The organism is Mycobacterium sp. IDUB_36 (genome assembly GCF_055419225.1).
Window position 1 is genome coordinate 1,629,143 of sequence record NZ_JBVAXH010000001.1, and the last position, 111,354, is coordinate 1,740,496.

The 111,354-nt window shown below is 66.7% G+C and carries 113 protein-coding genes and 3 pseudogenes (2 of these 116 only partly in view); 46 read left to right on the plus strand and 70 right to left on the minus strand.

Going from position 1 to position 111,354, the window contains the following annotated elements; genetic code table 11:
- The 4 genes from ACZYW1_RS07980 to ACZYW1_RS07995 form a co-directional block, all read right to left on the minus strand.
- Window positions 1-325, minus strand: partial view of a bifunctional uroporphyrinogen-III C-methyltransferase/uroporphyrinogen-III synthase gene (locus ACZYW1_RS07980; RefSeq protein ID WP_463784718.1) — the start only. It extends 1,349 nt beyond the left edge of the window; the window shows 325 of its 1,674 coding nt (coding positions 1-325); it begins with the start codon at window positions 323-325; the stop codon falls past the left edge of the window.
- A 38-nt stretch (window positions 326-363) separates the two neighbouring features.
- Complete coding sequence (gene hemC / locus ACZYW1_RS07985) at window positions 364-1,290, minus strand: hydroxymethylbilane synthase (protein ID WP_463787743.1); 927 nt, start codon at window positions 1,288-1,290, stop codon at window positions 364-366.
- Window positions 1,291-1,303: 13 nt separating this feature from the next.
- The gene (locus ACZYW1_RS07990) at window positions 1,304-2,647 is read right to left on the minus strand and encodes a glutamyl-tRNA reductase (RefSeq protein ID WP_463784721.1); all 1,344 of its coding nucleotides are present in this window, start codon (window positions 2,645-2,647) and stop codon (window positions 1,304-1,306) included.
- 98 nt (window positions 2,648-2,745) lie between these two features.
- Entirely contained in the window at window positions 2,746-3,006 is a 261-nt protein-coding gene (locus ACZYW1_RS07995) for a glutaredoxin family protein (RefSeq protein WP_463784722.1), read from the minus strand.
- Window positions 3,007-3,382: 376 nt separating this feature from the next.
- On the opposite strand from ACZYW1_RS07995, the gene ACZYW1_RS08000 reads away from it, so the two are divergent.
- From ACZYW1_RS08000 to ACZYW1_RS08050, 11 genes are all read left to right on the plus strand, one after another.
- Complete coding sequence (locus tag ACZYW1_RS08000) at window positions 3,383-3,682, plus strand: hypothetical protein (RefSeq protein ID WP_463784725.1); 300 nt, start codon at window positions 3,383-3,385, stop codon at window positions 3,680-3,682.
- Between the two features lie 1,559 nt (window positions 3,683-5,241).
- Window positions 5,242-5,682 (plus strand): hypothetical protein, encoded by a 441-nt coding sequence (locus ACZYW1_RS08005; protein ID WP_463784727.1) that lies wholly within the window; start codon window positions 5,242-5,244, stop codon window positions 5,680-5,682.
- A complete protein-coding gene (locus ACZYW1_RS08010; protein WP_463784730.1) occupies window positions 5,679-7,871 on the plus strand; it encodes a DUF5631 domain-containing protein in 2,193 nt (730 codons plus the stop codon). The genes ACZYW1_RS08005 and ACZYW1_RS08010 overlap by 4 nt, the downstream gene beginning before the upstream one ends.
- Before the next feature lie 11 nt (window positions 7,872-7,882).
- On the plus strand, window positions 7,883-8,791 hold the full coding sequence (locus ACZYW1_RS08015) for a hypothetical protein (protein WP_463784731.1): 909 nt from the start codon (window positions 7,883-7,885) through the stop codon (window positions 8,789-8,791).
- Window positions 8,792-8,851: 60 nt separating this feature from the next.
- On the plus strand, window positions 8,852-9,163 hold the full coding sequence (locus ACZYW1_RS08020) for a WXG100 family type VII secretion target (RefSeq protein ID WP_463784732.1): 312 nt from the start codon (window positions 8,852-8,854) through the stop codon (window positions 9,161-9,163).
- Window positions 9,156-9,446 carry a WXG100 family type VII secretion target gene (locus ACZYW1_RS08025; RefSeq protein WP_463784734.1) on the plus strand — a complete coding sequence of 97 codons (291 nt, stop codon included), beginning with the start codon at window positions 9,156-9,158 and terminating at the stop codon, window positions 9,444-9,446. The genes ACZYW1_RS08020 and ACZYW1_RS08025 overlap by 8 nt, the downstream gene beginning before the upstream one ends.
- Window positions 9,447-9,450: 4 nt before the next feature.
- Window positions 9,451-11,604 carry an ADP-ribosyltransferase gene (locus tag ACZYW1_RS08030; RefSeq protein WP_463784736.1) on the plus strand — a complete coding sequence of 718 codons (2,154 nt, stop codon included), beginning with the start codon at window positions 9,451-9,453 and terminating at the stop codon, window positions 11,602-11,604.
- A 12-nt stretch (window positions 11,605-11,616) separates the two neighbouring features.
- Complete coding sequence (locus ACZYW1_RS08035) at window positions 11,617-11,832, plus strand: hypothetical protein (protein WP_463784738.1); 216 nt, start codon at window positions 11,617-11,619, stop codon at window positions 11,830-11,832.
- 126 nt (window positions 11,833-11,958) lie between these two features.
- Entirely contained in the window at window positions 11,959-12,831 is an 873-nt protein-coding gene (locus ACZYW1_RS08040; protein ID WP_463787744.1) for an HAD family hydrolase, read from the plus strand.
- 42 nt (window positions 12,832-12,873) lie between these two features.
- A complete protein-coding gene (locus ACZYW1_RS08045; RefSeq protein ID WP_463784740.1) occupies window positions 12,874-13,386 on the plus strand; it encodes an FAS1-like dehydratase domain-containing protein in 513 nt (170 codons plus the stop codon).
- A 35-nt stretch (window positions 13,387-13,421) separates the two neighbouring features.
- Window positions 13,422-14,294, plus strand: coding sequence for a cyclopropane mycolic acid synthase family methyltransferase (locus ACZYW1_RS08050; protein ID WP_463784741.1), 873 nt, complete (start codon window positions 13,422-13,424; stop codon window positions 14,292-14,294).
- Here ACZYW1_RS08050 and ACZYW1_RS08055 read toward each other — a convergent pair whose 3' ends face one another.
- From ACZYW1_RS08055 to ACZYW1_RS08095, 9 genes are all read right to left on the minus strand, one after another.
- Window positions 14,295-15,362 (minus strand): lysophospholipid acyltransferase family protein, encoded by a 1,068-nt coding sequence (locus ACZYW1_RS08055; RefSeq protein WP_463784743.1) that lies wholly within the window; start codon window positions 15,360-15,362, stop codon window positions 14,295-14,297. It abuts the gene before it with no gap.
- A 20-nt stretch (window positions 15,363-15,382) separates the two neighbouring features.
- A complete protein-coding gene (locus ACZYW1_RS08060; protein WP_463784745.1) occupies window positions 15,383-16,483 on the minus strand; it encodes an SDR family oxidoreductase in 1,101 nt (366 codons plus the stop codon).
- 67 nt (window positions 16,484-16,550) lie between these two features.
- Window positions 16,551-16,652: a 30S ribosomal protein bS22 gene (locus tag ACZYW1_RS08065; protein WP_003402602.1), complete on the minus strand. Its 102-nt coding sequence runs from the start codon at window positions 16,650-16,652 to the stop codon at window positions 16,551-16,553.
- A gap of 248 nt (window positions 16,653-16,900) precedes the next feature.
- Complete coding sequence (locus ACZYW1_RS08070) at window positions 16,901-17,152, minus strand: cell division/environmental response transcriptional regulator (RefSeq protein WP_463784746.1); 252 nt, start codon at window positions 17,150-17,152, stop codon at window positions 16,901-16,903.
- 138 nt (window positions 17,153-17,290) lie between these two features.
- Complete coding sequence (gene proC, locus ACZYW1_RS08075) at window positions 17,291-18,166, minus strand: pyrroline-5-carboxylate reductase (RefSeq protein ID WP_463784749.1); 876 nt, start codon at window positions 18,164-18,166, stop codon at window positions 17,291-17,293.
- A 51-nt stretch (window positions 18,167-18,217) separates the two neighbouring features.
- The gene (locus ACZYW1_RS08080; RefSeq protein WP_463784752.1) at window positions 18,218-19,033 is read right to left on the minus strand and encodes a thioesterase family protein; all 816 of its coding nucleotides are present in this window, start codon (window positions 19,031-19,033) and stop codon (window positions 18,218-18,220) included.
- Between the two features lie 20 nt (window positions 19,034-19,053).
- Window positions 19,054-19,893 carry a sugar phosphate isomerase/epimerase family protein gene (locus ACZYW1_RS08085; protein ID WP_463784754.1) on the minus strand — a complete coding sequence of 280 codons (840 nt, stop codon included), beginning with the start codon at window positions 19,891-19,893 and terminating at the stop codon, window positions 19,054-19,056.
- 17 nt (window positions 19,894-19,910) lie between these two features.
- Window positions 19,911-20,921 (minus strand): hypothetical protein, encoded by a 1,011-nt coding sequence (locus ACZYW1_RS08090; protein ID WP_463784756.1) that lies wholly within the window; start codon window positions 20,919-20,921, stop codon window positions 19,911-19,913.
- On the minus strand, window positions 20,918-21,919 hold the full coding sequence (locus ACZYW1_RS08095) for a Ppx/GppA family phosphatase (protein WP_463784758.1): 1,002 nt from the start codon (window positions 21,917-21,919) through the stop codon (window positions 20,918-20,920). The genes ACZYW1_RS08090 and ACZYW1_RS08095 overlap by 4 nt, the downstream gene beginning before the upstream one ends.
- 114 nt (window positions 21,920-22,033) lie before the next feature.
- Between ACZYW1_RS08095 and ACZYW1_RS08100 the strand changes: the two genes are divergently transcribed.
- Window positions 22,034-22,819 (plus strand): DUF3109 family protein, encoded by a 786-nt coding sequence (locus tag ACZYW1_RS08100; RefSeq protein WP_463784760.1) that lies wholly within the window; start codon window positions 22,034-22,036, stop codon window positions 22,817-22,819.
- A gap of 4 nt (window positions 22,820-22,823) precedes the next feature.
- Here the strand turns inward: ACZYW1_RS08100 and regX are convergent, their stop codons facing one another.
- From regX to ACZYW1_RS08115, 3 genes are all read right to left on the minus strand, one after another.
- Window positions 22,824-23,507, minus strand: a complete 684-nt coding sequence (gene regX, locus ACZYW1_RS08105; protein ID WP_293004589.1) for a two-component sensory transduction protein RegX — start codon at window positions 23,505-23,507, stop codon at window positions 22,824-22,826.
- Window positions 23,504-24,742 carry a sensor histidine kinase gene (locus tag ACZYW1_RS08110; RefSeq protein WP_463784762.1) on the minus strand — a complete coding sequence of 413 codons (1,239 nt, stop codon included), beginning with the start codon at window positions 24,740-24,742 and terminating at the stop codon, window positions 23,504-23,506. Before ACZYW1_RS08110 ends, regX begins: the two co-directional genes overlap by 4 nt.
- Window positions 24,743-24,872: 130 nt before the next feature.
- Entirely contained in the window at window positions 24,873-25,625 is a 753-nt protein-coding gene (locus tag ACZYW1_RS08115) for a phosphoglyceromutase (RefSeq protein WP_463784764.1), read from the minus strand.
- A gap of 139 nt (window positions 25,626-25,764) precedes the next feature.
- Here ACZYW1_RS08115 and ACZYW1_RS08120 point away from each other — a divergent pair, with 139 nt between their 5' ends.
- Both ACZYW1_RS08120 and ACZYW1_RS08125 read left to right on the plus strand, forming a co-directional pair.
- Complete coding sequence (locus tag ACZYW1_RS08120) at window positions 25,765-27,006, plus strand: FAD-dependent oxidoreductase (RefSeq protein ID WP_463784766.1); 1,242 nt, start codon at window positions 25,765-25,767, stop codon at window positions 27,004-27,006.
- The gene (locus ACZYW1_RS08125; protein ID WP_463784768.1) at window positions 27,007-27,807 is read left to right on the plus strand and encodes a TetR/AcrR family transcriptional regulator; all 801 of its coding nucleotides are present in this window, start codon (window positions 27,007-27,009) and stop codon (window positions 27,805-27,807) included.
- A 49-nt stretch (window positions 27,808-27,856) separates the two neighbouring features.
- Here ACZYW1_RS08125 and ACZYW1_RS08130 read toward each other — a convergent pair whose 3' ends face one another.
- The 3 genes from ACZYW1_RS08130 to ACZYW1_RS08140 are packed head-to-tail and all read right to left on the minus strand — an operon-like array spanning window position 27,857 to window position 31,055.
- Window positions 27,857-28,408 carry a type III secretion system chaperone family protein gene (locus tag ACZYW1_RS08130; RefSeq protein WP_463784771.1) on the minus strand — a complete coding sequence of 184 codons (552 nt, stop codon included), beginning with the start codon at window positions 28,406-28,408 and terminating at the stop codon, window positions 27,857-27,859.
- Window positions 28,405-29,721, minus strand: coding sequence for a D-inositol-3-phosphate glycosyltransferase (gene mshA, locus ACZYW1_RS08135; protein ID WP_463784773.1), 1,317 nt, complete (start codon window positions 29,719-29,721; stop codon window positions 28,405-28,407). The genes ACZYW1_RS08130 and mshA overlap by 4 nt, the downstream gene beginning before the upstream one ends.
- Window positions 29,722-29,756: 35 nt before the next feature.
- Window positions 29,757-31,055, minus strand: a complete 1,299-nt coding sequence (locus ACZYW1_RS08140) for an ROK family protein (protein ID WP_463784776.1) — start codon at window positions 31,053-31,055, stop codon at window positions 29,757-29,759.
- A gap of 191 nt (window positions 31,056-31,246) precedes the next feature.
- Between ACZYW1_RS08140 and ACZYW1_RS08145 the strand changes: the two genes are divergently transcribed.
- On the plus strand, window positions 31,247-32,035 hold the full coding sequence (locus ACZYW1_RS08145) for an SDR family oxidoreductase (protein WP_463784778.1): 789 nt from the start codon (window positions 31,247-31,249) through the stop codon (window positions 32,033-32,035).
- Here the strand turns inward: ACZYW1_RS08145 and ACZYW1_RS08150 are convergent.
- Both ACZYW1_RS08150 and ACZYW1_RS08155 read right to left on the minus strand, forming a co-directional pair.
- Window positions 32,010-33,272: a L,D-transpeptidase gene (locus ACZYW1_RS08150; RefSeq protein WP_463787745.1), complete on the minus strand. Its 1,263-nt coding sequence runs from the start codon at window positions 33,270-33,272 to the stop codon at window positions 32,010-32,012. The two genes, ACZYW1_RS08145 and ACZYW1_RS08150, sit on opposite strands and share 26 nt — an antisense overlap.
- Window positions 33,273-33,373: 101 nt before the next feature.
- Complete coding sequence (locus ACZYW1_RS08155; protein ID WP_463787746.1) at window positions 33,374-34,492, minus strand: UDP-N-acetylmuramate dehydrogenase; 1,119 nt, start codon at window positions 34,490-34,492, stop codon at window positions 33,374-33,376.
- Here ACZYW1_RS08155 and ACZYW1_RS08160 point away from each other — a divergent pair.
- The gene (locus tag ACZYW1_RS08160) at window positions 34,491-35,015 is read left to right on the plus strand and encodes a DUF2505 domain-containing protein (RefSeq protein WP_463784780.1); all 525 of its coding nucleotides are present in this window, start codon (window positions 34,491-34,493) and stop codon (window positions 35,013-35,015) included. The genes ACZYW1_RS08155 and ACZYW1_RS08160 overlap by 2 nt on opposite strands.
- Here the strand turns inward: ACZYW1_RS08160 and ACZYW1_RS08165 are convergent.
- Window positions 35,012-35,446 carry an SRPBCC family protein gene (locus ACZYW1_RS08165; RefSeq protein WP_463784782.1) on the minus strand — a complete coding sequence of 145 codons (435 nt, stop codon included), beginning with the start codon at window positions 35,444-35,446 and terminating at the stop codon, window positions 35,012-35,014. The genes ACZYW1_RS08160 and ACZYW1_RS08165 overlap by 4 nt on opposite strands.
- Before the next feature lie 76 nt (window positions 35,447-35,522).
- Here ACZYW1_RS08165 and ACZYW1_RS08170 point away from each other — a divergent pair, with 76 nt between their 5' ends.
- Genes ACZYW1_RS08170 through ACZYW1_RS08180 form a run of 3 tightly spaced genes read left to right on the plus strand, consistent with a single transcriptional unit; the run spans window position 35,523 to window position 38,447 of the window.
- Window positions 35,523-36,347 carry a carbon-nitrogen hydrolase family protein gene (locus ACZYW1_RS08170; protein WP_463784783.1) on the plus strand — a complete coding sequence of 275 codons (825 nt, stop codon included), beginning with the start codon at window positions 35,523-35,525 and terminating at the stop codon, window positions 36,345-36,347.
- Window positions 36,344-37,303, plus strand: a complete 960-nt coding sequence (locus ACZYW1_RS08175; RefSeq protein WP_463784784.1) for an LmeA family phospholipid-binding protein — start codon at window positions 36,344-36,346, stop codon at window positions 37,301-37,303. The genes ACZYW1_RS08170 and ACZYW1_RS08175 overlap by 4 nt, the downstream gene beginning before the upstream one ends.
- Window positions 37,296-38,447, plus strand: a complete 1,152-nt coding sequence (locus ACZYW1_RS08180; protein ID WP_463784786.1) for an LmeA family phospholipid-binding protein — start codon at window positions 37,296-37,298, stop codon at window positions 38,445-38,447. Before ACZYW1_RS08175 ends, ACZYW1_RS08180 begins: the two co-directional genes overlap by 8 nt.
- Before the next feature lie 9 nt (window positions 38,448-38,456).
- Here the strand turns inward: ACZYW1_RS08180 and deoC are convergent, their stop codons facing one another.
- The 6 genes from deoC to ACZYW1_RS08210 all read right to left on the minus strand — a co-directional run bounded on the left by deoC (window position 38,457) and on the right by ACZYW1_RS08210 (window position 42,388).
- The gene (deoC, locus tag ACZYW1_RS08185) at window positions 38,457-39,122 is read right to left on the minus strand and encodes a deoxyribose-phosphate aldolase (protein ID WP_463784788.1); all 666 of its coding nucleotides are present in this window, start codon (window positions 39,120-39,122) and stop codon (window positions 38,457-38,459) included.
- Complete coding sequence (locus tag ACZYW1_RS08190; protein WP_463784789.1) at window positions 39,122-39,547, minus strand: DUF2599 domain-containing protein; 426 nt, start codon at window positions 39,545-39,547, stop codon at window positions 39,122-39,124. The genes deoC and ACZYW1_RS08190 overlap by 1 nt, the downstream gene beginning before the upstream one ends.
- Before the next feature lie 4 nt (window positions 39,548-39,551).
- Window positions 39,552-39,815 (minus strand): DUF2516 family protein, encoded by a 264-nt coding sequence (locus ACZYW1_RS08195; RefSeq protein ID WP_293010339.1) that lies wholly within the window; start codon window positions 39,813-39,815, stop codon window positions 39,552-39,554.
- A 95-nt stretch (window positions 39,816-39,910) separates the two neighbouring features.
- Window positions 39,911-40,531, minus strand: a complete 621-nt coding sequence (locus tag ACZYW1_RS08200) for a heparin-binding hemagglutinin (protein ID WP_463784791.1) — start codon at window positions 40,529-40,531, stop codon at window positions 39,911-39,913.
- Window positions 40,532-40,589: 58 nt separating this feature from the next.
- Entirely contained in the window at window positions 40,590-40,982 is a 393-nt protein-coding gene (locus tag ACZYW1_RS08205) for a helix-turn-helix domain-containing protein (protein WP_293004559.1), read from the minus strand.
- Between the two features lie 95 nt (window positions 40,983-41,077).
- Complete coding sequence (locus ACZYW1_RS08210; protein WP_463787747.1) at window positions 41,078-42,388, minus strand: DUF445 domain-containing protein; 1,311 nt, start codon at window positions 42,386-42,388, stop codon at window positions 41,078-41,080.
- 248 nt (window positions 42,389-42,636) lie between these two features.
- On the opposite strand from ACZYW1_RS08210, the gene ACZYW1_RS08215 reads away from it, so the two are divergent.
- Both ACZYW1_RS08215 and ACZYW1_RS08220 read left to right on the plus strand, forming a co-directional pair.
- The gene (locus ACZYW1_RS08215) at window positions 42,637-43,338 is read left to right on the plus strand and encodes a TetR/AcrR family transcriptional regulator (RefSeq protein WP_463784794.1); all 702 of its coding nucleotides are present in this window, start codon (window positions 42,637-42,639) and stop codon (window positions 43,336-43,338) included.
- Between the two features lie 71 nt (window positions 43,339-43,409).
- Window positions 43,410-44,429 (plus strand): prenyltransferase, encoded by a 1,020-nt coding sequence (locus tag ACZYW1_RS08220; protein ID WP_463784795.1) that lies wholly within the window; start codon window positions 43,410-43,412, stop codon window positions 44,427-44,429.
- Here ACZYW1_RS08220 and ACZYW1_RS08225 read toward each other — a convergent pair.
- From ACZYW1_RS08225 to ACZYW1_RS08250, 6 genes are all read right to left on the minus strand, one after another.
- Window positions 44,426-45,313, minus strand: coding sequence for a cyclopropane mycolic acid synthase family methyltransferase (locus ACZYW1_RS08225; protein ID WP_463784797.1), 888 nt, complete (start codon window positions 45,311-45,313; stop codon window positions 44,426-44,428). The two genes, ACZYW1_RS08220 and ACZYW1_RS08225, sit on opposite strands and share 4 nt — an antisense overlap.
- Window positions 45,314-45,395: 82 nt before the next feature.
- Window positions 45,396-46,328 carry a cyclopropane mycolic acid synthase family methyltransferase gene (locus ACZYW1_RS08230; RefSeq protein WP_463784798.1) on the minus strand — a complete coding sequence of 311 codons (933 nt, stop codon included), beginning with the start codon at window positions 46,326-46,328 and terminating at the stop codon, window positions 45,396-45,398.
- 125 nt (window positions 46,329-46,453) lie between these two features.
- A complete protein-coding gene (locus tag ACZYW1_RS08235; RefSeq protein WP_463784799.1) occupies window positions 46,454-47,704 on the minus strand; it encodes a KasA/KasB family beta-ketoacyl-ACP synthase in 1,251 nt (416 codons plus the stop codon).
- A gap of 117 nt (window positions 47,705-47,821) precedes the next feature.
- On the minus strand, window positions 47,822-48,682 hold the full coding sequence (locus tag ACZYW1_RS08240; protein WP_463784801.1) for a 3-hydroxybutyryl-CoA dehydrogenase: 861 nt from the start codon (window positions 48,680-48,682) through the stop codon (window positions 47,822-47,824).
- 174 nt (window positions 48,683-48,856) lie between these two features.
- Complete coding sequence (gene aceA, locus ACZYW1_RS08245; protein WP_463784802.1) at window positions 48,857-50,143, minus strand: isocitrate lyase; 1,287 nt, start codon at window positions 50,141-50,143, stop codon at window positions 48,857-48,859.
- Window positions 50,144-50,405: 262 nt separating this feature from the next.
- Window positions 50,406-51,200: an acyl-ACP thioesterase domain-containing protein gene (locus tag ACZYW1_RS08250; RefSeq protein ID WP_463784804.1), complete on the minus strand. Its 795-nt coding sequence runs from the start codon at window positions 51,198-51,200 to the stop codon at window positions 50,406-50,408.
- 192 nt (window positions 51,201-51,392) lie between these two features.
- Between ACZYW1_RS08250 and ramB the strand changes: the two genes are divergently transcribed.
- Complete coding sequence (ramB, locus tag ACZYW1_RS08255) at window positions 51,393-52,814, plus strand: acetate metabolism transcriptional regulator RamB (protein ID WP_463784806.1); 1,422 nt, start codon at window positions 51,393-51,395, stop codon at window positions 52,812-52,814.
- A complete protein-coding gene (locus ACZYW1_RS08260) occupies window positions 52,811-53,374 on the plus strand; it encodes a carboxymuconolactone decarboxylase family protein (RefSeq protein WP_463784808.1) in 564 nt (187 codons plus the stop codon). Before ramB ends, ACZYW1_RS08260 begins: the two co-directional genes overlap by 4 nt.
- On the opposite strand, the gene ACZYW1_RS08265 is transcribed toward ACZYW1_RS08260, so the two are convergent.
- The 6 genes from ACZYW1_RS08265 to exaC all read right to left on the minus strand — a co-directional run bounded on the left by ACZYW1_RS08265 (window position 53,365) and on the right by exaC (window position 58,146).
- The gene (locus ACZYW1_RS08265) at window positions 53,365-53,655 is read right to left on the minus strand and encodes a hypothetical protein (protein WP_463784810.1); all 291 of its coding nucleotides are present in this window, start codon (window positions 53,653-53,655) and stop codon (window positions 53,365-53,367) included. The two genes, ACZYW1_RS08260 and ACZYW1_RS08265, sit on opposite strands and share 10 nt — an antisense overlap.
- Window positions 53,656-53,718: 63 nt before the next feature.
- A complete protein-coding gene (gene lpdA / locus ACZYW1_RS08270; RefSeq protein ID WP_463784812.1) occupies window positions 53,719-55,113 on the minus strand; it encodes a dihydrolipoyl dehydrogenase in 1,395 nt (464 codons plus the stop codon).
- A 72-nt stretch (window positions 55,114-55,185) separates the two neighbouring features.
- Window positions 55,186-55,776 (minus strand): hypothetical protein, encoded by a 591-nt coding sequence (locus ACZYW1_RS08275; protein WP_463784814.1) that lies wholly within the window; start codon window positions 55,774-55,776, stop codon window positions 55,186-55,188.
- Window positions 55,769-56,047, minus strand: coding sequence for a putative holin (locus tag ACZYW1_RS08280; RefSeq protein ID WP_463784815.1), 279 nt, complete (start codon window positions 56,045-56,047; stop codon window positions 55,769-55,771). The genes ACZYW1_RS08275 and ACZYW1_RS08280 overlap by 8 nt, the downstream gene beginning before the upstream one ends.
- A gap of 28 nt (window positions 56,048-56,075) precedes the next feature.
- Complete coding sequence (locus tag ACZYW1_RS08285; protein WP_463784816.1) at window positions 56,076-56,567, minus strand: DUF779 domain-containing protein; 492 nt, start codon at window positions 56,565-56,567, stop codon at window positions 56,076-56,078.
- A gap of 55 nt (window positions 56,568-56,622) precedes the next feature.
- Complete coding sequence (gene exaC, locus ACZYW1_RS08290; protein ID WP_463784818.1) at window positions 56,623-58,146, minus strand: acetaldehyde dehydrogenase ExaC; 1,524 nt, start codon at window positions 58,144-58,146, stop codon at window positions 56,623-56,625.
- 77 nt (window positions 58,147-58,223) lie between these two features.
- Between exaC and ACZYW1_RS08295 the strand changes: the two genes are divergently transcribed.
- Both ACZYW1_RS08295 and ACZYW1_RS08300 read left to right on the plus strand, forming a co-directional pair.
- Window positions 58,224-60,251 carry a prolyl oligopeptidase family serine peptidase gene (locus tag ACZYW1_RS08295; protein ID WP_463784821.1) on the plus strand — a complete coding sequence of 676 codons (2,028 nt, stop codon included), beginning with the start codon at window positions 58,224-58,226 and terminating at the stop codon, window positions 60,249-60,251.
- 31 nt (window positions 60,252-60,282) lie between these two features.
- Entirely contained in the window at window positions 60,283-60,927 is a 645-nt protein-coding gene (locus ACZYW1_RS08300; RefSeq protein WP_463784822.1) for an LpqN/LpqT family lipoprotein, read from the plus strand.
- Here ACZYW1_RS08300 and ACZYW1_RS08305 read toward each other — a convergent pair.
- Window positions 60,890-61,378 carry a hypothetical protein gene (locus ACZYW1_RS08305; RefSeq protein WP_463784827.1) on the minus strand — a complete coding sequence of 163 codons (489 nt, stop codon included), beginning with the start codon at window positions 61,376-61,378 and terminating at the stop codon, window positions 60,890-60,892. The two genes, ACZYW1_RS08300 and ACZYW1_RS08305, sit on opposite strands and share 38 nt — an antisense overlap.
- Window positions 61,379-61,400: 22 nt before the next feature.
- Window positions 61,401-62,720 carry a molybdopterin-dependent oxidoreductase gene (locus tag ACZYW1_RS08310; RefSeq protein ID WP_463784829.1) on the minus strand — a complete coding sequence of 440 codons (1,320 nt, stop codon included), beginning with the start codon at window positions 62,718-62,720 and terminating at the stop codon, window positions 61,401-61,403.
- 93 nt (window positions 62,721-62,813) lie between these two features.
- On the opposite strand from ACZYW1_RS08310, the gene ACZYW1_RS08315 reads away from it, so the two are divergent.
- Window positions 62,814-63,716 carry a crotonase/enoyl-CoA hydratase family protein gene (locus tag ACZYW1_RS08315; protein ID WP_463784831.1) on the plus strand — a complete coding sequence of 301 codons (903 nt, stop codon included), beginning with the start codon at window positions 62,814-62,816 and terminating at the stop codon, window positions 63,714-63,716.
- A gap of 4 nt (window positions 63,717-63,720) precedes the next feature.
- Here the strand turns inward: ACZYW1_RS08315 and ACZYW1_RS08320 are convergent, their stop codons facing one another.
- The 4 genes from ACZYW1_RS08320 to ACZYW1_RS08335 form a co-directional block, all read right to left on the minus strand.
- Window positions 63,721-64,929 carry an MFS transporter gene (locus ACZYW1_RS08320; RefSeq protein WP_463784833.1) on the minus strand — a complete coding sequence of 403 codons (1,209 nt, stop codon included), beginning with the start codon at window positions 64,927-64,929 and terminating at the stop codon, window positions 63,721-63,723.
- A 73-nt stretch (window positions 64,930-65,002) separates the two neighbouring features.
- Window positions 65,003-65,584: a fasciclin domain-containing protein gene (locus tag ACZYW1_RS08325; protein WP_463784837.1), complete on the minus strand. Its 582-nt coding sequence runs from the start codon at window positions 65,582-65,584 to the stop codon at window positions 65,003-65,005.
- A gap of 48 nt (window positions 65,585-65,632) precedes the next feature.
- The gene (locus ACZYW1_RS08330) at window positions 65,633-67,339 is read right to left on the minus strand and encodes a cytochrome c biogenesis protein DipZ (protein WP_463787748.1); all 1,707 of its coding nucleotides are present in this window, start codon (window positions 67,337-67,339) and stop codon (window positions 65,633-65,635) included.
- 107 nt (window positions 67,340-67,446) lie between these two features.
- A complete protein-coding gene (locus ACZYW1_RS08335) occupies window positions 67,447-68,115 on the minus strand; it encodes a fasciclin domain-containing protein (protein WP_463787749.1) in 669 nt (222 codons plus the stop codon).
- Window positions 68,116-68,297: 182 nt separating this feature from the next.
- On the opposite strand from ACZYW1_RS08335, the gene ACZYW1_RS08340 reads away from it, so the two are divergent.
- The 4 genes from ACZYW1_RS08340 (at window position 68,298) to ACZYW1_RS08355 (ending at window position 72,465) form a co-directional block, all read left to right on the plus strand.
- The gene (locus tag ACZYW1_RS08340) at window positions 68,298-69,569 is read left to right on the plus strand and encodes a class I SAM-dependent methyltransferase (RefSeq protein WP_463787750.1); all 1,272 of its coding nucleotides are present in this window, start codon (window positions 68,298-68,300) and stop codon (window positions 69,567-69,569) included.
- A 172-nt stretch (window positions 69,570-69,741) separates the two neighbouring features.
- Window positions 69,742-70,302, plus strand: coding sequence for a sigma-70 family RNA polymerase sigma factor (locus tag ACZYW1_RS08345; protein ID WP_463784839.1), 561 nt, complete (start codon window positions 69,742-69,744; stop codon window positions 70,300-70,302).
- Entirely contained in the window at window positions 70,299-70,988 is a 690-nt protein-coding gene (locus ACZYW1_RS08350; protein WP_463784842.1) for an anti-sigma factor, read from the plus strand. The genes ACZYW1_RS08345 and ACZYW1_RS08350 overlap by 4 nt, the downstream gene beginning before the upstream one ends.
- 58 nt (window positions 70,989-71,046) lie before the next feature.
- Window positions 71,047-72,465 (plus strand): NAD(P)-binding protein, encoded by a 1,419-nt coding sequence (locus ACZYW1_RS08355; RefSeq protein ID WP_463787751.1) that lies wholly within the window; start codon window positions 71,047-71,049, stop codon window positions 72,463-72,465.
- Here ACZYW1_RS08355 and ACZYW1_RS08360 read toward each other — a convergent pair.
- The 4 genes from ACZYW1_RS08360 to ACZYW1_RS08375 all read right to left on the minus strand — a co-directional run bounded on the left by ACZYW1_RS08360 (window position 72,430) and on the right by ACZYW1_RS08375 (window position 75,774).
- On the minus strand, window positions 72,430-73,272 hold the full coding sequence (locus tag ACZYW1_RS08360; RefSeq protein ID WP_463784843.1) for a hypothetical protein: 843 nt from the start codon (window positions 73,270-73,272) through the stop codon (window positions 72,430-72,432). The genes ACZYW1_RS08355 and ACZYW1_RS08360 overlap by 36 nt on opposite strands.
- On the minus strand, window positions 73,272-74,810 hold the full coding sequence (locus tag ACZYW1_RS08365; RefSeq protein WP_463784844.1) for an aldehyde dehydrogenase family protein: 1,539 nt from the start codon (window positions 74,808-74,810) through the stop codon (window positions 73,272-73,274). The genes ACZYW1_RS08360 and ACZYW1_RS08365 overlap by 1 nt, the downstream gene beginning before the upstream one ends.
- A gap of 68 nt (window positions 74,811-74,878) precedes the next feature.
- Window positions 74,879-75,388, minus strand: a complete 510-nt coding sequence (locus ACZYW1_RS08370; protein WP_463784846.1) for a mycothiol transferase — start codon at window positions 75,386-75,388, stop codon at window positions 74,879-74,881.
- 11 nt (window positions 75,389-75,399) lie between these two features.
- A complete protein-coding gene (locus ACZYW1_RS08375; RefSeq protein ID WP_463784849.1) occupies window positions 75,400-75,774 on the minus strand; it encodes a VOC family protein in 375 nt (124 codons plus the stop codon).
- 96 nt (window positions 75,775-75,870) lie between these two features.
- Here ACZYW1_RS08375 and ACZYW1_RS08380 point away from each other — a divergent pair, with 96 nt between their 5' ends.
- A complete protein-coding gene (locus ACZYW1_RS08380; RefSeq protein WP_463784852.1) occupies window positions 75,871-77,592 on the plus strand; it encodes an N-acyl-D-amino-acid deacylase family protein in 1,722 nt (573 codons plus the stop codon).
- Between the two features lie 148 nt (window positions 77,593-77,740).
- Here the strand turns inward: ACZYW1_RS08380 and ACZYW1_RS08385 are convergent, their stop codons facing one another.
- From ACZYW1_RS08385 to ACZYW1_RS08405, 5 genes and pseudogenes are all read right to left on the minus strand, one after another.
- Window positions 77,741-78,118 (minus strand): heme-binding protein, encoded by a 378-nt coding sequence (locus ACZYW1_RS08385; protein ID WP_463784854.1) that lies wholly within the window; start codon window positions 78,116-78,118, stop codon window positions 77,741-77,743.
- 82 nt (window positions 78,119-78,200) lie between these two features.
- Window positions 78,201-78,500 (minus strand): annotated as a pseudogene (locus ACZYW1_RS08390) (SDR family NAD(P)-dependent oxidoreductase); the annotation flags it as partial.
- 34 nt (window positions 78,501-78,534) lie between these two features.
- A pseudogene (locus tag ACZYW1_RS08395) lies at window positions 78,535-78,621 on the minus strand (SDR family NAD(P)-dependent oxidoreductase); the annotation flags it as partial.
- 76 nt (window positions 78,622-78,697) lie between these two features.
- On the minus strand, window positions 78,698-80,323 hold the full coding sequence (gene groL / locus ACZYW1_RS08400; protein WP_463784856.1) for a chaperonin GroEL: 1,626 nt from the start codon (window positions 80,321-80,323) through the stop codon (window positions 78,698-78,700).
- Window positions 80,324-80,585: 262 nt separating this feature from the next.
- On the minus strand, window positions 80,586-81,152 hold the full coding sequence (locus ACZYW1_RS08405; RefSeq protein WP_463784858.1) for a TetR/AcrR family transcriptional regulator: 567 nt from the start codon (window positions 81,150-81,152) through the stop codon (window positions 80,586-80,588).
- 94 nt (window positions 81,153-81,246) lie between these two features.
- Between ACZYW1_RS08405 and ACZYW1_RS08410 the strand changes: the two genes are divergently transcribed.
- Complete coding sequence (locus ACZYW1_RS08410) at window positions 81,247-82,146, plus strand: SDR family NAD(P)-dependent oxidoreductase (RefSeq protein ID WP_463784860.1); 900 nt, start codon at window positions 81,247-81,249, stop codon at window positions 82,144-82,146.
- On the opposite strand, the gene ACZYW1_RS08415 is transcribed toward ACZYW1_RS08410, so the two are convergent.
- The gene (locus ACZYW1_RS08415) at window positions 82,143-82,841 is read right to left on the minus strand and encodes a M24 family metallopeptidase (protein ID WP_463787752.1); all 699 of its coding nucleotides are present in this window, start codon (window positions 82,839-82,841) and stop codon (window positions 82,143-82,145) included. The two genes, ACZYW1_RS08410 and ACZYW1_RS08415, sit on opposite strands and share 4 nt — an antisense overlap.
- A 140-nt stretch (window positions 82,842-82,981) precedes the next feature.
- Between ACZYW1_RS08415 and ACZYW1_RS08420 the strand changes: the two genes are divergently transcribed.
- Window positions 82,982-84,673, plus strand: a complete 1,692-nt coding sequence (locus ACZYW1_RS08420; protein ID WP_463784862.1) for a DEAD/DEAH box helicase — start codon at window positions 82,982-82,984, stop codon at window positions 84,671-84,673.
- 12 nt (window positions 84,674-84,685) lie between these two features.
- On the opposite strand, the gene ACZYW1_RS08425 is transcribed toward ACZYW1_RS08420, so the two are convergent.
- Entirely contained in the window at window positions 84,686-86,122 is a 1,437-nt protein-coding gene (locus ACZYW1_RS08425; protein ID WP_463787753.1) for a PH domain-containing protein, read from the minus strand.
- Between the two features lie 32 nt (window positions 86,123-86,154).
- Entirely contained in the window at window positions 86,155-86,637 is a 483-nt protein-coding gene (locus ACZYW1_RS08430) for a PH domain-containing protein (RefSeq protein ID WP_463784863.1), read from the minus strand.
- A gap of 81 nt (window positions 86,638-86,718) precedes the next feature.
- Here ACZYW1_RS08430 and ACZYW1_RS08435 point away from each other — a divergent pair, with 81 nt between their 5' ends.
- The 4 genes from ACZYW1_RS08435 to ACZYW1_RS08450 all read left to right on the plus strand — a co-directional run bounded on the left by ACZYW1_RS08435 (window position 86,719) and on the right by ACZYW1_RS08450 (window position 91,463).
- On the plus strand, window positions 86,719-87,642 hold the full coding sequence (locus ACZYW1_RS08435; protein WP_463784865.1) for an SDR family NAD(P)-dependent oxidoreductase: 924 nt from the start codon (window positions 86,719-86,721) through the stop codon (window positions 87,640-87,642).
- Window positions 87,643-87,671: 29 nt separating this feature from the next.
- Window positions 87,672-88,385, plus strand: coding sequence for a phosphatidylserine decarboxylase (locus tag ACZYW1_RS08440; protein ID WP_463784867.1), 714 nt, complete (start codon window positions 87,672-87,674; stop codon window positions 88,383-88,385).
- 61 nt (window positions 88,386-88,446) lie between these two features.
- Entirely contained in the window at window positions 88,447-89,307 is an 861-nt protein-coding gene (locus ACZYW1_RS08445; RefSeq protein WP_463787754.1) for a CDP-alcohol phosphatidyltransferase family protein, read from the plus strand.
- Window positions 89,304-91,463, plus strand: coding sequence for an AAA family ATPase (locus ACZYW1_RS08450; protein WP_463784868.1), 2,160 nt, complete (start codon window positions 89,304-89,306; stop codon window positions 91,461-91,463). The genes ACZYW1_RS08445 and ACZYW1_RS08450 overlap by 4 nt, the downstream gene beginning before the upstream one ends.
- Before the next feature lie 11 nt (window positions 91,464-91,474).
- Here the strand turns inward: ACZYW1_RS08450 and ACZYW1_RS08455 are convergent, their stop codons facing one another.
- The 3 genes from ACZYW1_RS08455 to ACZYW1_RS08465 are packed head-to-tail and all read right to left on the minus strand — an operon-like array spanning window position 91,475 to window position 93,861.
- Entirely contained in the window at window positions 91,475-92,242 is a 768-nt protein-coding gene (locus tag ACZYW1_RS08455) for a class I SAM-dependent methyltransferase (RefSeq protein ID WP_463784870.1), read from the minus strand.
- A complete protein-coding gene (locus tag ACZYW1_RS08460; RefSeq protein WP_463784872.1) occupies window positions 92,239-93,216 on the minus strand; it encodes a methylenetetrahydrofolate reductase in 978 nt (325 codons plus the stop codon). The genes ACZYW1_RS08455 and ACZYW1_RS08460 overlap by 4 nt, the downstream gene beginning before the upstream one ends.
- Window positions 93,217-93,267: 51 nt before the next feature.
- The gene (locus ACZYW1_RS08465) at window positions 93,268-93,861 is read right to left on the minus strand and encodes a TetR/AcrR family transcriptional regulator (protein WP_463784873.1); all 594 of its coding nucleotides are present in this window, start codon (window positions 93,859-93,861) and stop codon (window positions 93,268-93,270) included.
- A gap of 21 nt (window positions 93,862-93,882) precedes the next feature.
- Between ACZYW1_RS08465 and ACZYW1_RS08470 the strand changes: the two genes are divergently transcribed.
- Entirely contained in the window at window positions 93,883-94,692 is an 810-nt protein-coding gene (locus ACZYW1_RS08470; RefSeq protein WP_463784876.1) for a DUF2867 domain-containing protein, read from the plus strand.
- Here ACZYW1_RS08470 and ACZYW1_RS08475 read toward each other — a convergent pair.
- The gene (locus tag ACZYW1_RS08475; RefSeq protein WP_463787755.1) at window positions 94,689-95,495 is read right to left on the minus strand and encodes an enoyl-CoA hydratase-related protein; all 807 of its coding nucleotides are present in this window, start codon (window positions 95,493-95,495) and stop codon (window positions 94,689-94,691) included. The genes ACZYW1_RS08470 and ACZYW1_RS08475 overlap by 4 nt on opposite strands.
- 117 nt (window positions 95,496-95,612) lie before the next feature.
- On the opposite strand from ACZYW1_RS08475, the gene ACZYW1_RS08480 reads away from it, so the two are divergent.
- Window positions 95,613-96,500 carry an SAM-dependent methyltransferase gene (locus tag ACZYW1_RS08480; RefSeq protein WP_463784877.1) on the plus strand — a complete coding sequence of 296 codons (888 nt, stop codon included), beginning with the start codon at window positions 95,613-95,615 and terminating at the stop codon, window positions 96,498-96,500.
- Between the two features lie 4 nt (window positions 96,501-96,504).
- Here ACZYW1_RS08480 and ACZYW1_RS08485 read toward each other — a convergent pair whose 3' ends face one another.
- From ACZYW1_RS08485 to sodC, 3 genes are read right to left on the minus strand one after another with little or no spacing between them, the layout of a single operon-like run.
- Window positions 96,505-97,161 carry an LON peptidase substrate-binding domain-containing protein gene (locus ACZYW1_RS08485; protein WP_463784879.1) on the minus strand — a complete coding sequence of 219 codons (657 nt, stop codon included), beginning with the start codon at window positions 97,159-97,161 and terminating at the stop codon, window positions 96,505-96,507.
- Window positions 97,161-98,270 carry a glutamate--cysteine ligase gene (locus ACZYW1_RS08490; RefSeq protein ID WP_463787756.1) on the minus strand — a complete coding sequence of 370 codons (1,110 nt, stop codon included), beginning with the start codon at window positions 98,268-98,270 and terminating at the stop codon, window positions 97,161-97,163. The genes ACZYW1_RS08485 and ACZYW1_RS08490 overlap by 1 nt, the downstream gene beginning before the upstream one ends.
- A gap of 23 nt (window positions 98,271-98,293) precedes the next feature.
- Window positions 98,294-98,995 (minus strand): superoxide dismutase[Cu-Zn], encoded by a 702-nt coding sequence (sodC, locus tag ACZYW1_RS08495; protein WP_463784880.1) that lies wholly within the window; start codon window positions 98,993-98,995, stop codon window positions 98,294-98,296.
- A gap of 238 nt (window positions 98,996-99,233) precedes the next feature.
- Here sodC and ACZYW1_RS08500 point away from each other — a divergent pair, with 238 nt between their 5' ends.
- Window positions 99,234-100,733 (plus strand): HNH endonuclease signature motif containing protein, encoded by a 1,500-nt coding sequence (locus tag ACZYW1_RS08500; RefSeq protein ID WP_463784882.1) that lies wholly within the window; start codon window positions 99,234-99,236, stop codon window positions 100,731-100,733.
- Window positions 100,734-100,797: 64 nt separating this feature from the next.
- On the opposite strand, the gene ACZYW1_RS08505 is transcribed toward ACZYW1_RS08500, so the two are convergent.
- Window positions 100,798-101,262, minus strand: a complete 465-nt coding sequence (locus ACZYW1_RS08505; RefSeq protein ID WP_463784884.1) for a LytR C-terminal domain-containing protein — start codon at window positions 101,260-101,262, stop codon at window positions 100,798-100,800.
- A 64-nt stretch (window positions 101,263-101,326) separates the two neighbouring features.
- Window positions 101,327-101,635 (minus strand): DUF3263 domain-containing protein, encoded by a 309-nt coding sequence (locus tag ACZYW1_RS08510; RefSeq protein WP_463784886.1) that lies wholly within the window; start codon window positions 101,633-101,635, stop codon window positions 101,327-101,329.
- A gap of 242 nt (window positions 101,636-101,877) precedes the next feature.
- On the opposite strand from ACZYW1_RS08510, the gene ACZYW1_RS08515 reads away from it, so the two are divergent.
- From ACZYW1_RS08515 to ACZYW1_RS08535, 5 genes are all read left to right on the plus strand, one after another.
- A complete protein-coding gene (locus ACZYW1_RS08515; protein ID WP_463784889.1) occupies window positions 101,878-102,471 on the plus strand; it encodes a peptide deformylase in 594 nt (197 codons plus the stop codon).
- The gene (locus ACZYW1_RS08520) at window positions 102,471-103,316 is read left to right on the plus strand and encodes an N-acetylglutamate synthase, CG3035 family (protein WP_463784891.1); all 846 of its coding nucleotides are present in this window, start codon (window positions 102,471-102,473) and stop codon (window positions 103,314-103,316) included. Before ACZYW1_RS08515 ends, ACZYW1_RS08520 begins: the two co-directional genes overlap by 1 nt.
- A gap of 28 nt (window positions 103,317-103,344) precedes the next feature.
- A complete protein-coding gene (locus ACZYW1_RS08525) occupies window positions 103,345-104,151 on the plus strand; it encodes an exodeoxyribonuclease III (RefSeq protein WP_463787757.1) in 807 nt (268 codons plus the stop codon).
- Between the two features lie 97 nt (window positions 104,152-104,248).
- Entirely contained in the window at window positions 104,249-104,839 is a 591-nt protein-coding gene (locus ACZYW1_RS08530) for a hypothetical protein (protein ID WP_463784895.1), read from the plus strand.
- Window positions 104,840-104,866: 27 nt separating this feature from the next.
- The gene (locus ACZYW1_RS08535; RefSeq protein WP_463784897.1) at window positions 104,867-109,339 is read left to right on the plus strand and encodes an HAD-IC family P-type ATPase; all 4,473 of its coding nucleotides are present in this window, start codon (window positions 104,867-104,869) and stop codon (window positions 109,337-109,339) included.
- Here ACZYW1_RS08535 and ACZYW1_RS08540 read toward each other — a convergent pair.
- A pseudogene (locus ACZYW1_RS08540) lies at window positions 109,263-109,454 on the minus strand (hypothetical protein); the annotation flags it as partial. The gene ACZYW1_RS08535 and the pseudogene ACZYW1_RS08540 overlap by 77 nt on opposite strands.
- On the opposite strand from ACZYW1_RS08540, the gene ACZYW1_RS08545 reads away from it, so the two are divergent.
- Entirely contained in the window at window positions 109,398-109,679 is a 282-nt protein-coding gene (locus ACZYW1_RS08545) for a hypothetical protein (protein ID WP_463784898.1), read from the plus strand. The pseudogene ACZYW1_RS08540 and the gene ACZYW1_RS08545 overlap by 57 nt on opposite strands.
- A 2-nt stretch (window positions 109,680-109,681) precedes the next feature.
- Here the strand turns inward: ACZYW1_RS08545 and ACZYW1_RS08550 are convergent, their stop codons facing one another.
- Window positions 109,682-110,023 carry an STAS domain-containing protein gene (locus tag ACZYW1_RS08550; RefSeq protein WP_463784899.1) on the minus strand — a complete coding sequence of 114 codons (342 nt, stop codon included), beginning with the start codon at window positions 110,021-110,023 and terminating at the stop codon, window positions 109,682-109,684.
- Window positions 110,020-111,354: the 3' portion of a SpoIIE family protein phosphatase gene (locus ACZYW1_RS08555; protein ID WP_463784902.1), read on the minus strand. It continues 2,586 nt past the right edge of the window; 1,335 of the gene's 3,921 nt are visible here — the last part of the coding sequence; its start codon lies off the right edge, out of view — the gene reads right to left on this strand; it ends in the stop codon at window positions 110,020-110,022. Before ACZYW1_RS08555 ends, ACZYW1_RS08550 begins: the two co-directional genes overlap by 4 nt.

The window sequence follows — 111,354 nt, forward strand, 5'->3', positions numbered from 1 at the left end:
CGGCGGGGTCGCCCAGCGCGGGCCGGACGTCGGGTCCCACTGAGACCACGGCGGCGGGTTGCTCTTTGGTGTCGGCACTGGCCGTGTCATCGCCGGCTCCACCGGTCGACGCCGCTGGCGGCTCGGCCGGCGCGGGCCCGGAGACTGGCGGCAGATCCTTGCCGATCAACGCCAGCACTGCCTCGGGCACGTCGGGGTCAATGAACACCAGGGGGGCATTGGCCAGCACCGCTGCGGCCCGCGTCGTCAGTAGGGCAGGGTCGCCAGGACCCGAACCCACGAACATGATGCGGCCGGGCCTCGGCTTGCGCCCTCGCGTCGTCATCGTCGCTCCTACCTACCTACCTTGTTGGCGTGCTTGCCTTACCGCGCGCTCGCCATGACTTCCCGTGCGCCCAAGTCGAACAGCTCGGCGGCCACCGAGAGCCCCAGCTCCCGTGCCCGATCCGGACTGCCGATCCCGGACGCGCGGATCACGTCAGATCCGTCCAGCGCCGCCACACAGCTGCGCAGCGACAACTCCTCGAAGATGCGGCCGTCCTCGTCGATGGATTCGACCACTTCCGCGATCGCCCCCACCGGCGCGGAACAACCCGCCTCCAGTTCGGCGAGCAGGGCACGCTCGGCGGTGACGGCCGCTCGGGAGTCGGCGTCGTCCAGCTCTGCCAGCAGTGTCGCGAGCCGGGAATCCCCGGAGCGGCACTCGATGGCGAGCGCCCCTTGAGCCGGGGCCGGCAGCATCTGCACCGGTTCCAGCGTCTCGGTGACGGCGTCGAGACGTCCCAGCCGGGTCAGACCCGCCCGGGCAACCACGATCGCGTCCAAATCGCCATTGCTTACCCTGTTCAACCTGGTGTCTAGGTTGCCTCGTAGGGGGCGAATTTCCAAACCGAGACCCAGTGCTCTAAGCTGCGCGGCCCGACGAGGCGACGAGGTACCGATAACTGCGCCGTTCGGCAGCTGTCCCAGCACCAACCCATCGCGGGCCACCAGGGCGTCGCGGGCGTCTTCACGAGGCGGGATGGCGGCGATCACGAACCTGGCGTCAGGTGCGGTCGGCAGATCTTTGTACGAATGCACCGCCATATCGACCTCGCGGGCGTCGATGGCCTCCCGCAGTGCGGCCGTGAAAACGCCGACGCCGATGTCGGCGACCGGCTCGTGCGACTGGTCGCCCGCGGTGCTGATGATCACCAGTTCGGCCTCGTGACCTTTGGCCAGCAGAGCATCGCGAATACTGCCCGCCTGGGTAGTGGCCAGCACGCTGCCACGAGTGCCTATCCGAATCACGTCGGCCAAGCGGCTACTCGGCAGAATCTGTTGGCACAGAGGGCAATTCGCCCGCGTTAGCAACGGCGTCGACCGCGGTCTGGTCGAGCTCGAACAACTCTCTCAGCGCCTCGGCATAGCTGTCGCCGCCGGGCGCGCTGGCCAGTTGCTTGATCCGCACGGTGGGAGCGTGCAGCAGCTTGTCCACGACGCGGCGCACGGTGCGAGCCACCTCGTCTTTGTGGGCGGCGTCCAGGCCCGGCAGCCGGTTGTCGAGGCGTAGCAGTTCGGCCTCGACCACGTCGGCCGCGCGCTGCCGCAGAGCGGTGACGGTCGGGGTGACCTCGGCCATCCGCTGGCCGGCCAGATAGGTGGCGACTTCGGCGGCCACCAGATGGCGGGCCGCATCGGCGTCGGCCGCGGCGGCTTTGGCCGACGGTTCGCGCTGGATGCGGTCCATGTCGACCACCCAGACGCCAGGAAGGCCCGACACGGTGGGGTCGACATCGCGCGGCATGCCCAGGTCGCAGATCACCAGCGGCTGGTCTTCGCGGCGGCTGGCGGCCAGAGCGTTGTGCACGTCGGCCAGCGATACGACCGGGCGCACCGCGCCGGTGCAACTGACCACTACGTGCGCGTCGGCCAGTGCGTCGGACAGGTTCTCCAGACTCATCGCCTCAGCCGTGGTGCCGGCGTCGCGGATTTTGCGGGCCAGCCGCTGCGCGCGAGGCAGCGAGCGGTTGACGACGTAGACGTTGCCGATTCCGGCGCGGGTCAGGTGGGCGGCGGACAGCGCACCCATCGCACCGGCGCCGACGACGACGGCCGTCTTGCCTTGCAGGCCACCAATTTTGGAGTCGGCCATGCCGAGTGCGACCGAGACGACCGAGGCGCCGGCCGCGTCGATGCCGGTTTCGGAGTGCACCCGCTTGCCGACCGCCAGCGCACGCTGGGCCAACTCATGTAGGACCCGGCCGACGGTCTGGTTGGTCTCGGCGGCGGCGTAGGCGCGACGGACCTGACCCAGCACCTGCGCCTCGCCGACCACGGCCGAGTCCAGGCCGCTGGCGACGGCGAAGAAGTGCTCTACGGCGGCTTCGCTGTAGCGGACGTAGGCGTATTTGGTGAGGTCGGGAACCGACATGCCGGAGTGATCGGCGAGCACCTGGCCGATGGCGGACAGGCCGCCGTGGAAGGCGTCGACGACGGCGTAGACCTCGACGCGGTTGCAGGTGGAGAGCACCATGGCTTCGGTCACCAGCGGCGACTGCATGATTCGGTCGATGAGCTTGATCTGCTCGGACTCGTCCGTGCTGAGCTGCTCCAAGACGGAGACCGGGGCGCTACGGTGCGATACACCGAAAAGCAGCACGCTCACGGCTGAATCACCTGGCCTGCTCCCTTGCTAACACCGGTGAATTGACTGCTCTCCACCGTAGACGGTTACTTGAGGGCCCACCAAATTTGCGCTGGAAGTCACTCCCTGGCCAGATCCTTGCGCAGCCGGGGCTCGTCGAGTTCCCAGTAGCTGTGTTCGCGGCCGTCGAGCAGGACGACAGGCAGTCGGTCGCCGAACTCCGCTCTGAGCTTTGGGTTGCCTGCTTGGGCTTCGGCGTCGACGTCGGTGGTGTCGACGTCGAAGTCGAGTTCTTGCGCAAGCTTGGCCAGCTGCGCGTGGACGCCGTCGCAGATCGAGCAGCCGGCGCGCGTCAGGAGTCGGACGTTGCGGCGGGACATGGGTTTCAGTGTCTCAGTCGCGGCATTTGCGTAGGCTGGGACCGGAATGGTGACTACCCGACTCGTTGAGCGGCGATACCGTTGGCGCATGTCAGAACAGCCGCCTAGCGGGCCTTCTCATGAGCACAGCGCCAGTAGCTTTCCAGCTGCATCGCCAGCGACGGGGCCGTATCCCCCGCCGCAGTGGCCTACCCGGATATCCCAGCCATCCCGCTGGCCAACAGTTGCAGCGCTCGCGATCGCACTTCTCGCTACGGCGCTAGCCATCGTGGGCTGGTTTCGCCCCACGCCTACACCGGCCGCGCAAGCATCTGCTCCGACACACACCGCGCAGCAGATATCTGGCGCAAAAACGAGTACTTGCGCGGCGTTTGCAGTGGTGAATAAGGGAATCGCCTTACAGACCAACGGCGCCGATAGCGACAACCCCGCACTTGTTCAGGCTGAGGCGGCAAATGCTAGATTATCAACGATTTCGGGCGGATGGTATTTGAAAGCTCGTCTGGATAAAGCAGCCCCACCGGACCTTACCTCCGCCGTCGAGCACCTGTCCGACATACTTCTTGACTTAGGTGCAAATTATTTGGCGGGTGCGAAAGACGATGACCCTGCGCAGTCCGCAATGAAGAGCGACGGTAATGCTGCTTTCGCACAAGTACAAGAAATGTGTAAGTAGGTATGGCACGAACTGGTCTGTTAGGAGGCCCTGATTCCGCCAGAAATGCATTGCGCGTCGAACTCGATTCTGATGTCACGGCAATAGACGGACTTTGCAAATGAACATGAGGCCAGCCAGCTGGTACGGCCCGGCGAATCGCGACTCGCAGTTGAGCGTACAACTCGGCCCGTGGGTCGGCACGGAGTTGCTACTGTGATTATCCGACATTTGCTCGCATGGAAGCTCTCGAATTGATCACACCCAGAATGCCACGACGCCGACACGCCTCACGCTCAGCCAAATTTCCGGGTCTTTTCGGAGATCCAGCAGGACAATACCGCTGCAGCGCCGCGTTCTTGAAAAGTTTAGATGCCTGCAATCGACGTTAATTAGCGCATCAGGACCCAGACGCCAGCGAGGCTAAGTTTCAGACGGTAGTTAGGTTCCTCTTCAGACGTGGAGCCGCGCAGACGGGGATTGCAAGATCAATACCTGCTTCGCCGATCGGCGATACCGTTGCCTTATGTCGGAGCAGCCGCGTAGCGGCCCTCCCTGTAGGGAGGGCGTACATGGGATTCCAGCTATTCCTGAAGCCGCTGAGCATCACGCGGCGCCCGCAGGTCCGCCGCAATGGCCGAACGCACCAGCCCGGCCCCCTCGTTGGCCTACGTTCGTAGCGCTCGCAGTTGCACTTCTTGCTGCTGGACTGGCCATCGCGGGCTGGTTTCGCCCGATGCCTCCGCCAGTTCAAACGCGCCCGGCATCGCCCACCTACACCGAACAGCAGATCTCCGGTGCGAAAACTCACGCGTGCGAAGCTTTTGAGCTAATTCAGAAGGGTGTCGCATTACAGACGAATCCGCTGCCAAACGACGATCCCGGTGTGGCGAACGCTCAAGCAGCACACGCACAGCTGTCGCTAGTTGCCGGAGCTTATTACCTACGGGATCACTTAGAGCCCGCGACTCCCGCACCCCTCGTGGCAGACATCCGCCAATTTGCGGCAATAGCCCTCGATATTGGAGTCAACGCTCTAACGGGCGCCAAAAACGCTGATCCATCCCAATCGGCACTCATAAGAGCAGGGAATGACGCCGTCGACCGCGCCGCTGAACAGTGCAAGTGACGGCATACCAGCCGGCACACTCGAGTCGCCTGATTCGTGAGACAAGTCTCTCGCGCACCGTTCCAGACCCTGCGTCTGAGCACACTGACATTAGCCGTCGTCGCCGACCTGGCACTTTGCTGATCCGCAAACCAGACCGCAGGGCTTGTGCCGCCCTAGCTATGAGATCAAGCACCGCTGGCACCCGGACGTACTGCTGTGCGCGGTCAACGTCGTTCACCCTCCCCACTGGTAGCGCTCTGGACTCTAGAAGCTGACTACCGGAGTTCGTGATCGACGATACGATTGGCCCATGTCGGAACAGCCGCCTAGCGGGCCTTCCTATGGGCAAAGTGCCAGCGGGTTTCCAGCTGCTTCGCCGGCGACGGGGCCGTATCCCCCGTCGCAGTGGCCAACCCCGACATCTCAGCCGTCGCGCTGGCCGACGCTAGCAGCGCTGGCGCTTGCGCTCGTGGCGACCGTTTTAGCAATCGTCGGGTGGTTTCGCCCAGCAGCAACACCTTCACCGCCGCCGGCTTCAGTCAACCCCGGTCCTACGTACACCGAGCAACAAGTTTCAGATGCTAAGAGCCACGCATGCGCAGCGTTCGACCTCGTAAACAAGGGCATGACGCTCGAAACAAATGGTCAGCTCAGCAAGGACCCTGCAATGGAATTAGCGCAGGGCACGAACGCCCGACTGACGACCATTTCGAGTGGGTGGTATCTGAGGGCGCGCTTAGAACCAGCTACTTCGGCTGATCTTGCAGGAGCAGTGCGGCACTTATCAGACGTGCTGCTCGATCTAGGGGCGAACTATTTGGCTGGGGCGAAGGACGATCAGCCCGCACAGAGCGCCCTCAAGAATGAGGGCAACACCGCATTTGAAAAAGTCAGCGATTTGTGCAAATGACGCAAGCTGGCGACCCTTGGTTTGAAGCGATGGTAGGTCAGTGGTGGACGCCACCGCTGGACCTCGGCGTCGTAGGTGCCGCCGCAACCAAGCGGCAGGCGACCTCCACAGCCTGGCACAATTTCTCCACACAGCTGAGGCAGGCACTTTCCGGGCCGCTGAATCCAGAGATTCAAATGGGGATGACAGCAGACTCAATCCGCGACGCCTTCACCCGAGGCGCAGATCAAGCAGGGGATGTAGCCGATACCAACGAGGCCATCAGCAAGGCACACGGGTCAGCTCATCATTGGGTTGGTGACTTAAATTCACGTCTAGAGTCGATCGCGCACAACGGCAAAAAGGAGATCGACGATATTCAACAATCGAAGGACCTGCCGCCTATTAAGGTGGGCAAGATTGTTGATGTTTTGATGCGCTGCCAACAAGACGCGAACTCAGCTGCGGCGCCTTGCACTCAAAATATTTTTGAAGCCATGCAGTCAGTTCTCGATCGGCGCGGTATCCCCAAATCGGCCCGCCAATTCGCCCAAGAACATGGCATAGATACCACCCGCTTACTCAGTTCCCCGAGTAAAGAGACAGTGACCAAGCAGGTTAACAATATTCTTAATCAGGGAGGTCCGAACGGAACGCCTCCTTCTGACGGCATTAAGTCACCAATAGGCAATATGAGCCAAGGCGGCACGCCCGCTTCAACCACCCCAGGGCCGACGCAGGCCGCTCCGTTATCAGACGGGGGCGGACTTAACCAGGGCGGCATCGCGCCCTCTGGAAACCCGACCACTGCGGTGGGCGGTCAACGGTCGGGCTTCGGTAACTTCAATCAGGCGGGCGTGCCAGTGACTTCGACACCGGCGGCGTCTACTGGTCCAAATTTGAGCAGTCCAGGATCTCCTGCGACGTCGGTAATGGGTGGCCCGCTAGGACCCAACACATTGGCCTCCGGGACCTCTACCGGCGCATTCAGCCCTGCGGCTCTGGCCTCGGGCGCACAGCCGAATGCTTTAGCGCAAGGCCTGAATCCCGCCTTGGGCCAGGGCACCCCGATGTCAGGCGCCTTCAATAACGTGCCCCCCGTTACCAGCCCAGTCCAGCCGCAGTTGCCCGTCCAACCAACGACGTCTGACTTCTCGGGATCGACCGTTCCGGCGACTGCCCACGCGCCCGCCTTCGATGCTCCTCCGCCTGCGCCTCCAGCACCGGTCGCTCCGCATACAGCGGTAACCGACTCGGCCCCAGCTTATTTGGCGGGTCCGGCAGCCGCGGCCCCTGCGGCACCCGCTGGCCCGCTGCCGACCTACGGATCTGACATCCGACCGCCCACCCCGACGATCTCCGCACCGACGATTCCGTCGAGCCCGTCAGCGATCTCCTCGGTATCTTCAGCTGCCTCACCGGCTTCCGCTCCCGTCAGCCCGTCGGCCGGAGCCGGCGGACTCGCGCAGCCCGTCGTTCGCACACCGCCGACGGCCGCGATGGCGCACCCGGCGCCGGCCGGCATCGGCGAGCAGGCCGTCGCCGCAGCGGCGGGCGGCGCGGCCGCAGGTGCAGCCTCGGCAGCAGCCACTGCGAAGGCCCGTCTGCAGCGGTTGGTCGACTTCGTCGCCAGCCAAGAGCCCCGTCTGCGATGGGCTGCTGGCGAAAAAACAGATGGCACAACCATTCTGGTGACCGACCTCGCGAGCGGCTGGATCCCGCCGAACATCGCGATACCGTCGGTCATGACCCTGCTCGATCCGGGCGAACGACGCGGCGATCTCGAAACCTTGCTTGGTGAGATCAGCGCCTCGGCCAGTTACACCCCGCTGCACTACCTACCGGAATCACCGGTCGACGGCGAGCCGATCCCCACCTCCCCGCGCCCACGACAGGTCCCGGCCGTCGAAGAACTCGGCTGGGAGCTGGGTCAGGCGACCAACTGGCGAGATGGGTTGCCACAGATGGCGCACACCTTGGCCAAAGCCGCGTCAGCTGGCACAGGTGTCGTCGACAACGAAGTCGAATTTCTCCACCAGCATCTAGCATCGTTACGCGACCGGGTCCTGGACGCCTACCCGGACGACGTGGACGACGCCGCGGTGGCGAACTGGCAATTGCTGGCGTCGATCGAAGCACTGGCGGCCTCCGACACCAACGGGGCCAACTACCACTTTGCCTGGTTTCAGGCGCTGAACCGCGTTTCCTAGGAAGAAGATTCATGAGCGGACCGGACGAGGTACAGATCAATCCCGCCCAGCTTGCGCAGGCGTTGGGTCTGCCACCGCCGCCGCCATTGACGCCAGATCAGATCGCTTCGGGAACCTCCCTGATGAGTCAGCTACTCGCCACCCTTGGACTCGCCGGGAACGCCGGTGATCCCCAGGACGCGGCAGACGCCGCGGCGGGGCACGCAAAGCGCGGTGAAAAGACGGGCGACGCGATGCAGCAGTTCCCTGCGAGCGATCAACAGGCCAGCCAACAACTTCAGCAGTTGATGAGTTCCGCCACTCAGATGCCTCAGCAGTTCATGCAAGCGTTCACTCAGATGTTCCAAGGTTTGTCACAAGGCATGAATCAGGCTATGCAGCAAGGCATGCAGGTAGGTCAGCAGTTGGCCAGCAGTGTCGGCAAAGCCGGAGCGGGCGCCGGTGCGTCGCTACCCGCCGACGCGCTCGGCGGCGCGCTCGGTGCGGGCGGTGCAGGGCTGGGCGCCGGCGGCGGCGGTGCGGGACTCGCGGGTGCGACAACCCCGGCTGGAAACCTTGGCCCACCACCGGTTCCGACGGCGGGCACGGTTCCGATGTCGTCGCAGCAAGCGCCCGTGACCGCGCCACCTGCCAGTGAAGGTGCGGGTGCCCGCGGAGGGATGGGCGGCGGCATGCCGATGATGCCGCCCGGCGCCGGAGGCGCCGCTGCGGGCGGTGGCGACAACAAGGCCGACACCAAGCGCGTCGTCCCACCGACGGTCAAGAACGGCGCCCCGGTGCAGGGCCGCATCACGACACCGCAGACCGCACCCGAAGTCGTCAAACGTGTTGCCGGCAAACCAATCGCCAGTCGTCGCATCCTCGCGCCCGAAGATAAGCGCGACGACGAAAACGACGAGAACAGCCGCAACAGCTCGTAGTCAGATCACCCGGCTCAGGGTGAATTGTGCCGAACGATCGCGGCATTTAGCTTTACCGCTATGGGTCGCAGCGAGACGGTACGGGTGGCACCCGAGGCCATGCACGTTGTCGCGCAGTCGTTGTCGAGTGCGGCGAAAGATCTTCGAGCCCGCCTCGTCGAGCTGGACGGCCACGTTCACAACCTGCTAGACGGTTGGCACGGGGGCGCGGGTGGCGCCTACGGCGAGGCGTGGGACGCGTGGCATCGCGGTGCCGGTGAGGTGCAGCAGGGGCTGTCCATCCTGGCGAGGGCCATCGGTGTCACCGGTGTCGAATTCGACAGTCTGGAACACGCGTCGACGCAGAAGGTAGACGGCGTCTACCGTGGCTGACGCTTTCGCTGTCGATCCGGATGCGCTCGCCGATGCGACGCAACGAATGGCTGAGTTTCTGCGGCATGCCGAGAGTGTCGTCACTGAAATCGAATCGCTGGTAAACCATTTACACCTGACGTGGTCCGGCCATGCGGCTGCGGCGCATGCCGAGGCGCACCGTCGCTGGACACATGGCGAAGCGACGATGCGGGAGGCGTTGAACCACCTGCATAACGCCGGCAGCACCGCGCACCACAACTACACCCAGGCCATGGCGACGAATTCGGCTATGTGGTCTTGACCTGATGCCCCCGCTTGCGGTCGACCCCGAGGCATTGGATGGCGCTGGCTCCGCAGTCATTTCGATTGGCGAGGGGCTCGGGTCGACGATCGTTTCCCTGACCTCGTCGCTCGCCGGCTGCGGTGCAATGTCCGGCGACGACCCGGCCGGCGCGGCATTTGGCCACAGCTACGACAAATCAGCATCCAAACTGCTCGAAGCGATGACCACGACCCGAAACGGGTTGTGCCGTCTCGGTGATGGCGTCCGGATATCGGCATCCAACTATTCGATCGCCGAGGCAAACTCCAATATCTCGGGCCACCGCCATGCCCTGCCCGGTCCGCACGCCACCGCTGCCATCTCGACGGGTTCAACGCCGTCGTCGGTGGGCTGCGGCGTCGGCGTCCCGGCCGGATGGGGCTGGGTGTCCACATACATCGGGATGATCTGGCCGACCGGAAACTCCGGCAAGCTCCGCGGTGCGGCGGCAGCATGGATCAGCGCCGGCACCAAATTCGAGGTCAGCGAAATCACCGGCACGCTCGGGCCGATGGGGAGCATTGCGGCGCAACAGATTCCCGAAGGCCCGGCCATCGCCGCGGCGTTCACCGAGACGCATCGATGCGCCGCAGCGATTCTGCAGCAGTGCGCGACCATCGGCACTCAGCTCACGTCGTACGCATCGAAGATCGACACGGTTCACGCGGCGATCATCGATCTACTATCGCGGATCTGCAATCCCTGGACCGGCATCAAGGAAGTCTGGGAGATCCTCACCCACGAGGACGAAGACGAGATCAAGAAGATCGCCAACGACATTCGCGTCATCGTCAATCAGTTCACTGCTGAGGTCGATGTACTGAGACAGCAGATCGCGCGGACGATCACCGAGGCGACCACGATCCTCACCACGATGGCGCATTACGCCGAGAAAGAGTGGGATCACTTCCTGCACGCCACCGATGTAGGTCGGGCCCTCGACCAGTTCGGGCGGATCTGTAGCGGTGTCGTCTCCGAAGCGGAGAGCGCAGTCAAGGGAATGTGGACGCTCAACCCGCTGCGGGCAGTAATCGATCCAAAAGGTTTCCTGCACTCGCTATCCGGCGCGCTCGAAAACCTCGAGTCGCTCACGGGATTGAGCGGCGAGCAAAAAGCTGAAGAAGCATGGAAGGGGCTCGGCAAAGACGTCGTGCATTGGGACGACTGGGCCACCAACCCCCTGAAGGCAACGGGCGAATCGCTCTTCGACCTCGGAACGCTGCTGCTGCCGGGCGGTCCCCTGTCGAAGCTCAGCAAGATGGGCGGTGTCGCAGGGGATCTGGTCGAGGCCCCCAAGGGGTTGCACCTACCCAATCCGGCGCGGCTGCCCAACCCTGCGCCGCACGACAACCCGCCCCCGAAGAACGAACCACCGAAGGGTGGACAGCCGGCGCCTGCACCGAAAGCCGGAACCGCGCTGCCGCCGTATGGGCTCACTGATTCAAAGACGGCGACCGAAACGAATTCGTCAGCAGTGGCTCCCAAGCAAGCAGCCGGATCGACGACTCCCGTCGGACATCCACCTATACCGAATTCTGGCCCCACCGCACATGAGCACGCCGCCACACCTACTACGCCTCTTACTCCCGGCCCACCACATGGCGGCGCACCGAGCGGCTTATCCCCGCAGGGGTCGCCGGCACTCGACCACCACGGCCCTGTGGCCCTCACCCCGCAGCCGTTGACGACCGGGGATCTGTCGGCATTGGCCGATTACACTGGGCTGGGACACGAGGAATTAAACGACGCGTTGAGGACCAGTACTGTGGACGCATCTCAACAAGCTCGTGTGGACGCACTAAATCACGCGCTCGAGAAATTGCCTCCCCACCACGGCCCGGTTGTTCGTGGCACAGACCTGCCGCCAGAGGTGCTTGCTCGGTATCAGCCGGATGCCGTCGTAACCGAGCGGGCCTTCCTCAGCACCTCTGTCGAGCCGGCAGTCGCCCAATCCTCCGCATTTGCAGGCAATGTCGAATTCAGGATCTTGTCGAAGACAGGTCGGGATATCTCGTCATTCTCCACGTTTCCGACGGAGCGCGAGGTGCTGTTTCCTTCCGGTACACAGTTTTACGTGGCGGGTCGATCATCTGATCCCACCACCGGTAGGACGATCATCGAGATGATCGAGCGATAGGAGGAACTGACCATGGCCGAAGAAATTGCCGGAAAAATTTTCTCCACACCTGAAGAAGCAGGTGTAACCCGACCGACCGACGAAGAGTTGGCGCATGCGCGCAAGATGTTCGACGAGTTTCAAAAGCAGATCGACAACGTGCCGGAGGCAGATCGGCTGACGGAAGTTTCTTCGAAATTTTTCGACGACACGTCCGGCACCGAGTACGAAGGCTGGCAAGACCGCTAGCCGCCAACCCCAACCCGTCGCCCTAGGGCCGGATAGTGTGAACCCGTGACCGCTCCCGGCGGCCCGGGCACCGAAGAACCCGGCCCTAACGCAGAAGCCACCCCCGCTGAGCAGCGATACCAAACGCTGGCCGCCAACGCCAACGCCAACGCCAACGCCAGCGCCGAGCGGGCGCTGGAGGACGTGCGGTTCGGCGACAGCGTTGGCGACAAGCCCGAACAACCGCCCGTCGACCTGACCGCCGCGGCCTTCTTCGACGTCGACAACACGTTGGTGCAGGGCTCGTCGTTGGTGCACTTCGGCCGCGGTCTGGCCTCCCGGAAGTATTTCACCTACCGCGACGTGCTCGGATTCGTCTACGCCCAGGCCAAGTTTCAGGTCCTCGGCAGAGAGAACAGCAACGACGTCGCCGCGGGCCGTCGCAAGGCGCTGGCCTTCATCGAGGGCCGACCGACCGCCGAGCTCATGCAACTCGGCGAAGAGGTCTACGACGAGATCATCGCCGACAAGATCTGGGAGGGCACCCGCGATCTGGCGCAGATGCACCTCGACGCCGGTCAGCAGGTCTGGCTCGTCACCGCGACGCCGTACGAGCTTGCGATCACGATCGCCCGTCGTCTCGGACTGACCGGCGCGCTGGGCACCGTCGCCGAATCCGAAAACGGCGTCTTCACCGGACGGCTGGTCGGCGACATCCTGCACGGGCCGGGCAAGGCGCATGCGGTGCGCTCGCTGGCCATCCGCGAGGGCCTCAACCTCAAGCGCTGTACCGCCTACTCGGACAGCTACAACGACGTGCCACTCCTTTCCCTCGTCGGCACGGCTGTGGCCATCAACCCCGACGCCGCTCTGCGCGACTACGCCCGCAAACACGACTGGGAGATCCGTGATTTCCGGACCGCCCGCAAGGCCGCCCGGATCGGCGTACCGTCGGCTCTGGCTTTGGGCGCGGCGGGCGGCGCACTGGCTGCGGTCGCATCTCGCCGGCAATCACGCTGATAAGCTGCGCCGCTGAGCACAGATACGAGTGGAGAGCAGCGCATGTCATTGCCCGCAGGCACCCAAGGCCTGATCGGCACGCATTACCGGTACCCCGATTACTTCGACGTCGGTCGCGAGAAGGTTCGCGAATTCGCCGAGTCCATCAGTAACGATCACCCGGCCCACCACTCCGAGGAGTCCGCCGCCGAGTACGGCTACGACACCCCGGTGGCGCCGCTGACCTTCCTTGCAGTCGCTGGGCGGCGCGTCCAGCTGGACGTCTTCACCAAGTTCGACATCCCAATCAACCTGGCCCGGGTGCTGCACCGCGACCAGAAATTCGTCTTCCACCGGCCGATCAAGGTCGGCGACCGGCTCTACTTCGACACCTACCTCGACTCCGTCATCGAGTCACACGGCACGGTGATCGCCGAGATCCGCAGCGAAGTCACAGATGCCGACGGCGAACCGATCATCACCAGCATCGTGACGATGCTCGGCGAGTCGTCAAACCCAGACGCGAACGCCGAGGCGACAATCGCGGCAATTGCTTCTATTCGTGCTGGCGCTTAGGGTCAGCCGGAACCTTTCAGGGGGAGAACCCAACCATGAGCACCGACCTCACACCGCATTTTGACGACGTCCAGTCGCATTACGACCTCTCGGACGACTTCTACCGGCTCTTTCTCGACCCGAGCCAAACCTACAGCTGTGCCTACTTCGAGCGCGACGACATGACCCTCGAGGAAGCTCAGCAAGCGAAGGTCGACCTGTCGCTCGGCAAGCTCGGCCTGGAGCCCGGCATGACGCTTCTCGACGTGGGCTGTGGCTGGGGGGCCACCCTGCGTCGCGCCATCGAAAAGTACGACGTCAACGTGATCGGCCTGACGCTGTCCAAAAACCAGGCCGAGCACGTGCAGAAATCCTTCGACGAGCTGGACACTCCCCGCTCTCGTAAGGTCCTGCTCAACGGCTGGGAGCAGTTCCACGACAAGGTCGACCGGATCGTCTCGATCGGCGCCTTCGAGCACTTCGGCTTCGAGCGCTACGACGACTTCTTCAAAATGGCGTGGGACGCACTGCCCGCCGGCGGCACGATGATGCTGCACACCATCGTCGTCCCGAGCGACGAGGAACTGGCAGACCGCGGCATCCGGCTGACCATGACGCGGGCGCGGTTCGCCTTGTTCATGATGAACGAGATCTTCCCCGGTGGCCGCCTGCCGACCGTCGCGATCGTCGAAGACCACGCCACCAAGGCCGGCTTCGAGATCACCCGCGTCCAGCCGCTGAAAGAGCACTACGCGCGGACGCTGGACTTCTGGGCCGAGGCGCTGGAGGCCCGCAAGGACGAGGCCGTCAAGATCCAGTCCGAAGAGGTCTACGAGCGCTACATGAAGTACCTGACGGGGTGCGCGAACCTGTTCCGCGAGGGTGCCTGCGACGTCGCGCAGTTCACCATGATCAAGCCGGCGGAGTAATCAGCCGAAGAACATATTGCGGCGGCCTGCCAGCAGCTGATACAGCGTCTGCTGGATGGTCTCGCGCACCTGGTCGGTCAGCTCGAAGGTGACCATCGGATCTTCGGCGTCCGCGCCGTCGTAATGCGCGGTGTCGATCGGCTCACCAAAAGCGATGTGCCACTTGGACGGCAGCGGCACCAGCCCGGCCGGCCCGGCCAGCGGGAACAGCGGCGTGATCGGGAAGTACGGCAGCCCGAACACCCGGGCGAGCGTGCGCACGTCGGTCAGCATCGGGTAGATCTCCTCCGACCCGACGATCGAGCACGGGATGATCGGCGCCTTGGCCCGCAGCGCAGCCGCCACAAAACCACCGCGGCCGAACCGCTGCAGCTTGTAGCGGTCCTTGAAGCGCTTGCCCAAACCCTTGTAGCCCTCGGGGAAAACCGCCGTCAGCTCGCCCGCGGCCAGCAGCCGGTGCGCGTCGGCAGTGCACGCCATGGTGTGACCGGCCTTGCGCGCCGCCGAACTCACCAGCGGCAGGTCGAAGACCATGTCCGCGGCCAGCAGTCGCAGGTCCCGATGCGCAGGGTGGTTGTCGTGCACCGCGACCGAGGCCATCAGCCCGTCGAATGGAAGAACACCGGCGTGGTTGGCCACCACCAGGCCCGCACCGGTGTCGGGCAGGTGCTCGATGCCACTCACCTCGACGCGGAACCACGACTTGAAGAAGAACCTCAGCAGCGGCCGAACGATCGCGTCGTTGAAGTGCGGATCGAAGCCGAACTCGTCGACGCTGTAGTCGCCGGCGAGCCGGTGCCGCACAAAGTCGGCGACGGAGCTGACCTTCTGGGCGAGTTCACTGGGAGTCTGTTCGGCAGTCGATCGGCTACCCGCACCGCGTCGGTGCTCGTCGATTTCGCGTACGACGGCAGCGATCTCGTCATCGGAGGCCCGGGCATCGGGCTCGGAAAGCAGGGAGGGATGGTGGCGAGAAGTCTGGGTGCGTTGACCGGCACGGCGCTGAGCCGCCGCGCGACCTGAATTGCCGTGCAGGGGAATGACTTTCGCTTTCGAATCGCCCGCCATCGAACCAACCTCCCTTCGACCTAATTGATTTTGGCTCGGCCGCCAAAGCGCTGCACTGCGGATACGGCCCGACCTTCAATGGAGCGTACCCATTCGGGGTCGATAATGGGAGTCAAACCTCGGCCGCGAACATAATCGTCAAAAGCGTCCGCAGTCGACCACTTGGGGTGGTAGTCGAGCTCCTGTTCCATCCGTGTGGTGTCCATCACGCGGCCGTAGCTCAGATAGTCGAGTTGCTCACGATTGATTTCGAGGTAGCGGTTCGCTTTGCGCAGTGCTTCCAGCGCCGCGAGTCCAAATCCCGGCACTGGCAAGGCAACTCGGCCCGCCCGTCGAATCGCCTGGGACAGCATGATGATCCCGCTGGCGCCGATATTGAACGTCCCGGGTTTGCCGGCCATGACGGCTCGCTCCAATGCGCCGAGCGCATCCTGCTCGTGCAGCAACTGCAGCCGGGCGTCGCGGCCCAGCACGGTCGGGACCAACGGCCCGGCCAGGTAGCGCGACAGCGTGGTCTCCATCGCCGGGCCGATCATGTTGGCCAGCCGCAGGATGGTCACCGCGATGTCGGGCCGGCGACGGCCGAGACCACGGGTGTAACCCTCGATGTCCAGGCTGTCCTTCGGAAAACCCTCGCGGAACGGACGTCGACTGCTGCTGTCCTCGGTGAACAGCACCGGATCATGCGAGTTGGAGCCGTAGACCTCGGACGTGGACTTGAGCACAACCCGTTTGACCGACGGCGCCTTCTGGCACGCGGCGAACAACTGCATCGCGCCCAGTACGTTGATTTCCTTGAGCGCCGCCCCGCCACCGGTCCGCGGCGCGAACGAGGCCGCCGCCGCGTGAACCACGGTGTCGACGTCGCCGTTTCGAATCACCTTGGCGACAAAGGGATTGCGAATATCGGCGCGGACGAACTCGGCACGGCCCATCCGGCGCAGCATGTCCTTGCTAGGTGCGACGGCGTCGACGGCGATAACCCGGTCGATCGTCGGGTTCTGCGCCAATCGCGCCGTCAGGTAGCCACCCAGAAACCGGCATGCGCCGGTGACCAGCACAACCTTCGGATACTGCGCGGCATCGGTGCCGGTCCCTGATTGACCGCCCGACGAGTCCACCTGATCAGCCTAACGATCTCGCGCGAGCGCGGCACGGGCCGCGTACGACAACAGCCCGCAGCGAAAGTTACTTACCGAGTTTTCTACGCTGCACTCGCGTGCGACGGAGCAGCTTACGGTGCTTCTTCTTCGACATCCGCTTACGCCGCTTCTTGATTACTGAACCCATAACTCCGCTATCTGTGCTGGATTGCCCGACTTCTCCTCGGGACGCTGGCGTCCCGCGACGTCGTCGCGCGGTGTGGCGGCCCGAGTCCGCCATGGCCGGGCATATGCAATAACCCGATCACTCTACCCGGCTGGGCAGGTCCAACACCAAAGCCGGTGCCGGCACCCGATTCCGGCGCAGAGTCATGGCACCCGAGTGAGCCCGACGAGTCGAGGCACGTGGGCGCGCTGGAGTGCCGCACCGCAACGCTAGCCAGCGTCGAAGTAGGAGCTCTCCAACATGTCGTGCACGGCCTTGGCGTGTACGCGGAAGGAACGGCCGACGCGGACCGCGGGCAGCTCACCGTTGTGAACCAGCCGGTAGACCGTCATCTTGCTGACCCGCATCAGTGCTGCCACTTCCGCAACGGTCAGGAATTGCGTCCGGGGCTGCTGGCCATCGGCGGAACCGTTGTCTCGTCCCGCCTTACCGCCAGCCGATGGCCCGTTCATAGACGTCATCGCAACCCAATCGTCAGGCTCCTGCAGTTCCAGCGGCTTCCCCTCCGCTGGCACCAACAGGTGCATACCAACAAGGAGAATAGCGGGACTAGTGTGGTTATTGCGACGGGTGGTGGCAATTAAATAAAATTCTATAAATTACTCTGATGTAATTCTTAGCTGCTCAGAGCGGGTTTTTGCCGCTTGCACCGCCGCATCGACGGCCGCTCGCAAACCGTGCTTTTCCAATTCTCGCAGCGCAGCGGCAGTAGTGCCACCGGGAGAGGTAACAATGGCACGCAGCCGGGCGGCGGTGGTGTCCAGGGACAGGTCTCGCCGCGTGTCGGCCCCCGTCTCACGGTCCTGTTCCATGCGGTCCAGCAAAAGCGCCGCCGAACCCGCAACGGTCTGCGCAACCAGCTCGGTCGACACCGCGCGACTCAGGCCCACACCGACCCCGGCGTCGACCAGTGCCTCGATCAACAGAAAGAAGTACGCGGGCCCCGAACCGGAGACGGCCGTGACGGCGTCCATGTGCTCCTCAGCGACCGTCAGCACCGCACCCACCGAGTCGAACAGCGCCGCGACCTCCTTGAGCTGCTCAGGGGTCGCAAAACGGCCGGCAGCCATGGCGCTGATCCCCGCGCCGACCAACGCCGGCGCGTTGGGCATCACCCGCACCACCGGGGTGCCGGCCAGCAGCTTGGATTCCAGGTAGCCCGTCGTCACCCCGGCCGCGACGGTGATGAACACCTGATCCGGGCTGTCGTGGGCGGCCGCCGCGGCGACCTTGCCGATCTCGCCGACAACCGACCCGACGTCGGAGGGTTTGACGGCGATGATGACGAACGTCGCGTTCTCCACCGCATCGGGCAGCGAGGTGACCAACACCCCGTAGGTGTCAGCGAGGTAGCGCGCGCGGTCGGGGCTTTTCTCGGCCACCACCAGGTCCTTGACCTGCCGACCGGCCCGCAGCAAGCCCGACAGCAGGGCCTCGCCCATGCTTCCCCCACCGACGAGCGCAATTCTGGCCATGCCGCTCAGCATGGCAGACCTGTGTGACTTTCGGGGTGAGGGCGCGGGCCGTTACGGAGCGGGCACCATCGCCAGCTGGCGGCTCTGCACGATGATGCGACCGGTCGAGTCCACGACGGTGTGGTCCTCGTCGAACCAGTCCTGACCGATCTGCACGCACGTGCACACCACCCGCAGCCAGCCGTCGGCCGGCAGACCCCGCAGATAGGCCGTCAGCTGCACGGTGGGCGCCCAGCCGGTGCGGTCTACGGCGAAGCTCACCGGCGCCGAGATGTCGCCGCACATCAACGCGAACAGCACGTCCGGCGCGACATCGCGCGGCCGCACCCAGTTCTGGATCACCGGCGGCCGGCCGTCGGTCGAGATGCCCAGCGTCGACGTCAGCGTCCGGACCTCGCAGCCCTCGGCCAGGTTCACCAGCCCGGACAGACGGTGGCCGGGCGCTACCGGCTGTACGTCAGCGGGCGGCTCGGGGTCCATCAGGCCGACCACCGGGTTGCCCGACAGCAGCGGGGGCGCCAGGTGCTCGGGCTCCCCCAGCGTGACCGCCGCGTGCACCGCGGCACGGTCACCCTGGATCAGCTCGACGTCCACCACGCTGATCCGGCGCCCGCGCTTGCGCATCGAGGTGACCAGTCGCATGGGTCCGGGGTCGGGCGCGGACAAGAAGCTCGCCGACACCGCGACCGGCTCGACGGGCCCGCCGTGGGCGGTGCGAGCGGCGTTGGCGCACAACGCGACCATCACCCCGCCGTGCACTTTGGTTCCGATAGTCCAGATCTTGTTCAGCTCGGCCTCGTAGACGCTGAGCACGCCGTCGGTTTCGATCTCGCGAAGCTCCATCGCTTCGGTGAATGCGGCAGTCAAGGGCGCCGCCCCTCCTTCGGTCAGCGCAACAGGTGTGTGCGGGCGAACTGCAACGACTCGGTCAAAATGGCTTCGCGCTCGTGCACCGACCGCGCCGATGACGTGGACACCTCCAGCACGACATGGCCGGCGAAGTCGCTGTTGGCCAGCAACTGGCACACCTCGACTGTCGGCTGGCTGCCGCGGCCCGGCGCCAGGTGCTCGTCGGCGGGCAGCCCGGTGCCGTCGCAGAGGTGCAGGTGCACCAGACCCGCACCCATCCGCTCGGCCATGTCCAGCGCATCGGTGCCCGCCGTGGCGGAGTGCGAAAGATCCAGCGTGTAGTGCGCGTGATTGCCGTCCAGCGGGTCGTAGGACGGCGCGAACGCCGAAATCCCCGGCCCGGGCCCACCGCCGCGGCGACGCATCCGCTCGATGGTCTGGTTCGGGAAGAACCGGTCGGTCCGGAACGGGAACATGTTCTCGACGGCCACCAGCACATCGCTGGAGGACTCCAATTCAGCGACCTGCTCGGTGAAGCCCTCGACGTAGCGGCGCTGCCAGCGAAACGGCGGGTGCACGACGACGGTCTGCGCGCCCAGCTTCTCCGCCGCGCGCACGCTGCGGTCGAGCTTGGCGATCGGATTGGCGCCCCACACCCGTTGCGAGATCAGCAGGCACGGCGCATGCACCGACAGGACCGGCACCCCGTATTTGCGGGAGAGCTTGGCCACCGCATCGATGTCCTGGCTGATCGACTCGCCCCACACCATCAGCTCGACGCCGTCGTAACCGAGGTCGGCCGCGTACTCGAATGCGGCCTCGGTCTTCATCGGATAGACCGAGGCCGTCGACAAGCCGACCTTGATTGCGGGGCGCACGTGGATTCGGTTGAGGCCTAGCCGGATTGCAACAACGCCAGGGGCCCCAGCGTGACCAGCGCCCCCACCGCGACCGCGATCAGCGTGCTACCGATGTCCTCGGTCTTACGCACCACCCGCACGCCGATCACCAGGCCGAGGATGACGAGCACCGAAAGTACCAACGCGACGATGTTGTTCCAACGCCACAGCTGGTCGAACGCGATGAACAGGCCGGCCCCGAACGCGACCGCCAAAAACGATTGCAGCACAACCGCTCCGGTGAACCGCATGCTGTCGGATCGCGACCAGGTGTGGCCGTCGCCGAACTCGTCGTCCGGGTAGTCCTCGTCGTCGGCAGCGTCGTCGATGTCGGAATATCGTGCGCCACCGGATGATTCGACGTCGCCCTTGCTGTCCGGCGACCCCAGGTATGAGCGGACGTAGGCAGAGTCCTCGATGGACGAGTCGGCGTCGCGAACGTCGGTGTCCATCACGTCGACCGACATTCCCGCGTAGTCCTCGATCGGATCGGGGTTCATGCCCTCCGCGCCGGACCGGTCGACCGGCTTGTCCTCGCGTGGCTCGGGACGATCAGCGTCGGTGCGTCCGAACCTTCGCAGCGGGCGCGGGTAGGAGCTGCGCTGCGGTCGCGATTCGCGGGTCACGGTGGATTCTTCACGCGGACGAGGGGGTGCGGATGCCGGCCAGCGCGGCTCGGGTTCGGACCAGAACGCCTTTTCCACCGGCTCTTCGGCGGGCGCCTCGACCTCGTCGTCCACCACCGGCGGTGCCACGGGGGGCGGCGAGACGCGGGCCGACCCGTTGGCGCGGTGCGCCCGCGAGTCGGGGATGGGTTGCTGCTCGGCGTCGGGATCGGTGTCGTCGGTGATGATGGGAATCTCGCCGGTCAGCTCGGCGACGGTCACCGCGTCGGAGTTGCCACGACGGCGGCGACGGCGTGCCGGGGCCGGGGCGCCGTGGGTGCCGTTCTTGGCCAGCAGCTCGGCGACCGAGATGGGTCGGGTGGTGTCGTTGGGTCCGGTCATTTCTTGCCGCCATTCCGATTGGCTCGCTGGCTACCAGCATCCCGCACGGACGTCTCGACGAAGGCGGTTCCGTCAGCTTCGCTATCGAGTTTGCGCAAAATCAGACCTTCCCGTAGCGCCCACGGGCAGATGTCCACCGTTTCTATCGACAGCGCTCGCATACTTGCCTCTGCGACCAGAGCTCCCGCCACGATCTGCGGCGCTCGCTCGGCGCTCACCCCTTCCAGTTCTGCACGGTCAGCGGTCGTCATCCTAGAGATGAAAGATATGAGTTGTCTGAGGCCATTGGCGGTGAGAGTGCGCTTGACTCGCGGTCCCGCGGCCGACGGCGCCGCTCCGGTCAGACGGGCCAGCGAGCGGAACGTTTTCGAGGTTGCCACCGCCAGGTCGGGGCTGCCGGCGTCGAGCATTTTGGCGGCCGCATCGGCCAGTTCGGCGTCCAGCCAGTCGCGCAGCATGCCGACCCGACGGCGGCCGGGCGGGTCGTCGCTGAGCCACTCGCGGGTCAGCCGGCCGGCGCCCAGCGGCAGCGACATCGCGACCTCCGGCTCTTCGTCGACGCCGTTGGACAACTCCAGCGATCCGCCGCCGATGTCGAGGTTGATGATCCGGCCGGCACTCCAGCCGTACCAGCGGCGCACCGCCAGGAAGGTCAGCCGCGACTCGTCGACGCCGCGCAGCACCTGCAGCTGCACGCCGGTCTCCTTGCGGACGCGCGAGAGCAGGTCGTCGGAGTTCTTCGCGTCGCGCACCGCCGAGGTGGCGAACGCCATGAGTTCGGCACAGCCGGAGCTGTCGGCGATCTTTTCGAACTCCTCGATCGTCTCGATCAACTTGTCGGCGCCCTTGCGGGTGATCTTGCCGGAGTTGTCGATCGACTCGGCCAGTCGCAGCGTGGCCTTGGTGGAGCTCATCGGCGTCGGGTGCCCGCCGCGGCGGGCATCCACCACGAGCAGGTTGACCGTGTTGCTGCCGACGTCGAGAACACCTAATCGCACGAGACACAACCTAGCCCGGTGACGATGCGCGCCGCGAGCGGCGCGAGGAGGAACCGGCAAAACGCACCGCAGCGTGCCAGCGGCCCGGCCGCGGATTGGTCTACCGTTGAAACTGTGGCAAGTGCGCAGCCAGACCATCCCGGCGAAGTCGAATTGGACTTCGCCCGTGAGTGGGTCGAGTTCTACGATCCGGATAACGCCGAGCACCTGATCGCCGCCGACCTGACGTGGCTGCTGTCGCGGTGGACATGTGTGTTCGGCACACCGGCCTGTCAGGGGACGGTCGAGAATCGTCCCGACGACGGGTGCTGTTCGCACGGCGCCTTCTTGTCCGACGACGACGACCGCGCCCGGCTCGACGATGCCGTCACCACCCTCACCGACGCCGACTGGCAGTTCCGCGAAAAAGGCTTGGGCCGCAAGGGTTATCTCGAACTCGACGAACACGAGGGCGAAGAGCAGTTCCGCACTCGCAAATACAAGGGCGCCTGCATCTTCCTGAACCGGCCGGACTTCGCGGGCGGCCAGGGCTGCGCCCTGCACTCCAAGGCGCTGCAGATCGGCGTCGAGCCGCTGACGATGAAGCCGGATGTGTGTTGGCAGTTGCCGATTCGGCGCAGCCAGGAATGGGTGACCCGGCCGGACGGCACGGAGATCCTGAAAACCACCGTCACCGAATACGACCGCCGCGGCTGGGGCGCCGGCGGAGCGGACCTGCACTGGTATTGCACCGGCGACCCTGCCGCCCACGTCGGCGCCGACCAGGTATGGGTGAGCATGGGCCCCGAGCTGACCGAGCTGCTCGGCGAGAAGGCCTATACCGAGCTGGCCGCAATGTGTAAGCGGCGCAGCGGTTTAGGCCTCATCGCCGTACACCCGGCGACCCGGGCCGCCGAGTAGGACCTCAGCCCTCCAGCTTGTAGCCCAGCCCGCGAACCGTCACCAGGTGGATCGGGTTGGCCGGGTCGGACTCGATCTTGGACCGCAACCGCTTGACGTGAACGTCGAGCGTCTTGGTGTCACCGACATAATCGGCACCCCACACCCGGTCGATCAACTGCCCACGTGTCAGTACCCGTCCGCTGTTGCGCATCAGGTACTCCAGCAGGTCGAATTCCTTGAGCGGCAACGTGATTGATTCGCCGTTGACGGAGACGACGTGACGCTCGACGTCCATGCGCACCGGGCCGGATTCCAGGACGCCATCGGCGATCTCCGAGTCGTCGTCGCCGCCGCGGCGCAACACCGCCCGGATCCGCGCGATCAGCTCGCGGGCCGAATACGGTTTGGTGACATAGTCGTCGGCACCCAACTCGAGGCCGACGACCTTGTCGATCTCGCTGTCACGTGCCGTCACCATGATCACCGGCACGCTGGAACGCGACCGCAGCTGCTTGCACACGTCAGTCCCGGACATACCCGGAAGCATCAGGTCGAGCAGCACGATGTCGGCACCGGCACGGTCGAATTCGGCCAACGCGGTCTGGCCGTCGGTGACCACGGTGGCTTCGAAGCCCTCCTTGCGCAGCAGAAACGCCAACGGGTCGGCCAGGGATTCTTCGTCCTCCACGATCAGCACACTGGTCATCGGTGTAGTTCTTCCTCTCGTTGGGGCTCCCGTAAGGGCTTGATGGGGCGCGGTTCGCGCTCGGGTTGCAGGTCGGTGGACTCGATTTCGCCGGCATAGGCCGGGATCGACAGCGTGAACGTCGAGCCGGTGCCCAGCTGGCTCCACAACCCGATGCTGCCGTTGTGGTTAGCCGCCACGTGCTTGACGATCGCCAGGCCGAGCCCGGTGCCGCCGGTGGCACGCGAACGGGCCTTGTCGGCCCGGAAGAACCGCTCGAAAACGCGTTCCTGGTCTTTGCGGTCGATTCCGATGCCGCGGTCGGTGACGGCGATCTCGATGTTGTCGCCGCGACGGCGCCGGCTGATCGACACCAGCGAACCGCGGGGCGAATACGCGATCGCGTTGGACACCAGGTTGGCCAGTGCCGTGACCAGCAGGGCCTGTTCGCCGTGCATCTGCAGACCACTGGCCGCGTCGGTTCGCACCGTGATATCGGCGTTGTCGGCCGGCACCTTGTGTCGCGAAATCGCTTCGGCGACAACGTCATCGACATCGACGGCGCCCATGTCCGGCATCCGCTCGGCGCCTTGCAGGCGTGACAGCTCGATCAGCTCGGTGACCATGCTCCCCAACCGCGTTGCCTCGACGAGCACCTTCTCCCCGAACCGCCGGACGGTCTCGGGGTCGTCGGCCGAGGACAGCAGTGCTTCAGCCAACACCGACATGGCGCCGACCGGCGTCTTGAGTTCGTGGCTGACGTTGGCCACGAAGTCGCGCCGGGTCGCCTCCATCCGGGCGTATTCGGAATGGTCGTAGACGAAGACCACCGCGAACCGGCGATCTTCGTCGCTGAGCAGCCGCGCCTGTCCGTGCACCGACAACCCGGTCCGGCCCGGAACTTGGCGCTTGCCCGGCAGCAGGTCGAACTCGACGTCGGCGCCGTCGGCCAACGTCTTGCGAGCGGCCTTCCACGCTTCGTCATCCAGTTGTCTCTCGCGAACCAGACCCAGCTCTTTGGCCCGGCCGTTGTGATAGACGACGTCGCGGTGCCGGTCCACGACGGCGGCTCCCAGCGGCATCAGCGCGACGATGCGTTCCAGCATCTGCGCGACGGTGATTCCGGCTGCTTCGACCGCCACCCGTTGCCGTCGCTCGATCGCCCGCGGCGCCCAGCGGGCACCGACGGCGACTCCCGCGGCAAGCGCCGCCAGGAACAACACCCCGGCCAGTGACAGGGCCGAGAACACGGTCACGTGAAAAGCTTACGATTCCGGTGAACGCCAACCCAGCAGCACAAGGCCAAAATCGGTCATGTCACACGTGGCGAGACATGTGTTCGGTGCCCGTTCACCCGCCGTTTGCCGAGTTGCTGCGGATTACCGCTTACTTCGCGCCTTGGCTGGCCACCGCGGCCGCACCGGCCGCTGCCGCGTCCGGGTCGAGGTAGCTGCCGCCCGCGACCAACGGGCGCATATCGGCGTCCAAGTCATAGCGCAACGGAATTCCGGTCGGGATGTTCAGACCCGTGACGTCGTCGTCGGACATGCCGTCGAGATACTTCACCAGGGCGCGCAGCGAGTTGCCGTGCGCGGCGATCAGCACCGTCTTGCCCACCCGCAGGTCCGGAATGACGACGTCGGTGAAGTAGGGCAGGAAGCGGGCCACCACGTCCGCGAGGCATTCGGTCAACGGGCCGCCGCCGATGTCGATGTAGCGGGGGTCGGCGTCCTGGCTGTACTGGCTGCCCTTCTCGATGGGCGGCGGCGGGGTGTCGTAGCTGCGCCGCCAGGTCATGAACTGCTCGTCGCCGTAGCGCTCTTTGATCTCGGACTTGTCCAGACCCTGCAGCGCGCCGTAGTGCCGCTCGTTCAGACGCCAGGTGCGGTGCACCGGGATCCACAATTGATCGGCGGCGTCCAGGGCGATGTGCGCGGTGGTGATCGCTCGGCGCAGCAGCGACGTGTAGAGCACATCCGGCAGCAGGTTGTGCTCGGCGAGCAGTTGACCGCCACGAACCGCCTCGCCGCGGCCCTTGTCGGTCAGATCGACGTCGACCCACCCGGTGAATTGGTTGCTGGCGTTCCATTCGCTCTCGCCGTGGCGGAGCAGAACCAGCGTCGCAGCAGCGTCTCCCATGACGGCCAGTCTTTCACCCCGACTGCTCCGGCCCGCCACGGTGTCGGCCAACGGTGAGACGGCTCACAGCCCTACCGCGAATTGTGACACCGATATACAGTTATGCCGTAATCGAGTATCACAAAGTGAGGTGGATGCGATGAGCGAGAACACCACCTGCGTCATCGTCGGCGGCGGACCCGCCGGGATGATCGCGGGATTGCTGCTGGCCCGCGGCGGCGTGCAGGTGACCGTCCTGGAGAAGCACGCGGACTTCCTCCGCGATTTCCGGGGCGACACCGTGCACCCCTCGACGCTGCAACTGCTCGACGAACTCGGGCTGTTCGAGCAGTTCGACGCCCTGCCCCACACCAAGATCACCGGTTGGGGGTTGGATCTGCCGGACGGACGCAAGGCGCCCTTGATCGACTTCACCCGCCTGCGGCTCCCGCATCGCTACATCGCGATGGTCCCGCAGTGGGATCTGCTCGACCTGCTCGCCGAGGCCGGCAAAAAGGAGCCCTCGTTCACGCTCCGGATGAACTACGACGTCACGGGACTGCTGTTCGAAGGCGGTCGGGTGGCCGGGGTGCGCTACGACGGCCCCGACGGGCCCGGCGAACTGCGCGCCGACCTGACGATCGCCTGCGACGGGAGGTGGTCGTTGTGCCGTCGCGAGGCCGGGCTCGTGCCGCGGGATTACCCGGTCGACGCCGATGTCTGGTGGTTCCGACTGCCGAAGGCCGACGGGATCGGGGACACGCTGCTGCCCCGGTTCAAGGACGGCCGGTTCGTCGGCGTCATCCCGCGTGAGGACTACCTGCAGACCGGCTACTTCCTGCGCAAGGGCGCCGACGCCCAGCTGCGGGCCCGCGGCATCGACGCGTTGCGCGACGACATCGTCGATGCCATCCCCGAACTCGCCGACGCCGTGCAGAGTCTGCACCTCGACGACGTGAAGCTGCTCGACATCCAACTCAACCGGCTGCGCCGCTGGTACACCGACGGACTGTTGTGCATCGGTGATGCCGCCCACGCGATGTCCCCGGCCGGCGGCGTCGGCATCAACATGGCCGTCCAGGACGCTGTGGCAGCGGCCAGGCTGCTGGCGGCACCGCTTCGGGAACGCCGCGTCACCGCGCAGGACCTAGCCGCCGTGCAGCGACGCCGCGCGTTCCCCACTGCGGCGACGCAGACGTTCCAACGGCTCCTGCACGCTGCCATGTCGCGCGCGATGGACGGCGGCACGACACCGGCGCCCACCGGACTGCTGCGTGTCCTGGCTCGCTTTCCGCAGCTGTCCGCGATACCCGCGCGCTTCATGGGCGTCGGAGTCCGGCCGGAACACGCCCCGGCGTTCGCCCGCCGGACGTCGCAACCGGTGTCGACCACAATGAGCTAGATGACGACGCCAACGGTCGACGATGTCCCTGCCGAGGTGGTCGATGCGGCGCTGCGAGCCGCGAAGACGCTCGGCAGGGATGTCGCCGACGTGCCGCTGGTCGCGATCGCCCGCGAGGCCGGGATGTCGCGCAGCACGCTGATACGACGGCTGAACGGCACCCGTCAGCTCTTGGATGACGCGGTGCGGGCCGCTGGTGTCGAACCTGGTGGCCGTCCACCGGTGCGCGAGCGTGCGGTGCAGGCTGCCGCGACACTGATCAGCAGTCGCGGTCTCATCGCGGCGACACTGGAAGCGATTGCCGCCCAAGCTGATTGCTCAGTACACAGCCTGTACGCAACCTTCGGGGGGCGCGACGAACTGATGCGCGCGGTGTTCGACCGCTACAGCCCGATCCTGGATCTCGACGAGGTGCTCTCCGAACCCGACGCGGAACTACGCGATACCGTCCACCGGATCTACCGGGCGCTGGCCGAGACGCTGAGTCGCGAACCGCGGGTGGCCCCGGCGATGCTCGCCGAGGGACTGGCCCGCCCGACCGACCCCGCCGTGCAGGCCCTGCTTCAGCACCATGTGCCACTCATGCTCGGCAGCGTGGGCACCTGGCTGGCAACCGAAATAACCGCCGGGCGGATCCGAGATCTACCGCTGCCCTTGGTGATTCAGCAGATGCTCGCGCCGATCGCCATCCACACGATGGTTCGTCCGGCAGCGACGAGCATTCCGGAAGTCACGCTGCCCCCGCTAGACCAATCCTGCGCGGTGTTCGCCGAAGCATTCCTGCGGGCCGTAGCGGTTTAGTTGTCGCGCTCTGCAACGTCGTCTTCGATGTTCGACGCTCGACTTCTCCTCATCGCGCTTCGCGCTCTGCATCGTCGTCTTCGATCAGATGCGCGAACGCTTCGAGGTTCTTCAGCGACTCACCCCGCGACACCCGCCACTCCCATTCCTTCTGGATCGACGAGCGAAAACCCAACTCCAGCAACGTATTGAAGTCATTGTCCACCGCTTCGAGAACCTGGCCGAGCACCCGGTCGATCTCGGCGGCATCCACCGAGGCCAGCGCCATCCGGCCGACGAGGTAGATGTCGCCGACGTTGTCGAGGGTGTAGGCGACGCCGTACAACCGGCGGTTGCGCTTGAGCATGAACTTGTAGACGCCCTCGTGGTTTTCGTCGGGCTTGCGGCAGACGAACGCTTCGACGCGCACCGAATGCTCACCGATGCTCAAGATCGTGTTGGTCTTGAGCCGACGCTCACCAGGCAAGGCGACGATCACACCGGGCAAGCCGCCGTGCGCGCCCTCGTGGCGGCTGTATTCCAGATCGTTGGTGTCGAGGGTGTCCTCGATCAGCCGCTGCACGTGCGTGATGGGTGCGCCGCTGTCTCCGTTGGTGCTCATGCCCACGCCTTGCGCCGCGACGGACGCCATCCGGCCTGCGCCGAGCGTCGTGGCGGGGCCAGACCACGAACCGTGCGCCGCGCACCGAAGTCGCCGATCGCGCGCCGGTAGCTGGTCAGCAGCGAGTCGACGGTGCTGTCCCACGAGAAGGCCGCTGCGTGCTCGACCGCCGCGCGGCCCATCGTCGTGGTGTCGCTCCGCAACGTCCGGTCGATGGCGTGTGCCCAGCGGTCGGCGTCGTGGCCCTCGACCAGCGTGCCGGTCACCCCGTCGCGCACGGCGACCGGTAGACCCCCGACCGCGGCCGCAGCCACCGGTGTGCCGCAGGCCTGGGCCTCCAGCGCGACCAGTCCGAAGGATTCCGAATAGCTCGGCACCGCCACCAGGTCGACGGCGCGGAACACGGTGGCCAAGTTTTCCCGCGACTGCGGGGGCAGGAACGTCACTCGATCAGAGATACCCAATTGCGCGGCAAGCCGAACCAGGCCGTCCGGCACGGCCAGCCCGCTTCCCGACGGTCCGCCGGCCACCAGCACGTGCACCCGCGGCAGTTTGGCCACCGCGCGTAGCAACACGTCAGGTCCCTTGAGCGGCTGGATGCGCCCGACGAACGCGACCACCTCACGGTCGGCGGGCAACCCGAGCTCGGTCCGTGCCACTTGCCGGTCGCCGGGCCGGAACACGTCCAGGTCGACACCCGGGTGTGCGATGTCAATCCGGGACGGGTCGGCGTGGTGCAGCGAAACCAGTTGCGCCGCTTCGTCATCGGTGTTGGCGATCAGCCGGTCGGCCTCGTCGACCACCTGTTGCTCACCCACTGTTCGCAGCGGCGGCTCGGGAGTGTCGCCGTCGGCCAGCGCCGCGTTCTTGACCGCCGCCAAGGTGTGCGCCGTGTGCACCAGCGGCACCGACCACCGGTCTCGGGCCAACCATCCGACCTGACCGGAGAGCCAGTAGTGCGAGTGCACGATGTCGTAGTAGCCCGGTTCGTGGGCAGCCTCGGCGCGCAGCACCCCGGCCGTGAACGCGCACAACTGCGTCGGCAGGTCGTACTTGTCCAACCCCTCGAACGGCCCGGCCACGACGTTGCGCACCAGCACGCCGGGCGCCACCCGCGCCACCGGCGGATCGGTGGACGCCGTCGCCCGGGTGAAGATCTCCACCTCGACGCCTCGGCGGGCCAGGTGCAGCGCGCTCTGCAGCACGTAGACGTTCATCCCGCCGGCATCGCCCACGCCGGGCTGCGCCAGCGGCGACGTGTGCACCGCGAGCACCGCGACTCGGCGCGGATTGGTCAGATCAGAAAGGCCCACCCCGCCATCTTTGCAGCACGGGGTGGAGTCCCAGGTCAGGCGGGTGTCTCGACGTCGACCTCGTAGGCGGGCAGCGGCGGCGCGGCGCGACGCATGGCGCCGAGCGGGTCGGAGTACAGCCCGGCTAGCGAGACGACTCCGGCGCCGGATTCCTGCACCCGGTTGCCGAACGCGGTCACCCGAATGTCGCGGGCGGGCAGAACGAGCCGGGCCTTATAGGCCTCTTCGACCCGCGCCATGCCCTCGGGATACTCGGTGAACGCCTGCCCACCGACCACGAGGTCGTCAGGGTTGAGCAGGTCGCGCAGCAGCGCGACCGATTCGCCGAGCACGCGGGCCCGCTCGTTGAGCAATTCCTGGGCCTGCTTGTTGCCGCTGCGCGCAATCTTCAAGACTTCGGTCACGCTGCCGCCCGATGCGCCGGTGTGCGCCGGCAGGATTCGCAGCCGCCGGGCCGCGGCCAGCACGGCCTCGTCGCTGACGGTCGACTCCAGCAACCCTGAGCCGCCGAGCAATTCGGACTGCGCGGGCAGGTTGGTGATCGTGCCCGGGCCGCTGGCGGGGCTGTGCACCCGGCCGCCGATCATCAGCGCATAGCCGACGGTCTCCCGGGCGTAGACATACAGGCTGGTCGAGGAGTTCGGGCCGAACCGGCGCATACCGAGCAGGAGTTCCGCGGCGGCCATCGCGTCGACGTGCGACGCCACCGACACCGGGAGTTCCAGCGCCTCGGCCAGCGCCGGGCCGACCGGGGCGTCGCGCCAACCCAACCGGGCGTGGTCGACATGACCACTGGCGGCATCGACCGTTCCACCGATCGCGACGCCGACCCACAGTGCCCGCCGGCGGTGCCAGCGCCGCAGGTAGCGACGGGCGCCGTCGGCCAGGGCGGCCAGCGCGGGCCCCTGGGGGGTGCGTGGGGTCGGGGTTTCGACGGCGTCCAGCGTGCGACCGAACAGGTCGGTGGCGACGATGCTGGTGGTCCGGGCGCCGACGTGGATTCCCAGGGTCAGGAACGGCTCATGGTTGACCTCGACCGGCACCCGAGGGCGCCCGATCGCGCCGGAGACGGCCAGGTCGGCGCGTTCCCGCAGGATTCCGGCATCCAGCAGGGCGATGACCTGGCGGTTCACCGTCGCGATGGACAGCGAGGTCACCTGGGCGATGACATCGCGGCCGATCGGACCGCGCAGCCGCACGGCCCGGAATACCGATGACGCGGCGGCGTCAGAAAGCTGAAGCGAGGGAGCCACCACGCGGTGGCGTCCCGGACCTCGACGGCGGGCGGCCGCGAGGGGGTTGTGCTGATGAGAGGTGAATGTTGTGGAGCGCATTGGTGTGTCCTTGTCCGAGTTCCGATGGCGGGCTGTGCCGCACACCGTCGCTAGCGCGTTGCGCTGAGCTCAGGAGCGGCTGGCTGCGCGGCGACAACACGCGCAGCCCGCGCAACAACACGCGGGGAGACAGCCGAACAAGGTGCTCGAGTACACAGGAGGAATTTAGCACGGTTACTAGAGTTGGTCAGATGAGTCCCGCTGATCGGCAGTCGACGACATCCGACCGTTCCAACGACGGGAAACCCGTCGCCGTCGTCACCGGCGCCAGCGCCGGAATCGGCGAGGCGACCGCGAGAATCCTTGCCGCACAAGGCTTTCACGTCGTTGCCGTGGCACGCCGGGCTGACCGGATCGATGCCCTGGCCGCCGACATCGGCGGAACGGCAATTGTGGCCGACGTCACTGACGACGCCGCGGTGGACGCCTTGGCCCACCGGCTAGACCGGGTCGACGTGCTGATCAACAACGCCGGCGGGGCCAAGGGGCTGGCGCCGGTGGCCGATGCCGATCTCGAACACTGGCGTTGGATGTGGGAGACCAATGTGCTCGGCACGCTGCGGGTCACCCGCGCACTGCTGCCCAAGCTCATCGAGTCCGGCGACGGCCTGATCGTCACCGTCACTTCGATCGCGGCGTTGGAGACCTACGACGGGGGCTCCGGTTACACCGCGGCCAAGCACGCCCAGGGGGCGCTGCACCGCACGCTGCGTGGCGAGCTACTGGGAAAACCGGTGCGGCTCACCGAGATTGCGCCCGGCGCGGTGGAGACGGAATTCTCGCTGGTGCGCTTCGACGGCGACCAGGACCGCGCCGACGCGGTCTACGCCGGGATAACGCCGCTGACCGCGACCGACGTCGCCGAGGTGATCGGTTTCGTGGCGTCGCGCCCGCCGCACGTCGACCTCGACCAGATCGTCATTCGGCCGCGTGACCAGGCGCCGAACGGCCGGTTCAACCGCCGGGCTCCGCAGGGCTAGGCGTGGTGGTCGGGGTGCCCGACAGCGTCGGGGCATCGCGCGGGGTGGCCGGGGCGCTGCGCGGGATCGACACCGGCGCCGGCTTGGCGTCCTTCGGTGGCGGCAGCGCTGACATGCCCACCCAGGTGTTCCAGTCCACCGCCCAGTCCCAGATGTCGCCGTCGGCGTAGGACAGCTCGATCCGGCTGCCGGTCACCTCGACCGGGTCACCGTAGATCGCGCTGGCGAAGTACTGCTCGGCGTCGGACGTCGACAGGTTGACACAGCCGTTGGTGACGTTGCTGTTGCCCTGCGCACCGGCGCTGTTCGGGTTGGCGTGGATGAACTCGCCGTTGTTGGAGATCCGCACCGCCCAGCGTTCGTGGACGTGGCTGTAGCCGGCGGCCGGGTTGGACATGTAGAAATCGGAGTACTTCTCGCTGACCACGTGAATCCCGTTGCGGGTGACGTTGCGGGCTTTGTCGCCCTCGCCGTAGCTGCAGGGAAAGTCCATGATGACGCCCTCGTCGCGGACCACCTGGATGCGGTGCGAGGAGATCTCGGCCTTCACCACCTGACGGCGGCCGACGTCGAATTTGAGGCTCATGTCCTGCTTGCCGTAGGCCCCGTCGCCGAAGGCCAGGCCGTACAGCTTGGCCTCGACGTTGACCTTGGTGCCGGCCGGGTAGTACTCCCGGCTGCGCCAGTGCACCCTGGCCCCCTCCGACTCGTCGGGCAGCCACGCCCAGCCGCCCTCGACGGGCGGCTCGGTGGTGATCTTCAGCGCCCGCTCGACGGCGGCCTTGTCGGCGATCGGCGCGTCGAACTGGATGATGACCGGCGCCGCGACGCCCACGGTCTGGCCGTCGGCGAGCTGGAATCCACCGTCCACCACCTTCGTGGGTGCCACGGTGGTGATCTCGCCCTTCACCGGAACGGTCTTGCCGTCGTGGCCCACCGCCGCGCCGCTCCAGGTGTAGGTCACGTCGTAGCCCAGCGGCTCGGTGAGCGTGTACAGCGTCCGGTCCCGATTGAGGGCGCCGGCCACCGTCTTGCCGTCCGGGTTGGTCAACGCGACGTGCTGGAACCAGCCGTCGCGGACCTCGACACTGACCGGCGCGGTCGGCACGACTTTCTTGGCTTTGTCGGCCGGCCGGAAAGTCAGCGCGGCCTGAGCCGCCGGTTTGGCCTTGTCGGCCTGCTTGGCCACCCCGCCGGAGCAGGCGGCCAGCACGCCGGGTGCCACCGCGCCGAGCATCAGGGTCGTCAGAGCCCGGCGCCGGGTGACCGGCAAGTCGCCGCGCTCTGTGCTCACGACATAAAGATACCGGCGGATGCCGCCCGCATTTCCCACCCGAATCAGAGGGAGCAGCCGACCAGCACCGGTTCAGGCACCAGTGTGACGCCAAACACACGGTGGACGCCGTCGCGCACGGCGCGGGCCACCGCCAGCACATCGGCGGTGACGGCGCCGCCACGATTGGTCAGCGCCAGCGCGTGCTTGGTGGACAGCCGGCAGGGCGCGTCGTCGAGGCCCGGATAGCCCTTGCCGAAGCCGGCGTGCTCGACCAGCCAGCCCGCCGCCAGTTTGACGCCGTCCGGCGCCGGGTAGTGCGGCACCGGTTGATCGGCTCTGTCGGCCAGCTCTTGGTAGAACCGCTGCGGCACAACGGGGTTGGTGAAGAAGGAGCCGACACTCCAGGTGTCGTGGTCGGCTTCGTCGAGCACCATGCCCTTGCCGGCCCGCAGTGCGAGCACCGCCTCGCGGACCGCCGCCGGGTCCGCGCGCTCCCCCGCCGTGGCGCCGTCCAAGGCGGTGACCAGCTCGCCGTAACGCAGCGGGGCGCTGCGACCCGAGGCGTCCAAGGCGAACTCCACCTCCAGCACGGTGGCTGCGTCGGAGTGTTTGAGCACGCTGGTCCGGTAACCGAAACCCAGTTCGTCGGCGCCCGCCCAGCGGACCTCCCCGCTGGTTCGGTCCAGCAGACGGACCCGGGTGAGGGTGTCGGACACCTCGACCCCGTACGCGCCGACGTTCTGCACCGGCGTCGCGCCGGTCGACCCGGGAATCCCCGACAGGCATTCCAGTCCGCCGAGCCCGGCTTCGAGCGCGGCGACGACCACCTCATCCCAGACGGCACCGGCCTCGGCCCGCACGATATTGCCCTCGATGTGAATTTTGTTGTTGGCCAACCGAATCACTGTGAGGTCGGTCAGCGAGTCGGCGATCACCACGTTCGAGCCACCGGCCATCACCAGCAGCGGCCCCGAATCCGCGGCGTCGAGTTCCCGCAACGTCGCGACCACCTGATCGGTGCTGGCGCAGGTGATCACCCGGGCCGCGACCGGGCCGACTCGCAGCGTGGTCAGCGGCGCCAGCGGCACGTTCTCCTCGACGTGCGCACTGGCGAAAACCGTTCCCACACCTACCCCTTCAGATCGGGTTCCATGACTCTTGACGGTAGCCTGACCTGCTATGCCGCGTTCGTTCGACATGTCCACCGACTACGCGGAGGCCGTCGAAGCGGTCCTGCGCGCGTTCGGTGATGAGCAGTACTGGCTTGCCCGACTGGACGATTCGGGTGCCGACGAGGCGACGCTGGACTCGATCCAGCTCGGCGGGCCGTCCGGCGACGACGGCAGCATCGACGTGGTCACCACCCAGGTGCTGCGCGCGGACCGGATGCCGGCCGTGGTCACCCAGTTCCACCGCGGCGATCTCTTCATCCGCCGCGAAGAACGCTGGGAGCCGGACGGGGACGGCGCGGCGACCGCGACGGTCACCGGTTCGATTTTGGACTCGCCGGCGTCGTTGACCGGCACAGCGACCCTGGCACCGCTGCGCGAGACAAGCGGAGCGCGGTTGACGTTTCAGGCCACCGTCGAGGTGAAGATCCCGCTGGTCGGCGGGAAGCTGGAGAATTTCATCGGCAGCCAGCTCGTGGAGCTGTTGATCCGCGAGCAGCGCTTCACCACGAGGTGGATCGGTGACGGGGCCTAAGCGCGAGCTTCCGCGGCGTCCACGGCGCCGTTGAGCAGTTCGCCGATCGCCCGCTTCAGCACCGGCGTCAACAGCAAGCCGAGGCCGGGAAGCTTCGGCGTGGAGCGCAAGTGCCAGCTGACCTCGGTCCCACTGCCGGTCTGGCGCAGCGTGACCGTGCCGACGTGATCCCGCACCGGCGCACCGGAGAGCAGCTTGTACGCGTATCGGTTCGGCCGCTCGTACTCGATGATCTCCTCGACGATCGCGGGTCCGACCGCCTCGATGCGCCGGCGGGCGCCGACGCCGTTGGGCGCGGGGGTCCCTTCGCGGTCCAGGGTGCTGCGGCGGGCGGCTTTGGAGTAGCTGGAGATACCACGGTGGTCGGTGAGGGAGTCGAAGACCGCCTCGATCGGCGCTGTCGTCGTCCGCTTCAGGGTGAACTCGACCATCAGGTGTTCCTCTCGTCGGTTTTGCCGAGCTGATTCTGGCATCCGGGCAAACCCGCCCACCCTTAGGCTGGCGATCATGCGTATCGCGGTGGCCCAGATCCTCAGTGGCACCGATCCGGCCGACAACCTGAAGATCGTGCGGGACTACGCCGACCGCGCCGCGGCAGCGGATGCATCGCTGGTGGTCTTCCCCGAGGCGACGATGTGCCGGTTCGGGGTGCCGCTGGCGCCGGTCGCCGAACCGGTCGACGGGCCCTGGGCCGACGGGGTCCGTCGGATCGCCGCCGAGGCCGGCATCACGGTGGTGGCCGGCATGTTCACCCCGGCCGACGACGGGCGGGTCCGCAACACCCTGCTCGCGGTCGGTCCGGCCGGCTCGGGCGTCGACGCTCACTACGACAAGATCCACCTCTACGACGCCTTCGGGTTCACCGAATCGACGACGGTCGCACCGGGCACCACGCCCGTCGTCGTCACCGTCGGCGACGTCGGGGTGGGCCTGAGTACCTGCTACGACCTCAGGTTTCCCGACCTGTTCACCACCCTGGCCCGGGGTGGAGCTCAGCTGACGGTGGTCAGCGCATCGTGGGCCACCGGCCCGGGGAAGCTCGAGCAGTGGACGTTGTTGGCCCGCGCCCGTGCGCTGGATTCGACCAGCTACATCGTCGCGGCCGGGCAGGCCGACCCCGGGGAGCCGCTGGCCTCCAGCGCCCCGACCGGGGTGGGTGGCAGCCTGGTGGTCTCGCCGTTCGGCCGCGTGATCGCTTCGGCCGGCGCCGACCCGCAGCTACTGGTCACCGACCTCGACCTCGAGCAGGTGACGAAGGCCCGCGAGACGATCGCTGTCCTGCGCAACTCCACAGCGCTCGCTCATCCGGATAGGGCAGAATCGCGCAGATGACGAATCCGCAGGGGCCGCCACACCAGGACCCGTCGTCGACATGGGGTCGCCCCGGCGACCAGACTTCGCCCGTCGAACCGGCACCGCCGGGTGGCCAGGCGTACCAACCGCCGACCACGCCGACCTATGCGCCTCCCACCCAGGAGTATCCGGAGACCGCAACCTTCGGGCAGCCGCCGCCACAGGGTCCCGCCGGGCCCGGTAAACCCAAGCGCCGCTTCCGTTTTCGCGGCGACCCGGTGTCGATCGTCCTGGTGCTGGTGATCGTGGGCGCGCTGGCCATCGCCGGTCTGGTCGGCGGCGAGTTGTATGCCCGCAACCGGGCCAACAGCGTCGTGGCCGCGGCGACACAGTGCGTGATCCAGGATGGCGCCACGGCTTCGTTCGGTTCGAGCCCATTCCTGTTGCAGCACGTGACAGGCCATTATAAGGACATCACCATCCACACCGCGGGAAACAACATCCGCAACGCAAAAGGCATGAAGGCCGACATCGAGATCGACGATGTCGACCTGCACGGCAACGCCGACTCCAAAGGCACCATCGGCAAGCTGGACGCCAACATCACCTGGACGTCGGCGGGCATCCAGGAGACCATCCAGAACTCCGTCCCCTTCATCGGCGGACTGGTCGACAGCGTGACCACCGACCCCAGCGCCGGCACCATCGAGCTGGCCGGCGCGATGGGGCTGGGCGGCGTCTCGGTCAAGCCTCAGGTGGCCGACGGCAAGCTGACGCTGCAGGTCTACAAGGTCAACGCGCTCGGCGTGATGATCCCGCACGAGACCGCCCAGACGGCGTTGAACACCTTCACTGCGGCGCTGCTCAAGCAGTACCCGCTGGGCATCAAGGCCGACAGCGTGCAGGTCACCAGTGACGGTGTGGCAGCCCACTTCTCGACGCATAACGCGTCCATCCCCCCCGGCGGGGAAGACCCCTGCTTCGCTCATGTCTAATCCTCCGGTCCCGCCGGGCAACGAGCCGCCGGAGCGCGGCCGGCCACCGCGGCCCGCCGGGCCACCCAACCGCGGCTTCCCACCGCGCCGCAGGCCGCTGCCGCCGTCGGAGTCGCCCACCCGCAACATCCCCCAGCCCGGCCGCGCGCCGCAGCCGTCGGCGCGTGACGTGCCGCGTCCGCAACAGGCGGGCCGCCCACCCGGCCGGCCGCCGCAGCAACCGGTTCCGCCGCCGAATCGGCCACCGCAGCAACCGAATCAGCCGCCGCACGTAGGTCCGCCGCCCAACCCCCGCGCGCAGCAGCCCGGCCCGCCGCCGCAGGCCCACGAAGGCCAGACCACCCGGATCTCGATACCGACGCCTCCCCCGTCGACGGGGACAGACGCGGAGACCAAGGGCGCTCGCCGCTTCTTCGCCAACCGGACGTCGCTGCTGTTGATCTTGCTGATCGTCGGGCTGGTGTTCATCGCGGTCCCGATCGGCGGCGAGCTGTACGCCCGTCACACCGCGAGCACCAAAGTGGCCAACGCGGTGCAGTGCGAGGTCCAGGACAGCGCCTCGGTGTCGTTCTCGCCGGCGCCGCCCGTGCTGTGGCAGTACCTCACCAAGAACTACAGCGACATCTCTGTGCAGACCGGCGGCAACCAGGTGCGCAAAGCAAAAGGGATGAAGGTCAACTTCGACATCCGCGACATCAAGCTGAACGACACCGCCAACTCCCGAGGCACCATCGGATCGGTGAACGGCACCGTCACCTGGTCGTCCGACGGCATCAAGCAGTCGATCCAGGACGCCGTGCCGGTGCTGGGCGCGTTCGTCACCAGCGGGGTGACTACCGACCCGGGCGACGGGACGATCGAGCTCAAGGGGCTGTTGAACAGCGCCAAGCTCAAGCCGCAGATCGTCAACAACGGACTGTCGCTGCAAGTGGTCAGCGTGTCCGCACTGGGTTCGAAGATCTCGTCGGACACCGCCCAGAAATACATCGACGACCTGATGGCCAAGGCCACCCGCAACTATCCGCTGGGGCTACACGCCGACAGCATCAAGGTCACCGACAGCGGCGTGGAAGCGGCGTTCTCCAGCAGCAACGCGACCATTCCGGCGGGCGGCAACCAGGACCCCTGCCTGGCCGACCTCTAGGCGGGCAGTTCAACCCAGCGCGTCGAGCACGGCGCGGGTGCCCGACAGCCCGAGCCGGGTGGCCCCCGCGTCGAGCATCGTCACGGCGGCCTCCGCCGTCCGTATCCCGCCGCTGGCTTTGACGCCCAACCGCCCGCCGACGGTCTCGGCCATCAGCGTGACGGCGGCCGGCGATGCGCCTCCCGCGGGATGGAAACCCGTTGAGGTCTTGACGAAGTCGGCGCCGGCGTCCTCGCTGGCGCGACAGACAGCGGTCAGTGTGCGCTCGTCGGCAAACGCCAGCAGGGCGGCCGACTCGACGATGACCTTGAGCACGGCATCGGGGACCGCGGCGCGTACCGCCGCGATGTCGGCCCGGACGGCGTCGATATCACCGCAGATCGCCGCGCCGACGTCGATCACCATGTCGACTTCCGCCGCGCCCGCCGCGACAGCCAGCGCCGCTTCGCGCGCCTTGAGCTCGGAAAGATGTTTGCCGGAAGGGAATCCGGCGACCGCCGCGACCGGCACGCCCGCGTGGGTGGCGTGGGCGACCATCGACGGCGAGACACAGACGGCGTAGGCGCCCAGCGCGGCGGCCTCCTCGGCGACCGCTGCCACCTCAGCGGCGGTGGCCTCCGGCTTGAGTAGCGTGTGGTCGACCAGCTCGGCGACCCGGGCGCGGGTCCACGTCATCAGAACGGTTCCTGCGCGCCACCGGGATTGCAGCCGGTGGACACCATCGTCGCGTCGTCGACGAGTGGCCGCCAGGGCTCCAAGTTCCAACTCGTCTTGCCCGGCTGCGCCGTCTCGGCGAAGTCCCAGTGGCAGCGGAACTGCTCGCGCATGCCCGGGGTGCCGGCCTGCGGCGCGAGGGCGAGCACCTCGGCCCACGCTTCGTCGGCCTCCGGGCTGGGAACCCCGCTTCGCTTCGAGCTCGCCCGGCCGGACACGGTCGGGTAGACGCGAAGACTCGACAGCCCGCTGCCCTGCGACCACTGGGCCCAGCGGACATGGTCGACGAACGGTGGCGCATCCGGCACCGTGTTCGCACCGGGGTCCGCCGACGCCGGCGCGGCGGCGACGAGCGCGCCGAGAAGCGCAAGGATCAGGAGTCGCATGGGGTTATCGCGACTTACCTTGGATCTCCAGGAGTTTGGGCCGCACATCGACCAGGTAGACCCCGGCCGCGCAGGCGCCGATGGTCGCCCCCAAGGCGCTGAGCATCATGGTCAGCGGAACCGATGCGCCCAGGATCAACAGCCAGACCGGCTTGGTCATCTTGTCGGCCGCCGTGTAGGCGTCGGGCCGCTGCATCGCCGCGTGCACGAAGGCGTAGAGCGCAGTCATCGCCACAGCGACCTGCAGGATCAAAACGACGCTATTCACCAGGCTCACCCGTTAAGCGTAAATGGGTGCCGCCAGAAACGTCGACTCCGAGTCACCCAAGCGGGCGACTCGGAGTCGAGTGTTGAGTGCTGAGACTACTTCTGGGTGACCTTCTTGGCCGGAGCCTTCTTCGCCGGAGCCTTCTTGGCCGGGGCCTTGGCGGGCGCCTTCTTGGCCGGAGCCTTCTTGGCGACAGCCTTCTGCGCCTTCTTGGCGGCGTCGTCGGTCTTCTTCGGCAGCTCGATGCCGACCAGCTTGGCGGCGCGCTCGCCGACCGCGCGGGTCTGCGAGGCAACGGTGCCCAGCGCTTCCTGGGTCAGCTCGACCGCCTGGTCGACGTAGCCCTCGGCGCGCTCGGATACGTCCTCGAGCCCGGACTGGCTGCGCAGGCGCTCCAGAGCGGCCTCGCCGCGCTCGACCAGCTCGCTGTAGCGCGAGCTCGCGGCCTCCACGTAGCCCTCAGCGGCGCTGCGCAGCTCGTCCGCGGTGAACCGCTCACGCAGGTCGCGCAGCTGCTCGGGCAGCTCTTCCTGCAGCTTGGTCAGGCGGTTGCGGCTCTCCTCGACCCGGCTGCGGGTGTCGGTGCGGGTCTCCTCGGCGCGGTCACGCAGCTCGGTAAGCAGGTCGTTGACCGTGGCCAGGGCCAGGTCAGCGGCGCCAAGCGCGGCAAGCAGCGGAGCCTTCAGGTCGTCGATCGACGGGTTGTTCTCTGCCATGATGTGTTCCTCTCGTCATTCTTTCTGTGCGTCAGGGGGATTCGGCCGGTGTCCGGGTTTATGCAGGGGGTGTCTCCTCCCGGGCCGCCTCGTTTTGTTGAACGAAGGACGTGTAGATGTCGAGCAGGACCTGCTTCTGCCCTTCGGTGATCGTCACGTCGGCAACGATGGCGTCGCGAACCTCGCTCGTCGGGCCGGGCTCGAGCATTCCGGCCTGGACGTAAAGCACCTCGGCGGAAACCCGCAACGCTTTGGCGAGTTGGTTGAGCACGCCTGCCGAAGGTTTGCGCAATCCTCGCTCGATCTGGCTGAGATAGGGATTGCTCACGCCGGCTTTTTCCGCCAGCTGCCGCACCGACACCTGGGCCGCTTCTCGCTGCGCTTTGATGAAGCTGCCGATGTCCGACGCAGCGGTCGTCACCACGGCAGCAAGGTTCTCTTCCTGCGGCATGGGAACTCCCTTGGGTCCTGGCGTCGGCGTGTCGATGCGAACGCGGCCCACGGTAGCTAACGGGTGCTTGCTTTTGCAAGCACTGTTAGCCGGACTCAGAAAAGCAGCTGCGCGACGGTGTAGATCACCAGCCCCGCCAGGGAACCCACGACCGTGCCGTTGATCCGGATGAACTGCAGGTCACGGCCTACATGGAGCTCGATTCGCCGGCTGGCCTCTTCGGCGTCCCAGCGCTCGATGGTGTCGGTAATAATCGCTGTGATCTCGACCCCATACTGGGCGACCAGATGCTCGGCACCCCGGGTGATCCAGTTATCGACTTTGTCGCGCAATTCCGCGTCGTCGCGTAGCGATTCGCCGATTTGGACCACCGCGTCGGTGACGCGGGTGCGCAGTGCACTGGACGGGTCGTCGACGCCCTCGAGCACCAGCCGCTTGAGGGTCTTCCACGCCGTCGCGGCCGCGGTGGTCACCTCGTCGCGCGACATCAGCTGTTCCTTGACGGCCTCGGCCCGGGCGATCGTCGCCTCGTCATTCTGCAGGTCGTCGGCGAACTCGAACAGGAACCGCGTCGCCGAACGGCGTAATTCGTGCTCGGGGTTGCGGCGCACCTTGTCGGTGAAATCCATCAGCTCGCGGTGGATCCGGTCGCCGACCAGTTGGTCGATGAATCGAGGCGACCAGGTGGGTGAATCGCGCTCGATCACCCGCTGGATCACCTCGCCGGCATTCAACGACCATTGGAACGCCCGGTCGGCGAGCAGCTGGATCAGCGCGTCCTGCCGATTCTCCGCCAGCAACGTCGACAGCACCCGGCCCACCGGGGGTCCCCACTGCGGTTCGCCGATGCGCCGCACGATCATTCGGTCGATCACCTGCTGGACGTCATCGTCGCGAAGCAGTTCTACCAGGACGCGCAGCACAGTCGCCGACTCGGCGGCCACCCGCTCGGCATGCGAGACGTCGGAAAGCCACTTGCCCAGCCGGCTGGGCACCTGCGCGTCGCGGATCTTGGTGCTGACCACTTCGGGGGAAAGAAAGTTCTCCCGAACGAAGTTGCCCAGGCCCTCGCCGAGCTGATCCTTCTTCCGCTTGATGATCGCGGTGTGCGGGATCGGAATGCCCAGCGGGTGTTTGAACAACGCGGTGACGGCGAACCAGTCCGCCAGCGCACCCACCATGCCGGCTTCTCCGGCCGCGCCGAGGTAGCCGATCCAGGCGGCGGCGCCTCCGCCGGCCTGCGCCCACCGACAGCCCAGGAAGACCACCGTGGCGCCGACCAGGAAGCTCGTGGCCACGATCTTCATCTGCCGCAACGCACGCTGCCGTTCGGCGTCGGCCTCGGGGTCGGCGCCTGCGAAAGACTCGGCGATCGACCCCGCCCGGCCGGGTTCGACAGCCGGCAGCGACCGACGCGGCGGATCAACTCGGTGCTTCGGTTCCGAAGCGGGTCTGCCGTTCAGTTCGACTGCCACCCCATCATCATCCGCTATCGGCGGGACTGCTCGGGAGACGATGGCCCGCCGTTTTGCGAGGTAACTGTTACCGCTCAACGGGCGCTACCCCGTTGTCAGTGGTCCAGGCAGGAAATCGGCGCCGATAACCCCTACTATGGAAATCACGCATAGACAACTCGGATTGGGAATTCGCGACTGTGGTACAGCAAGCGACAGCCGGAGCGGCGAAAACCGACGGCCGGAAGCGACGTTGGCACCAGCACAAGGTGGAGCGTCGCAACGAACTCATCGACGGAACGATCGAGGCTATTCGGCGGCGCGGCCAGTTCGTCAGCATGGATGAGATCGCCGGCGAGATCGGTGTGTCCAAGACCGTGCTGTACCGCTACTTCGTCGACAAGAACGACTTGACCACCGCGGTGATGATGCGCTTCACGCAGGCCACCCTGATCCCCAACATGGCCAAAGCGCTGTCGTCGAACCTCGACGGCTTCGACCTGACCCGGGAGATCATTCACGTCTACGTCGACACGGTCGCCTCCGAACCCGAGCCCTACCGGTTCGTGATGGCCAACAACTCGGCCGGCAAGAACAAGGTGGTCGCCGACTCCGAGCGGATCATCGCCCGCATGCTAGCGGTGATGCTGCGCCGACGGATGCGCGCCGCGGGCATGGACGTCGGCGGCGTCGAGCCGTGGGCCTACCACATCGTCGGCGGCGTGCAGCTGGCCACGCACTCATGGCTGCTGGATCCGCGGACCAGCTCCGACGAGCTGATCGACTACCTGACGATGCTCAGCTGGAGCGCACTCTGCGGGATCGTCGAGGTCGGCGGCTCGCTGGACAAATTTCGCGCCCAGCAGCATCCCGCGCCGATTGTGCCGCCGCTGAGCGAGTAGCGGGACTACCTTGGCGCCATGAGCGACGCGCCGACGACGATGCAGAGCGCTGTGACGACCAGGAGCGGCGCGTGACGAACACTGCTTCTCGTTCCCGGTTGAGCTCCTGGGCCTACGCCATCCGGACCACCAATCCCCCGCCGGACGGCCCGGTCGACGCGGTCACCCGGTGGCTGGTGGTCACCCGGGCAGCGGTGCTGCCGATGACCCTGTTCGCCGGTCTGGTCGCAGCACTGCTCGCGGTAGGCCAACCCGGATTGGATTGGCGCTGGCTGACTTTGGCGGTAGTCGGGATCCTGCTGGCACACACCGCCAACAACCTGATGAACGATCTGTATGACACCCAGACCGGCCTGGACAGCGACACCTATCCGCGGGCGCTCTACGCGCCGCACCCGGTGCTCTCCGGGTTGGTCAGCCGTCGCACGCTGCTGGTGGCGATCGGGCTGGTGAACCTGGCCGACCTGGGCATCCTGATCGTGCTGACCTGGGCTCGCGGCTGGCCGGTGGTGGCGTTCGCGCTGTCCGGGTTCGTACTGAGCTTCGCCTATACCGCGCCGCCGCTGCGACTCAAGAAGCGCGGCCTGGGCGAGCCGGATGTGTTGGTGGTCTGGGGTCCCTTGATGATCTGCGGCACCTACTACTCCGCTGTCGGCCACGTCGGTTGGCCGGTGTTGCTGGCCTCGCTGCCCTACGGACTGCTCTGCACGACGGTGTTGATGGGCAAGCACACCGACAAGATTCCCTACGACGAACCGCTCGGCATCCACACGCTGCCGGTGCTGATCGGCGAGGCGCGGGCCCGGGCGATCACGCTGTCCATGATGGCCGGGTTCTACCTGCTGGTGGTCGCCGCGGTGCTGGCCAGGGCAATGCCGTGGCCGGTGTTGGTTGTGGTGCTGGCGCTGCCGCGGCTGGTGAAGGTGTGGCCGTACTTCCGCCGCCCGCCGCCCGACGAGCCGCCGGCCGATTTCCCGGTGTGGCCGCTGTGGTACGCGGCGCTGGCCTGGCTGCACGTGCGCCAAGCCGGCGCGTTGCTCGTCGTCGGTCTGGCGATCGGCGCTTTCGTGCCGGGGCTACCGGGTCGTTAGCTCTTCACCAGAGTGAATTGGCCGACCTCAGAGATGTTGCGCTGGAAGAAGTCTGAGCAACCGATCAGGTAACGCATGTACCGGTCGTAGACCTCTTCGGAGGTGGCCGCGATGGCCTCCTCGCGGGATTCCTCCAGCTTGGTGGTCCAGGTGTCGAGCGTCCGGACGTAGTGCGGCGTCATCTTCTGCAGGCGCTCCACCGAGAACCCGGCGTTGGCGGAGTATTCGATAACGTCGTCATCAGCCGGAACCGCCCCACCCGGGAAGATCTCCGCCGCGATGAATCGCATGAACCGCAGATCGCTCATCGTGATCGGGATGCCCATCTCAGGCCAGCGCTTGAGCGGGTGCCCCATGATCGTCTGCAGCACCATCCGGCCATCTGCCGGCATGATGCGGAAGCAGAGGTCGAAGAACGCCTTGTAGCGAGACTTCGGGAACGCCTCAAAGGCCTCGATGCTGACGATCCGGTCGACCGGCTCGTCAAACTCTTCCCAGCCGCGCAGCAACACCCGTCGCGAACGACCGGTGTCGACCTGGTCGAGAATCTGCTGCCCCAGCGAGTGCTGGTTCTTGCTCAGGGTCAGCCCGACGACGTTGACGTCGTATTTTTCGACCGCGCGCTTCATCATCGCGCCCCAGCCGCAGCCGACGTCGAGCAATGTCATTCCGGGCTCAAGGCCGAGCTTGCCCAGCGACAGGTCGAGCTTGGCGATCTGCGCCTCTTCCAGCGTCATGTCGTCGCGCTCGTAATACGCACAGCTATAGGTGCGTGTCGGATCCTGAAACAGGCCGAAGAATTCGTTGGAGGTGTCGTAGTGGGCTTGGACGTCTTCGTACGCCGGACGCAACTTCGACGCGCCCTCCGACCCGCTGTCCGTCATCAGAGATCGGCCTTTCACAGTGAATCTTGTTCTGGTTCTGCTGTTTCGAACGCTCCGTTATAACGCACTTTTCTCAACCCGGCTACGCCGGCGTTTTTTCGCAGGTGTACTGGCAAACGTCGGTGTAGCCATCGCGGAACAGGTCAGCACACCCTTCGAGGTACTTCAGGAAGCGCTCGTAGATTTCCTCGGACGTGATTTCGATCGCTTCGTCTTTCTTCGACTTCAGGTTGCTGGCCCAAGTGTCCAGGGTGCGGGCGTAGTGCGGCCGAAGCGGCTGTTTGCGGGTCACGGTGTAGCCGGCTTTCGTCGCGGCGTCCTCGACTTGAGCACTCAGTGGCAGACGACCACCGGGATAGATCTCGTCCATGATGAATTTGATGAACCGCACCTTGGACATGGTCAGCGGCAACTTGCGTTCTTTGATCTCCGCGTCGCTGGGAATGATGATGGTGTGCAGCATCATCACGCCGTCGTCGGGCATCAAGTTGAAAGTCTTCTTGAAGTAGTCGTCGTACTTGTTGAAACCGAAGTGCTCGAAGGCGCCGATTGAGACCACGCGGTCGATCGGCTCGTCGAAGTCCTCCCACGGCTGGAGCCGTACTTCCATGCTGCGGGTGGTGTCGATGTTGGGGAACCGGTTCTGCTCGATGTGCTGCTTCTGGTTCTCCGACAGCGTCAGGCCGATGACGTTGACGTCGTACTTCTCCACCGCACGCTGAATGGTGGAGCCCCAACCGCAGCCGATGTCCAGCAGCGTCATACCGGGCTGCAACCCCAGCTTGCCCAGCGACAAGTCCACTTTGGCCAGCTGCGCCTGCTCGAGGGTGTAGTCGTCCTTCTCGAAGTACGCGCAGCTGTAGGTCTGCGAAGGGTCCTGCCACAACTTGAAGAAGTCATTGGAGATGTCGTAGTGGAACTGGACTTCCTTCTTGTCCGACCCACGGGTCTGGGACGCGGACTTCGACAACCACGCGGACTGAGCAGTGGACGTTGCGTTTGAGGTATCTGACACCGTTTGTCCTGAAATTGGGGATGAATGTTGTCAAGTGGACCGTGCCGTTCGCTCGACACAGGGTTGAGGTTACGCCCCACCCCCGGTGGGCGAGGCTAACCGTTGGCGCGAGTCTAATGGGCGCATCAGCGCTTCCCGAACGCGAGTGCAACGTTGTAGCCGCCGAAGGCGAACGAATTGCTCACGGCGTAGCGGTAGCCGCCGGTGCGAGGTTCGCCGGCCACCACATCCAGGGCGATCCTCGGGTCGGGTTCTGTCAGGTTCAGGGTCGGCGGAATCACGCCGTCGCGGAGGGCCAGCACGGTCAGAATCGCCTCCACGGCTCCCACCGCTCCGATCGAATGACCCAGCGCGGCTTTCGGGGCGTAGACGGCGGCCGCGTGTGCTCCCAGCGCCTGCTCAATGGCATTCGCCTCGGCAAGGTCTCCGTCGACCGTGCCGGTGGCGTGGGCGTTGACATGGTCGATGTCGCCGGGGGCGAGCCCGGCCAGCTGGATGGCCCGCGTCATCGCGTCCGCGGCGCGTTCACCGGTGGGGTCGGCCAATACCGGCTGATATCCGTCGGAGGTGATGCCGGCGCCCATCACCCGGCCAATGATGTTGGCACCACGGGCTTTTGCATGTTCTTCGGTTTCGATGAGCATCACCGCGCCGGCTTCACCGAAGACAAAGCCGTCCCGGTTCTTGTCGAACGGCCGGCACGCACCGGCGGGGTCGTCGTTGTTGGTCGACAGCAGTCCCTGGTTGGCGAACGACGCGATGGGCACCGCTTCGATCTTGGTTTCGACACCGCCGCAGATCGCGATGTCAGCCTCGCCCAGCACGATGTTGCGCCACGCGAGGGCTATCGCTTCGGCACCGGAGGCGCAGGCAGATATCGGCGTCAGGATCCCGGCTCTGGCTCCGCGTTCCAGCCCAACCGCGGCGGCCGCCGCGTTCGGCATCGCCTGCTGCACGCCGACCGGCGAGATCGCCCTGGGGCCCCGCAGCCGGAAATCGTCACTGAACTGGATGAACTCCCGCGTCGCCCCCAGCCCGGTCCCGATGGCCACCATCAGCCGCTCGGTGTCGACCTCCGGCGAGCCGGCGCGCTCCCACAACCGCCGGGCGACTTGCGTGGATATCTTCTGCAAGAACAGGAATCGGCGCAGCTCGATACGGGTCAGGTAGTGGTCGAGGTCTTCTCGCAGATGCCCGCCGATACGCACCGGCGAGTCGAACTGGTCGACGAAATCATCGTCGAGCCTGCGGATACCGCTCTGGCCGTCCAGGAGTCGTTTCCACGTGTCGTCGGCATTGGTGGCCAGCGCGGTCGTCATTTCGACGGCGGTGACTACGACATCGCGGAGACCATTACCGGTCGACAGCTGAACCATGGCGTGGCTGATTCCTTGCGTCGATAACTACGGGCAACCCTGTAACGGTGACCCGATAGCTACCAATTCAAACCCCGACTGTGCAGGTCGTGGTCTGCGCAGCAACGCCGGCGAACGCTAGTACGTGTAGAAACCCTTGCCGGATTTCTTGCCGAGCTGACCGGCCTCGACCATGCGTTGCAGCAACGGCGGCGGCGCGTAGTGCGCGTCCTTGAGCTCGTCGTACATCGCGTCGGCAATGAGCTTCATGGTGTCGAGGCCGATCAGGTCGGAGAGCCGTAGCGGGCCCATGGGGTGCGAGAGCCCGGCGACGACGGCGGTGTCGACGTCTTCGATCGATGCGACACCCGCCTCCACCATTCGGATGGCGGACAGCAGGTAGGGCACCAGCAGAGCGTTGACGACGAAGCCGGACCGGTCGCCGCAGCGGACCACCTTCTTGGCGAGCACCTCGCCGGCGAAATGCCCGACGCGTTCCACGGCGTCGTCGGAGGTGACCAGCGTGCTGATCAACTCGACGAGCGGCAGTACCGGTACCGGGTTGAAAAAGTGCAGACCGAGCACGCGGCTTGGATTCTTCGTTGCCGCAGCGATTTTCATGATCGGGATGCTCGAGGTGTTGGACGCGAGCACCGCAGCGGGATCGGTGATGATCTCGTCGAGTTCGGCGAAGAGCTTCGCCTTGACCGCCTCGTTCTCGACGATCGCCTCGATGGTCAGCTGACGGTCGGCGAGATCGGACAGCGCGCTGGTGTAGCGCAGCCGCTTGACCGTAGCGTCGCGGTCGTCGGCGGACAGCTTGCCCTTGCTGACGGCCCGCTCCAAGGATGACTCGATCCGGGCCTTGCCCGCAGCGGCGAGCTCATCGGTGGGTTCGTAGACCACCACGTCGGCGCCGGCCTTGGCCGACACCTCGGCGATACCCGCGCCCATCTGCCCGGCGCCGATAACGCCAACCCGCTCAATCGCGTTGCTCACTGCAGGAATGTCCTCTCGATATGCGTCAGGCCCCGCCCAGGGTTTCCGGGCGGGGCCTGCGCTGTCAAGCCGTTCGCTTGTGGCTACGGCCTGGTCTTTGTCGCACCGAACGTGTACTCGCGGCGAGAATTCCGGCGAAAAGTCGCCACAGCCGCACGCTCGATGCAAGACGGTCTAGTGGAACTGCCCCTCTTCGGTCGAGCCCGCGAGCGCCGTGGTGGACGACGTCGGGTCAACGGTGGTGGCAATCCGGTCGAAGTAACCGGCGCCGACCTCGCGCTGGTGCTTGGTTGCGGTGTAACCGCGCTCCTCGGCCGCGAACTCGCGCTCCTGCAGCTCGACGTAGGCGCTCATCTGGTTGCGGGCGTAGCCGTAGGCCAGATCGAACATCGAGTAGTTGAGGGCGTGGAAGCCGGCCAGCGTGATGAACTGGAACTTGAAGCCCATCGCGCCGAGCTCCTTCTGGAACCGGGCGATGGTCGAGTCGTCCAGGTGCTTGCGCCAGTTGAACGACGGCGAGCAGTTGTAGGCCAGCAGCTGGTCGGGGAACTCGCTCTTGACGCCCTCGGCGAAACGACGGGCCAGGTCGAGGTCCGGAGTACCGGTCTCCATCCAGATCAGGTCGGAGTACGGCGCGTAGGCCTTGGCGCGGGCGATGCACGGCTCGAGACCGTTCTTCACCCGGTAGAAGCCCTCGGAGGTCCGCTCACCGGTGACGAACGGCTTGTCGCGGTCGTCGACGTCGCTGGTGATCAGCGTCGCAGCCTCGGCGTCGGTACGGGCGATGACCACGGTCGGCACGTCGGCGACGTCGGCCGCGAGACGGGCCGAGGTCAGGGTGCGGATGTGCTGCTGGGTCGGGATCAGCACCTTGCCACCGAGGTGTCCACACTTCTTCTCCGAGGCCAACTGGTCTTCCCAGTGCGAACCGGCGACACCGGCGGCGATCATGGCCTTCTGCAGCTCGTAGACGTTGAGCGCGCCACCGAAGCCCGCTTCACCGTCAGCGACGATCGGCGCGAGCCAGTTCTCGATGGAGTTGTCGCCCTCGACCTTGGCGATCTGGTCGGCCCGCAGCAACGCGTTGTTGATCCGGCGGACGACCTGCGGCACCGAGTTGGCCGGGTACAGGCTCTGGTCGGGGTAGGTGTGGCCGGACAGGTTGGCGTCACCGGCGACCTGCCAACCGGACAGGTAGATGGCTTTCAGGCCGGCGCGGACCTGCTGGACGGCCATGTTGCCGGTCAGCGCGCCCAGCGCGTTGACGAACTCGAGGTCGTGCAGCTGGCTCCACAGCACCTCGGCGCCGCGACGGGCCAGCGTGGACTCCTCGACGACCGAGCCCTGCAGGGCCACGACGTCGGCGGGGGTGTAGGTGCGGGTGATGCCCTTCCAGCGGGGGTTGGTGTCCCAATCCTTCTGGATCTCTTCGGGTCTCTTCGGTGTGCCAACGCTCGACATAGCGTTCTCCTCAAATTTCATGACCTGAGGACCCGAGATTTCCAGCCTTGCTAAGGACCCCAGCATCGTTGCTGACTTGCTAACACGAAGATGGCACAGGTCAGCGGCCCAGGTCCACCTATTTTGGTGCCAACTTTGGCTAGGGGTTCGGCGTTATTTGCAAAGCTTGCGAAGATCTTCGGCAGCTTGACCGGTTCAGCAGTTACCAGTGGGTAACATGAATCCGCAGGTCAGCCCGGCGGTTTGCATAACGCTCGTACGGTTAAAGCGGGAGGATCGCGGCGAGCGCCTTGACCTCGTCGCCGACGGCATATGTGAGCGTTCTAACAGTGCGGTCGGAGAGGCTCGCGCCGAACCGGTCGGTGGAGCCGGCCGGGTGCAGGTGCGAAATGATCTCCAGCTTGTCGCCGAGCGCCACCGGGGCGTCGTGCTCGATGGCCACCCGTAGCGGGGCCTTGAGCAGATCCGGGAACGACCACAGGTAGTCCTCGATGACGCTCCAGTAAACCGAGTTGTTCATGTGGTCGAACAGGTCGATGTCGGTGACGCGAACCGGGAACTCGTGGATCTCGGCAGCGTCCTCACGGTTACCCGCCTTCAGGTAGCCCTTCCACCGCAACCGGTTGACGTCGGTGGTCTTGTGCAGGCAGCCGAGGAAGTCGTCGGAGATGCGCGACGGCATCTGGGTCTCGCGATTGATGTTGATCCAGAACGCCTCGGACTCCATCAGGCCGCCCCTGCGCCCGTCGATGCGGACCCGCATCTCGCACCAGCGGTTGGACGTGCCCGAGCACCAACGGCGCATCCGCAGCATGTCGTTGAACTCGACGGGCCGGATCAGGTCGACCATCGTCCGGCGCACGATCCATAGTGGATGGGTCTCTTCAAAGCCCATCTCGCGCAACTGATCCTGGCCGATGTCCTGGATGTGCCGGGCGGCGGCGTCGAACCGCAGCCGACCTTCGCGATCGATGTCGGCAACGCGGAGCGGCCATTCCCGGTCGAAGACATCGGGATGCGGGTCGAGGACCGGCATCATCGTTTTGTCCAAGCTCACGGCTCTACTCCCCGCTACTGTCCAGGCTGGACCAGCTGTCGTCGCAACACGACATAATTCGTCGTGGCCAGGCGGCCTAGCTTAGGTTCCCCCGTCCGAGAATGATGCCAAACGACCTTGCCGCGGTGCCAATTCTTCGACCTGCTGCGAAGATTGCTAACCGCGTCTTAGCACCGCGGGTACGCTGGCCGAATGGCCAAGACATTCGTTGGCTCGCGGGTCCGGCAGCTTCGCGGCGAGCGCGGATTCAGCCAGGCCGCGCTCGCGCAGATGCTGGACATCTCCCCCAGTTATCTCAACCAGATCGAACACGACGTCCGGCCGCTGACCGTGGCGGTGCTGCTGCGGATCACTGAGGTGTTCGGCGTCGACGCGACCTTCTTCGCTTCCCAGGACGACACCCGGCTGCTCGCCGAGTTGCGGGAGGTCACCCTGGATCACGACCTGGGCGTCGAGGTGGAGCAGTCGGAATTGGCGGACGTCGTCAACTCTCACCCGGCGCTGGCACGCGCCCTGGTCAACCTGCACCGGCGCTACCGGCTCACCACCACCCAGCTCGCGGCCGCCACCGAGGACCGCTTCTCGGACGGCAGCGGCAGCGGGTCGATCGCGATGCCGCACGAAGAGGTGCGCGACTACTTCTACGAGCGGCAGAACTATCTGCACGAGTTGGACACCGCCGCTGAAGAACTCACGGTGCGGATGCGCATGCATCGCGCCGATCTGGTTCGCGACCTGTCCGACCGGCTCACCTCGGTCCATGACGTCCGGATCAAGCGAATGGATCTGGGCGACAACGTTCTTCATCGCTTCGATCCCGACACGCGGACGCTGGAAATCGGCGGGTATCTGCCGTCAGGCCAGTATGCGTTCAAGCTCGCCGCCGAGTTGGCCTACTTGGAGCACGGGCCGCTCATCGACCATCTGGTCGACGAGGGCAGTTTCACCAGCGACGAGTCACGCACCCTGGCGCGCCTCGGCCTGGCGAACTACTTCGCTGCCGCAACGGTGTTGCCGTACCGGCAGTTTCACGGCGTCGCCGAGGAGTTCCGTTACGACGTCGAGCGGCTGTCGGCGTTCTATGCGGTCAGTTTCGAAACCATCGCCCACCGGCTCTCCACCCTGCAGCGCCCTTCGATGCGTGGCGTGCCGCTGTCTTTTGTCCGCGTGGACCGGGCGGGCAACATGTCAAAGCGGCAGTCCGCCACGGGCTTTCACTTCTCTTCGGCCGGCGGCACCTGTCCGCTGTGGAATGTTTACGAGACGTTCGCCAACCCGGGCAAGATCCTGGTCCAGATCGCGCAGATGCCGGACGGGCGCAGTTACATGTGGGTGGCCCGCACTATCGAGCGGCGGGCATCCCGGTATGGTCAGCCCGGTAAGACTTTCGCGATCGGGCTCGGCTGCGAATTGCGGCACGCCCATCGGCTCGTCTACTCGGAAGGACTCGATTTGTCCGGCAACGGAAATCTTGCAGCCACCCCGATCGGCGCGGGCTGCCGGGTCTGCGAGCGCGATACCTGCCCACAGCGGGCCTTCCCTGCGCTGGGTCGCGCACTCGACCTCGACGAGCATCGCAGCACGGTCTCGCCCTACCTGGTGAAGCACGCATGACCGGCCAGGTCGCCCGGATTCCGTCCGGGCAATTTCGTGAACTGGGCCCGATCAACTGGGTGCTCGCCAAGCTGGGCGCCCGCACGGTTCGCGCACCGGAGATGCACCTGTTCACCACGCTGGGTCAGCGACGGTTGCTGTTCTGGGCATTTGCGTTTTACGGCGCCCGACTGCTGCGTGGCCGGTTGCCACAAGCCGACACCGAGCTGGTGATCCTGCGGGTCGCGCATCTGCGCGGTTCTGAGTACGAGCTGCAGCACCATCGCTGGATAGGTCGGCGTCGCGGACTCAGCGACTCGACCCAGGAGTTGATCTTCGCTTGGCCGAACACCTCCGCCGACGGCGGCGGGCTCACCGATCGCCAACAGGCGCTGCTGAGTGCGACCGACGATTTCGTCCTGAACCGGACGATCGGCGACGACGTGTATCAGCACCTGTCTCGACACCTCGATCGGCGCCAGTTGATCGAATTCTGTTTGCTGGCAGGGCAATACGACGGACTGGCCGCCACGATCTCAGCGCTGGGGATCCCGCTGGATCACCCTGGCGATCACAAGTAACTGTCGACCAGCACGGCGGCCGACAACAGCACCGGCAGGACCGGCAGTGCGTAGATGAACGCTCCCAGCGAGGCCTCGCCTCGCGCACGCACCCGTCTTCCCCACAGCAACGCCAGCGGTGCCAGAACCACCGAGGCTGCCAGCACGATCGGGGCCCACCAACCCGGCGTGGTCAGGAAGTCTCCGATCGAGATCGCGATCAGCCACAGCACGTAACCGGCGAGAACACCGCCGAGCGCAGCCCAAATCGATTCGGCTCGTACCGCTTTGAATGAGGCCACCTGGCCATGGTAGCCCGCGCGGTCGGCCACCAAAATGCCTGCGCCGAACCCGCCCGATCCGCGTCAGAAGTTGATCATGTGTCCGGTCAGGCCGTGGAAGCATTCCTGCAACGCCTCCGACATGGTCGGGTGGGTGTGGACGTTGCGCGCCAACTCGTTTGCGGTCAGATCCCACTTCTGAGCCAGCGTCAGCTCGGGCAGCAACTCGGCGGCGTCATGGCCGACCAGGTGCCCGCCCAACAGTTCGAGATGCTTGGCGTCGGCGACCAACTTGACGAAACCACTGGGGTCGCCCACCCCGTGCGCTTTGCCGTTCGCGGTGAACGGGAACTTGGCCACCACCACGTCGTAGCCTTCGTCGCGGGCCTGCTGCTCGGTGAGCCCGAAGCTGGCCACGTTCGGCTGACAGAAGGTCGCCCGCGGCAGCATCCGGTAGTCGCCGAGCGCCAAAGTCTCTGCTCCGGCGATGGTTTCGGCCGCGACCACGCCCTGCGCCTCGGCGACGTGGGCCAGCTGCAACTGCGCGGTGACGTCGCCGATGGCGTAGACGTGCTCGACGTTGGTGCGCATGTAGTCGGTGACGCCGATCGCTTTGCGGTCGTTGAGCGCCACACCGACCTTGTCGAGCCCGAAGCCGTCGACGTTGGGCACGAAGCCGATGGCCTGCAACACTTTCGCGGCCTTCAGCTCCTCGGTCTTGCCGTCCTTGCTGACGGTGACCGTGACGACGGAGCCGTCGTCGTCGATCGACTCCACCTTGGTGCCGGTGAGGATCTTGACGCCGAGCTTCTTGTACTGCTTCTCAATCTCCTTGGACACATCGGCGTCTTCGTTGGGCAGGGCGCGCGGCAGGAACTCGACGATGGTCACGTCGACGCCGTAATTCTTCAGCACGTAGGCGAATTCGATGCCGATCGCCCCGGCGCCGGCGATGATGATCGACTCGGGCAGCTCGCGGTCCATGATCAGCTCTTCGTAGGTCACCACGTTCTTCGACAACGAGGTGCCCGGGACCAGCTTGGTGCTGCTGCCGGTGGCGATGATGACGTTGTCGAAGGTGACGTTCTCGGTGCCGCCCTCGTTGAGTTCGACCTCGAGGGTGTGCGCGTCGGTGAACCTGCCGTAACCGTGGATCTCGGTGATCTTGTTCTTCTTCATCAGGAAGTGCACGCCGGCCACCCGCCCGTCGGCGACTTTCCGGCTGCGGTCGAACGCGGCGCCGAAGTCGAAGCTCACCTCACCGCTGATGCCGAAGATCTTGGCTTCCTTGGTGAAGATATGGGCGAGTTCGGCATTGCGCAGCAACGCCTTGGACGGGATGCAGCCGACGTTGAGGCAGACTCCGCCCCAGTACTTCGGCTCCACGATGGCGGCATTCAGCCCCAGCTGCGCGGCGCGGATGGCCGCTACGTATCCGCCGGGTCCGGCTCCGAGGACGACAACGTCAAAATGGGTCACGGCAACCACCCTAATGGCCTCGCTGCGGGCGCCCGCCCGCCAGCCATTTCTCGCTCACCTCGACGGGCCGGCTCAGTACGGCAGGATGCCCGCCACGCAGTGCCGCTGGCTGTGTTCGCAGTAGAAGTTGCCGTAGACCGGGGCCGCGGCCACCACCGACGCGAACACCGCCGAGAACAGCGCGATCGCGAGCGCAGCCACCAGCGGCCGCTCCGGCACCATCGCCAGGATCAGGCCGGCCACCGTGCACGCCACGACGTAGGCCAGCACGACGAACACCACCGCGGTCTTGTGTTTGGTCGCGTCGTGGTTCCACCAATAGAACAGGCCCGCGCCGATCGCACCGGCCGGCACCCACACGGCGAGCAGCATCAGTACAAACTTCCACCACTTCAGGTACAGATACGGCCCCTCGGCCGCAAGGGACGGCAGCGCCTCGGACGGTGGGTCGGTCTCGGTGTACGCCGTCGGGATGACACCGCTGGCCGGCTGTTCGTCCGCGGGCACGTCCGAGTGCCGGTTCCACCATCGGTGCCGGCGGGGCGGCGCCTCGGGCTCGATCAGTTCGGGCTCGGCCCGCTGCTGCATCCCGGTGTCGAAGGTCGGCTTGTACGGCTCGGTCAGCGGCATCGACTCGGTCTCGACGCGTTCACGGTCAGCCACGGGTCACGACCTCGACCAGCGCCAGCACGCCGAAGTATCCCGGCGCCAGAGCCAGGATGAATGCCCCCACCGCGGTCAGCCAGCGGCGACGGGCCATCAGAATCACCAGCAGCCCGACGGCGCTGGGGAATCCGACCACCAACGCGATGGCGACATCAGGGCGCATACGGGCGTGTTCCACGGTCAGCGCGGCGGCACCGCCCAACAGCCCGACCGCGACGCCGAGCAGCATCGCGCTGGTCAACAGCCAGGGCCGCGGCAGCGGAATCACGACTCAAAGATACTGCCGCGACGGCCCGCTACGGCTTTAGCTGCGCGGCGCGCCCTGCGGGTACTGGGCAGGCGTCGACGGCGGTCGCGACCACCGGGGCGCGCTCGGGCGGCCGCTCGCCACGCTCGAAATCGGCGCCGGTGACCAGCGCAGCGGCCGTCAGTTCGGCGTTCTCGGCGTCGGTGAAGGCACGTCCGCGGGACAGGAATCGCTTCCCCTCCGGTGCCTCGAGTGAAAACCCACCGCCGCGCCCGGGCACTACGTCGATGACGAGCTGGGTGTGTTTCCAGGCCTGGAACTGCGGTCCCGAGATCCAGACCGGCACACCCTCGACGCCGACGTCGAGTAGTCCGAGTAGCACGTCGCGGTCGCCGACGATGAAGTCGCCGTCGGGGTAGCACATCGGCGAGGACCCGTCGCAGCAGCCGCCCGACTGATGAAACATCAACGGGCCGTGCTGTTCTCGCAGTTGGTCGAGCAGCGCGGCCGCGTCTGCGGTGACAACCACGCGCGGTGTCATCAGGGCGCCGCTCCTCCGCATCGCTGCGCTCTGCATCGTCGCCGGCGCGGTGTCATCAGAAAAACCCTTGTGCCTTCTGCGAATACGAGACCAACAGGTTCTTGGTCTGCTGGTAGTGGCCGAGCATCATCTGGTGGTTTTCCCGGCCGAACCCGGACTGCTTGTATCCGCCGAACGCGGCGTGCGCCGGATACATGTGATAGCAGTTCACCCACACCCGGCCGGCCTGGATGTCACGGCCGGCCCGGTACGCGGTGTTGCCGTCGCGGCTCCACACCCCCGCCCCCAGGCCGTACAGCGTGTCGTTGGCGATCGAGATGGCGTCGTCATAGTCCTTGAAGGACGCGACGGAGAGCACCGGACCGAAGATCTCCTCTTGGAAGATCCGCATCTTGTTGTGGCCGGCGAAGATGGTGGGCTGCACGTAGTAGCCGCCGGAGAGATCGCCGCCCAGTTCGGCGCGCTCGCCACCGGTGATCACCTTTGCACCCTCGTCCTTGCCGATCTCGATGTAGGACAACACCTTTTCCAACTGATCGTTGGATGCCTGCGACCCGACCATCGTCTCGGTGTCCAGCGGATCGCCCTGCCGGACCGCCTTGGTGCGAATGGCCGCGAGTTCCAGGAACTCCTCGTAGATGTCGGCCTGCACCAGGCTGCGCGACGGGCAGGTGCATACCTCGCCCTGGTTGAGCGCGAACATGGTGAACCCTTCCAGGGCCTTGTCCTGGAAGTCGTCGTGCGCGGCCATCACGTCGTTGAAGAAGATGTTGGGGCTCTTGCCGCCGAGTTCGAGGGTGACCGGAATCAGGTTCTGGCTGGCGTACTGCATGATCAATCGCCCGGTGGTGGTCTCACCGGTGAAGGACACCTTCGCGATGCGATTGCTCGACGCCAGCGGCTTGCCGGCCTCGGCGCCGAAACCGTTGATGACGTTGACCACTCCCGGCGGGAGCAGATCGCCGATCAGCGACATCAGATAGAGCACCGATGCCGGAGTCTGCTCGGCCGCTTTGAGCACCGCGGTGTTGCCGGCCGCCAGCGCGGGCGCCAGCTTCCAGGTGGCCATCAGGATCGGGAAGTTCCACGGAATGATCTGCCCGACCACGCCCAGTGGTTCGTGGAAGTGGTAGGCGACGGTGTCCTCGTCGATCTGGGACAACGACCCTTCCTGGGCCCGGATGGCGCTGGCGAAGTACCGGAAGTGGTCCACCGCCAGCGGGATGTCGGCGGCCAGCGGCTCCCGGATCGGCTTGCCGTTGTCCCAGACCTCGGCCAGTGCCAGTGACTCGCGGTTCTCTTCGATCCGGTCGGCGATCTTGTTCAAGATCGCGGCCCGCTCGGCGGGGGCGGTCTTGCCCCACGCCTTGGCCGCACCGTGGGCGGCGTCCAGCGCCTTCTCGACGTCGGCGTCGTCCGAACGTGCCACCTCGCAGAATGGCTGACCGGTCACCGGCGTGAGGTTCTCGAAGTAGCGGCCGGCGGCCGGCGCCACCCACTCGCCCCCGATGAAGTTGTCGTACCGCGATTCGAAGGACATCAAAGCCCCGGCGGAACCCGGTCGTGCGAAGACAGTCATTGTGCGCCACTCCTCCTCGTCGCTTCGCTCTGCGGTGTTACACAGCTCACACTACCGCCGCGGTAACAATGGGACCCATGGCCGCCGCGCGCACGACCAACGACGACAACGACCCATACCTGTGGCTGGAGGACGTCCTCGGCGAGGAGCAACTCAACTGGGTGCGAACCCGCAACGATCCGACGGTCGCTCAGTTTGCCGGCGCGGAGTTCGAGCAGATGCGTGCCGAGGCTCTCGAGGTGCTCGACACTGACGCCCGCATTCCGTATGTGCGGCGCCGCGGTGACTTTCTGTACAACTTCTGGCGCGACGCGGCCAACCCCCGCGGGCTGTGGCGCCGGACCACCCTGGACAGCTATCGCGACGCGGCCACCGACTGGGACGTGTTGATCGACGTCGACGAGCTGGCCCGCACCGACGACGAGAACTGGGTCTGGGCGGGCGCCATCGTCATCGAGCCCGAGTTCGACCGGGCGCTGGTGACCTTGTCCCGCGGCGGCGCCGATGCTGCCATCGTCCGTGAATTCGACTTGCGGACACGGGAATTCGTCGAAGGCGGGTTCGAATTGCCCGAAGCCAAAACGCAGATCGGCTGGGAAGACCCGGACACCGTGTTGGTCGGTACCGACTTCGGGCCGGACTCGCTCACCGAGTCCGGCTACCCGCGGGTCGTCAAGCGCTGGCGCCGCGGCACGTCGATCGACGACGCGGTGCTTGTTTTCGAAGGCGCGCTCACCGATGTCAGTGTCGGCGGATCTGCCGACAGGACACCGGGTTTCGAGCGGACCTTCGTGTCTCGCTCCACCGACTTCTGGAACAGTGAGCGTTACGAACTGCGCGGGCCGGAACTGATCCACATCGACATTCCCTCGGATGCCAGCAGCGTCTCGATCCACCGCGAGTGGCTGCTGATCGAACCCCGTACGGACTGGTCATTCGGCACCACGGTTTATCCAGCCGGCTCACTGCTGGCAGCCCGGTACGACCAATTCCTCACTGGTGACGTCGAATTGAGCGTGGTGTTCGAACCCGACGAGCACACCTGCCTGCACCAGTACGCCTGGACACGCGACCGGCTGTTGCTGGTCACGCTGGCCGACGTCGCGAGCCGGGTCGAGATCGTCACCCCGGGCAGTTGGGAGCGCGCGCCGCTGGCCGGTATTCCGCCGGCGACCGAGAGTGTGATCGTGGCGGCCGACGACACGGGTGACGAGTTCTTTCTCGACTCCAGCGGCTTCGACAGTCCGTCGCATCTGTTGCGCGGCACCGGTACCGGTCCGCTCGAACACATCAGGTCCGCACCCGCCTTCTTCGATGCCGAAAACCTGTCCATCGCTCAGTATTTCGCGACGTCGAAGGACGGCACGGCGATCCCCTACTTTGTGGTGCGGCCCGGTGATGCCGAGGGCCCGGGGCCCACGCTGCTCTACGGCTACGGCGGCTTCGAGAACTCCTACACCCCCGGATACAGCCCGGTGCTGGGTCGACTGTGGCTGGCGCGCGGCGGCACGTACGTGCTGGCCAACATCCGCGGCGGCGCCGAATACGGTCCACGCTGGCACACTCAGGCGATGCGCGAGGGCCGGCATCTGGTGGGCGAAGACTTCGCCGCTGTGGCTGCGGATTTGGTCACCCGGGGCATCACGACCGTGGCACAACTCGGCGCCCAGGGCGGCAGCAACGGCGGCCTGCTGATGGGAATCATGCTGACCAAGTACCCGGAGCTGTTCGGTGCGCTGGTCTGTCAGGTGCCGTTGCTGGACATGCGACGCTTCCATCTGCTGCTGGCCGGCGCCTCCTGGGTCGCCGAGTACGGCAACCCCGACGATCCCGACGACTGGAAGTTCATCGCCGAATATTCGCCGTACCAGAATATTTCGGCTGATGCCGACTACCCGCCGGTCCTGATCACCACGTCCACCCGCGACGATCGAGTGCACCCCGGACATGCCCGCAAGATGACGGCGGCGCTGGAATCCGCGGGCCACCGGGTTTGGTACTACGAGAACATCGAGGGTGGACACGCCGGCGCGGCCGACAACGCGCAGAGCGCTTTCAAGACGGCGTTGAGTTTCGCGTTCCTGTGGCGAATGTTGGGTACTTGACGTGAAACCGATGAAGGTGTGGTGTTGGGCGATGCGCGTGCCGTACATGCTGTGTGCACTGGTTGCGTCCGTGACATTGCTGGCCGTGCCGGGTTGTTCGAAGGTGGTGGATGGTGAGGCGGTCCGCGACACCCACGCACCGATTCCCAAACCGAATGAGTGCGAGCAGGTTTCAGTACCGCTGACCGACATCGATTCGCGCGCGGGCGGCGAACCTCAACTGAAGATCCCGCAGCCACCGGGCTGGGAACGCGCGGCGATGCTCGACTCCGACGTCATCCGCTTCACGATGCGCGACAAGGACCTGGCGGCGGACAACTTCATGCCGACCGCGGTGGTGACCCTCGAATCTCTGCCCGCCGGCAAGTCGGACAACAAGGAGATCTTCGACCAGGAACGCGCTGCGCTGGTCGACCGCTTGGGCGCCACCGACCTGCAGACGTCGGAAACGACCCGCTGCGGCAACGACGCCGAACTCGTCGACTACGACGCTCCGAGCATGGGCCGCATTCCGCCGCGCAGGATCAAGACGCTGATGGTGGCGGGTACCTATGACAGCAACACCTACGTGACGACGGTGACGGTGCAGTCCACCGACCCCGACAATGCCGTCTACAAGCGCGACACGGCGTCGGTGCTCACCGGGTTTCAGATGCTGCCTCCGGCAGCGGGTTAGCGCGGTTGCGCCGACACGCTGTGATGCGGAATCCGTAAGCGACGGCGCTGCTGAGGAACATGACCGCGACCAGCATCAGCCACCGGCCGAGGAATGGCTCCTGAGTCAACCCGGTGTCTTCGTGGTACAGCGTCGCGCCCTGGCGAACGATGCCGGGAAAAAAGACCAGAAACAGCAGACCGGAGCCGAGCGCGGGTACCCGCAGATAGTTGATCACCGGGACGGTGGACTCGCGGCGCGCGCGGAACCGACGGGTCGAGGAGCCGAGGAGCCGGTCGGCCAGGGCGTAGATCGGGAACAGCAGCAGGTCGTGTAGCACGAAAGCGGCGACCAGCCACACCGCCATCGAGTGCCACCACGACCCCTCCGGCTTCCACAGCGTGGACGGCCCCGCGGTGACGATCACGTAACCCAGGAGCGCGAAGCCGGCCAGCATCAGCAGCAGGTGCATCGGATGGGATCCGTAGACCCGCTCAGTTCGCCTCGAAGTCAATGGATTTCACCCACTTGGTGTTGTGGACGCCGTTGATCGCCGGCACGATGATCCGCGCCGGATAGCCATGATCGAGTGACAGGTCCGCACCGTTGACCCGCAGTGCGAGAAGGGCATCCGGATCGGTGACCTGATGGTGCTCCAGGGTGGCGTGGTTGAACTTCCCCTTCCTGCCCAGCGATGCCACGGCCGCAGAACGCGGCGCAGGCACACCCGCCAGCTTCGCCAGGTCCGCCAATCGCACACCGCTCCACGACTGCACCGTCGACCACCCCTGCACGCAGGCAATCGGAAGCCGCGCGCTGTGCTGAGGCATCGCGGCCAGCATCTCCCGCTTCAGCACTATCGGGGCCGGACCTCCCCGTAGCGTCAACCGCCAGCTCGGCCCGGTGGTGGTCGGGTCGAGGGCCACTCCCTCAGCGGTTTTGTTGATGCGGAAGTCGTTGGGACCCTTGCCTGTTGCATCACCCGGTGGCAGTAGAAGCGGAAGGTGGCGGGCCAGGCCTCCGATCGTCTGACCGACGGTGACCAAGGCGGTCAGCAGCACCCCGCCACCCACCAGTGCCAACGCGCCTCGTCGGCTCATCGTGGGTGGCGCGGGATCATCAGTGGCCAGCCCATCGGTGGTCCGCGGCTCCGGCAGCGTGTCAGCGGTGTTGGTACGCAGCACTTCTCGCATCGACCGGGACCGCAGACCGGCCACCATGCGCGGCAGTTTCAGGCTGACGTGAATGACGAAGCCGGCGACGAACACCCACGTGCCGTAGTAGTGCGCGGGGAAGAAGCTGAATCCGTACACGTAGTCGTACTGGATGTAGAGCACGCCGGTGATGATCTCGAACAGAATCCCGCCGACCAGCATGGCGATCGACAACCGTTCCAGCAGTTGGGCGATCGAACGTGCCGGCGGCCAGGTGACCAGCTTCGGGACCACCGACCACAGCTTGGCCAGTACGACGGGGATCAACACCAGCCCGAGCCCGACATGCAAGCCCTGGTTCAGGCGGTACAGCCACACCGGATGCGTCGGCCAGTCGAAAGTGGGCAGCTTGAGCCAGCCGACGTGGGCCGGAACCGACGTGCCGAACTGCGGTGCGTAGACGATGTAGCTCACCAAACCGGTCAACGTGACGATCGGAAGGGCGACGAGAAGCACGGAACCGAAGACGGACGTCAGCCACAGCCCGCGGATCGGGCTGCGAAAGCGGGTCAGACGATCGAACCCGGGCGGCCGGTGCTCGTCGATCGCCCGCCAGAGCCGAGCGGGGAACCCGTAGCCGCGCTGGTCGGACTCACCCATCAGGTATCCCCCTCGACATCGCTGCCGCATACCCCGGCCCACCCGCCACAAACGCCTCTTGACCCTCGCCGCGGGAGCGAGTTCGCTTCGGCTATGCCGACAACCGATTTCGAGACGCTGCTGTACACCACGGCCGGCCCGGTCGCTACCGTCACGCTGAACCGCCCGCAGCAGCTCAACACCATCGTTCCGCCGATGCCCGATGAGATCGAGGCCGCAGTCGGCCTGGCCGAACGCGATCCCGCGGTGAAGGTCATCGTGCTACGCGGGGCCGGCCGGGCGTTCTCCGGCGGCTACAACTTCGGCGACGGATTCCAGCAGTGGGGTGAGGCGATGAACACCGACGGGCGCTGGGACCCCGGCAAGGATTTCGCGATGGTCAGCGCCCGCGAAACCGGTCCCACCCAGAAGTTCATGGCGATCTGGCGAGCGTCCAAGCCGGTGATCGCGCAGGTGCACGGCTGGTGTGTCGGTGGCGCAAGCGATTACGCGTTGTGCGCCGACATCGTGATCGCCAGCGACGACGCGGTGATCGGCACACCGTACAGCCGTATGTGGGGCGCCTACCTGACCGGAATGTGGCTGTATCGGCTGAGTCTCGCGAAGGCCAAATGGCACTCGCTGACCGGTCGGCCGTTGACCGGCGTGCAGGCCGCCGAGATCGAATTGATCAACGAAGCTGTCCCGTTCGATCGACTCGAGGCGCGGGTCGCCGAGATCGCCGCCGAGCTGTGTCGAATCCCGTTGTCGCAGTTGCAGGCTCAGAAGCTGATCGTCAATCAGGCATACGAGAACATGGGGTTGGCGTCGACTCAGACGCTCGGCGGCATCCTCGACGGCTTGATGCGCAACACCCCCGACGCGCTCGGCTTCATCCAGACCGCGGCGAACGAGGGTGTCCGCGCCGCCGTCGAACAACGCGACGGCCCTTTCGGCGATTACAGTCAAGCGCCGCCCGATCTACGGCCTGATCCGTCGCACATCATCACGCCGTGACGGCTTACAGCCGGGCGCCGCGAGTTCGTAACGGCACCAACGGCAAAGCCAGCAGCGGGAAGACCGCGCAGATTGCAAAGGCGAGCGGATATCCGGACGCCACGATCAGCACCGCGACCAGCGGCGGCGCGGCCGCGACCACCAGCCGTTCGAAGATGTTCTGAGTAGCCAGCGCCCATCCGCTCCAGAAGGGACCGGCGAGTTCTGGGATCGTGGTGAACGGCAGTCCGTTGTCGCCCGCCATCGCCGAGGCGACGACCATCAACGGAACGGCGGCGAATCCCCAACCCACGTGGTCGGTGAACGCGAGCACCACCATGACGACCGCGGTCGCGACACAAATGACCCGCAGCGGCCCCATCCGGCTGCCGATGCGATCGGACCATCGCCCCACCGCGACGCGGCCGAGCGCGCCGAGAATCTGCGAAAGGCCCACCAGCACACCGGCCCACACCATCGACAGGCCGTGTCGGCCGACGAACCAGACCAGCATGAACGTCAGCACCACCGGTTGGGGCACCATCAGCAACGCTGACGCCGTGTGGATACGCCACAGCACCGGCCTTCGGTAGAGCTCACGCAATACCCCGAAGTCGACGCTCGTTCGATCGGGCCGCGGTGGATCGTGCACGCCGAAGAAACAGGCCACCGCCGCGAGCGCGCACAGAACCGCCGGAAACAGCAGTGCCAACGAAAGATTCCGTTTCGCAAGTTCGGGAATGACCAGGGCGGCCACCGCGATCCCCAACGGCTGCGCGGTTTGCCTGATGCCCATCACCTGCGCCCGTTGCCCTTCGGCGAACCAGCCCGTCACCAGGCGGCCACTGGCAGCCAGGCAGCTGGCGGCCGCCATTCCGCCGAGGACCAGAAAAATCCCGACCATCAGCATCGAATCCGCCGACGCCGCGGCGAAACCCGCCGCAGCGGTCAGTGCCAAGCCCAGGGTGAGCACGAACCGCTCCCCCACCCGGTCCAACAGGTAGCCCCAGGGGATCAGCGTGAGCATCATGCCGATGTTCGGCATCGAGGCCAGCAGAGCCGCTTCCACGAGGCTGGCGTGGTGCTTGCCGACCAGCGCGGGAATCAGGAAAGCGGCACCGTTGATGAAGACGTTGGCGCACAACGACGCCGCCTGCGACACACCCAGCATCGACCAGCGCCGGGTGGCGCTGGCCGATGCTACTTCTACCGCCACGTCGTTTTCGGTGGTCACTCATCGACCTTCCAACATCAGGGGTGAGGAACCGTCCGCAGTGACGAACAAGCCGGTTGGGGCGCTGCAGGTTTTACTGCCCCGGGGGCATCATCACGGTGTCGATCATGTACACCTGCGCGTTAGCGGTCGGCACGCCTCCACAGACCACGTTCGAGCTGTTGGCCTTGATGCCGTCACCCGAACCGGTCACGTTGACCGGGGCACCCTCGACGGAGTTGTGCGACCCGTCGACCTGGGCCGGGCTCAGCTGACCGGGAATGACGTGATAGGTCAGGATGCTCTTCAGCATGTCCGAGTTGGTCTTGAGCTCGTCGACCGTGCTCGCCGGCAACTTGGCGAAAGCGGCGTCGGTCGGCGCAAAGACGGTGTACTGGCCGTTGTTGAGGGTGTCGACCAGGTTGACGTTGGGGTTGAGCTGACCAGACACGGCCTTGGTGAGGGTGGTGAGCATGGGGTTGTTAGACGCGGCCACCGCGACGGGGACGGAAGACATGCCGGTCACGGAGGCCGGACCGGTGGGGTTCATTTTCACGTAGTCGGCGCAGGCAGGACCGACGGGTGCGGCCATCGCCGGCACAGAGGTGGCGAGAAAAAGACCGATGGCGCCAGCCGCGACACCGGTGGCTGGGATGAGTTTGCTGTGCTTGTTCATAGTCGGTGATTCGGAGCCGAATTCGAATTGGATTGGCCTAGTCGACGATCAGCCGTATGTGAAAGAGAAAATTTGCAGACCTTTGCTGACCTGGACATCAAGAGAACCACGGACAACGGCGTCGCCGGCGACGATCTGGTGCGACGTCGGCGGGCCGCTGACCGGCACCGATGTCGACTTGCCGTCGCGAGTTACGGTGAGGCTGCCATTTCCGCCGGCGACGATATAGACATTTTTCGCGTGATAATTGAGTTTGATATTCGATGCATCGCCGTCAGCGGTCGCGCCCTGGTAATCCAATGCCCATGGTCCCTGGAGTGCGAACGTATCCGGGGGCAACGTAGCGGGATAGCCAAACGTGGCGCTGCCCTGGTCGTAGACGCCGGTTCCGGCGTAGTTGGACACCTTGCCCACCCCGAAGTAGGTCTCGGGCGTCAGATTGACCGAAGGAGTGGTGTCCGGCGCGCCGACCGGTGGCGGAAGCGAGACGCCCGGCCGTGCGCTGGTGAGCAACTCACGAATCAGCTTCTCGGTGCCGTCGTAGTCTCCCTCGCCGAACTTGATGTGGCGCACGATTCCGTTGGCGTCGATCAAGTACTCGGCCGGCCAGTAGCGGTTCCGGTAATTGGTCCAGGTCGAGTAACCGTTGTCCAGCGCGACCGGGTAGGTGATGCCCATGTCGGCGGCACCCTTGTCGACGTTGTCGGTGACTTTCTCGAACGCGTACTCCGGGGTGTGCACGCCGATCACCTCGAAACCGCTGTCTCGATAGGCTTTGTACCAGCCCTCGACATGCGGAATGGCGCGCTGACAGTTGATGCAGGAGTAGGCCCAGAAGTCGACCAGCACCACTTTGCCACGCAACGCACGCAGGTCGACCGGACTGTCACCAGGGGTGTTCAGCCACGCCGTGATGCCCTTCAAATCCGGTGCCGTGCCGCAGTTCTGCAGCTGGGCTGAGGGCTTCGCGCAGTTCGACAGGTCCTTGTTCTGGTCGTTGACGATGCCGCCCAGCTGTTGCTGCACGTTCTGGTCGCCGGCCAACTTGTCCTGCAGCGAACCGGTGTAATCCGGGATCGCGCGCTGCAGCGCCGCCGGAACGTTGAATACCAGTGCCACCGCCAGCAGGATCGTCACGACTCCCGCGGCCACCCGGATCACCCGCTGCTTGCGTCGAAAAGCGGTCACGCGGTTGGTAATTCGTTCACCGGCCACCGCGAAGAACAACAGTGGCACCGCGGTTCCCACCGCGAAGGCGACGGTGAGCACGATGATCGGCAGACCGATCTGCGCCGTCGCGCCGGCGACGACGATCGCGGCCAGCACCGGACCGGCGCACGGAACGTACAGCACTCCCAGCGCCAGTCCGAGGCCGAATCCGTTGGCGCGTGCCATGATCCGCTTCTGCGGGATGCGGGCGAACGGCTTCTCCAGCAGTTCCTGCACACCCGGGAAGATCAGGCCGAGCCCGATGGCGACCAAGGCGACCAACGCGACCCAGCGGATGGCATCCTGCGGCAGATGAAGCAACGACAGTAGCGCCGACCCAAGCAACGTCACCAGGCTGAAGCTCAGCACCAGACCGGCGATCACCCGATACGGCCGCGACACATCACGTTTCGCCTCGACGGCTACCGACCCGTCGTCCGTACTCGTGGTTCCGGAGAAGAACACCACCGGCAGCACCGGCAGGATGCACGGCGAGATACCAGTGACGAGGCCGCCGAGAAGACCGATCAACGCGAGCGACATCATGCTCATTATTCGCCACCGGTGGGACTCCGGATCGGTCGCGGTCCCCTGAAATGCGATAAGGCAGCCCGGGGAAACGGACTGCCTTATCTAGCGACGATCGTCGAACGCTACGAGCTGGGGGGCACCAGCACCGTGTCGATCATGTAGACCGTCGCGTTAGCGGTGTGCACCCCTCCGCACACCAAACCCGCGTCATTCACTTTCAGGTCGTTGCCCTGGCCGACCACATTCAGATCTGCGCCCTGCAACGTCTTGTGCGTGCCATCGACCTTCGCCGGGCTCGCCTGTCCCTGCACCACGTGGAACGTCAAGATGCTCTTCAGCTTCTCGGCGTTGGTCTTCAGCTCGTCCAGCGTGGCGGCCGGCAGCTTCTCGAAGGCGGCGTTCGTCGGCGCGAACACCGTGTACTGACCGTTGTTGAGCGTGTCGACGAGGTTCACCTGCGGGTTCAACTTGCCCGAAAGCGCTGAGGTCAAGGTTGACAGCAGCGGGTTGTTCGATGCCGCGGTCGCGACGGGGTCCTGCGCCATGCCCGCCACCGAGGCCGGGCCGTTCGGGTGCTCTGCCGCGTAGCCGGCGCATCCTGAGCCAATCAAGTCACTGGCCGGAGCGGGGGCCGCCGAAGGACCGCTCATCGCCGGGGCGCTGGCACTGCTGGTCGATTGCGCGCTGGTCTCTTGTGCGGTGTCGGACTTCTTGCTCGAACACGCGGAGAAGCTCACCGCCGCCAGTGCGGCACAACTGACCGCGAGCGTCTTCCTGTGACCATCTTTCATCAGCACAAACTCCTTTGTCGGCTCGTATTGCAAGGCATTCGGAGCAGGAGTCGGCACGGATGGGTGGTCTATTCGGCGGTCCTCGTCCGCACCGCGGTTCGCTCCGAATATGGGGTGTGTACGAGCCATGCCACCTGTCGGTTGTCGACGACGTCCCAGACATCGAGTTCGACCGTCCCGCGTTGATCTCCGACAGTCCCCGCCGACCGTCGTTCGACGACTCTTCCTGCTGGCCGGAGGTTTTTACCGTCCCATCCGGACCGGCCGCCGCCGCGTCGGCACTGGTCGCCGACCGACTCATCCGCCGCGCCACCGCAGCCCTGCCGATCCGGCTGGTGTACCCGGACGGCGCGTTGGTCGGCGCCGGCGATGTGACCGCACCGACCCTGCACGTCAACGAGCCGGACCGGCTGGCCCGCCGGGTCGGCCGGCACGGCGTGATCGGCTTCGGCGAGTCCTTCATGGCCGGCGAATGGGAGTCGACCGATCTGGTCGGCGTGCTGACGGCACTGGCACCGGTCTTCGACCGGATGAGTCGGGGATGGCTACGCCGGCTGAGGCCTATCGCGCTTGCCGCACAAGGAGGTTCGCCGCAGCCGAGCCGCGATCAGCGACTGCGCAACACCGCGGCGCACTACGAAGACGTGTCCAGCGACTTGTTCGTCGAGTTCCTCGACGAGACCATGACGTATTCCAGCGCGTTCTTCACTCGCCTGCCCGCGACGCGGGCCGACCTGGCCGTCGCGCAGCGGCGCAAGATCGACCGGTTGCTGGACGCGGCCGCAGTGGGGCCCGGCACCAGGCTCCTCGAACTCGGGACTGGGTGGGGTGAGCTGTGCATTCGGGCCGCTGCGCGCGGTGCCGACGTCCACTCCGTCACCCCTTCCGGTCGCCAGGCGTGGCTGGCCCGAAAACGAGTGGTCGCGGCGGGACGATCCGATCGGGTGCGCATCGATGTGTGCGATCATCGCGACATCGAGGGGAGCTACGACGCCGTGATTTCGGTGGAGATGATCGAGGCCGTGGGGCATCGGGCGTGGCCGGGTTTCCTGGAGGCGATCGACCGCGTCGTCAAACCGGGTGGCCGCGTGGTGATTCAGGCGATCGTGAGCCCCCACGCTCAGATGGTGGCCGCTCGCGACGGCCAGACGTGGATGCAGAAATACATCTTCCCGGGCGGGACGATCCCTTCCGCGAAAGCGATTCTCGACCTCACCCGGCGCCACACCGGGCTCCGTCCGGTGGACATGCTCTCGCTGCGTGACCACTACGCGGAGACCCTGCGACTGTGGCGCGAGCAATTCCTGCAGCGCCGTAAGACGCTGATGCACATCGGGTTCGACGAGATTTTCGCCCGGATGTGGGAGCTGTACCTCGCTGAACGGGAGGCCGGGTTCCGCTCCGGCAACCTCAACGTCTACCAGTGGACGTTTGTCAACGAAGTAGCGCCGTGATCGCCGCCCTCGCCCTGGTTTCCGCCGCGTCGGCCGTCGCACTGATCGCGGTGCACACGCTCGCGTTCGGTATCGGTCGCTACCGGCGATGGGCAATGTTTTTCATTCCGTGCCCACCCAGATCGGCCCGAACATGACGACCGCACTTGTCGAGCCGTTAGGCTACCGGGCGATGACCGAACCGAGGCATGGCACGGACCTGGACGCATTGCTGCGCCAGGTCGCGCATCGCGATGCCGACGCGTTCGCCGGCTTCTACGACCACACCCGGGCTCGGGTTTACGGCCTGATCACTCGGGTTCTGCGCGACGCCGGTTACAGCGAGGAGACCACCCAGGAGGTCTACCTCGAAGTGTGGCGAACAGCGGCTGCCTACGACCCCGCGAAGGGTTCGGCGCTGTCGTGGCTGATGACCATGGCACACCGTCGCGCCGTCGACCGGGTGCGCGCCGAGCAATCCGCCGGCCTGCGGGAGTCCCGCTACGGCGCGGCGACGGTCGAGCGACCCGCCGACCTGGTCGCCGACTCGGCGATCGCCGCCGACGAGCACCGCCGGGTGGCAGCGTGTCTGGACGCGCTGACGGACGTGCAGCGCCAGTGCATCGAGATGGCGTACTACGGCGGCCTGACCTACACCGAGGTGGCGCGGCGCCTGTCGGCAAACCTGTCTACGATCAAATCGCGCATGCGCGACGCATTGCGCGGACTCCGCGGCTGTTTGGGTGTGTCATGACCGAACCATTCGACCTCTTGGAGCTGGCCACGCCGTACGCGCTGAATGCCATCTCGGATGGCGAGCGCGTCTCCATCGACCGCGAACTCGCGACGGCACCGGGCGCCGTCGTCAATGCCTTCGGCGCTGAAGTGCGTGCGGTGAGAGAAACGATGGCGCTGGTGTCGGCGGCGACCGCCGTCGAACCGCCCGCTCACCTGCGCGCCTCGGTGCTGGCCGCCGTGCAGGGTGATGTGCCCAGCAAATCCCGTTGGCGCACAGCCCTGTTGGCCGTCGCGGCGGCGATCGTCGTGGCTTTGGCGGCGTTTGGAGCGGGCATCTCGTTGCGCCCGGCACCCACCCCGACGATGACCGAGCAGATCATGGGCGCCCCCGACGTACGAACGGTGTCCACCCCGATGAACGGTGGGACGGCGACCGTGGTGTTCTCCCGGGATCGCAACGGCGCCGTGCTGTTGATGAACAACGTCCCGCCGCCGTCACAGGGCACCGTCTACCAGATGTGGCTGGTCGGCGACAAAGGCCCGTTGTCGGCGGGAACCATGCACAGTGACGCGGTGACGCCGTCGTTCACACATACCTTCACCAGCCTGCAGAACTCGCAGGTGCTGGCCTTCACGGTCGAGCCCGGCGACGGCTCCCCCCAACCGACCGGACAGATTTTCGCGAAACTGTCGCTGACCTGAACGCGCCTCCGGGCATCGGCTAGCGTTGCCGCCAAGGGGAGGATTTGGCGTGACAACAATGGACACCGATTATCTGGTCGTCGGCGCAGGCGCGATGGGTATGGCATTCACCGACACACTGGTGGCCGAGACCGACGCGCACGTAGTGGTCGTGGACCGCGGCCACTCGCCGGGCGGTCACTGGAACAGTGCCTATCCGTTCGTCCGGCTGCATCAGCCATCGGCCTATTACGGCGTCAATTCCCGTGGACTGGGCAGCGACACCATCGACCAACTCGGCTGGAACCAGGGACTTTACGAGCTGGCGACGGTGGGCGAGATCTGCGCCTACTTCGAAAAGGTGATGCACCAGGACCTGCTGCCGAGCGGGCGGGTGTCGTACTACCCGATGTCCGAATATCTCGGCGAGGGCCGCTTCCGCTCGCTGGCCGGCGGCGACCACACGGTCAACGTCCGCAGCCGCATCGTCGATGCGACGTACCTGCAGACCACTGTGCCGTCGATGCGCCCGCCGGCCTACCGGGTCGCCGAGGGTGTCGACTGCGTGCCACCCAACGACATGCCCGCCCGCGCCGCCGGCCGCGAGCGTTTCGTTATCGTCGGCGCCGGCAAGACCGGCATCGACGCGTGTTTGTGGTTGCTGCGCAACGGTATTCCGCCCGAGCGGCTGACCTGGATCATGCCGCGCGATTCGTGGCTGATGGATCGCGCGAACATCCAGCCCGGCCCGCAATTCCTGGAGCGGTTCCAGACCGGGTTCGCTCACCGGTTGATCGCGATCGAGGCCGCCACCGACGTGGCCGACCTGTTCGACCGGCTGGAAGCGTGCGGGAATCTGCTGCGGCTGGATCCAGCGGTGCAGCCGACGATGTACCGCTGCGCGAACGTGACGACGACCGAGCTCGATCAGTTGCGGCGCATCGTCGATGTCGTACGGCTGGGACGGGTGCAGAGCATCGAGCCCGGCAAGGTGGTGCTCGACGACGGGGAGATCAGCGTCGACAGCTCGGCCCTGTTCGTCGACTGCAGCGCTGACGGCTTGGAGAAGCGGCCGCCGGCAACAGTTTTCGACGGCGACCGGATCACGCTGCAGAGTATCCGCGGCTGCCAGCAGGTGTTCAGCTCCGGCATGATCGCCCACGTCGAAGCCGCCTACCACGACGACGAGTCGCGTAACCGGCTGTGTCAACCCGTGCCACACCCCAACACCGACATCGACTGGCTGACCACGACGCTGGCCGAACAGCGCAACCAGATCGGCTGGTTCGAGGACGCCGAGCTGGTGAATTGGTTGTGCGATGCGCGGCTGGACCTGATGCGGCACATGTATGCCCCACTGGTCGGCAAGCCCCAGGAAGTCCGCGACAAAGTGTTCGGCATGATCACCGCCGGACTGCGCTCGGCCAACGAGAAGCTGGAAACGCTACTCAGCGAGCAGCTTTCAGCTCTTCCGCAGGCTGCTGACGCCCGCAACTAGCACGCCCAGCAGCACCAGCGCGCCACCTGCCGCCAGCGTCACGTCCAACCAGTCGTGCAGGCTGGTCTCGGCGTGGCCGACCATCACGTCGGCGATCCCGCGGATGCCACCGGTGGTGTTGTTCAGCGTGTCGTTGAGCGGGTAGCGGGCGAGTTCGATGGCGACCCACCCTCCGGCGCCGACCAGTAGCGCTGAGATCCCGAGACCGGCCAGCGCCCTGCCACGGCTGCGCGCGGAGGCCCACGTCAGCAGCGCGAAGACGCCGGTCACCGCGACCGCACCGACACTCACCCACAGCCCCCAGGTGGCCAGCGGTCGTAATTTGCCCGGCTGCAACACCTTCGGCGTCGACACCGTCACCGGGATCCGGACCGTGTCGGGTACCTGCACGTTGTGACTCGCCAGCAACCGCTCGAAGGCGGTGTCCTTCAGCATGCCAGCGAGGTCGAGCACCCACTGGTCGCCCTCGGACTGGCCGTGGGCGCCGGTGAACATCCAGTCGTGCGCCAGCCGGTTGGCGTCGGCGAACTGTGCCGGGAAGTCTGGACCGGCGGTGTAGCCGGCAGCGACGGCGTGGACCTTCGCCGAATCGGCGTGCTGGCCGCGCTGGTTGATCAGAACCGTTGCTTTGGTTGCCAATTCGGCAGCCACCGCCGACTGCAGCGCCTTGTCACCGGCCGTCTTCCGCGCCATCGCGGTGTAACCGTCGACGTCGACGACGTGCGTCTGCGCCCATACCGTCGGCACGGCGACGGCCAGCGCTGCCGTGGCACACAGCCACAGCAGCGCCGTCAGCACCAATCGCACTACTTGGCGACGCGGCGGGGGCGCACCAGCGCCATCTTGGTCATCATCTTGTTGACCCGCTTGAGCGCCTTGAGTGAATTGTTGTAGTAGTTCTGCCCTGCACCGACATTCGTGCGCGGCGTGACGACCGTCTCGACCCGGCAGAACTTGCGCAGCCCGTCGGCGCCGCCGAACCGCGCTCCGATGCCGGAGGTCTTCCAGCCGCCCATCGGGGCCGTCGTGCACATCAGATTGGTGATGACGTCGTTGATGTTGACCGCACCGCAGTCCAGTTGCAGCGCAACCTCTTTGGCTCGCTCAAAGTCCTTGGAGAACACCGAGGCACTCAGCCCGTATTCGCTGTCGTTGGCCAGCCGGACCGCTTCGGAGACCGAGCCCACCTTCATGATCGGCAGCGTGGGGCCGAAGGTCTCCTCGGTCATACACGTCATCGTGTGGTCGACGTCGACCAGCACAGTGGGCGGGTAGAAGCTGCCCGACGTGGTGGTGCGCTGTCCGCCGGTCAACGCCCGCGCGCCGGCCGCGACGGCATCGCGGACGTGGCGCTCGGTGACGGACAGTTGCTGCTCGTCGATCAGCGCGCCGAAGTCGTGGCCCTCGCCGGCACCGACCTGCAGCGCCTTGACGTCGCGAACGACGGCGTCGACAAACTGGTCGTAGACCTGCTCGAGCACGTAGACCCGTTCGACCGAGACACAGGTCTGTCCCGCGTTGAACATCGCTCCCCAGACCGCGGCGTGCGCGGCGAGGTCGACGTCGGCGTCCTCCAGGACGATCATCGGGTCCTTGCCGCCGAGCTCCAGGCTGACCGGCGTCAGGCGGCGGGCGGCCCGCTCCATCACCTTGCTGCCGGTGGCGCACGAACCGGTGAACTGGATGTAGTCCGAGTTGTCGACCACGCCTTCGGACACCGCGCGGGCGCCCTGCACCACCGCGAACACGTCGGGGGCACCGGACTCCAGCCAGCCCCGGCGCAACACCTCGGCGGTCAACGGGGTCCGCTCGGAGGGCTTCAGCAGGACCGCACAGCCCGCGGCCAGCGCCCCGATACCGTCCATCAGCGCGTTGGCCACCGGGTAGTTCCACGGCGCGATGATACCCACCACAGGCCGTGGCCGGTAATGGATGCTGACCTTCTTGATCGCCATCAAAGGCAGTGCGGCGGGCCGCTTTTCGGGTGCGAGCGCCTTGGCCATCGTCCGGATGTAGTACGACAGGATCATGATCAGCATCGGCACTTCCTGCGCCGCGTCGGTCGCCGACTTGCCGGTCTCCTTGATCAGCAGATCCTCGATCTCGTCACGGTGGTCGCCCAGCCACACCGCGAAGCGGGCCAGCACCTTGGCGCGCCCGTCGGGTCCGCGCTGTTCCCATTCGCGTTGGTTGGTGCGCAGCCCGGCGGCGATGGTGGGGATGTCAGCGGCGTCGGTCCACTGCACCTGCCCGGCGATGGCGCCGTTGGCCGGGTTGTAGATGGTGCCGGTGCCGGAGAACTCAGTGGCGCCGGGCGCGGTGTCGGGAGGCTTGATGGCGGTCATAAGGGCCATGGTAGTCGCGCGAGTGTGACGTGCGTCGCACGGGTTCGACAGGTGTCAAGTTTGCCGGGTCAGGGCGCGATGCCGCGCAGATAGGCTGCCTGGCCCAAGTGCTGAGCGCAATCGTCGATGATGCTGACGATGCGCGCGCTGGCGGTCACCGGCGGATCCCAGTTGCGGTCGACGACGCGCTCCAGGTCCTCGGCGGTGACCCGCGCGACGAACTCCAGCGTGGCCTCGTGCACCGCGCGGTAGTAGCCGGCCAGCAGATCGGCGGACACCTGCACCTTCGCCACCTCGTCCGGACCGTGCCCGTAACCGCTGTCGTTGCGGGGCAGGTCGAGACCGAATCGGTCCACCCATCCCCCGGACGTCCACACCTGTTCGATTCCGGCGATCGGCGCGAGCTGGATGTCCTGCACGCGGGCACTGTGCCAGATCAGCCAGGCGATGCTGTTGGCCTCCGGAGTCGGCCGGTAACCGGCCACGTCGTCGCTCAAGCCGTCGGTCAGCTCGTCGACGTGCTCGATCAGCCGGGTGAACGCGTCGCGCAGCAACTCTCGAACGGCGTTGTCAGACATACCTTCCGACCCTACCCATGGCAGACCGCTTCGACGTTGTTGCCGTCGGGGTCGCGGACGAAGGCGCCGAAGTAGCCCGGGTGGTACTCCGGCCACAGCCGCGGCGCGTGCAGCGACTCCGCACCCAACTCGACGGCGGCGTCGTAGAACGCCCGAACCGCATCGTGGTCAGCGGCGCTGAAGGCGAAGTGCGTCTCCCGGTTCGGCCCGTCGGCGGTACCCGCTGACGCATCCGCGATCCAGAACACCGGATGGCCGTCTTCTCCGTATCCGATGGCCACACCGAAATCCATCTGCCGCGAATAGCCCAGCACCCCCAGCACGCGGTCGTAGAACATCTGCGACCTGGCGTAGTCCGTGCAGTTGATACCGAAGTGATCGATCATCGGCGCCACTCCTCCTCATCGCTTCGCTCTGCATCGTCGTCGGCGGTCATCCGTTGATCCTGGCATCTGCCACCGACACGGTCGTAGATTATTTAGATGACCTACGACCTGATCATCCGTAACGGCACCATCGTCGACGGACTGGGCGGCGAGCCCTACACGGCGGACATCGCCGTGCGAGACGGCGTCATCGCCGCGGTCGGCGACGTGAACGGCGCGGGCGGCACCCGCGAGATCGACGCAGCCGGCTTGCTCGTCACTCCCGGTTTCGTCGACCTGCACACCCATTACGACGGTCAGTCCATCTGGTCGGAACGGCTGACGCCGTCGTCGGCGCATGGGGTGACGACCGTGGTGATGGGCAACTGCGGCGTCGGCTTCGCGCCGTGCCGCCAGGAGGACCACGACGTCCTGGTCGACGTGATGGCCGGCGTGGAGGACATCCCCGATGTCGTGATGACCGACGGCCTGCCGTGGAACTGGGAGACCTTCCCGCAGTACATGGACGCCCTGGAGGCGGGTAGGCGCGACATCGATGTGGCTGCCTACCTGCCGCATTCGCCGCTGCGCGTCTACGTGATGGGCCAGCGGGGCGCCGATCGCGAACCGGCCACCGAGGATGATCTGGCCAGGATGCGCGAGCTGGCCAAGGAAGCGATCGAGGTCGGCGCACTGGGCTTCGCCTCGTCGCGCTTCACCATCCACAAAACCGAAAGCGGCGCTCCGATACCGAGTTACGGCGCCGCACGCGAGGAGATCGAACAGATCGCGCGCGGTGTGGTCGACGGCGGTGGCGGGCTGCTGCAGTTTGTGCCCGACATCCCGGCCGGTGGCTACCAGCCCGTCCTGCAGACGGTGTTCGATGTGGCGGAAGACGTCGGGTTGCCGGTCACCTTCACCCTGGTCGTGGGCAACGCCGGGGACCCGACCTGGCCGGACGCCATCACGATGATCGAGAAGGCCAACGCGGCCGGCGGAGACATCACCGCCCAGCTGCTGCCCCGGCCGATCGGACTGATCATCGGGCTGCAGCTGACGGCCAACCCGTTCGTGCTGTATCCCAGCTACCAGGAGATCGCGCATCTGCCGCTGGCCGAGCGCGTCGCCGAGATGCGTAAGCCCGAGGTCCGCGCCCGGATCCTCGCGGACCAGCCCGGCGAGGGACATCCGTTGCTCTTCGTCACGCGGATGTGGGACTGGATCTTCCCGCTGGACGAGAACCCGAACTACGAGCCCGACCCCGCGAACAGCATCGGCGCCCGCGCCCGCGCCAAGGGCCTGGATCCGATGGAAGAGGCCTACGACCGGCTGCTCGATGACGACGGGCACGCCATGCTGCTCGTGGCGACCAGCAACATGGAGAACAACTCACTGGACACCGTTGGCGAGTTGCTGCATCGCGACGACGTGGTGCTTGGGCTGGGCGACGGCGGCGCGCACTACGGAATGATCTGCGACGCAAGCTATTCCACGTACTTCCTGGCCCACTGGGCGCGTGATCGCAAGACCGGCCGATTCTCGGTGACCGAGGCGGTGCGCCGACTCACCTCGGTGCCTGCCCGCGTCGCCGGACTGGGCGACCGCGGCCGGATCGCCGTCGGCTACAAGGCCGACCTCAACATCATCGACCATGCGGCGCTGCAGATTCACAAGCCGGTGATCACCTACGACCTGCCCGCGGGTGGCCGACGACTGGACCAGACCGCCGACGGTTATGTGGCGACCATCGTCTCGGGTGAGGTGATCGCCGAGAACGGTGTGCCGACCGATGCGCGACCGGGCAAGCTGATCCGCGGCCGCCAGTCGGTGCCCGCCTGATCCCAGGCGCCTCCCTGGCACCGAGCCTGGAACATGTGCCGATGTGCCCGCCTCTGAGCGACAACGGTGTCTTCGCGCGGAAGTTGTCGCTCGAAGGTGGGCACATCGAGTGCCCGCTCGGGCAGAGGCGAGTGTGGCAGGTGGTGCGCTAGTTCGCCGACAGCGCATCGAACAACGCCGCCAGCTGGTCCGGCGACACCGAGGAGTTGCACCGACCCTTGAGGTCGAGCAGCGGCTGGGCGATGCCCTTCAGTGCCAGCGCCTCGCCGACGTGGCCGAGGAAATAGCCCCGAACCGACGCCTTGGCCTCGGCGGGCGACTGGTTGACCGCGGCGGTCAGCACGTTGTTCACGTCCGGGTGGCTGTCGAGGTAGCCGCTGGCCGAGTTCAGCACCCCGCTGGCGGTGGCAGCCACGCCGCTGGCCGAACACGGGTCAGGCGCGGCGCCGGCGGTCGGCGCAAGAACGAGGCAAGCAGCGATGCCGGGGATGACTCCAAAGACTGTGCGCCGTAACGATTTACCCATTGTGCGGTTCCCTTCATCCCCAACTGTTCGAACGTTCAGCCTATCCTCAGTCGCATGCGCCGCGTCCAACACCTTGCCGCCGTCAGCCCGCTGACCGGTCCCGGCGCAGGCCCGGATGCTGACTCTTCAGCAGCGGCATCAGCAATCGCCGCGGCATGAACTGCAACAGCCGGGTGCTGAACTGGCGCGGCACACCGGCGATCACCGTGCCGCGGTCGCCGTCGAGCGCGTCGATACCGATGCGCGCAACATCGCGTGAGGCCATCCACAGGAACTTGGGAAATGCTGCGGCAAAGGCCTTCTCGTCCATCCCGGCGCTTTTCAGGAACTCGGTGCGAACCGGCCCCGGGCACAGCAGCGCGACGGTGACCCCGGTGCCGGCGGGCGACCAGCGTCACGCCGTGGCCGCGGTCGACCAGTTCGCGGGCGATGTCGCGACCGATGCCCGACGAGGCGCCGGTGACGACGGCGGTACTGCTCGCCGATGGTGTCGGAAGAGGCATCGCTCAACCCTACGTACCCGCGGATACGAAAAACCCGGCCCCACGAGGGGACCGGGCTTCTCGTTTGCCTGTTGGACTAGAAGTCCATGCCACCCATGCCACCGGTCGGGTCGCCGGCGGGAGCCGCGGCCTTCTCCGGCTTGTCGGCCACGACGGCCTCGGTGGTCAGGAACAGCGCCGCGATGGACGCCGCGTTCTGCAGCGCCGAACGCGTCACCTTGACCGGGTCGGCGACGCCGGCCTTGAGCAGGTCCTCGTACTCACCGGTGGCGGCGTTCAAGCCGGTGCCGGCAGGCGAGTTGGTGACCTTCTCGGCGACAACGCCGGGCTCGAGCCCGCCGTTGAAGGCGATCTGCTTCAACGGAGCCGACAGCGCCACGCGCACGATGTTCGCGCCCGTCGCCTCGTCACCGGTGAGCTTCAGATCGTCCAGCGCAGGAGCCGACTGCAACAGGGCCACGCCACCACCGGCGACGATGCCCTCTTCGACGGCCGCCTTGGCGTTACGCACGGCGTCCTCGATGCGGTGCTTACGCTCCTTGAGCTCCACCTCGGTCGCAGCGCCGGCCTTGATCACCGCAACACCGCCGGCCAGCTTGGCCAGGCGCTCCTGCAGCTTCTCGCGGTCGTAGTCGGAGTCGCTGTTCTCGATCTCGGCGCGGATCTGGGCGACCCGTCCGGCGATCGCGTCGGAGTCACCACTGCCCTCGACGATGGTGGTCTCGTCCTTGTTGATGACCACCTTGCGGGCCTGGCCCAGCAGCGAGATGTCAGCAGTCTCCAGCGACAGGCCGACCTCTTCGCTGACGACCTGGCCACCGGTCAGGATCGCGATGTCCTGCAGCATGGCCTTGCGGCGGTCACCGAAGCCCGGAGCCTTGACGGCGACCGACTTGAAGGTGCCGCGGATCTTGTTCACGACCAGGGTCGACAGGGCTTCGCCCTCGACGTCCTCGGCGATGATCAGCAACGGCTTGCCGGACTGGATGACCTTCTCCAGCAGCGGCAACAGGTCCTTGACCGTCGACACCTTCGACGAGACCAACAGGATGTAGGGGTCCTCGAGGACCGCTTCCTGACGCTCGGCGTCGGTGACGAAGTAACCCGAGATGTAGCCCTTGTCGAAGCGCATACCTTCGGTGAGCTCCAGCTGCAGGCCGAAGGTGTTCGACTCCTCGACGGTGATGACACCCTCGTTGCCGACCTTGTCCATGGCCTCGGCGATCAGCTCGCCGATCTGGGTGTCACCGGCCGAGATGGCAGCGGTGGCCGAGATCTGCTCTTTGGTCTCGACCTCTTTGGCCGACTTCAGCAGGGTCTCGGTGATCTTCTCGACGGCCTTCTCGATGCCGCGCTTGAGGCCAAGCGGGTTGGCGCCGGCCGCGACGTTGCGCAGACCTTCCTTGACGAGCGCCTGAGCCAGCACGGTCGCCGTGGTGGTGCCGTCACCGGCCACGTCGTCGGTCTTCTTGGCGACTTCCTTGACCAGCTCGGCGCCGATCTTCTCGTACGGGTCCTCCAGCTCGATCTCCTTGGCGATGGACACACCATCGTTGGTGATCGTGGGGGCGCCCCACTTCTTCTCCAGGACGACGTTGCGGCCCTTGGGGCCCAACGTCACCTTTACCGCGTCGGCGAGGGCGTTCAGGCCCCGCTCGAGGCCGCGACGGGCCTCTTCGTCGTACGCAATTGTCTTAGCCATTGCGAAGTGATTCCTCCGAATTTAGGTAGACACGCAGGGCGACCGCTGGTTGGGTCGCCCTATCAAGCTGTGGTCGGGTGCAGTGCCCGCGACGGACGGCGTTGGGGTGTCTTCCGCTGACGCGGCCCCGGCCTCACCGTCCCGACCTAGCACTCACCGGTCGGGAGTGCCAGTGTCATTTTTAGCACTCGCCTATACCGAGTGCAAGAAGCGGCCCCCGCGCCGATGCGCGCCAGGAGCAGGGCGGGAAGTGCGCATCACGTCACCGCGACGGACGCAAACCGTCGACGACGACGTCGGTCAGGCGCGCCGCCCGCGTCTTGTCATAGCCCTGCATGGCCTGGCACCCCACCATCAATGCCTTGATCGCCGGCACGTCGACGTCGGCACGAACGGTCCCGGCGCCCTGCGCGGCCCGCAGCAGCTCGCCGAGTAGCGCCCGGAACTCGCCTTCGGCATTCGGCGCCGCCGTCTCGACGTTGATGCCGAGCCCGCCGAGGGCGTCGACCAGACCTTGGTCGGTGGCACCGAAGTCCAGGACCATCGACCGCAGGAATGTGAACAGCGCTTCGCCCGGCCCCGGGTCGTCCAGCAGGGCCCTCCCGGCGGCGATGACGTGCTCCAGGCGACTCTCGACGACCGCCGAGAACAGGTCTTCCTTGGTCGGGAAGTGTCGGTAGATCGTGCCGGCCCCGACGCCGGCACGGCGGGCGATCTCGTCGATCGGCACCGACAGGCCCTCGGCGGCGAACGTCTCGTACGCGGTTTCGAGGACCCGGGCGCGGTTGCGGGCCGCGTCGGCACGCAACGGTCGAGCGGGTACAGCCATACCACCACCTACCGGTTGACAAAACGGGGCGCACGTTCCGTATAGTTGAACCGGAGCGCACGCCCCGTTTACCTTACAGCTTAGGAGCAATGGCATGGCCAATTGGACGACACGAGACATTCCCGACCAGACCGGCCGCGTCGCCGTGGTCACCGGAGCCAATACCGGCCTGGGCTACGAGACGGCGAAAGCGTTGGCCGAACACGGCGCCCACGTGGTGCTGGCGGTTCGCAATCTCGACAAGGGCAAGGATGCGGCGGCGCGGATCACCGCCAACGGTCCGCGCGGTGCGGTCGCCCTGCAGGAGCTCGACCTGACCTCGCTGGACTCCGTCCGCGCCGCGGCACGTCAGCTGCGTGCCGACCACGACCACATCGACCTGCTGATCAACAACGCCGGGGTGATGTGGACGCCGAAGTCGACCACCAGCGACGGCTTCGAGCTGCAGTTCGGCACCAACCATCTGGGCCACTTCGCCTTCACGGGCCTGCTGCTGGATCGGCTGCTGCCGGTCGCCGGCTCGCGGATCGTGACGGTCAGCAGCATCGGCCACCGCATCATCGCCGACATCCACTTCGACGATCTGCAGTGGGAGCACAGCTACAACCGGGTCGCCGCGTACGGCCAGGCCAAGCTGGCCAACCTGCTGTTCACCTACGAGCTGCAACGGCGGCTCGCCTCGCACGGAACGACGCTCGCCGCCGCCGCCCACCCCGGCGGTTCCAGCACCGAGCTCGCGCGGTACCTGCCCGCGGGTCTGGGGCGTGCGTTCGAATGGGTCTCCCAGGACGCAGCGATGGGTGCGCTGCCGACTCTTCGCGCCGCCGTCGACCCAGCGGTGACCGGTGGGCAGTACTACGGGCCAGGCGGACTCGGCGGAATGCGGGGCTACCCCAAGGTGGTGGCGTCGAACAAGAGGTCGCACGACGCCGACCGGCAGCGCCGGTTGTGGGCCGTCTCCGAAGAGCTGACCGGGGTCACATTCCCGGTCTAGCCCAGATCGAGCAGTTGCTCGTAAAAACCACCGAACCGGTGCTGCGGGTCGATCAGATGGACTTCGAGTATCCAGTGGCACCGGCGGCCGCGGGGGTCGCTCCGCCGCATCGGTTTGGTGGATCCGGGCATCACGTACCACTCGGTCTTCGTGCCGGGGATCTTCTTGTGCGGAAATTCCCCGACCAGGTGACCGGCGATGTGACTGCCCCAGCCGAACCCCCCGGCGCGGGCCAGTTCGACTGTGGCGTCGAATAATTCGGCACCCGTGATCTGCGGGTGCTCGTTGAAGTGGTCGCGGCCGCCCTGCCAGACCGTGGCCAGCGCGTCGCGGAGGGCGAGCTTGTCCGGGTCGTCACCGAGGACGAAGGTGCGACCGAAGTCCGCCTCCCACTCCTCGAAGATCGGACCCAGGTCCAGGAACACGATGTCGTCGTCGGCGACCACGCGGTCCGGTGGGCGTTTCTTGAACGGCTGCAGGGTGTTCTCGCCGGCGCGCACGATGCGCCGGTGCCAATGCCGGGTGACGCCGAGCAGGTCGGCGGCCAACGCGTTGATCTCGTCGGACAGCGCCTTCTCGCCGACTCCGGGCCGGATCAGGCCGCGGTGTTCGATCTCCTCGAACAGCTGCGCCGCTTTGGCCTCAGCATCCAGGAGACGTTCGACGCGAACGCTCTCTTCGGTCACCGCATCGATGCTACGGCCCGGCCGGCCCCGAGCCCGCCCACGAGCCGCCTCCGAGCTCGTCTTCCAGGCGCGACTCGCCGCCGTCCTGCGGAGATGCGTGCGCCGATGCCGTTGCCCTAGACTGCATCTCGATCAGATTGGAGTCTCGGGTGCGGGCAGTTGAAGCGCCCAGCACCCGGGCTTTGCGGGGCTGGCAACGTCGAGCCTTGGTGCGTTATCTGAGCGCCAAACCGCGCGACTATCTGCTGGTCGCCACCCCTGGTGCGGGCAAGACCGCGTTTGCTCTCCGGATCGCCGGCGAGTTGCTGGCCGATCGCACCATCGACGCCATCACGGTGGTGGTGCCCACCGAGCACCTCAAGGTGCAGTGGGCCATGGCGGCGGCCGTCGACGGCATCGCGCTGGACCCGAAGTTCAGCAACAGCGCCGCCCACACCTCCGCCGAGTACCACGGCGTGGTGGTCACCTATGCGCAAGTGGCCAGCCACCCGACCCGGCACCGGGTGCGCACCGAGGGTCGCAAGACGCTGGTCATCTTCGACGAGATCCACCACGGCGGCGAGGCCAAGAGTTGGGGCGACGCATTGCGGGAGGCGTTCGACGACGCCACCCGTCGGCTGGCGCTGACGGGTACGCCGTTCCGCAGCGACGACTCCCCGATCCCTTTTGTGCGCTACGAGCCGGATGCCGCCGGGACGATGCGGTCGCAGGCCGACCACACCTACGGCTACACCGACGCGCTGGCCGACGGCGTGGTCCGGCCGGTGGTGTTCATGGCCTACTCCGGTGAAACCCGCTGGCGCGACAGCGCCGGTGCGGAGCACGCCGCCCGACTCGGCGAACCGGCCAGCGCCGAGCACACCGCCCGCGCCTGGCGGACCGCGCTGGACCCCGCCGGCGAGTGGATGCCCGCGGTCATCACCGCAGCCGATACCCGGCTGCGCCAACTGCGCGCCGGCGGAGTGCCGGACGCCGGCGGCATGGTGATCGCTTCGGATCAGCAGGCCGCCCGTGCGTATAGCGTTCTGCTGAAACGGATTACCGGCGAAGAACCGACGATCGTGCTGTCCGACGACCCGGGCGCGTCCAAGCGCATCGCACAGTTCTCCGCCTCGAACACCCGCTGGCTGGTCGCGGTGCGGATGGTGTCCGAAGGTGTCGACGTGCCACGCCTGGCGGTCGGTGTCTACGCGACCAGCGCCTCCACGCCACTGTTCTTCGCCCAGGCCATCGGCCGGTTCGTCCGGTCCCGCCGGCCGGGCGAGACCGCGAGCGTCTTCCTGCCGTCGGTGCCGTCGCTGCTGCTGCTGGCCAGCGAGCTGGAGGCGCAGCGCAATCACGTTCTCGGACAACCGCATCGGGAGAACGAGATCGACGAACTCGCCGAAGCGCAACGGCGCAAGGACGAACCGTCGGAGATGGACAACAAATTCGAGTCGCTGGGCGCCGACGCCGAGCTCGACCAGGTGATCTTCGACGGCTCCTCGTTCGGCACCGCCACCCCCGCCGGCAGCGAGGAAGAAGCCGACTATCTGGGCATCCCCGGCCTGCTGGACGCCGGCCAGATGCGAGAGTTGTTGCGCCGCCAGCAGGAGGAGCAGTACGACCGCCGAAGCCGCGACGGTGTCACCACTGTCGAGCCCGTCACCCGACACGGGCAACTGCGTGACCTCCGCCGTGAGCTCAATGCACTGGTGTCGGCGGCACACTACCGACTCGGCAAACCGCACGGGTGGATCCACAACGAGCTACGCCGGCTGTGCGGTGGCCCCCCGGTGGCCGCGGCCACCAGCGACCAACTCGCGGCCCGGATCATCGCGGTGCGCGGGCTGACCGCCTGACGGCGAGCGCGCTTACCTTGTCGCCCACATGCTTTCGGCCACCCACGGCGACGACTCGGCCGCGATCGACCACACCAGGTGGTCCGGCACATCGATCAACGGGTAGCGCTTGACGCCGGCGGCGGTGGCCGCCACCAGAGTCGCGACCCTGGCGCGTCGCTGAAACGGCGTCTGGCGCACCGTCCAACTGATGATGCCCGCGGTGGCGAGGCAGTCACGGCGGCGTTCCAGGCTGCCGGACCGCATCACCAGCCAGCCGTCGTGGACGCGGTGCCCGAGGGCGCCGATCCGGTCGACTGCAAGCAATGCACACCACGCCGTCACCGCAATCCAGGCGGGCCAAACCCACAGCGGCACAATACTTTCACCGTTGATCGCAACGGCGATGCCCAATCCGGCACCGACAAGCAATGGCAGCCCGAGGGCACGGGTCCACCGTCGGGTGGCGGCACGGCTGCCGTGTCCGCGCAGCGGCCCGGTGACGACGTCGCGGTCACCGACGAGTTCGGTCAACACCGCTTCGGCCGTGGACGCCGGGCACGGCGGCAGCAGCACCGACGCCTCGCCGGCACCGTGCACACCCGTCATGACCGCGTCCAGCCGCGCACCACCGAACATCCGCACCAGCAGTGGCTGCCGCAGCGTCCCGCCGCGCAGTCGGCTCATGTCGTAGGCCCGCTCGCGGAGCCGGAGCAGGCCGTGCCGCAGATGCAATACGTCGGCGTGCCGCAGCAGCACCAGATTGCCCCAGGTGAGCATCGATCGCAGCACCGTGAGCACCACCGACACGACCAGAAGCGTTCCGCCGACCACCGCGACGGTGTTCACCGTCCCCAACCGATCGCTGTAGTCGAGCGCCCACCGGCCGATCCGCGAATGCTGCAGCGGCCCGGCGAATCCGCTCTGGTAGATGACCCCGGCAGCGGCGGCCAGCGACAACAACCCCGACACGCTCAGCGGCGAGTACCTCAACCACGCCGGCTGCCAGCGGGCCAGCACCTCGTCCTGGGCCTCCGCGGTGGTCTCACTCGCCGGCTCGGTCGAATCGGCCAGCAGGATCGCCTTCAGCTGCGGCACCTCGGCCACCTCGACGGCATTGAGCTCGAAAGCACCAGAACCACTGTCGCCCTTGGCTTCTTGACCGGTGCTCACCCGCACCACGGCCAGACCCATCACCCGGTGCAGCAACCGCGCATCACTGCTCACCGAACGAATTCTGTTGAGCGGCAATGACAACACCTTGCGCTGCAGCAGTCCCGTCCGTAGCTGTAGTTGCGCCGCATCGACGCGGTAGCTGGTGGTGACCCACCGCGCCACACCGACGACGACCGTGTACGCCACCACCGCGATCGTCCAGAACTGGTTACCGGTGGTCGTCCCCAGCACGATGGCGCCGATCAAGAAGGGCAACTCGCGCAGCAATTCGTAGACCGGATGAACCAGCAGCATCCGGGGACTCAACCGCTGCCAGGCGGCCGTGCTCACGTCGCGTCCTCGGTGCCGATCGCGGCGATGTCGGTCAGCTGTGCGACGAGATGGTCGGCGACGTCGACGTCGAGCGCGACGATGCGCACCGCACCGGCCGACGATGCCGTCGTGACAGTGACGTTGGCCAGACCGAACAATCGGTCGACCGGGCCGCGATAGGTGTCCACGGTCTGCACCCGCGAGATCGGCGCGATACGACGTTCCTGGACCAGCCACCCGGTGCGGGTGTACACCGCCTGCGGGCCGAGCTCCCACCGGTGCACCCGGTAGCGCCAGACCGGGACGACGGCCGTCGAGACGATGGCGCCGAGCACCGTCACCACCCCGATCAGGATGTGCAGCCACGGCATTCGCCGGTCGAACGCCAACCAGCCGATCTGGCCGACCGCCAGCAGTAACCACGGCAGGGCGCCGCCGACCGCCCACCGCAGCGGCGCGCGACGACTGGGCAGATGGGCGGGATCAACCATGTCCACGCCGTAGACAATGCCACCGACGCCCAGCCGATTAGCACCGACACGGCAACTGCGGAGTTCGGATGGGTATCGTTTTCTTCGATGAGCTCCGACGGCAAATGGACCCCCGGCGACATACCCGACCAGAGCGGCCGCGTCGCGATCGTGACCGGTGCAAACACCGGGCTCGGCTATCACACCGCCGCGACGCTGGCCCACACCGGAGCCCACGTCGTGCTGGCGGTGCGCAACCTGGAAAAGGGCAACCTCGCGCTGGCCAAAATCGTCGCCGCCCACCCCGGTGCCGACGTGACGTTGCAGGAACTCGACCTCGGGTCACTGGCGTCGGTACGCGCCGCAGCGACCTCGCTGCGCAAGGCCTATCCGCGGATCGATCTGCTGATCAACAACGCCGGGGTGATGTGGACGCCCAAGCAGCTCACCGACGACGACTTCGAATTGCAGTTCGGCACCAACCATCTGGGCCACTTCGCCCTGACCGGGCTGTTGCTGGACAACCTGCTACCGGTGCGCGGTTCGCGGGTGGTGACGGTCAGCAGCGTGGCCCACCGGGTGCGCGCGGCGATCCACTTCGACGACCTGCAGTGGGAGCACGGCTACGACCGCTTCAGCGCTTACGGGCAGTCGAAGCTGGCCAACTTGTTGTTCACCTACGAATTGCAGCGCAGGCTGGCTGAGCACCACGACAACACGATCGCCGTCGCGGCGCACCCCGGTTCGTCCAGCACCGAACTGGGGCGCAACGCGCCGACCTTGATCAAACCGCTGTTCGCGATCGCGGGCCCGCTGCTTTTCCAGGGTGCAGCGATGGGTTCTCTGCCGACGCTGCGCGCGGCGACCGACCCCGATGTCGAGGGCGGCCAGTACTACGGCCCGGACGGCCTCGGCGAGCAGCGCGGACACCCGAAGGTGGTCTCGTCCAGCGCTCAATCCCACGACGAAGACCTGCAGCACCGGCTGTGGGCGGTCTCCGAGGAACTGACCGACGTCACGTATCCGGTCTGACGGCTACGTCGGCTCCGTAAGATAACCGCGTGGCACGACGTCCCCGCTCGACCGCCGAGAACCCGACGATCAGTCCGCAGCACGTGCTGACGCTGCTGCGGGAGACGGTTCCACCCGTTCATCCGGCCGGAATTCCGTTCATCTCCGCTGGGCTGGGGCTGGCTGTTGTCGGCCGGCGCTCACGCTGGCTGCGGCGGACCGGGCTGCTGTTCGCCGGCGCGTGCGCGGGCTTTTTCCGGCATCCGCCCCGGGTGCCACCCACCCGGTCCGACGTCGTCGTCGCGCCCGCCGACGGCCAGGTGTGCCTGATCGAGTCGGCCGCGCCGCCGCCCGAGCTGGAGATGGGCGACGCGGAGCTCACCCGGGTCAGCATCTTCCTGTCGGTGTTCGACGCCCACGTGCAGCGGGCCCCGGTCAGTGGTGAGGTGATCGCGGTGCAACATCGGCCGGGACTGTTCGGCTCGGCCGATCTCCCGGTCGCCAGCGAGAGCAACGAACGCAAAAGTGTGCGCATCCGTACCGCCGACGGGGTGGAGGTTGTCGCGGTGCAGATCGCCGGTCTGGTGGCCCGCCGCATCGTCTGCAACGTCGGCGTCGGCGACAAGCTGTCGGTCGGTGATACCTACGGCCTGATCCGATTCGGTTCACGGTTGGACACCTACCTGCCGGCCGGCGCCCAGGTGTCGGTCAGCCTCGGGCAGCGCGCGGTGGCCGGCGAGACGGTGCTGGCCGAGCTGCCGTGATCACGTTCGCGCCGACGACGATGAACAGAGCAGTGCGATCGAAAAGGCAGGAGGAGCGGCGCTGATTACCAAGCCGCGCAGCCGGCGGGTAGCCCCGCTGCGCATCCTGCCCAGTTCGATGAGCGTCCTGGCGATCTGCGCGGGGCTGACCTCGATCCGATTCGCGCTCGAGGGCCAGCCGCACGTGGCGATCGCGTTGATCGCCGCGGCCGCGATTCTGGACGGGCTGGACGGCCGGGTGGCCCGTGCCCTGGACGCCGAGTCGAGAATGGGCGAAGAGATCGACTCGCTGGCCGACGCGGTGAACTTCGGGGTGGCCCCCGCGGTGGTGGTGTACGTGTCGATGATGCCAGCACTGCCGGCCGGCTGGGTGGTGGTCATGCTGTACGCGGTCTCAATTGTGTTGCGGCTGGCCAGATTCAACGCATTGCTGGATGACACCAACCAACCGGCCTATGCACGCGAGTTCTTCGTGGGCGTGCCGGCGCCGGCCGGCGCGATCTGCGCGCTCGGTCCGCTGGCCGCCAAGCTGCAGTTCGGCGCGGGCTGGTGGACCTCGCCGTGGTTCGTCTGCACCTGGATGGTGATCTGCTCGATGCTGCTGGTCAGCCGGATCCCGATGCGCAAGATGCATGCGGTGTCGGTGCCGCCCAATCTGGCCGCGCTGCTGCTGGCCGGGCTCACCATCGTCGCCGCCGCGGCGTTCCTGTTCCCGTTCATCCTGATCATGGTGATCGTCGCGGCCTACCTGTGCTATATCCCGTTCTCGATGCGCAGCTACCAGTGGTTGGCCGCACATCCCGAGGCGTGGAGCGAGAAACCCAAGCAGCGGCGCGCCACCCGGCGAGCGATCCGCCGGGCCCAGCCCAACCGCCGGTCGGTGGCGCGGCTCGGACTGCGCAGGCCGACCGGCCGCACATGACCGCTTTGGCTCAGCTGACCCTGACCGCCCGGCTGAACACCTCGGCCGTCGATTCCCGTCGCGGTGTTATTCGGTTGCATCCCAGCGCAATTGCCGCCCTCGGTATTCGGGAGTGGGATGCGGTGTCGATCACCGGGGCACGGACCACGACCGCGGTGGCCGGGATCGCCGGACCGACGACACCGGTCGGCACGGTGCTGCTCGACGACGTGACACTGTCCAACGCCGGCCTCAGCGAAGACACCGCCGTCATCGTGGTTGCCGCCACCGTGTACGGCGCGCGAACAGTGACGCTGAGCGGTTCGACGCTGACCACCCAGTCGCTGCCGCCGACCACTCTTCGACAAGCCCTGCTGGGCAAGGTGTTGACTGTCGGCGATGCGGTGTCGCTGTTGCCACGAGACCTGGGACCGGGTACCTCGACGTCGACGGCGACGCGTGCGCTCGCCTCCGCGGTGGGCATCAGTTGGACCTCGGAACTGTTGACCGTCACCGGAGTGGACCCCGCCGGACCCGTGAGCGTGCAACCGAATTCACTCGTCACGTGGGGCAACGGCACCGTCGGAGCCAAGGCGGACGAACCGGAACCTGTTGTCTCCACACCACCGAAGCTCACCGTGAACGATCTGAAGGGCGTCGGCGCGCAGGCGATCAAATTGACCGAGTGGCTCAAGCTCGCACTCGACGAGCCGCACTTGCTGCAAACATTGGGCGCGACAACCAATTTAGGTGTATTGGTCTCCGGACCCGCCGGGGTCGGCAAGGCGACGTTGGTACGCGCCGTCTGCGCCGAGCGACGGCTCGTCGAACTCGACAGTCCCGAGGTCGGCGCCCTGGCCGCCGACGACCGTCTGCAGCGGGTGACGGCAGCGGCATCGAAAGCACGCGACGGCGGCGGGGTGCTGCTGATCGCCGACATCGACGCGCTCCTGCCGGCGACGACAGAGCCCGTTGCGACGCTCATCCTGGCCGAACTACGCAGAGCGGTTGCCGCCCAGGGAGTCGCGCTGATCGTCACGTCGTCGGTCCCGGAGAACCTCGACCCCCGACTGCGTGCCCCCGATCTGTGCGATCGCGAACTCGTGCTGAGCCTGCCCGACGCATCGACGCGCACCGCGCTGCTCGAGGGGCTGCTGAAAGGCGTGCCCACCGAGCAGCTGGAGATCAGCCAGATCACGGAGCGCACACCGGGTTTCGTAGTCGCAGACCTGGCGGCACTTGTCCGCGAGGCGGCCTTGCGCGCCGCGGCGCGCGCCAGCGCCGACGGCAGCCCACCGAAGCTCACCCAGGACGACTTGGTCGGCGCGCTGTCGGTGATCAGGCCGCTGTCGCGGTCGGCTGCGACCGAGGTGTCGGTCGGCTCGGTAACGCTTGACGATGTCGGCGACATGGTGGAAACCAAGCAGGCGCTGACCGAAGCGGTGCTGTGGCCGTTGCAGCATCCCGACACTTTCGCCCGCCTCGGTGTCCAGCCGCCGCGCGGTGTACTGCTCTACGGCCCGCCCGGTTGCGGCAAGACGTTCGTGGTCCGTGCGTTGGCCAGCACCGGCCGGCTTTCGGTGCACGCCGTCAAAGGCTCTGAGCTGATGGACAAATGGGTCGGCTCGTCGGAAAAGGCGGTGCGCGAACTATTCGGCCGCGCGCGTGATTCCGCGCCGTCGCTGGTCTTCCTGGACGAGATCGATGCGTTGACACCGCGGCGCGGGCAGAGCTTCGACTCCGGCGTCACCGATCGCGTGGTGGCGGCGCTGCTCACCGAACTCGACGGCATCGAACCGCTGAACGACGTGGTGGTGGTCGGTGCCACCAATCGGCCGGACCTGATCGACCCGGGTCTGCTGCGGCCCGGCCGCCTGGAGAAACTGGTGTTCGTCGAACCGCCCGACGCTCAGGCGCGAGTGGACATCCTGCGCACCGCCGGCAAGTCGATCCCGCTGCGCGATGTCGATCTCGAGGCGCTGGCAGCCGACTTGGACGGCTACAGCGCTGCCGATTGCGTCGCGCTGCTGCGCGAGGCCGCACTCACCGCGATGCGTCGTTCGGTGGACGCGGCCGAGATCACCGCCGCCGACGTCGCGGCCGCACGCGAAAACGTGCACCCGTCATTGGATCCCGACCAACTCGCCAACCTGCGGGCGTTCGCCGCGGAACGCTGAGCGTGCGGCGTCTACTGGCCGCTCGCGCTGTGTCGTAGCGAAAATACATGCGGCACAATCGTGGAGTCACCGAGCAGCTCGCCGATGAGATCGGACTGACGCTCGGCGACCTGCCAGGCGCGCTGGTCCCCGTATCGCGTCCGCAGCTCGGACTCGAACGTCTCCACTCGCTCGCTCCATTCAGCGGGTGGATCCCAGATCTCGGCGGCGCTGCGCCACGCGTCGACGCGAAGATCTGCCCGACGGATCAGGTCTTCCAAGGATTCGACTGTCGGAAAGAAGCTGTTGTCGGGCTCCCCGGCGGGTGACAGCTCGTCGGCGACCAGTACCAGCAACCCGATGCGGCCCGGCGGGCGGACCACTCGGTGGAGCTCGCTGAGCAACTCCAGCTGCGACTCGGTCGTGCACAACACTCCCAGCGTCCATGCCGCGTCGAACGCCCCATCGGCGAAGGGCAATACCGAGGCATCGGCGCGTAGCGCCGGGAAGCCGAACAACGCTCGGGAGGCCTGATTCCCGCCGGCCTGCGGCTCCACCAATACCGGGCGGACCCCGCGTTGCGCCGCCGCGTAGGCCGCCGGGCCTCCGACGCCGGCACCGCAGTCCAGCAGCGTCTCACCCGAGCCGAGATCCAGCTGCTCGATCAGCCAGTCCAGGACGGCCGGACTCCCGCTGCCGCGGCAGCCCGCCGGAATATGGAAGTCCCGACCCAGATCCTCGGCGACGCGGGCAGTCCATTCGGCCATCGTGTCGAACTCGGCGTCCGCCGACTCACTCATGCGGCAAGCTCCGCTCGAATCCGGGCGGCGACCTCGGCCTTGATTTCGGCGCCGCGCCGGGTACCCGACGAGGACGCCAGACCCGACAGGTTGACTCCGTGAATACCGCTGATTTGCATGAGCTTTCGGGCCTCCGTTACCGCCGCCTCGATCCCCGCCTCGACGGCATCGGGCGCGTTGACAACGCCGTCGACCAGCGCAGGGTCCAGGTCCAGCCCGGGCAGGCCCTGCAGCACCGCGGCCGACACCGAGTCGGTGAACACGACTACCGCGGCCAACACCGGGATGTGCAGACCGGCCGAGCGCGCGTCGTCCATGAACGTCGACAGCACCGTCGCCGACGAAACATGGTTGAGCACAGCCAGACTCGCGCCGGCCCGCTGCTTCTCGACCAGCCGTGCCGCGCGCGCGTGAACCGGTGGCGCGGTGGGCGTCTCAGGAACGGCGGCAACCATGCCGAGCGACGCGGCCAGCGCCACCAGCCGCGGACCGTCCAGGTCGAAAGTCTGAGTCACGTCTTGGCGAACGTCGTAGCCACGCCCGTCGCCGGTCACGCAGAACACCGTCGTCGCGCCGTTGAAACGCAGACCCCGCAGCTCCTGCTCCAACACAATGCGATTGCGGTCACGGCACGACAACGTGATCCATGGCTCGAACCCTTGCTCGAGCAACAACCGGCTCATCACCGTTGGCGGAAAGTCTGGGCGGTTCTGATGCTCGCCGACGAGAACGGCATCGCAGCTCGGCGCCAGGATGGCCGCGGTCGCCGCAACGTCCGTGGCGTCGAACGGCGTGCAGGTGAAGTCGGTGAGGATCAGTGGGGCAGGCACCGTCGCGACTCTGGCCGCAGCCGCAGGCCAGGGCACCACGTCGGTGAAACTACATGGCCCTGAACGCATTTCGCACTGACCATCGGGCCGCACGCCGCCGCACGGCCCGAATTGCATGCGTTTGGGGCATTCAAGCTGTTCCATGTACTCCGACGATCTACCCGCAAACGCCCAGCCGAAAACAAGTGTGGCCGGCTAGCCGGACGCGAACGATGTCAACACAGCACGGGAACCCGCAGCGACGTCCTCCTCCAGCCAGGACGGGATCGGGTCGTCGTTGGTGTGACGCCGCACGACCGCGCCGGGCAAATCCACCACCGCTCGCGCGACGGCGTCGACACGTCGAGGTTCGGCGCTGCCGTAGATCTCGCGCGCAAAGGTGTTGACGCGCTCGACGAGCGGTGCGTTCATCGCGGCAAGAGTCTCCCGGAAAGCCGCGTCGGGCTCGCCGTCGAGCAGATCGCTCGGCCGCAGGGTCACCAGCAGCCGCGCATCGTCGGGAAGCTCACGCATGAAGCTCACGGCGGCAACGGCCGTCGCGACCGCGGATTCGACAGCGGTGTCGCCGTCGGCCGCGAGGGCTCGGGCCTGAAAACGCTCCAGAGCGCGTAACCATGCGGCGGTCAGAATTCCGTTGCGGCTGCCGAACCGGTGGTACAGCGTCCCCGCCGGCGCCCCGCTGGCTTTTGCGATCGCGCCGACGCTGGCGGCCCTCGGCCCCTCCGCCAGGACCAGCGCTCGGGCGGCGTCGAGAATCACATCGGTTTGGTGCTTCCGCGGAGGTGCCATGATCTAGTACGGTCCTTCTATATGGAACGATTACCCTATATCGATGAGCATGCCATAACCGTAGCCACCAACCGGGATGACACCTGGCCCGCGGTGCTGAGAACCATCTGCCGCGATCCGAACGACCCGTCGACGGTGCCGTTCGGTTTCGCCCTGGACGAGGCCCGGCCACCAGAGCGATTGGCGCTCAAGGGCCGACATCTCTTCGCGCGGTACCTCTGGGTGTTCGAGTTGGACGCCGACGGACCCGGACACACTCGCGTGCGTTCGGCGACGTGGGCTCATTTCCCCGGACTGCACGGCAAGATCTATCGCGCGCTGGTGATCGGCACCGGCGCACACCGGGTGGTGGTGCGAGCGACGTTGAAGCGCATCAGCGCCAGGGCTCTGGCCAACCGGACACAGCTGCACGGCGACGCCGCCGACTATGTCGATGTCTTCGAGGTCCCGATCGAATCGAGTGACTCCCGCACTGCCGAGCAAGCGCTTCGCGACGCGCTCGGAGGCAAACCGAGCCCCGTGGGCGCCGCGGTGCTGTGGATTCACCGCAACGTCCTCGGCTTCCGGCTCGGGCCGGCCTCCTCGCCCGACCACGTCATCGGCTGGTCGATTATTCGGTCGGATGCCGACGAGGTGGTGCTGGAGGCCAACGGACCGCTGATGCACGGCGAGTTGGATCTACGGCGCCATGATCAACGGCGTGCGGTGTTGACCACTCGGCTGCACTACCGACACAGATTCGCCGCCCGCGCGGTGTGGCTGTTGATCGGTCCGCTGCACCGGGTGGTGGCACCACAGCTGATGAAACGCACTGCCCGCGTGGCTGTTTAGAGCGGCTTCCATTCGGTCGACAGCCGGGAGGTGAACTCCGGATCTCGGCGTTCCAGGAAGGCCGCGACGCCCTCGCGAGCGTCGGCAGAGCCCATCACCCGCTGATGCAAGCGAGTCTCCAGCGCCGCCACCTGCCGCGGGGTGTAGCCGTTGATTGCGGTGTCCCACAGCAGGCGCTTGCTCAGCGCGGCCGACATCGGCGCGACGTTGGTCGCGATGTCGCGGGCGATCTCCATCGCATGGTCGAGGACATCCGCCGCCGGTAGCGCGCGGTTCGCGATTCCCCACGCGACGGCCTCGTCCGCGCCGAAGCTGCGTCCGGTGAGCAGCACTTCCGCCGCGACCCCGAGGTTGGCCAGGTGAGTCAGCGTCCAATGCGACATACAGTCCGGTATGACACCCCGACGTACTTGCACCACACCGTATTTCGCGTCGTGGGCGAAAAAGCGGAGGTCGGCCTGCAGCGCGATCGTCAAACCGATGCCGATAGCGTGGCCATTGACGGCGGCAATCACCGGCTTGCGCAGTTCGAAGGCGGGCGGGTCGATCGGTGACGCGGAGAACCCCTCGGCCGGAGTGTCGAATGGGGACACCTCGCCAGTGAAGTCCGCGCCCGCACAGAAAGCCCGCCCCGCCCCGGTCACGACGATGGCCCGGACGTCGTCGTCGTGGTCGCAGCGGCGGTATGCCTCGCTCAGAGCAGCGCCCATCTTGGCCGTGTAGGCGTTGAGATGCTCTGGGCGGTTGAGCGTCAACACGGCCACGCCCGCGGTTTCGAGGTCCACCCGCACGTCGGCGTTCATCGCGTCGAAGTAGACCACGCGACCTGGCACTCAGCAGCGACTTTGGAATTTCATTAGCCTGGATCTGTCCGACAGCGTGGTCGCCCTCTACAGCACTGCCGGGAAAGCGAGATAGCCATGGTCGGGGCACGGACTGGCGACGACAGCTGGGACATCACCGAGAGCGTCGGCGCCACCGCGCTGGGCGTCGCGATGGCCCGCGCCGCCGAATCCGATTGCGGCTGCCCGCTCTTCATCGACCCCTACGCACAGCTGTTCGTCGACGCCGCCACGGCTCGCGGCTGGGATTCCTCGGACGTCCGAAAGCATCTGCCCCTGGTGCAGAATTACGCCGCCGCAAGGACGAAATGGTTCGACGAGTACTTCATCGCCGCCGGCGCCAACGGCATCGACCAGGCCGTGATCCTGGCCGCCGGCCTGGACGCTCGCGCCTGGCGGCTGCCCTGGGTGTCGAACAGCGCCGTCTACGAGATCGACCAGCCCCAGGTCTTGGCGTTCAAGGCGGACACGTTGGCGGCCCACAACGCCCAACCTGCCGTCGTATATCGGGCGGTGCCGATCGACCTGCGCGGTGACTGGCCGACCGCGTTACGGCAAGCCGGTTTCGATCCGTCAACGCCCACCGCGTGGTCCGCCGAGGGGCTGCTGCCTTACCTGCCGGCGACCGGCCAGGATCTGTTGTTCGAGCGGATTTCCGACCTCAGTGCCGCGGGCAGCCGCATCGCCGCAGAAGTGTTGAACCCAAACGCGTTTGATCGGGACTACCTCGAGCGCGGCCGGGAGTTCCTGGGCGACAGCGGGCAGGACCTCACCGAACTGCTGTTCCACGAGGATCGCGCCGACGTCGGCCTCTGGCTGGCCGCTCGCCACTGGGCGGTGACCACGATCGGCGCGCTGGATCTGATGCGGCGCTTCGACCGGTTGCCGGAGGACGACCTCATAGATCTTGCACCGCGCAGCGTCTTCGTCGAAGGCAGGCTGACGCCGTTTACCCGCAGCGCTTGACGGGCTACTCCGAGAGCTGGAATTCGATCACCGCGGCGACCGACTCCACCGCCTCACCCAGCGCGGTCAGCCGCGCGTGTGCGGTTGGCGCGGACAGCACCGAGTAGCGGTCGGCCGGCCCGATCGGAATACGGGATGCCAACGCGTACAACCGTTCTCCGGCATCAGGGAAGTCAATCGCGGCGCCGAGCACGTCGTCGCGGGGCGGCACCGGGAAGTCGCGGGCGTTGGCAATCCGCTCGAACAGCGCCATCATCCGGTCTTCGAGATCCTCCAGCTGGGCCGCGGTCACCGCGTCACCCGGCTCGTCCGGCCATTCCTCCACCACGGCTCTGGGGTAGGGGTCGTCGGGCAGCCACTCACACACCTTGATCCGCTCGGCTGTCAGGCATTTCAGTTTGAACAGGCCCGAGCCACCGATGTCCACACACTCGGCGATCCTGGCAACCGTCCCGACGTCGGAACGCACATCACCGCCGCCGACCTCGCGGCCCTGCGAGATCAAAACCGTCCCGAAGCGAGGGTTGTTGTCCTTCAAGCAGTCCCGCACCATCTCGGCGTAGCGGGGCTCGAAGATCTGTAGCGGAAGCTCCTCGCCCGGCAGAAACGCCGATTGCAGTGGAAACATTGCGAGGCGGCCGAAATCGGCGGTGGATTCCATCAGATCTCCAATTCGTCGACCAGCGCGTCGACGACGGCGCGTAGGTCCCCGTCGTGCTCTTCGGCGACCCGTCGCTGACGTTGGTACGAGGCGCCCCTGCGGGGGATGTCGGCGACCGCGGCCAGCTCGTCGGAGCAATCCAGGGATTTGGCAACGGGTTCCAGCCGGGTGAGCACGTCATCGAGATCCTCGGTGACCAGACGTTCGTTGCTGTCGGCGTCGAGGATGATGATCGAATCCAGGCCATAGCGGGCGGCGCGCCACTTGTTTTCCTGGTTGTGCCACGGCGGCATGGTCGGCAGCGTCTCCCCGGCGTCGAGTCGACGCTCGAGATCCACCACCAGACAGTGCGTCAACGCGACCAGGGCGCCCAGCTCGCGGATGTTGGAAATTCCGTCGCTGACCCGCACCTCGAGGGTCCCGTTGTGCGGCGACGGCCGAACGTCCCAGCGGACCTCGTTGACGTCCTCGATGATGCCGGTCTTTTTCTGGTCGTGGACGAAACCCTCGAACTGATCCCATTTTTCGAACTGGAAGGGCAGGCCGGCGGTCGGCAATTGCTGAAACATCATCGCTCGGTTGCTGGCATAGCCGGTGTCGTCGCCCACCCACCACGGCGAAGATGCCGACAGCGCCAACAGGTGGGGGTACCAGTTCAGCAACGCCGACATCACCGGCATCACCTTGTCCGGCGACGAGACTCCGACGTGCACATGCACGCCCCAGATGAGCATCTGGCGGCCCCACCACTGGGTGCGCTTGATCAGCTCGGCATACCGCGGAGCATCGGTCAGCTTTTGCGCGGACCAACTCGCAAACGGGTGAGTGCCCGCGCCGAACAATTCCATGCCCTGTTGACGAACGATCGGCAGGACTGAGTGCAGGGTCGACCGGAGGTCGTCCATGGCCTGGGCGGTGCAGTCGCAGATTCCGGTGACGATCTCGACGGTGTTGCGCAGTAATTCCTTGTGCACCTGTGGGTTTTCGCCGATCTCGGCGAACACCGCGGTGGCTTCGTTGCTCAGATCGCGGGTCTCGGCGTCGACAAGAGCGAACTCCCATTCGACCCCGAGTGTCGGACGGGGTGACGATGCGAAGTTCACCCTGATAGCGGTACCCCTGTCCGAGAGAACTAACCGGTGCCGATCACGCCGCAGGCCACCCGCTTGCCGGCGTCGCCAGTCGACATCGTCGTCTGGTCGGGTCCGGGTGCGCCGTTGACCTGGTTGTAGCGGTCTGCCGGGATGTTACCGAAGTTGTCGGAGCCGGCGTGGATCACGATCGCGGTTCCCGCACCGGCCAGCAGGTCGGCTTTGGTGAACCCGTCGGTGGTGGTCTCGAGTAGCGCGCCGCCGTCCTTGCGGACCTGCAGGGAGGTCAGGTCGCCGCTGCCGTGCTCGCGGCCCGGCGCGGCGAAGTGCCCGCCGGCCGACAAGAAGTCTCCCGGCTCGCCACCGCTCGGCGCCGTCGAGTGGGCTTCACACTTGCCCACCGAGTGGATGTGCACTCCGTGGAACCCGGGGCTGAGCAGGCCGGTTCCGGCGGTCTCGATGGTGACCGTCACGTAGCCCTGGTTGAACTCGAACTTCGCCGTGGCGATCTTGGTGCCAGTCGGCCCGTTCAGCTGGGTGGTCAGGCTGTCCGTGCCGCCCTGCTGGCCCGTCGGCTCCGCGCTCGAGGGCGCCGGTGAGCCGGTCCAGATCGACGGCTGGGTGCCGGGCGTGGTTGCCGGGTCCTGAGGGGCTCTGCACGCGCTCATCAGCGCGGCCGATGCGGCGAGTGGGATCAATGCGGAGGCGGCGGCAGCTTTGCGGCTGCGGACGGACTTGAGCATGGGGAGAGCCTATCCCGGCGACGATGCGGGTCGGAACGACCCGCTGAGGAGCGGGATCAATAGCCGCATCCCGGCGACGATGCGGGTCGGAACGACCCGCTGAGGAGCGGGATCAACAAGCCCGGCCCGGCGACGATGCGGGTCGGAACGACCCGCTTGCCTGCTGGACCCGAGCGGCGGCGGCGCGGGCCGGAACGACCCGCGGCTCTTGTCGGACCCGTCCGGCATAATCGAAAGCATGTTCGAACAAGCAACCGGCAAGAGGACCTCGCCTGAGGTGATCGCCCGGTTCGACGAGCTGTTCGAGCGCCGCTACCCCAGCCGAACCACCGAGTCGACAGCACTGCTGGATCGCGTCAGCGCGTCCTGGCGCGACCAGAACCGCGGTGCCGCCGCAGCACTGGCGGCGATCAGCGAACTGTTCGCCTACCGGCTGTCGCGCTGTTCGGACACCGAGGACTGGGCAGTCGACACCGAGGCGGCGGTGAGCGCCGAGGTGGCCGCTGCCCTGCGGATGAGTCAGGGTCTGGCGGCCAGCCAATTGCGGTACGCCCGCGCCATGCGGGAGCGCCTGCCGAAACTGGCGGCGGTGTTCCTTGCGGGCGACATCGATCAACGGACGTTCGCCACGGTCGTCTTCCGGACCGACCTCATCAACGATCCGGCGGTGCTAGCCGCGGTCGACGAGCAGCTGGCGACCATCGCGCCCCGTTGGCCCTCGATGACACGGGGCCGGCTCAATGGCCAGATCGACAGGATCGTCGCCAAGGCCGACGCCGACGCGGTCCGCCGGCGCACCGAGCGTCGTAGCGAACGCGAGATCTGGTTCGCCGATCTCGGCGAAGGTCTGTCGGAAATTCACGGCAGCATGCTGAGTCCCGAAGCGCGCGCGTTGGACAAGAGGCTGACGGCGCTGGCCGCTACAGTGTGTGAGCACGACCCGCGCAGCCGCGAACAACGACGAGCCGATGCGCTAGGTGCACTCGCCGCCGGGGCGGACCGACTGGGCTGCCGGTGCGCGAGACACGACTGTGCCGCTGGAAACCGTCCTGCCACAACACCTGTGGTGATCCACGTGATCGCCGAGCAGGCGTCGGCGAGTGAGGTGCGCGCCGACGGGTTGATCGGACCCGAGCTGATTGCCGAACTGGCCGCCGGCGCCAAGCTGGTCCCATTGGTACATCCCCTCGACGCGGCGCCTGAGCCGGGATACGTGCCATCGAAGAAGCTCGCCGACTTCGTTCGGTGCCGCGACATGACGTGCCGTTGGCCGGGTTGCGATCACCCCGCGTTCGACTGCGACATCGACCACACCATCCCCTACGCCGAGGGTGGCCCGACCCATGCCTCAAACCTGAAGTGCTATTGCCGCACCCATCATCTGGTGAAGACGTTCTGGGGATGGCGCGACCGGCAGTTGCCCGATGGCACAGTCATTCTCGATTCGCCTGCGGGAAAGACTTACGTCACCACGCCGGGGAGCGCGCTGCTGTTCCCCGCTCTGTGCGTGCCGACGGGCGACGTGCCGACGCCCGAGCCGAGGCCGACGATCGCTTCGTGCGGCGACCGGAACGCGATGATGCCGAGGCGTCGCCGCACTCGAGCGCACGACCGCACCCAGCGCGTCGCTGCGGAACGTGGGCGCAATCATGACGCCAGAAAGGTTCGCCGGTCGGCGTCGATGAGCTACCTCGGACCGGCACCGCCCGACGTCGACGACGATCCACCCCCGTTCTGAGGGAGAGCGACGTGGGCCAAGACCGGCCAGCGACAACGAGTTTGGTCACTCCGTTGGTGGCGCGTCAGCCCGTGACGACGACGATCACGCCGGGCGGCTGGTCAGAGACGTCCGGAGTGCGCGGCGCTACCGGAGCTTTGATCAGCTTGCCGATCGCCTCAGCGGTTTCTTGCTCACCGGCCGCAGTACCGAAGTACACCGTCGTGGCAGTCACCTTCGGCAGGGTCAGGTTGCCGACGTCGGTGACGTTGTAGCCACCCTGCTTGATCTGGTCGGCGGCTTTGCCCGCAATGCCCGCCTGGGTGGAGATGTTGTAGACCCGCACGTCGGACTTGGCCACGACCTTGGGCGACGTCTTCGGCGCCGGGGAACTGGTGGTTGCCCGGGACACTGACGAGTCGTCGTCGGTGTTCGTGCCCGACCCCATGGCCTGGAACCCGACCAGCAAAAAGATGACACCGAGGAACAACAGCACCATCACCATGGCCCGCAAGGGCAGGCCGGTCGAGTCGGGAACGCGCTCATTCATTGACGTCACTGTATCCAGGAGTGCGGGAAAACCCACACCGACGCCCGGTGAGCAGGCAAAATTCTCAGGTGAGTTCGAAGCCCAGCCGTCGGGCGGCCCGCGCCTTCTGCCGGCTGGCGCGCAGCCGGCGGAGTCGCTTCACCAGCATGGGATCGGCAGCCAAGGACTCGGGCCGGTCGACCAACGCGTTCAGCACTCGGTAGTAGGCAGTGGCCGACATTCCGAACAAATCCTTGATGGCTTCTTCTTTCGCGCCGGCGTACTTCCACCATTGCCGCTCGAAGGCCAAGATGTCGTGTTCGCGGCGAGTCAACCCATCGGCGAGTTCAGAGTCGTCTCCCGATCGATTAGCCCGCGCCATAGCGCTGTCCATATCGCTCCTGATCCTCCAAGACCCTGCGACTCGCGAATGCTCGCTGCTCCGGCGATTATTCAACCACGTCGACAACTGTTGACCTGGAAGCCAGACCCGCGAGTCGGCCGACGAGGTGAGGTTGCCCCGCCCACGACGACTCCGCAACTCAGAGCGCAAATCGGCACGCCGGGTCCAATTGCCCACCTCCTCCTCAGTCCGCTTCACGGACCGCATCGTCGGCGGGCTTAAGATTCCCGGTCATGGCCGTCGTACCAATCCGCATCGTGGGGGACCCTGTTCTGCACGCTCCCACCACACCGGTGGCGGTCGCGGCGGACGGTTCACTGCCAGCGGATCTGGCCGATCTGATCACCAACCTCTACGACACGATGGACGCCGCCTACGGGGTCGGCCTGGCCGCCAACCAGATCGGCGTGAGCCTTCGCGTCTTCGTCTACGACTGCCCCGACGAGCGCGGGCAGACCCCACGACGCCGGGGCGTAATCGTCAACCCGGTGCTGGAGACGTCCGAGATTCCCGAGACCATGCCCGACCCCGACGATGACGACGAGGGTTGCCTCTCGGTGCCCGGCGAGTCATTTCCCACCGGGCGGGCCGACTTCGCCAAAGTCACCGGGCTCGACGCCGACGGGAACGCGATAACCCTCGAGGGCACAGGGCTATTCGCGCGCATGCTGCAACACGAGACCGGCCACCTGGACGGCTTTCTCTACCTCGACCGTTTGATCGGGCGTCATGCCCGCTCGGCCAAGCGTGCGGTCAAGTCGCACGGCTGGGGAGTTCCCGGTTTGTCGTGGACGCCGGGTGAAGGGCCGGATCCCTTCGGCCACTGATGGTTTCGTGGCCGGATCTCGGTACCAGGGTGACGCTGCGCTACCGCCGGCCGGCCGGGTCGGTCCCACCGCTGACCGATGTCATCGGGCACCTCCTCGAGATCACCCCGGTGGTGCGCGTGCAGACCAAGACCGGTGCGGAGGTGCATGTCGACCCCGACGATGTGGTCGCCCTGCGCACTCTCAGCGACAAGCCGGTGCGCACATCGCAGATCCGCGCACTCGAGTACGCCGACGCGTTGTCCTGGCCCGGTACCGAGCAGCTCTGGCTGGACGGCTGGTTGCTGCGCGCCGCAAACGGTAGCACCGACCAGGCGAACTCTGCTGTGCCACTGGATACTTCAGCGAGCCTGGCCGCGATCCCGGCGATCATCGACTGGTATTCCGGCCGCGGACTGCCACCACGACTGGCCGTCCCCGACCGTCTGTTACGCCTGCCCGTACCGGGCGAGCACTCCCATCGAGTGCTGGTACGCGACGTGCACGCCGGCGAACCTGATCCGGCCATCCTCCTGACCGCCGGACCGAGCGGCGTCTATCCGATTCCGGTCGACGAATTGACCGCCGTCGACGGCGAATTGGTTTTCGGCACCCACGGTGACACCGCGGCGCGGGCCTCGGTCACCAAGGCGCCGGACGGCACTCGTTGGGTGGGCCTGTCGGCCATCGGTGCGGCAACCCCGGAACTCTGCGAGGCACTGTTGACGTGGGGCGCCTCCCACGGTGCGAGTCGCGGCTACCTCAGGGTGCGCGACGACGACCGCTTCGCCTCGGATTTGGCCGGGTCACTGGGGTTCGTCCTGCACCACCACGCGCGCTACGTGACGGCCAGCGCACTCACGTAGGGTCTCAGCCATGCCCGATGGCCGGCGCCTGCGAATAGCCACGTGGAATGTGAACTCGATTCGCACCCGTCTGCCGCGCGTACTCGATTGGCTGGAGCGCGCCGAGGTCGACGTACTCGCCATGCAGGAGACCAAGTGCTCCGACGCGCAGTTCCCGGCCATGCCCTTCCTCGAACTCGGTTACGAGGTGGCGCACGTCGGCTTCAATCAGTGGAACGGCGTCGCGATCGCGTCGCGGGTCGGACTGGACAACGTCGAAGTCGGCTTCGAGGGCCAACCCACCTGGAGCGGCAAACCGGACGTGGCCGCCGCGGCCGAGGCGCGCGCGCTGGGGGCCACCTGTGCCGGCGTCCGGGTGTGGAGCCTCTACGTGCCGAACGGTCGCACATTAGACGACCCGCACTACACCTACAAGCTGAATTGGCTTGCGGCCCTGCGTAATACAGCCGAAGCGTGGCTTCACGCCGACCCGTCGGCTCCGATTGCCCTGGTCGGCGACTGGAACATCGCTCCCACCGACGACGACGTCTGGGACGTGGAATTTTTCACGGGGGCCACCCACGTCTCCGAACCGGAGCGGAAAGTCTTCCAGGCGATGGTCGACGCTCAATTCACCGACGTGGTAAGGCCTTTCACTCCCGGACCGGGTGTGTACACCTACTGGGATTACACCCAATTACGGTTCCCGAAGAAGCAAGGCATGCGCATCGACTTCATCCTCGGCTCCCCCGCATTCGCCAACCGGGTGAGCGACGCGCAGATCGTCCGGGAGGAACGTAAAGGCAAGGCTCCCAGCGACCATGCACCGGTCTTGGTGGACCTTCACAGCATCTGACGTATGAGAACGCGCTCAGTGGGTATTCATCCGCTGTTCATTCGCTGATCAAGGTCATAAGATTGCACCTTCGAGAGCCGAGCAGCTAGGAGTCATCATGGGTGTCGTCAACGGCGCCGTACGCAACGCAAGTCGAACGGTCAGCCGTGCCGCCTCCGCAACCACCGCCGCCGCGGGTGCAGTCGGCGGGGCCGCGGTCAATGGCGTCGTCGGCGCTGTGACCGGAGCCGCGGCCGGCGTGCAGAAAGGCCTCGACAGCGGCAGCCATTCGACACCGGCCGCCGCGTTGACGCTGGGCGCGCTCGGGGTCGCCGGACTCGTCGAGTGGCCGATCCTGCTCGCCGTCGGCGGCGGTGCACTGCTGCTGCGAAGGCTCGGTGCCGCACGCAACGACGGCCGCCGCCTGGCGTCGGTCACCCCGGTCAAAGCGGCTCCCGTTAAAGCGGCTCCCGCCAAAGCGGCGCCCGCCCCGTCAGCTCCGGCCACACCGGCTGCCACCAAGACGACCGCGGCCACCAAGACGTCTCCCGCCAAAAAGTCTCCCGCTAAAAAGTCTCCCGCCAAAAAAGCGACTCCGGAGAAAGCGACTGCAGCCAAGACAACGAAAGCCGCCAGGCCGCGTAAGACACCCGCCAAGCGGACCCCGGCGCGCAAGTCGCCCGGCACTCAGTCGCGCACCCGTCGCTGATCTCGTCGAGTAGATAGCGTCGCATTGGTGCGAGCATCCTTTCCGCTGCGTGCGGTAACGCTGGGTTTTCAGGCGACGACCGCGCTGGTCGACTCGCTCGGCACGGTGGCCTCCACCAGCCTGACGATGGCCGCCATCCCGGTGCGGGAGGGCGTGCGGGCGCTGTCGGTGGGCCTGCCCGCACCGACGCTGACCCGACACAGCTGGCGCGGCCGCGGACGCGCCTGGGTCGAGGTCCGCGGTCTCGACGGCCCGGACGGCGCCGAGCTCGGCCGCGTCGTGGTCGACGCCGTACGTGCGCGGCCGGGCGTCACATCGGTCCGCGTCAACCGCCCGCTGTCGCGGATCGTGATCGGGCTCAGCAACGACCAGATCTCGCTACGCGACCTCTGCCGCGATGTCGACGACGCCGAAAAGCGTTGGCGGGCAACCGACACCATCAACACAGACCGTAGCGACACCCGCCCCAAGCCGTTGCCCGGCGACGGTCTGTTGCTGGCCACCAACGCGATCGGGGTAGGTGCCACGGCAGTCGGCGTCAGCGCCGCTCTGGCGGGCCGGCTGCTGCGGTTGCCGCGGGTGTTCGACGGTGTCGAGGCGCTGGTGGTGTCGGTCGACTACCAACCGCGACTGCGGCGACTCCTCGAAGACAACATCGGCCACTCGGCCACCGACGCGGTGTTGTCGGTGGCGATGGTGGTGGCACACGTCCTGGAACTGTCGCCGGCTTCGCTGACCGTCGACCTGGCCATGGAAATTCTGAAGGCCGCCGAGTACCAGGCCGAGGCGCAGGCGTGGATTCGCCACGAACCGGCGTTGGCCCGCCATGCCGAACACGCGGAGGTGCACCCGCCGTCGCGGCCGGTGCCGCCGGCCGACGGACCGATCGAGCGGTACGCCCGTCGCAGCGCTCTGATCCAGACAGCAAGCACCGCTGCGGTCGGCGCGTTCACCCGCAACCTGGTAACGGCATCGACGGCCACGCTGGTCACCACCCCGAAAGCCACCCGCACCACCCGCGAGTCGTTTGCCGCGGCGTTGGGTCAGGGCCTGGCCCAACGGCACGAGGTGCTGCCGCTGCAACCGGAGAAACTCCGCTGGCTGGACCGCGTCGATGCGATCGTGATCGACCCGAGAGTGTTGTGCACCAACAGTTTGCGGGTTGTGCGCGTCCGTGGAGCCGCCGACAACGAGCTCTCACCCGCCTGGAACCGCGCCCAGTTGCTGCTGGAGAAGAAGGGCCTCACCGTCGGCTGGCACCCACTGGACACCGAGGTCGAGGCGCTGATCGGTCCCACGCACGATCCGTTGGCAACGGCAGTGCTGGCGGAAGCGCGGCGAGCCGGGCTGGAACTGGTGTCGGTCGACGTGGAAGACCTCGGCGAGTTGCATCCGGCGTTCGACGAGCTCCGGCCGCTGCACCGATCGTCGATCGACCTCGCGCTGACTGCGGCGCTGGCCGATCTGCAGGAAGCGGGCCGCACCGTTGCGGTGCTCTCTTCGGCTGCGGCACAAGCGCTTTCGTCGGCCGATGTCGGCCTGGGCCTGATGCCCAACTCGGACTCCGAACCGCCGCCATGGACTGCGGATCTGATTCTGGCCGACCTCGACGGCGCCTGGCGGTTGCTGCACGCCATCCCGGCCGCCAAATCAGCAAGCCGGCGAGGTATCGAAATAGCCACCGGTGCAACCGCATTGGGTGCACTACTGATGGTGCCCGGTGTGCGTGGCCGCGGGCCCGGCCCGGTGACGACGGGCGCCGCCGCCGGTCTGCTGTCGGGATACCTGATGGCCCGCCGGGTGCTGCGCGAACCGACTCCGCTACCCGCGCCCATCAATGATTGGCATGCCATGTCGGTCGAGCAGGTCCAGAAGATGCTGCCGCCGCTGGACATCGAGCTCGACGAGGAACCCGCACACGGCCTGGCCGGACGGGCGGTGGAGACAGCCCACCGCAGCGCCGAACTGACCGACCGTCCGCGCCAAGCGGTCTGGCAATTCCTCAAGGCGGTTCGCGCTGAACTGTCCGACCCGTTGACCCCGGTGTTGGCCCTCGGCTCGGCGGCCAGCGCAATCTTGGGCTCGCCGGTCGACGCGGTGTTGGTCGGGTCGGTGCTCACCGGGAACTCCGTGCTGGCGGCCAGCCAGCGGCTGCGCGCCGAAAGCCGCTTGAACGAGCTACTGGCGCAACAGATTCCACCGGCCCGCAAAGTAACCGCCGGACCCGACGGCGTCCCGGTGTACTCCGACGTCAAGGCCGCCCAACTGCGACCCGGCGACGTGATCGAAGTTCGCACCCATGAAGTGATCCCGGCCGACGCGCGGCTGATCGAGGAAGAGGACCTCGAGGTCGACGAGTCGACGCTCACCGGTGAATCGCTGCCGGTCGAAAAGCAGATCGACGCCACACCGGGAGCCGAACTCGCCGAACGTCGATGCATGCTCTACGGCGGCACCACCATCGTCGCGGGCACCGCGGTAGCCGTGGTCACCGCCGTCGGCGCCGACACCCAGGCGCGCCGCGCCGCCGAACTGGTATCCAGCGAACTGCCGCAGATCGGCTTGGAACACCAACTCAGCCAGCTCACCAACCGTGCCTTCCCGGTCAGCGTCACCGGCGGACTTCTGGTCAGCGGGTTGGGCTTGTTGCGCCGCAAGGGTTTACGCCAGGCAGTGGCCAGTGGCATCGCGATCACCGTGGCGGCGGTCCCGGAGGGGATGCCGTTGGTCGCGACGCTCGCGCAGGCGGCGTCGGCACGACGGCTGACCAATTACGGCGCGGTAGTCCGGGTCCCGCGGTCGGTGGAGGCGCTGGGCCGCATCGACGTCGTGTGCTTCGACAAGACGGGAACGCTGTCGGAGAACCGGCTGCGGGTGTCGCAAGTGCATCCCGCCGACGGTTACTCCCCCGACGACGTGCTGCGGTGCGCCGCGAGCGCCGCGCCGGACGCCAACGGCGGACCACAGGTGCACGCCACGGACCGCGCGATCATCGAGGCCGCCCAGTCGGTCGCCGACCCGACCACCGAGGCGGAGGCGCACCTGCCGTTCCGCTCGGGCAGGTCGTTTTCGGCGTCGGTGTTCGGCGACGAGCTGACCGTCAAAGGCGCGCCCGAGGTCGTCCTGGCCGCGAGCAACGGAATCGGCCCCGACGTCGAGGCGACCGTCCGCGGTCTGGCAGCCGAGGGGCTGCGGGTGATCGCCGTCGCGCGTCGCAGTCTCACCGCGCAACAGGCCCGACTGGTCGCTGACGACGAGGACGCCATCGCGGACCTGGCCGGCGGCGAACTGTCGCTGGTCGGCTTCCTCGGCCTGTCCGACACTCCGCGGGCCGAGGCGCCCGCACTGCTGGCGGCGCTGGCCGAGCGGGAGATCGGCATCCGGCTGATCACCGGTGACCACCCGATCACCGCCGCGGCCATCGCCCGGGAGCTCGGGATGCCGGTGACGGCGGCGCAGGTCATCAGCGGCGCCGAGTGGGACGCGCTGTCGCGCAAGGACCAGGAGCGGGCGGTCACCGAGCGGGTGATCTTCGCCCGGATGTCGCCGGAGAACAAGGTGCAGGTCGTCCAGACGCTGGAACGGGCCGGCAAGGTCTGCGCGATGGTCGGTGACGGCGCCAACGACGCGGCGGCGATTCGCGCGGCCACGGTCGGCATCGGCGTCGTGGCACGCGGCAGCGATTCGTCCAGCGTTGCGGCCGACGTGGTCTTGCTCGATGCGCGCATCGAGTCGCTGGTGAACGCGATCGACGAGGGTCGCGAGCTGTGGCGACGGGTTCAGGCCGCGGTGTCGGTGCTGCTCGGGGGCAACGCCGGCGAAGTCGCCTTCGCGATCATCGGCAGTGCGATCACCGGCAATTCACCGCTCAACACCCGCCAGCTACTGCTGGTCAATATCTTCACCGACGCGCTCCCGGCGGCGGCGCTGGCGGTCAGCAAGCCCAGCGGACCGGTCCAGATCGCCGGCCGGGGCCCCGACCAGCAGGCCCTGTGGCAGGCCGTCGCCATTCGCGGGACGACCACCGCGGCGGCCGCGACGGCGGCTTGGGCGATGGCCGGGGTCACCGGCCGCCCGCAACGGGCGTCGACGGTGGCGCTGGTGGCGTTGGTCTCGGCCCAGCTGGGCCAGACGCTGCTGGACTCCCGCACCCCGCTGGTGGTGTTGACCGCCGGCGGTTCGCTGGCTGTGATGGGAACGCTGATCAGCATCCCCGGCGTCAGCCAGCTCTTGGGCTGCACGCCGCTCGGCCCGCTGGCCTGGGCGCAGGCACTGGGGTCGGCCGGAGCCGCGACCGCCGCAGTGGCTGTCGCGACCCGAGCGTTCGCGGTTAAGCGGCCCGGGGAGCTGGAGGCCGGCGATGCGTCCCCGACCGAGTCGCCACGACCTCCACAGCGCCGAGGCGCCACAGAACGGCGTACAACTGGGTCAACGGGACGGTCAGCAGGCCAGCCACAGCTCCGCCTAGTGGGTCGGCGAGAGAATCGGTCGTCGACATAAACCCGAGAGTGACCGCATCACCAGTCCCAATGGCAACGCCAACATTACTGAAAGGCAAATGATGGCCGAAAAGAATGCGCGGCGGGAAACGTCCCAGGCCGACGCCGTCGCCCATATCCGCGATGGCGAGACGTTCGCCATCAACCTGCCGGTCCTCGGACAGGTCGAGATTCCGCGGCCCGAGGCCATCGCCTATTACGGCGGCTTGGCCGCTCTGGCCGCCTTCGAGCTGATCGACTGGCCGGTCGCCGTGGTCATCGCCGCCGGTCACCTACTGGCCAGCAACCACCGCAACCGGCTGCTCGAGGAGCTCGGCGAGGCCATCGAGGACGCCGAGTAGCGTCAGCCCACTCCTTTGCGCAGTGCTTTGCGCGCGGACTTGGCGTCGTGGTGAATCGGCATACACATCAGCTCCGCCACCCGATACATGAAGCTGTTCGGCGCCAGCACGAGCAGAACTTCGTCGTCGGCGAGCAGTCGGTCCAGCGCGGAGAACCCGGCACTGTCCAGGTACTTGACCTTGCTCAGCTGAAGTATCACCGGGCGCTCGCCCGGTAGTTCGCGCACCAATCGGGTGAATTCGCGGACGTTGGAGGCGTCGACCTCGCCCGTCACCGCCACTTCGGCCGGCGTCGACGCGCCGTCGCCCGCGAGTGTTTTCAGTTGGAACTCCGCGCCGCTCACGAGGTCACGCCTTCCACCAGGCCTGACTTCGATAAAACCGCACCCTCGAACGTCAGCGTGATTCGGGTGCCGGCCGCGGTGCGAACGGTCCGCACATCGTCGGCGAGTCCGTTGATCATGGTGAGCCCGCGTCCGCGCTCCAGGCTGCGCTGGCTCGCCGACGAATCGCCCGACCATTGACCGGCGTCGCTGACGGTCGCGGTGACGGTCTGCCCGCGGACGAACGCTTCGATGGACACCGTCATGCTGGAATCGCTGCCGCTGCCGTGCTCGATGGCATTGGTCACCGCCTCCCCGGTGGCCAGCAGGATGTCGGACTCCCGGCGCGGGTCGGTCTTGACTCCAGAAAGCCAGTCGCGCAAGCGATGTCGCGCATCGGCGATATTGTCCAGCGTCGCCGACACCACGGTGGCAAAACTGCGGGGCGAGCTGTGGCAGGGACGCAACGCCAGCAGCACCACGTCGTCGGTGTAGCCGCCGGGCGGGGCCATCCGGTCGAGCAATTCGTCGCACAGGTCACCGACCGGAAGGTCGGCGCGGTACGCCGCCGCACCCTGCAGGCGGGTGAACCCGTGATCGAGCCCCTCACCCGGTCGCTCGATCAGCCCGTCGGTGTAGAGCAAAAGCACGCTGCCCGGCGGCAATTCGTGGTTCGCGGTGTTGCGCTTCAGTGGACTCTCCCAGGCCGCGATCGGCGGACGCCGACCGTCGGTCAGGAACACCGGGGGCTGGTCCGGCGTGACCAGCAGCGGATAAGGGTGTCCCGCACACGAATAGCTGACTCGGGCGGTCCCGTCGCCGGTGTCCGGGTCGGAGCCGTCGTCGATCACCGCGTAACTGACCGTCGCGCAGCGTCCGCCCGGGACAGTGGCCGCGTAGCGGTCCAACGTGGCCAGTACCGCACCGGGATCGGGGTCGGTCAGCGCGCTGGCCGCCACTCCCGCCCGGAGCCTGCTCATCGCGATCGCGGCGGGCAGACCGTGGCCGACGACATCGCCGACTGAGACCGCGATCTGGTTCCGCTGTTCCTGTGGCATCACCAGATACCAGTCGCCGCCGACACGCATGGCCTCACCACCGGGTTGGTACACCGCGGCGACCACCGCCGCCGTCGATGCGTGATCGAGGTCGAGCAAGTGATCCTGGAAGTCGACGGCGATCCGGTGTTCCTGCTGCACGCTGCGAATGCGGTCGACGGTGGACTGGGTGATGCTGGCGATGTGTGCGGCCCAATCGAGTTCGGCGGGTTCGAATTCCCGCGGAGTCGGCCACAGCATTCCGAGCGAGCCGATGATCCGACCGTCCAGGCCGTGCAGCGGCTGACTGATACA

What these genes read in the sequence shown, in the direction of transcription:
- ACZYW1_RS08520 (WP_463784891.1), top strand. Translation starts at nt 102,471, where the DNA reads ATGGTTTCGTGGCCGGATCTCGGTACCAGGGTGACGCTGCGCTACCGC.
- regX (WP_293004589.1), bottom strand. Translation starts at nt 23,507, where the DNA reads ATGACCAGTGTGCTGATCGTGGAGGACGAAGAATCCCTGGCCGACCCG.
- ACZYW1_RS08355 (WP_463787751.1), top strand. Translation starts at nt 71,047, where the DNA reads ATGGACACCGATTATCTGGTCGTCGGCGCAGGCGCGATGGGTATGGCA.
- ACZYW1_RS08225 (WP_463784797.1), bottom strand. Translation starts at nt 45,313, where the DNA reads ATGACGGACAGCGGGTCGGAGGGCGCGTCGAAGTTGCGTCCGGCGTAC.
- ACZYW1_RS08300 (WP_463784822.1), top strand. Translation starts at nt 60,283, where the DNA reads ATGCGCGTGCCGTACATGCTGTGTGCACTGGTTGCGTCCGTGACATTG.
- ACZYW1_RS08190 (WP_463784789.1), bottom strand. Translation starts at nt 39,547, where the DNA reads ATGCGACTCCTGATCCTTGCGCTTCTCGGCGCGCTCGTCGCCGCCGCG.
- ACZYW1_RS08180 (WP_463784786.1), top strand. Translation starts at nt 37,296, where the DNA reads ATGTCTAATCCTCCGGTCCCGCCGGGCAACGAGCCGCCGGAGCGCGGC.
- ACZYW1_RS08350 (WP_463784842.1), top strand. Translation starts at nt 70,299, where the DNA reads ATGACCGAACCATTCGACCTCTTGGAGCTGGCCACGCCGTACGCGCTG.
- ACZYW1_RS08500 (WP_463784882.1), top strand. Translation starts at nt 99,234, where the DNA reads ATGTTCGAACAAGCAACCGGCAAGAGGACCTCGCCTGAGGTGATCGCC.
- ACZYW1_RS08205 (WP_293004559.1), bottom strand. Translation starts at nt 40,982, where the DNA reads ATGCCGCAGGAAGAGAACCTTGCTGCCGTGGTGACGACCGCTGCGTCG.
- ACZYW1_RS07995 (WP_463784722.1), bottom strand. Translation starts at nt 3,006, where the DNA reads ATGTCCCGCCGCAACGTCCGACTCCTGACGCGCGCCGGCTGCTCGATC.
- ACZYW1_RS08455 (WP_463784870.1), bottom strand. Translation starts at nt 92,242, where the DNA reads ATGAGTGAGTCGGCGGACGCCGAGTTCGACACGATGGCCGAATGGACT.
- ACZYW1_RS08335 (WP_463787749.1), bottom strand. Translation starts at nt 68,115, where the DNA reads ATGAAAGATGGTCACAGGAAGACGCTCGCGGTCAGTTGTGCCGCACTG.
- ACZYW1_RS08165 (WP_463784782.1), bottom strand. Translation starts at nt 35,446, where the DNA reads ATGGTCGAGTTCACCCTGAAGCGGACGACGACAGCGCCGATCGAGGCG.
- ACZYW1_RS08285 (WP_463784816.1), bottom strand. Translation starts at nt 56,567, where the DNA reads ATGACACCGCGCGTGGTTGTCACCGCAGACGCGGCCGCGCTGCTCGAC.
- ACZYW1_RS08065 (WP_003402602.1), bottom strand. Translation starts at nt 16,652, where the DNA reads ATGGGTTCAGTAATCAAGAAGCGGCGTAAGCGGATGTCGAAGAAGAAG.
- ACZYW1_RS08305 (WP_463784827.1), bottom strand. Translation starts at nt 61,378, where the DNA reads ATGCACCTGCTGCTGATGCTGGCCGGCTTCGCGCTCCTGGGTTACGTG.
- ACZYW1_RS08480 (WP_463784877.1), top strand. Translation starts at nt 95,613, where the DNA reads ATGGTCGGGGCACGGACTGGCGACGACAGCTGGGACATCACCGAGAGC.
- ACZYW1_RS08325 (WP_463784837.1), bottom strand. Translation starts at nt 65,584, where the DNA reads ATGAACAAGCACAGCAAACTCATCCCAGCCACCGGTGTCGCGGCTGGC.
- ramB (WP_463784806.1), top strand. Translation starts at nt 51,393, where the DNA reads ATGGCCAAGACATTCGTTGGCTCGCGGGTCCGGCAGCTTCGCGGCGAG.
- ACZYW1_RS08130 (WP_463784771.1), bottom strand. Translation starts at nt 28,408, where the DNA reads ATGAGCACCAACGGAGACAGCGGCGCACCCATCACGCACGTGCAGCGG.
- ACZYW1_RS08425 (WP_463787753.1), bottom strand. Translation starts at nt 86,122, where the DNA reads ATGCTGCTGGTTCATCCGGTCTACGAATTGCTGCGCGAGTTGCCCTTC.
- ACZYW1_RS08435 (WP_463784865.1), top strand. Translation starts at nt 86,719, where the DNA reads ATGAGCTCCGACGGCAAATGGACCCCCGGCGACATACCCGACCAGAGC.
- ACZYW1_RS08485 (WP_463784879.1), bottom strand. Translation starts at nt 97,161, where the DNA reads ATGGAATCCACCGCCGATTTCGGCCGCCTCGCAATGTTTCCACTGCAA.
- ACZYW1_RS08460 (WP_463784872.1), bottom strand. Translation starts at nt 93,216, where the DNA reads ATGGAACAGCTTGAATGCCCCAAACGCATGCAATTCGGGCCGTGCGGC.
- proC (WP_463784749.1), bottom strand. Translation starts at nt 18,166, where the DNA reads ATGGCCAGAATTGCGCTCGTCGGTGGGGGAAGCATGGGCGAGGCCCTG.
- ACZYW1_RS08410 (WP_463784860.1), top strand. Translation starts at nt 81,247, where the DNA reads ATGGCCAATTGGACGACACGAGACATTCCCGACCAGACCGGCCGCGTC.
- ACZYW1_RS08070 (WP_463784746.1), bottom strand. Translation starts at nt 17,152, where the DNA reads ATGACGTCTATGAACGGGCCATCGGCTGGCGGTAAGGCGGGACGAGAC.
- ACZYW1_RS08145 (WP_463784778.1), top strand. Translation starts at nt 31,247, where the DNA reads ATGAGTCCCGCTGATCGGCAGTCGACGACATCCGACCGTTCCAACGAC.
- ACZYW1_RS08200 (WP_463784791.1), bottom strand. Translation starts at nt 40,531, where the DNA reads ATGGCAGAGAACAACCCGTCGATCGACGACCTGAAGGCTCCGCTGCTT.
- ACZYW1_RS08310 (WP_463784829.1), bottom strand. Translation starts at nt 62,720, where the DNA reads ATGGGTGAGTCCGACCAGCGCGGCTACGGGTTCCCCGCTCGGCTCTGG.
- deoC (WP_463784788.1), bottom strand. Translation starts at nt 39,122, where the DNA reads ATGACGTGGACCCGCGCCCGGGTCGCCGAGCTGGTCGACCACACGCTA.
- ACZYW1_RS08015 (WP_463784731.1), top strand. Translation starts at nt 7,883, where the DNA reads ATGAGCGGACCGGACGAGGTACAGATCAATCCCGCCCAGCTTGCGCAG.
- ACZYW1_RS08055 (WP_463784743.1), bottom strand. Translation starts at nt 15,362, where the DNA reads ATGGCGGGCGATTCGAAAGCGAAAGTCATTCCCCTGCACGGCAATTCA.
- ACZYW1_RS08545 (WP_463784898.1), top strand. Translation starts at nt 109,398, where the DNA reads ATGATGGCCGAAAAGAATGCGCGGCGGGAAACGTCCCAGGCCGACGCC.
- ACZYW1_RS08295 (WP_463784821.1), top strand. Translation starts at nt 58,224, where the DNA reads ATGGCCGCCGCGCGCACGACCAACGACGACAACGACCCATACCTGTGG.
- aceA (WP_463784802.1), bottom strand. Translation starts at nt 50,143, where the DNA reads ATGTCGAGCGTTGGCACACCGAAGAGACCCGAAGAGATCCAGAAGGAT.
- ACZYW1_RS08330 (WP_463787748.1), bottom strand. Translation starts at nt 67,339, where the DNA reads ATGATGTCGCTCGCGTTGATCGGTCTTCTCGGCGGCCTCGTCACTGGT.
- ACZYW1_RS08405 (WP_463784858.1), bottom strand. Translation starts at nt 81,152, where the DNA reads ATGGCTGTACCCGCTCGACCGTTGCGTGCCGACGCGGCCCGCAACCGC.
- ACZYW1_RS08090 (WP_463784756.1), bottom strand. Translation starts at nt 20,921, where the DNA reads ATGACCGGACCCAACGACACCACCCGACCCATCTCGGTCGCCGAGCTG.
- ACZYW1_RS08150 (WP_463787745.1), bottom strand. Translation starts at nt 33,272, where the DNA reads ATGCTCGGCGCGGTGGCACCCGGCGTGCTGGCCGCCTGCTCCGGCGGG.
- ACZYW1_RS08160 (WP_463784780.1), top strand. Translation starts at nt 34,491, where the DNA reads ATGCCGCGTTCGTTCGACATGTCCACCGACTACGCGGAGGCCGTCGAA.
- ACZYW1_RS08020 (WP_463784732.1), top strand. Translation starts at nt 8,852, where the DNA reads ATGGGTCGCAGCGAGACGGTACGGGTGGCACCCGAGGCCATGCACGTT.
- ACZYW1_RS08175 (WP_463784784.1), top strand. Translation starts at nt 36,344, where the DNA reads ATGACGAATCCGCAGGGGCCGCCACACCAGGACCCGTCGTCGACATGG.
- ACZYW1_RS08235 (WP_463784799.1), bottom strand. Translation starts at nt 47,704, where the DNA reads ATGGTTCAGCTGTCGACCGGTAATGGTCTCCGCGATGTCGTAGTCACC.
- ACZYW1_RS08115 (WP_463784764.1), bottom strand. Translation starts at nt 25,625, where the DNA reads ATGGGAGACGCTGCTGCGACGCTGGTTCTGCTCCGCCACGGCGAGAGC.
- ACZYW1_RS08370 (WP_463784846.1), bottom strand. Translation starts at nt 75,388, where the DNA reads ATGTCTGACAACGCCGTTCGAGAGTTGCTGCGCGACGCGTTCACCCGG.
- ACZYW1_RS08120 (WP_463784766.1), top strand. Translation starts at nt 25,765, where the DNA reads ATGAGCGAGAACACCACCTGCGTCATCGTCGGCGGCGGACCCGCCGGG.
- groL (WP_463784856.1), bottom strand. Translation starts at nt 80,323, where the DNA reads ATGGCTAAGACAATTGCGTACGACGAAGAGGCCCGTCGCGGCCTCGAG.
- ACZYW1_RS08380 (WP_463784852.1), top strand. Translation starts at nt 75,871, where the DNA reads ATGACCTACGACCTGATCATCCGTAACGGCACCATCGTCGACGGACTG.
- ACZYW1_RS08140 (WP_463784776.1), bottom strand. Translation starts at nt 31,055, where the DNA reads ATGCGCTCCACAACATTCACCTCTCATCAGCACAACCCCCTCGCGGCC.
- ACZYW1_RS08260 (WP_463784808.1), top strand. Translation starts at nt 52,811, where the DNA reads ATGACCGGCCAGGTCGCCCGGATTCCGTCCGGGCAATTTCGTGAACTG.
- ACZYW1_RS08450 (WP_463784868.1), top strand. Translation starts at nt 89,304, where the DNA reads ATGACCGCTTTGGCTCAGCTGACCCTGACCGCCCGGCTGAACACCTCG.
- ACZYW1_RS08170 (WP_463784783.1), top strand. Translation starts at nt 35,523, where the DNA reads ATGCGTATCGCGGTGGCCCAGATCCTCAGTGGCACCGATCCGGCCGAC.
- ACZYW1_RS08050 (WP_463784741.1), top strand. Translation starts at nt 13,422, where the DNA reads ATGAGCACCGACCTCACACCGCATTTTGACGACGTCCAGTCGCATTAC.
- ACZYW1_RS08365 (WP_463784844.1), bottom strand. Translation starts at nt 74,810, where the DNA reads ATGACCGCCATCAAGCCTCCCGACACCGCGCCCGGCGCCACTGAGTTC.
- ACZYW1_RS08345 (WP_463784839.1), top strand. Translation starts at nt 69,742, where the DNA reads ATGACCGAACCGAGGCATGGCACGGACCTGGACGCATTGCTGCGCCAG.
- ACZYW1_RS08375 (WP_463784849.1), bottom strand. Translation starts at nt 75,774, where the DNA reads ATGATCGATCACTTCGGTATCAACTGCACGGACTACGCCAGGTCGCAG.
- exaC (WP_463784818.1), bottom strand. Translation starts at nt 58,146, where the DNA reads ATGACTGTCTTCGCACGACCGGGTTCCGCCGGGGCTTTGATGTCCTTC.
- ACZYW1_RS08515 (WP_463784889.1), top strand. Translation starts at nt 101,878, where the DNA reads ATGGCCGTCGTACCAATCCGCATCGTGGGGGACCCTGTTCTGCACGCT.
- ACZYW1_RS08045 (WP_463784740.1), top strand. Translation starts at nt 12,874, where the DNA reads ATGTCATTGCCCGCAGGCACCCAAGGCCTGATCGGCACGCATTACCGG.
- ACZYW1_RS08470 (WP_463784876.1), top strand. Translation starts at nt 93,883, where the DNA reads ATGGAACGATTACCCTATATCGATGAGCATGCCATAACCGTAGCCACC.
- ACZYW1_RS08465 (WP_463784873.1), bottom strand. Translation starts at nt 93,861, where the DNA reads ATGGCACCTCCGCGGAAGCACCAAACCGATGTGATTCTCGACGCCGCC.
- ACZYW1_RS08035 (WP_463784738.1), top strand. Translation starts at nt 11,617, where the DNA reads ATGGCCGAAGAAATTGCCGGAAAAATTTTCTCCACACCTGAAGAAGCA.
- ACZYW1_RS08530 (WP_463784895.1), top strand. Translation starts at nt 104,249, where the DNA reads ATGGGTGTCGTCAACGGCGCCGTACGCAACGCAAGTCGAACGGTCAGC.
- ACZYW1_RS08505 (WP_463784884.1), bottom strand. Translation starts at nt 101,262, where the DNA reads ATGAATGAGCGCGTTCCCGACTCGACCGGCCTGCCCTTGCGGGCCATG.
- ACZYW1_RS08385 (WP_463784854.1), bottom strand. Translation starts at nt 78,118, where the DNA reads ATGGGTAAATCGTTACGGCGCACAGTCTTTGGAGTCATCCCCGGCATC.
- ACZYW1_RS08030 (WP_463784736.1), top strand. Translation starts at nt 9,451, where the DNA reads ATGCCCCCGCTTGCGGTCGACCCCGAGGCATTGGATGGCGCTGGCTCC.
- sodC (WP_463784880.1), bottom strand. Translation starts at nt 98,995, where the DNA reads ATGCTCAAGTCCGTCCGCAGCCGCAAAGCTGCCGCCGCCTCCGCATTG.
- ACZYW1_RS08510 (WP_463784886.1), bottom strand. Translation starts at nt 101,635, where the DNA reads ATGGACAGCGCTATGGCGCGGGCTAATCGATCGGGAGACGACTCTGAA.
- ACZYW1_RS08315 (WP_463784831.1), top strand. Translation starts at nt 62,814, where the DNA reads ATGCCGACAACCGATTTCGAGACGCTGCTGTACACCACGGCCGGCCCG.
- ACZYW1_RS08125 (WP_463784768.1), top strand. Translation starts at nt 27,007, where the DNA reads ATGACGACGCCAACGGTCGACGATGTCCCTGCCGAGGTGGTCGATGCG.
- ACZYW1_RS08475 (WP_463787755.1), bottom strand. Translation starts at nt 95,495, where the DNA reads ATGAACGCCGACGTGCGGGTGGACCTCGAAACCGCGGGCGTGGCCGTG.
- ACZYW1_RS08010 (WP_463784730.1), top strand. Translation starts at nt 5,679, where the DNA reads ATGACGCAAGCTGGCGACCCTTGGTTTGAAGCGATGGTAGGTCAGTGG.